This window comes from Streptomyces anulatus, assembly GCF_014650675.1.
Classification (GTDB): Bacteria; Actinomycetota; Actinomycetes; order Streptomycetales; family Streptomycetaceae; genus Streptomyces; species Streptomyces anulatus.
The window spans coordinates 1-114,890 of record NZ_BMVK01000007.1 but is presented as its reverse complement, the minus strand read 5'-3'; the positions used below and the strand labels follow the sequence as shown (position 1 = coordinate 114,890).

At 72.9% G+C, this 114,890-nt stretch carries 97 protein-coding genes and 1 pseudogene (1 of these 98 running past the window's edge); 44 read left to right on the top strand and 54 right to left on the bottom strand.

Annotated features, from left to right (window positions below):
* Both IE272_RS19125 and IE272_RS19120 read left to right on the top strand, forming a co-directional pair.
* Positions 1–2,079, top strand: partial view of an ATP-dependent Clp protease ATP-binding subunit gene (locus IE272_RS19125; protein ID WP_057661328.1) — the 3' portion only. The gene continues 462 nt to the left of window position 1, outside the view; the window shows 2,079 of its 2,541 coding nt (coding positions 463–2,541); its start codon lies beyond the left edge, outside the window; the stop codon is at positions 2,077–2,079.
* A gap of 3 nt (positions 2,080–2,082) precedes the next feature.
* Entirely contained in the window at positions 2,083–2,241 is a 159-nt protein-coding gene (locus tag IE272_RS19120) for a hypothetical protein (protein ID WP_007453965.1), read from the top strand.
* Positions 2,242–2,289: 48 nt separating this feature from the next.
* Here the strand turns inward: IE272_RS19120 and IE272_RS19115 are convergent, their stop codons facing one another.
* The 3 genes from IE272_RS19115 to IE272_RS19105 all read right to left on the bottom strand — a co-directional run bounded on the left by IE272_RS19115 (position 2,290) and on the right by IE272_RS19105 (position 6,469).
* Positions 2,290–3,207, bottom strand: coding sequence for a LysR family transcriptional regulator (locus IE272_RS19115; RefSeq protein WP_050357508.1), 918 nt, complete (start codon positions 3,205–3,207; stop codon positions 2,290–2,292).
* Positions 3,208–3,320: 113 nt separating this feature from the next.
* Positions 3,321–4,157, bottom strand: coding sequence for a formate dehydrogenase accessory sulfurtransferase FdhD (gene fdhD, locus IE272_RS19110; protein ID WP_190007346.1), 837 nt, complete (start codon positions 4,155–4,157; stop codon positions 3,321–3,323).
* Positions 4,145–6,469: an FdhF/YdeP family oxidoreductase gene (locus tag IE272_RS19105; protein ID WP_190007345.1), complete on the bottom strand. Its 2,325-nt coding sequence runs from the start codon at positions 6,467–6,469 to the stop codon at positions 4,145–4,147. The genes fdhD and IE272_RS19105 overlap by 13 nt, the downstream gene beginning before the upstream one ends.
* A 244-nt stretch (positions 6,470–6,713) precedes the next feature.
* Between IE272_RS19105 and moaA the strand changes: the two genes are divergently transcribed.
* From moaA to IE272_RS19085, 4 genes are all read left to right on the top strand, one after another.
* Entirely contained in the window at positions 6,714–7,772 is a 1,059-nt protein-coding gene (gene moaA, locus IE272_RS19100) for a GTP 3',8-cyclase MoaA (protein ID WP_373304181.1), read from the top strand.
* 132 nt (positions 7,773–7,904) lie between these two features.
* The gene (locus IE272_RS19095; protein ID WP_050357504.1) at positions 7,905–9,107 is read left to right on the top strand and encodes a molybdopterin molybdotransferase MoeA; all 1,203 of its coding nucleotides are present in this window, start codon (positions 7,905–7,907) and stop codon (positions 9,105–9,107) included.
* Positions 9,108–9,184: 77 nt separating this feature from the next.
* The gene (locus IE272_RS19090; protein WP_229897347.1) at positions 9,185–9,679 is read left to right on the top strand and encodes a molybdenum cofactor biosynthesis protein MoaE; all 495 of its coding nucleotides are present in this window, start codon (positions 9,185–9,187) and stop codon (positions 9,677–9,679) included.
* A 146-nt stretch (positions 9,680–9,825) separates the two neighbouring features.
* Positions 9,826–11,547 (top strand): FUSC family protein, encoded by a 1,722-nt coding sequence (locus tag IE272_RS19085; RefSeq protein ID WP_229897355.1) that lies wholly within the window; start codon positions 9,826–9,828, stop codon positions 11,545–11,547.
* 18 nt (positions 11,548–11,565) lie between these two features.
* Here the strand turns inward: IE272_RS19085 and IE272_RS19080 are convergent, their stop codons facing one another.
* Positions 11,566–13,881, bottom strand: coding sequence for an FdhF/YdeP family oxidoreductase (locus IE272_RS19080; protein WP_190007342.1), 2,316 nt, complete (start codon positions 13,879–13,881; stop codon positions 11,566–11,568).
* Between the two features lie 245 nt (positions 13,882–14,126).
* Here IE272_RS19080 and IE272_RS19075 point away from each other — a divergent pair, with 245 nt between their 5' ends.
* A complete protein-coding gene (locus IE272_RS19075) occupies positions 14,127–14,765 on the top strand; it encodes a DUF1345 domain-containing protein (RefSeq protein ID WP_007453975.1) in 639 nt (212 codons plus the stop codon).
* 17 nt (positions 14,766–14,782) lie between these two features.
* Here the strand turns inward: IE272_RS19075 and IE272_RS19070 are convergent, their stop codons facing one another.
* Positions 14,783–15,541, bottom strand: coding sequence for an IclR family transcriptional regulator (locus IE272_RS19070; RefSeq protein WP_050357500.1), 759 nt, complete (start codon positions 15,539–15,541; stop codon positions 14,783–14,785).
* A 213-nt stretch (positions 15,542–15,754) separates the two neighbouring features.
* Between IE272_RS19070 and IE272_RS19065 the strand changes: the two genes are divergently transcribed.
* Complete coding sequence (locus tag IE272_RS19065; protein WP_190007341.1) at positions 15,755–17,632, top strand: serine/threonine-protein kinase; 1,878 nt, start codon at positions 15,755–15,757, stop codon at positions 17,630–17,632.
* Positions 17,633–17,670: 38 nt separating this feature from the next.
* Here the strand turns inward: IE272_RS19065 and IE272_RS19060 are convergent, their stop codons facing one another.
* From IE272_RS19060 to pgfA, 12 genes are all read right to left on the bottom strand, one after another.
* Complete coding sequence (locus IE272_RS19060) at positions 17,671–19,053, bottom strand: amidohydrolase family protein (RefSeq protein ID WP_190007340.1); 1,383 nt, start codon at positions 19,051–19,053, stop codon at positions 17,671–17,673.
* A 64-nt stretch (positions 19,054–19,117) separates the two neighbouring features.
* The gene (locus IE272_RS19055; RefSeq protein ID WP_190007339.1) at positions 19,118–20,416 is read right to left on the bottom strand and encodes an amidohydrolase family protein; all 1,299 of its coding nucleotides are present in this window, start codon (positions 20,414–20,416) and stop codon (positions 19,118–19,120) included.
* Positions 20,417–20,610: 194 nt separating this feature from the next.
* On the bottom strand, positions 20,611–21,342 hold the full coding sequence (locus IE272_RS19050; protein ID WP_050357496.1) for a GntR family transcriptional regulator: 732 nt from the start codon (positions 21,340–21,342) through the stop codon (positions 20,611–20,613).
* Positions 21,343–21,390: 48 nt separating this feature from the next.
* On the bottom strand, positions 21,391–22,161 hold the full coding sequence (locus IE272_RS19045; protein WP_190007338.1) for an FkbM family methyltransferase: 771 nt from the start codon (positions 22,159–22,161) through the stop codon (positions 21,391–21,393).
* Complete coding sequence (locus IE272_RS19040; protein ID WP_007453982.1) at positions 22,158–22,376, bottom strand: Trm112 family protein; 219 nt, start codon at positions 22,374–22,376, stop codon at positions 22,158–22,160. Before IE272_RS19040 ends, IE272_RS19045 begins: the two co-directional genes overlap by 4 nt.
* 60 nt (positions 22,377–22,436) lie before the next feature.
* The gene (locus IE272_RS19035; RefSeq protein ID WP_050357494.1) at positions 22,437–23,330 is read right to left on the bottom strand and encodes a hypothetical protein; all 894 of its coding nucleotides are present in this window, start codon (positions 23,328–23,330) and stop codon (positions 22,437–22,439) included.
* A gap of 4 nt (positions 23,331–23,334) precedes the next feature.
* On the bottom strand, positions 23,335–24,060 hold the full coding sequence (locus tag IE272_RS19030) for a class I SAM-dependent methyltransferase (protein ID WP_190007337.1): 726 nt from the start codon (positions 24,058–24,060) through the stop codon (positions 23,335–23,337).
* On the bottom strand, positions 24,057–25,385 hold the full coding sequence (locus IE272_RS19025; protein ID WP_050357492.1) for a condensation domain-containing protein: 1,329 nt from the start codon (positions 25,383–25,385) through the stop codon (positions 24,057–24,059). The genes IE272_RS19030 and IE272_RS19025 overlap by 4 nt, the downstream gene beginning before the upstream one ends.
* Complete coding sequence (locus IE272_RS19020; RefSeq protein WP_190007336.1) at positions 25,385–29,761, bottom strand: alpha-(1->3)-arabinofuranosyltransferase domain-containing protein; 4,377 nt, start codon at positions 29,759–29,761, stop codon at positions 25,385–25,387. The genes IE272_RS19025 and IE272_RS19020 overlap by 1 nt, the downstream gene beginning before the upstream one ends.
* Complete coding sequence (locus tag IE272_RS19015; RefSeq protein WP_047175341.1) at positions 29,758–30,477, bottom strand: class I SAM-dependent methyltransferase; 720 nt, start codon at positions 30,475–30,477, stop codon at positions 29,758–29,760. The genes IE272_RS19020 and IE272_RS19015 overlap by 4 nt, the downstream gene beginning before the upstream one ends.
* The gene (locus IE272_RS19010; RefSeq protein WP_057661304.1) at positions 30,474–31,667 is read right to left on the bottom strand and encodes a glycosyltransferase family 4 protein; all 1,194 of its coding nucleotides are present in this window, start codon (positions 31,665–31,667) and stop codon (positions 30,474–30,476) included. Before IE272_RS19010 ends, IE272_RS19015 begins: the two co-directional genes overlap by 4 nt.
* Before the next feature lie 314 nt (positions 31,668–31,981).
* A complete protein-coding gene (pgfA, locus tag IE272_RS19005) occupies positions 31,982–32,965 on the bottom strand; it encodes a cell envelope lipid trafficking protein PgfA (RefSeq protein ID WP_050357489.1) in 984 nt (327 codons plus the stop codon).
* Between the two features lie 184 nt (positions 32,966–33,149).
* Here pgfA and IE272_RS19000 point away from each other — a divergent pair, with 184 nt between their 5' ends.
* The gene (locus IE272_RS19000) at positions 33,150–33,302 is read left to right on the top strand and encodes a hypothetical protein (RefSeq protein WP_007452005.1); all 153 of its coding nucleotides are present in this window, start codon (positions 33,150–33,152) and stop codon (positions 33,300–33,302) included.
* The gene (locus IE272_RS18995; protein ID WP_190007335.1) at positions 33,299–34,501 is read left to right on the top strand and encodes a PucR family transcriptional regulator; all 1,203 of its coding nucleotides are present in this window, start codon (positions 33,299–33,301) and stop codon (positions 34,499–34,501) included. Before IE272_RS19000 ends, IE272_RS18995 begins: the two co-directional genes overlap by 4 nt.
* A 66-nt stretch (positions 34,502–34,567) precedes the next feature.
* On the opposite strand, the gene IE272_RS18990 is transcribed toward IE272_RS18995, so the two are convergent.
* From IE272_RS18990 to IE272_RS18980, 3 genes are all read right to left on the bottom strand, one after another.
* A complete protein-coding gene (locus IE272_RS18990) occupies positions 34,568–35,353 on the bottom strand; it encodes a 3-oxoacyl-ACP reductase (protein WP_190007334.1) in 786 nt (261 codons plus the stop codon).
* A 5-nt stretch (positions 35,354–35,358) separates the two neighbouring features.
* Positions 35,359–36,741 (bottom strand): aldehyde dehydrogenase family protein, encoded by a 1,383-nt coding sequence (locus IE272_RS18985; protein WP_190007333.1) that lies wholly within the window; start codon positions 36,739–36,741, stop codon positions 35,359–35,361.
* 68 nt (positions 36,742–36,809) lie between these two features.
* On the bottom strand, positions 36,810–38,174 hold the full coding sequence (locus IE272_RS18980) for a glutamine synthetase family protein (RefSeq protein ID WP_190007332.1): 1,365 nt from the start codon (positions 38,172–38,174) through the stop codon (positions 36,810–36,812).
* 133 nt (positions 38,175–38,307) lie between these two features.
* Between IE272_RS18980 and IE272_RS18975 the strand changes: the two genes are divergently transcribed.
* The 3 genes from IE272_RS18975 (at position 38,308) to IE272_RS18965 (ending at position 41,522) form a co-directional block, all read left to right on the top strand.
* Entirely contained in the window at positions 38,308–39,069 is a 762-nt protein-coding gene (locus IE272_RS18975; RefSeq protein ID WP_190007331.1) for a FadR/GntR family transcriptional regulator, read from the top strand.
* A 181-nt stretch (positions 39,070–39,250) separates the two neighbouring features.
* Positions 39,251–40,720: an ethanolamine permease gene (gene eat / locus IE272_RS18970; RefSeq protein ID WP_056699179.1), complete on the top strand. Its 1,470-nt coding sequence runs from the start codon at positions 39,251–39,253 to the stop codon at positions 40,718–40,720.
* Positions 40,721–40,778: 58 nt separating this feature from the next.
* Positions 40,779–41,522 (top strand): gamma-glutamyl-gamma-aminobutyrate hydrolase family protein, encoded by a 744-nt coding sequence (locus tag IE272_RS18965; RefSeq protein WP_190007330.1) that lies wholly within the window; start codon positions 40,779–40,781, stop codon positions 41,520–41,522.
* Between the two features lie 60 nt (positions 41,523–41,582).
* Here IE272_RS18965 and IE272_RS18960 read toward each other — a convergent pair whose 3' ends face one another.
* The 3 genes from IE272_RS18960 to IE272_RS18950 all read right to left on the bottom strand — a co-directional run bounded on the left by IE272_RS18960 (position 41,583) and on the right by IE272_RS18950 (position 43,718).
* The gene (locus IE272_RS18960; protein ID WP_190007329.1) at positions 41,583–42,350 is read right to left on the bottom strand and encodes a hypothetical protein; all 768 of its coding nucleotides are present in this window, start codon (positions 42,348–42,350) and stop codon (positions 41,583–41,585) included.
* Positions 42,351–42,489: 139 nt separating this feature from the next.
* Positions 42,490–43,071 (bottom strand): TerD family protein, encoded by a 582-nt coding sequence (locus IE272_RS18955; RefSeq protein WP_007451990.1) that lies wholly within the window; start codon positions 43,069–43,071, stop codon positions 42,490–42,492.
* Positions 43,072–43,142: 71 nt separating this feature from the next.
* Positions 43,143–43,718 carry a TerD family protein gene (locus IE272_RS18950; RefSeq protein ID WP_032792079.1) on the bottom strand — a complete coding sequence of 192 codons (576 nt, stop codon included), beginning with the start codon at positions 43,716–43,718 and terminating at the stop codon, positions 43,143–43,145.
* Between the two features lie 259 nt (positions 43,719–43,977).
* Between IE272_RS18950 and IE272_RS18945 the strand changes: the two genes are divergently transcribed.
* The 4 genes from IE272_RS18945 (at position 43,978) to IE272_RS18930 (ending at position 48,084) form a co-directional block, all read left to right on the top strand.
* Positions 43,978–44,409, top strand: coding sequence for a BlaI/MecI/CopY family transcriptional regulator (locus IE272_RS18945; protein ID WP_056699177.1), 432 nt, complete (start codon positions 43,978–43,980; stop codon positions 44,407–44,409).
* A 2-nt stretch (positions 44,410–44,411) separates the two neighbouring features.
* Positions 44,412–45,344 (top strand): M56 family metallopeptidase, encoded by a 933-nt coding sequence (locus IE272_RS18940; protein ID WP_190007328.1) that lies wholly within the window; start codon positions 44,412–44,414, stop codon positions 45,342–45,344.
* 332 nt (positions 45,345–45,676) lie between these two features.
* Entirely contained in the window at positions 45,677–47,053 is a 1,377-nt protein-coding gene (locus IE272_RS18935; protein ID WP_190007327.1) for a hemolysin family protein, read from the top strand.
* Positions 47,050–48,084 carry a hemolysin family protein gene (locus IE272_RS18930; RefSeq protein WP_050357478.1) on the top strand — a complete coding sequence of 345 codons (1,035 nt, stop codon included), beginning with the start codon at positions 47,050–47,052 and terminating at the stop codon, positions 48,082–48,084. Before IE272_RS18935 ends, IE272_RS18930 begins: the two co-directional genes overlap by 4 nt.
* Here the strand turns inward: IE272_RS18930 and IE272_RS18925 are convergent.
* Together IE272_RS18925 and IE272_RS18920 are read right to left on the bottom strand one after the other, a co-directional pair.
* Positions 48,081–48,290: a twin-arginine translocase TatA/TatE family subunit gene (locus IE272_RS18925; RefSeq protein ID WP_050357477.1), complete on the bottom strand. Its 210-nt coding sequence runs from the start codon at positions 48,288–48,290 to the stop codon at positions 48,081–48,083. The two genes, IE272_RS18930 and IE272_RS18925, sit on opposite strands and share 4 nt — an antisense overlap.
* A gap of 108 nt (positions 48,291–48,398) precedes the next feature.
* On the bottom strand, positions 48,399–49,754 hold the full coding sequence (locus IE272_RS18920; RefSeq protein WP_057661283.1) for a geranylgeranyl reductase family protein: 1,356 nt from the start codon (positions 49,752–49,754) through the stop codon (positions 48,399–48,401).
* 141 nt (positions 49,755–49,895) lie between these two features.
* On the opposite strand from IE272_RS18920, the gene IE272_RS18915 reads away from it, so the two are divergent.
* Positions 49,896–54,839, top strand: coding sequence for a HEAT repeat domain-containing protein (locus IE272_RS18915; protein WP_190007326.1), 4,944 nt, complete (start codon positions 49,896–49,898; stop codon positions 54,837–54,839).
* Positions 54,840–54,872: 33 nt separating this feature from the next.
* Here IE272_RS18915 and IE272_RS18910 read toward each other — a convergent pair whose 3' ends face one another.
* The gene (locus IE272_RS18910; RefSeq protein ID WP_078961177.1) at positions 54,873–55,508 is read right to left on the bottom strand and encodes a DNA polymerase ligase N-terminal domain-containing protein; all 636 of its coding nucleotides are present in this window, start codon (positions 55,506–55,508) and stop codon (positions 54,873–54,875) included.
* A gap of 199 nt (positions 55,509–55,707) precedes the next feature.
* Between IE272_RS18910 and IE272_RS18905 the strand changes: the two genes are divergently transcribed.
* Both IE272_RS18905 and IE272_RS18900 read left to right on the top strand, forming a co-directional pair.
* Positions 55,708–56,616, top strand: a complete 909-nt coding sequence (locus IE272_RS18905; protein ID WP_056699166.1) for a glycoside hydrolase family 16 protein — start codon at positions 55,708–55,710, stop codon at positions 56,614–56,616.
* A gap of 91 nt (positions 56,617–56,707) precedes the next feature.
* Positions 56,708–57,700: an aldo/keto reductase gene (locus IE272_RS18900; RefSeq protein WP_078961176.1), complete on the top strand. Its 993-nt coding sequence runs from the start codon at positions 56,708–56,710 to the stop codon at positions 57,698–57,700.
* A gap of 58 nt (positions 57,701–57,758) precedes the next feature.
* Here the strand turns inward: IE272_RS18900 and IE272_RS18895 are convergent, their stop codons facing one another.
* The 4 genes from IE272_RS18895 to IE272_RS18880 form a co-directional block, all read right to left on the bottom strand.
* Complete coding sequence (locus tag IE272_RS18895) at positions 57,759–58,955, bottom strand: serine/threonine-protein kinase (protein ID WP_229897346.1); 1,197 nt, start codon at positions 58,953–58,955, stop codon at positions 57,759–57,761.
* Positions 58,956–59,220: 265 nt separating this feature from the next.
* Positions 59,221–59,913: an HAD family hydrolase gene (locus IE272_RS18890; protein ID WP_190007324.1), complete on the bottom strand. Its 693-nt coding sequence runs from the start codon at positions 59,911–59,913 to the stop codon at positions 59,221–59,223.
* Between the two features lie 37 nt (positions 59,914–59,950).
* A complete protein-coding gene (locus IE272_RS18885; protein ID WP_032792074.1) occupies positions 59,951–60,460 on the bottom strand; it encodes an Lrp/AsnC family transcriptional regulator in 510 nt (169 codons plus the stop codon).
* A 90-nt stretch (positions 60,461–60,550) separates the two neighbouring features.
* Positions 60,551–60,874 (bottom strand): hypothetical protein, encoded by a 324-nt coding sequence (locus IE272_RS18880; RefSeq protein ID WP_098892882.1) that lies wholly within the window; start codon positions 60,872–60,874, stop codon positions 60,551–60,553.
* Positions 60,875–61,183: 309 nt separating this feature from the next.
* Here IE272_RS18880 and IE272_RS18875 point away from each other — a divergent pair, with 309 nt between their 5' ends.
* Entirely contained in the window at positions 61,184–62,680 is a 1,497-nt protein-coding gene (locus IE272_RS18875) for an FUSC family protein (protein ID WP_190007323.1), read from the top strand.
* A 24-nt stretch (positions 62,681–62,704) separates the two neighbouring features.
* Here IE272_RS18875 and IE272_RS18870 read toward each other — a convergent pair whose 3' ends face one another.
* The 3 genes from IE272_RS18870 to IE272_RS39130 all read right to left on the bottom strand — a co-directional run bounded on the left by IE272_RS18870 (position 62,705) and on the right by IE272_RS39130 (position 65,121).
* Positions 62,705–64,561, bottom strand: a complete 1,857-nt coding sequence (locus tag IE272_RS18870; protein ID WP_190007322.1) for a KedN5 family methylcobalamin-dependent radical SAM C-methyltransferase — start codon at positions 64,559–64,561, stop codon at positions 62,705–62,707.
* Between the two features lie 130 nt (positions 64,562–64,691).
* Positions 64,692–64,916, bottom strand: a complete 225-nt coding sequence (locus tag IE272_RS18865; protein ID WP_056699150.1) for an MbtH family protein — start codon at positions 64,914–64,916, stop codon at positions 64,692–64,694.
* A 73-nt stretch (positions 64,917–64,989) separates the two neighbouring features.
* Positions 64,990–65,121: a hypothetical protein gene (locus tag IE272_RS39130; RefSeq protein WP_257140581.1), complete on the bottom strand. Its 132-nt coding sequence runs from the start codon at positions 65,119–65,121 to the stop codon at positions 64,990–64,992.
* A gap of 86 nt (positions 65,122–65,207) precedes the next feature.
* On the opposite strand from IE272_RS39130, the gene IE272_RS18860 reads away from it, so the two are divergent.
* The gene (locus IE272_RS18860; protein WP_056699745.1) at positions 65,208–65,630 is read left to right on the top strand and encodes a DUF6027 family protein; all 423 of its coding nucleotides are present in this window, start codon (positions 65,208–65,210) and stop codon (positions 65,628–65,630) included.
* Positions 65,631–65,637: 7 nt separating this feature from the next.
* On the opposite strand, the gene IE272_RS18855 is transcribed toward IE272_RS18860, so the two are convergent.
* From IE272_RS18855 to IE272_RS18825, 7 genes are read right to left on the bottom strand one after another with little or no spacing between them, the layout of a single operon-like run.
* The gene (locus IE272_RS18855; protein ID WP_229897343.1) at positions 65,638–66,591 is read right to left on the bottom strand and encodes a dimethylarginine dimethylaminohydrolase family protein; all 954 of its coding nucleotides are present in this window, start codon (positions 66,589–66,591) and stop codon (positions 65,638–65,640) included.
* Positions 66,566–67,819 (bottom strand): sulfotransferase, encoded by a 1,254-nt coding sequence (locus IE272_RS18850; protein ID WP_190007321.1) that lies wholly within the window; start codon positions 67,817–67,819, stop codon positions 66,566–66,568. The genes IE272_RS18855 and IE272_RS18850 overlap by 26 nt, the downstream gene beginning before the upstream one ends.
* On the bottom strand, positions 67,812–69,743 hold the full coding sequence (locus IE272_RS18845) for a methyltransferase domain-containing protein (protein ID WP_190007320.1): 1,932 nt from the start codon (positions 69,741–69,743) through the stop codon (positions 67,812–67,814). Before IE272_RS18845 ends, IE272_RS18850 begins: the two co-directional genes overlap by 8 nt.
* A complete protein-coding gene (locus tag IE272_RS18840; RefSeq protein WP_190007319.1) occupies positions 69,740–70,192 on the bottom strand; it encodes a rubrerythrin family protein in 453 nt (150 codons plus the stop codon). The genes IE272_RS18845 and IE272_RS18840 overlap by 4 nt, the downstream gene beginning before the upstream one ends.
* A 1-nt stretch (position 70,193) precedes the next feature.
* Positions 70,194–70,937 carry a class I SAM-dependent methyltransferase gene (locus IE272_RS18835; RefSeq protein WP_190007318.1) on the bottom strand — a complete coding sequence of 248 codons (744 nt, stop codon included), beginning with the start codon at positions 70,935–70,937 and terminating at the stop codon, positions 70,194–70,196.
* The gene (locus IE272_RS18830) at positions 70,934–71,953 is read right to left on the bottom strand and encodes a sulfotransferase family protein (protein ID WP_190007317.1); all 1,020 of its coding nucleotides are present in this window, start codon (positions 71,951–71,953) and stop codon (positions 70,934–70,936) included. Before IE272_RS18830 ends, IE272_RS18835 begins: the two co-directional genes overlap by 4 nt.
* 3 nt (positions 71,954–71,956) lie before the next feature.
* Complete coding sequence (locus tag IE272_RS18825; protein ID WP_050357459.1) at positions 71,957–73,621, bottom strand: B12-binding domain-containing radical SAM protein; 1,665 nt, start codon at positions 73,619–73,621, stop codon at positions 71,957–71,959.
* A gap of 173 nt (positions 73,622–73,794) precedes the next feature.
* On the opposite strand from IE272_RS18825, the gene IE272_RS18820 reads away from it, so the two are divergent.
* Both IE272_RS18820 and IE272_RS18815 read left to right on the top strand, forming a co-directional pair.
* Positions 73,795–74,949: a sulfatase gene (locus IE272_RS18820; RefSeq protein WP_056699131.1), complete on the top strand. Its 1,155-nt coding sequence runs from the start codon at positions 73,795–73,797 to the stop codon at positions 74,947–74,949.
* The gene (locus IE272_RS18815) at positions 74,946–76,301 is read left to right on the top strand and encodes an MFS transporter (RefSeq protein WP_190007316.1); all 1,356 of its coding nucleotides are present in this window, start codon (positions 74,946–74,948) and stop codon (positions 76,299–76,301) included. The genes IE272_RS18820 and IE272_RS18815 overlap by 4 nt, the downstream gene beginning before the upstream one ends.
* Here IE272_RS18815 and IE272_RS18810 read toward each other — a convergent pair.
* Complete coding sequence (locus IE272_RS18810; RefSeq protein ID WP_190007315.1) at positions 76,209–77,228, bottom strand: ParB/RepB/Spo0J family partition protein; 1,020 nt, start codon at positions 77,226–77,228, stop codon at positions 76,209–76,211. The two genes, IE272_RS18815 and IE272_RS18810, sit on opposite strands and share 93 nt — an antisense overlap.
* Positions 77,229–77,569: 341 nt before the next feature.
* Here IE272_RS18810 and IE272_RS18805 point away from each other — a divergent pair, with 341 nt between their 5' ends.
* From IE272_RS18805 to IE272_RS18775, 7 genes are read left to right on the top strand one after another with little or no spacing between them, the layout of a single operon-like run.
* Positions 77,570–79,225, top strand: coding sequence for a non-ribosomal peptide synthetase (locus IE272_RS18805; protein ID WP_190007314.1), 1,656 nt, complete (start codon positions 77,570–77,572; stop codon positions 79,223–79,225).
* Entirely contained in the window at positions 79,222–80,490 is a 1,269-nt protein-coding gene (locus tag IE272_RS18800; protein ID WP_190007313.1) for an FAD-dependent oxidoreductase, read from the top strand. The genes IE272_RS18805 and IE272_RS18800 overlap by 4 nt, the downstream gene beginning before the upstream one ends.
* Positions 80,484–81,056 (top strand): DUF6875 domain-containing protein, encoded by a 573-nt coding sequence (locus tag IE272_RS18795; RefSeq protein ID WP_050357453.1) that lies wholly within the window; start codon positions 80,484–80,486, stop codon positions 81,054–81,056. Before IE272_RS18800 ends, IE272_RS18795 begins: the two co-directional genes overlap by 7 nt.
* Positions 81,053–88,393: a non-ribosomal peptide synthetase gene (locus IE272_RS18790; RefSeq protein WP_190007312.1), complete on the top strand. Its 7,341-nt coding sequence runs from the start codon at positions 81,053–81,055 to the stop codon at positions 88,391–88,393. Before IE272_RS18795 ends, IE272_RS18790 begins: the two co-directional genes overlap by 4 nt.
* Before the next feature lie 2 nt (positions 88,394–88,395).
* Positions 88,396–89,373 carry a class I SAM-dependent methyltransferase gene (locus IE272_RS18785; RefSeq protein ID WP_229897342.1) on the top strand — a complete coding sequence of 326 codons (978 nt, stop codon included), beginning with the start codon at positions 88,396–88,398 and terminating at the stop codon, positions 89,371–89,373.
* Positions 89,370–90,635, top strand: a complete 1,266-nt coding sequence (locus tag IE272_RS18780; protein WP_229897341.1) for a cytochrome P450 family protein — start codon at positions 89,370–89,372, stop codon at positions 90,633–90,635. Before IE272_RS18785 ends, IE272_RS18780 begins: the two co-directional genes overlap by 4 nt.
* A 4-nt stretch (positions 90,636–90,639) precedes the next feature.
* Positions 90,640–91,701, top strand: coding sequence for a lactonase family protein (locus IE272_RS18775; protein ID WP_050357450.1), 1,062 nt, complete (start codon positions 90,640–90,642; stop codon positions 91,699–91,701).
* A gap of 203 nt (positions 91,702–91,904) precedes the next feature.
* Here IE272_RS18775 and IE272_RS18770 read toward each other — a convergent pair whose 3' ends face one another.
* The 4 genes from IE272_RS18770 to IE272_RS18755 all read right to left on the bottom strand — a co-directional run bounded on the left by IE272_RS18770 (position 91,905) and on the right by IE272_RS18755 (position 96,063).
* Complete coding sequence (locus tag IE272_RS18770; protein ID WP_078961173.1) at positions 91,905–92,828, bottom strand: sirohydrochlorin chelatase; 924 nt, start codon at positions 92,826–92,828, stop codon at positions 91,905–91,907.
* Positions 92,829–92,993: 165 nt separating this feature from the next.
* Entirely contained in the window at positions 92,994–94,097 is a 1,104-nt protein-coding gene (locus IE272_RS18765) for an N-acetylglucosamine kinase (RefSeq protein ID WP_190007310.1), read from the bottom strand.
* Positions 94,094–94,771, bottom strand: coding sequence for a uracil-DNA glycosylase (locus IE272_RS18760; RefSeq protein ID WP_032792802.1), 678 nt, complete (start codon positions 94,769–94,771; stop codon positions 94,094–94,096). Before IE272_RS18760 ends, IE272_RS18765 begins: the two co-directional genes overlap by 4 nt.
* A gap of 206 nt (positions 94,772–94,977) precedes the next feature.
* A complete protein-coding gene (locus tag IE272_RS18755; protein ID WP_190007309.1) occupies positions 94,978–96,063 on the bottom strand; it encodes a WD40/YVTN/BNR-like repeat-containing protein in 1,086 nt (361 codons plus the stop codon).
* A gap of 262 nt (positions 96,064–96,325) precedes the next feature.
* Between IE272_RS18755 and IE272_RS18750 the strand changes: the two genes are divergently transcribed.
* The 3 genes from IE272_RS18750 (at position 96,326) to IE272_RS18740 (ending at position 98,459) form a co-directional block, all read left to right on the top strand.
* The gene (locus IE272_RS18750) at positions 96,326–97,042 is read left to right on the top strand and encodes a cupin domain-containing protein (RefSeq protein WP_056699104.1); all 717 of its coding nucleotides are present in this window, start codon (positions 96,326–96,328) and stop codon (positions 97,040–97,042) included.
* 139 nt (positions 97,043–97,181) lie between these two features.
* Complete coding sequence (locus IE272_RS18745) at positions 97,182–97,616, top strand: hypothetical protein (RefSeq protein WP_073745098.1); 435 nt, start codon at positions 97,182–97,184, stop codon at positions 97,614–97,616.
* Positions 97,617–97,706: 90 nt separating this feature from the next.
* Positions 97,707–98,459 (top strand): class I SAM-dependent methyltransferase, encoded by a 753-nt coding sequence (locus tag IE272_RS18740; protein WP_050357445.1) that lies wholly within the window; start codon positions 97,707–97,709, stop codon positions 98,457–98,459.
* Positions 98,460–98,504: 45 nt separating this feature from the next.
* On the opposite strand, the gene IE272_RS18735 is transcribed toward IE272_RS18740, so the two are convergent.
* Both IE272_RS18735 and IE272_RS18730 read right to left on the bottom strand, forming a co-directional pair.
* Entirely contained in the window at positions 98,505–99,884 is a 1,380-nt protein-coding gene (locus IE272_RS18735; RefSeq protein ID WP_190007308.1) for an FAD-dependent oxidoreductase, read from the bottom strand.
* 88 nt (positions 99,885–99,972) lie between these two features.
* A complete protein-coding gene (locus IE272_RS18730) occupies positions 99,973–100,659 on the bottom strand; it encodes a DUF305 domain-containing protein (protein WP_079045292.1) in 687 nt (228 codons plus the stop codon).
* Positions 100,660–100,817: 158 nt separating this feature from the next.
* On the opposite strand from IE272_RS18730, the gene IE272_RS18725 reads away from it, so the two are divergent.
* Positions 100,818–102,311, top strand: a complete 1,494-nt coding sequence (locus tag IE272_RS18725; protein ID WP_050357443.1) for an LVIVD repeat-containing protein — start codon at positions 100,818–100,820, stop codon at positions 102,309–102,311.
* A gap of 299 nt (positions 102,312–102,610) precedes the next feature.
* On the opposite strand, the gene IE272_RS18720 is transcribed toward IE272_RS18725, so the two are convergent.
* The 5 genes from IE272_RS18720 to IE272_RS18700 all read right to left on the bottom strand — a co-directional run bounded on the left by IE272_RS18720 (position 102,611) and on the right by IE272_RS18700 (position 106,034).
* Positions 102,611–102,787, bottom strand: a complete 177-nt coding sequence (locus IE272_RS18720) for a hypothetical protein (protein ID WP_169808526.1) — start codon at positions 102,785–102,787, stop codon at positions 102,611–102,613.
* Between the two features lie 96 nt (positions 102,788–102,883).
* Complete coding sequence (locus IE272_RS18715; RefSeq protein ID WP_050357441.1) at positions 102,884–103,579, bottom strand: HAD family hydrolase; 696 nt, start codon at positions 103,577–103,579, stop codon at positions 102,884–102,886.
* A complete protein-coding gene (locus IE272_RS18710) occupies positions 103,576–104,304 on the bottom strand; it encodes a phosphatase PAP2 family protein (RefSeq protein WP_050357440.1) in 729 nt (242 codons plus the stop codon). The genes IE272_RS18715 and IE272_RS18710 overlap by 4 nt, the downstream gene beginning before the upstream one ends.
* A gap of 102 nt (positions 104,305–104,406) precedes the next feature.
* A complete protein-coding gene (locus IE272_RS18705) occupies positions 104,407–105,342 on the bottom strand; it encodes a M56 family metallopeptidase (protein ID WP_007453473.1) in 936 nt (311 codons plus the stop codon).
* Between the two features lie 98 nt (positions 105,343–105,440).
* Positions 105,441–106,034 carry a DUF5134 domain-containing protein gene (locus IE272_RS18700; RefSeq protein ID WP_190007307.1) on the bottom strand — a complete coding sequence of 198 codons (594 nt, stop codon included), beginning with the start codon at positions 106,032–106,034 and terminating at the stop codon, positions 105,441–105,443.
* Between the two features lie 250 nt (positions 106,035–106,284).
* Between IE272_RS18700 and IE272_RS18695 the strand changes: the two genes are divergently transcribed.
* On the top strand, positions 106,285–106,860 hold the full coding sequence (locus IE272_RS18695) for a GNAT family N-acetyltransferase (protein ID WP_057661243.1): 576 nt from the start codon (positions 106,285–106,287) through the stop codon (positions 106,858–106,860).
* A 12-nt stretch (positions 106,861–106,872) separates the two neighbouring features.
* Here IE272_RS18695 and IE272_RS18690 read toward each other — a convergent pair whose 3' ends face one another.
* Positions 106,873–107,523 (bottom strand): glycerophosphodiester phosphodiesterase, encoded by a 651-nt coding sequence (locus IE272_RS18690; protein ID WP_057661241.1) that lies wholly within the window; start codon positions 107,521–107,523, stop codon positions 106,873–106,875.
* Between the two features lie 327 nt (positions 107,524–107,850).
* Here IE272_RS18690 and IE272_RS18685 point away from each other — a divergent pair, with 327 nt between their 5' ends.
* The 5 genes from IE272_RS18685 to IE272_RS18665 all read left to right on the top strand — a co-directional run bounded on the left by IE272_RS18685 (position 107,851) and on the right by IE272_RS18665 (position 112,533).
* On the top strand, positions 107,851–109,248 hold the full coding sequence (locus IE272_RS18685) for a DUF6421 family protein (protein ID WP_056699091.1): 1,398 nt from the start codon (positions 107,851–107,853) through the stop codon (positions 109,246–109,248).
* Between the two features lie 26 nt (positions 109,249–109,274).
* Positions 109,275–110,042, top strand: coding sequence for an SDR family NAD(P)-dependent oxidoreductase (locus tag IE272_RS18680; RefSeq protein WP_032792794.1), 768 nt, complete (start codon positions 109,275–109,277; stop codon positions 110,040–110,042).
* Complete coding sequence (locus IE272_RS18675; RefSeq protein WP_179890919.1) at positions 110,039–111,100, top strand: threonine aldolase family protein; 1,062 nt, start codon at positions 110,039–110,041, stop codon at positions 111,098–111,100. The genes IE272_RS18680 and IE272_RS18675 overlap by 4 nt, the downstream gene beginning before the upstream one ends.
* A gap of 76 nt (positions 111,101–111,176) precedes the next feature.
* A complete protein-coding gene (locus IE272_RS18670; RefSeq protein WP_190007306.1) occupies positions 111,177–111,776 on the top strand; it encodes a transglutaminase-like domain-containing protein in 600 nt (199 codons plus the stop codon).
* Positions 111,777–111,840: 64 nt separating this feature from the next.
* Entirely contained in the window at positions 111,841–112,533 is a 693-nt protein-coding gene (locus IE272_RS18665) for a B3/B4 domain-containing protein (RefSeq protein WP_050357433.1), read from the top strand.
* Positions 112,534–112,568: 35 nt separating this feature from the next.
* Here IE272_RS18665 and IE272_RS18660 read toward each other — a convergent pair whose 3' ends face one another.
* Complete coding sequence (locus tag IE272_RS18660) at positions 112,569–113,291, bottom strand: lysophospholipid acyltransferase family protein (RefSeq protein ID WP_050357432.1); 723 nt, start codon at positions 113,289–113,291, stop codon at positions 112,569–112,571.
* 228 nt (positions 113,292–113,519) lie between these two features.
* On the opposite strand from IE272_RS18660, the gene IE272_RS18655 reads away from it, so the two are divergent.
* The 3 genes and pseudogenes from IE272_RS18655 to IE272_RS18645 form a co-directional block, all read left to right on the top strand.
* The gene (locus IE272_RS18655; RefSeq protein ID WP_007453465.1) at positions 113,520–113,846 is read left to right on the top strand and encodes a TlpA family protein disulfide reductase; all 327 of its coding nucleotides are present in this window, start codon (positions 113,520–113,522) and stop codon (positions 113,844–113,846) included.
* 196 nt (positions 113,847–114,042) lie between these two features.
* The gene (locus IE272_RS18650; protein ID WP_050357430.1) at positions 114,043–114,552 is read left to right on the top strand and encodes a flavin reductase family protein; all 510 of its coding nucleotides are present in this window, start codon (positions 114,043–114,045) and stop codon (positions 114,550–114,552) included.
* Between the two features lie 196 nt (positions 114,553–114,748).
* Positions 114,749–114,890: pseudogene (locus IE272_RS18645) on the top strand (electron transfer flavoprotein subunit beta); the annotation flags it as partial.

Here is a 114,890-nt window from a genome sequence, read left to right as displayed (position 1 = left end):
GGGGCCTCCCGCTTCCTGGGCGCGGACGACCTGGACGTGGGGAAGCTGCGCGGCGCCACGGACCGGGCGGCGGGCGGGAACGGGGCTTCCGGCGGGGGGAAGCAGCCCTCGACGACCCTGGACGAGTTCGGCAGGGACCTGACGGAGGAGGCGAAGGCGGGGAAGCTCGACCCCGTCGTCGGGCGGGCCGAGGAGATCGAGCAGACCATCGAGATCCTCTCGCGGCGCTCCAAGAACAACCCCGTCCTCATCGGCGAGCCCGGCGTCGGCAAGACCGCCATCGTGGAGGGACTCGCCCAGAGCATCGTCGCGGGCGAGGTGCCCGACACGCTGAAGGACAAGCGGGTCGTCTCCCTGGACCTGTCCGGCATGGTCGCCGGAGCCCAGTACCGCGGACAGTTCGAGGAACGGCTGAAGAAGGTCATCGAGGACGTCCAGCAGGCGAGCGGGGAGATCATCCTCTTCATCGACGAACTCCACACCGTCGTCGGAGCGGGCGCGACGGGCGAGGGCTCGATGGACGCGGGCAACATGCTCAAGCCCGCCCTCGCACGCGGCGAGCTCCACGTCGTGGGCGCGACGACGATCGACGAGTACCGCAAGCACATCGAGAAGGACGCCGCCCTGGAGCGCCGCTTCCAGCCCGTCCTGGTCCCGGAGCCGACCGTCGAGGAGACCGTACAGATCCTCGAAGGGCTGCGGGACGCGTACGAGGCCCACCACCAGGTCCGCTTCGCCGACGGGGCCCTGACGGCGGCGGCCGAGCTGTCCGACCGCTACATCAGCGACCGCTTCCTGCCCGACAAGGCCATCGACCTGATGGACCAGGCCGGGGCCCGCGTACGGCTGCGCAGCGCGAACCGCTCCACCGAGGTCGTCAGCCGTGAGGACCGCCTCGCCAAACTGCGGCGCGAGAAGGACGAGGCCGTCGCCGGCGAGGAGTTCGAGAAGGCCTCCGGGCTGAAGCGGCAGATCACCGAGGTGGAGGGGGAACTCGCCGGGATCGAGGAACGCCGCGAGGGCGTCGTCTCGGTCACGGCCTCCGACATCGCCGACATCGTCTCCCGCCGCACCGGCATCCCGGTCTCCCAGCTCACCGCCGGCGAGAAGGAGAAGCTCCTCAAGCTGGAGGAGGAGATGCACGCCAGGATCGTCGGCCAGGACGAGGCGGTCACCGCGGTCTCCCAGGCCGTACGCCGCAACCGTGCGGGCATGGGTGACCCGAACAGGCCCGTCGGCTCGTTCCTCTTCCTCGGGCCCACCGGCGTCGGCAAGACCGAGCTCGCCAAGACGCTGGCCGAGCTGCTGTTCGGCGACGACGACCGCATGGTCCGGTTCGACATGAGCGAGTTCCAGGAGAAGCACACGGTCGCCCGGCTCGTCGGAGCGCCGCCCGGATACGTCGGTTACGACGAGGCCGGCCAGCTGACCGAGAAGGTGCGGCGCAACCCCTACAGCGTGGTGCTGTTCGACGAGGTCGAGAAGGCGCACCCCGACGTATTCAACACGCTGCTCCAGATCCTCGACGACGGCCGGCTCACGGACGGACAGGGCCGCACGGTCGACTTCCGCCACTGCGTCGTCATCATGACGTCCAACATCGGCGCCCACCGCATCCTCGCCCACCAGGGAGACGCCGCCGAGCTCAAGGACGAGCTGATGGAGGATCTGAGGGGCCGGTTCCTGCCCGAGTTCCTCAACCGCATCGACGACATCATCGTCTTCCACAGCCTCACCGAGGCCGACCTGTCCGAGATCGTCGAGCACCTGCTGGACCGCAGCAAGCACCGCGTCCACGCCCAGGGCATGACCCTGGAGGTCACCGAAGCGGCGAAGAAGCTCCTCGTCGCCCACGGCTACCAGCCGGAGTTCGGCGCCCGCCCGCTGCGCCGCACGATCCAGACGGAACTGGACAACCGCGTCGCCTCCCTGCTGCTCGGCGGCGAGGCCGACCCCGGGGACACGATCGTCGCCGACGTGGTCGACGACTCCCTGCACTGCACGATCCGCAAGGGCGACGACGCCGCGAAGGCCCCCGGGGCCGCCGCGGCGACCGCCGCCCCCGACGGCAAGGAGTGATCGATGACCCATCACCACCACAAGTCGAACGAAGAGGTCGAGGGCGACCCCGAAACCGGTCACGGCCGGGGCATGCCCCGCCGCCCGGACGCGGAGAAGATCGAGGAGCGTCTGGAGGAGGACCGCGAGGAAGTGGGCCTTCCCCCGGATCAGGACAAGTAGGCGACGGCCGGCCGCCACGAACGACCGGGACGCCTCCCCGGGGGCGTCTCAGTCGTCGGGCAGCCGCTCCAGGGCGGCGGCCACATCGGTGCGGGCCGCGACCTCACGCAGGGCGCGGGCCATCACCGAGCCCGGCTCCCGGGCGTTCATCACCAGCCCGACCGGCACCGTCCGGTCGGGCCCGGTCATCGGCACCGCCCGCATCCCGTGCGGCACGCCGAAGACGTGCAGCCAGGTGTGCGGTACGACGCTCGCCCACCGGCCCGTCCTGACATGGGCGAAGAGCGTCGCCACGGAGTCCGTCTCGACCCGGGGCGACGGCCGCACCCCGGCCTCGGCGAACAGCTCGTCCAGCACCCGGCGCCCCTGCATCGCCCCCGTGAGCAGACAGAGGGGCAGCCGCGCGGCCTCCGCCCAGGTGGCCGCCGTCCGGTGGGCGGGGGCGTCGGCGGCACCGGTGAGCAGCACGTACCGCTCCTCGTACAGCGGAACCGTCCGGTACTGCTCCCCGAGCCCCTCGTGGAGGTAGGTGATTCCGGCGTCGATCTCGAAGTCCCGCAGCTGCCGGAGCACGTCCTGCGACTGGAGGTCCCCCATCACCTCCACCGTGACCAGCGGATGCGCCAGGCAGAAGGGGGCGGTCAGCAGGGCGACGGCCCCGGACGCGGTCGGGACCGTACCGATCCGCATGCGGCCACCGAGCCCGGTGCGCAGATGACCGGCCTCGCTCGTGAGGGCGTCACGGTCGGCCAGGATCCGCTGCGCCCACACGACGATGCGTTCGCCCTCGGGCGTGAGCCCCTCGTACTTGCGGCCGCGCAGCACCAGGGGGACGTCGAGCTCTTCCTCCAGCTTGCGGACCGCCTCGGAGAGAGCGGGCTGGGAGACGTGACAGGCCTGGGCGGCACGGGCGAAGTGACGCTCGCGGGAGAGGGCCACCAGGTACTCGAGTTGACGGAACAGCACCCCACGGGTCTACCGGACCGCCTCGCGGAACGCCAATCGCCCCACCGGCGCACGAGCCGCCGCCGGACGTCCGGCGGGCCCCCGCTCCCGAGCCACCCGCCGGACGCCGCCCGTCACGCCCCCGGCACCGGGCGCAGCCGCTCGGCACCCGTGTACACGTTCATGGAGGCGCCGCGCAGGAACCCGACCAGGGTCAGACCGCTCTCCGCGGCCAGGTCGACCGCGAGCGAGGAGGGCGCGGAGACCGCCGCGAGCAGCGGGACGCCGGCCATCACCGCCTTCTGCACCAGCTCGAACGAGGCCCTGCCGCTCACCATCAGGACCGACCCGCGCAGCGGAAGGAGCCCCGACCGCAGTGCGTGGCCCACGACCTTGTCCACGGCGTTGTGCCGCCCGACGTCCTCCCGCAGACACACCGGCTCGCCATCGGCCGTGAAGAGCCCCGCGGCGTGCAGACCGCCGGTGCTGTCGAACACCCGCTGGGCCGCCCGCAGCCGGTCCGGAAGGGCCGTCAGCACATCCGTCCCGATGCTCAACGGGTCCTCGGCGACCGACCAGGCGGCCGTGGTGCGCACCGCGTCCAGGCTCGCCTTTCCGCACAGTCCGCACGAGGACGTCGTGTAGAAGTTCCGCTCCAGGGAGGCGTCGGGGGCCGCCACGCCGGGGGCCAGACCGACGTCGACCACGTTGTACGTGTTGCCGCCGTCGGCCGTGGCGCCCGCACAGTAGCGGATGCCCGCCACATCCTCGGCGCCGTGCACCACGCCCTCGCTCACGAGGAAACCGGCCGCGAGGTCGAAGTCGTCGCCCGGCGTGCGCATGGTCACCGTCAGCGGGCGCCCGCCGACCCGGATCTCCATCGGTTCCTCGGCGGCCAGGGTGTCCGGACGGTAGGAGGCGCGACCCTCCCGTACCCGCAGAACACGCCGCCGTGCGGTCACTCGCCCCACGGTTCGCTTCCCTTCCCGTCCGTCACGCGGGTGCGTTCGAGGCGGACCACGACTCCTTTGGAGGTCGGGCAGTTGCTGATGTCGGCGACGCTGTCCAGCGGCACCAGGACGTTGGTCTCCGGGTAGTACGCCGCCGCCGAGCCACGGCTCGCGGGGTACGCCACCACCCGGAAGTTCTCCGCGCGGCGCTCCCGCCCGTCGTGCCAGACGCTCACCAGGTCCACGGCGTCACGGTCGGCGAGACCCAGGGCGTCGAGGTCCGCGGGGTTCACGAGGACGACCCGGCGGGCGTTGTGGATGCCCCGGTAGCGGTCGTTCGGCGCGTACCAGACGGTGTTCCACTGGTCGTGCGAGCGCAGGGTCTGCAACAGCAGGTGTCCTTCGGGGACCTGCGGCATGGTGAAGTCGTTGCGGGTGAAGACGGCCCTGCCGCTCGGTGTCGGGAAGACCCCTCGGTTCACCGGGTTGGGAAGGGTGAAGCCACCGGGTTCGGCGACCCGCGCGTTGAAGTCCTCGAAGCCCGGGACGACCCGGGCGATCCGGTCGCGGACGGCGCCGTAGTCCGCCTCGAACAGCTCCCAGGGGATGTCGGGCGCCTCGCCCAGGGTCCGCCGGGCGAGCCGGGCGATGATCGCGACCTCGCTCAGCAGGTGCGGGGAGGCCGGCGGCAGCTTCCCCTGGGAGGCGTGGACGTCGCTCATGGAGTCCTCGACGGTCACGAACTGCTCGCCGGTCGCCTGGACGTCCCGGTCGCTGCGGCCGAGGGTGGGCAGGATGAGGGCGGTGTCGCCGCAGACCGTGTGGGAGCGGTTGAGCTTGGTGGATATGTGCGCGGTGAGGCGGCACGTGCGCATCGCTGCCTCGGTGACCGCGCTGTCGGGCGTGGCCCGTACGAAGTTGCCCGCCACGCCCAGGAAGACCTTGGCGCGGCCCTCGTCCATGGCCCGGATGCTGTTCACCGCGTCCAGACCGTGGTGGGTGGGAGGGGTGAAGCCGAACTCGGCCCCCAGGGCGTCGAGGAACTCCTTCGGCATCTGCTCCCACACGCCCATCGTGCGGTCGCCCTGGACGTTGCTGTGCCCGCGCACCGGGCAGACGCCCGCGCCGGGCCTGCCGATGTTGCCCCGCGCCAGCAGGAAGTTGATCACCTCGCGGATGGTCGGCACCCCGTGCTTGTGCTGGGTGAGCCCCATCGCCCAGCACACAATGATCGTCTCGCTCCTCAGGACCCGCTCGAGAACCTCCTGGATCTCCTCACGGGACAGCCCGGTCGCCGTCAGGACGTCCGCCCAGTCGGTCTTCCGCGCGTGCTCGGCGAAGTCCTCGAAGCCGGTGGTGCTGGTACGGATGAACGCCTGGTCCAGTACGGTGCCCGGCGCGGCGTCCTCGGCCTCCAGGAGCAGCCGGTTCAGGGACTGGAACAGGGCGAGGTCGCCGCCCGCGCGGATGTGCAGGAACTGATCGGCGATCGGCGTGCCCCGGCCGACCAGCCCGCGGGCCTTCTGCGGGTGCTTGAAGCGCATGAGCCCTGCCTCGGGCAGCGTGTTGACCGCGACGACCTGCCCGCCGTTGCGCTTGGTCTCCTCCAGGGCCGAGAGCATCCGGGGGTGGTTGGTGCCCGGGTTCTGCCCCACGACGAAGATCAGGTCGGCCCGGTGGACGTCGTCGAGGGAGACACTGCCCTTGCCGGTGCCCAGCGTCTGCGACATCGCGGATCCGCTGGACTCGTGGCACATGTTGGAGCAGTCGGGCAGGTTGTTCGTGCCGTACGCGCGCGCGAAGAGCTGGAGCAGGAACGCTGCCTCGTTGTTCAGCCGGCCCGAGACGTAGAAGAGGGCCTCGTCGGGGGAGTCCAGGCCCCGCAGCTCCCCGGCGAGCAGACCCAGCGCCTCGTCCCAGCCGATCGGCTCGTAATGGGTCCCGCCGGGTCGCTTCACCATGGGCTCGGTCAGCCGGCCCTGCTGGTTCAGCCAGTAGTCGGACGCGCCGTCGAGCTCGGCGATCGAGTGCTCGCGGAAGAACTCCCGGGTGACGCGCCGCGAGGTGGCCTCGTCGTTGATGTGCTTGGCGCCGTTCTCGCAGTACTCGTTCATGTGCCGCTTGCCGGGAGCGGGTTCGGGCCACGCGCAGCCGGGGCAGTCGATGCCCTCGGGCTGGTTGATGTTGAGCAGCGTCAGCGCGGTGCGACGCGGGGACGTCTGGCCCAGGGAGTACTCCAGCGCGTGGGCCACCGCGGGCAGACCCGTCGCCCAGGTCTTGGGCGGGGTGACCGACAGGTCGTCGCCCGGGTCGTCCTCGATACGGCTGCTCATGACGGGGTGCGCCTCTTTTCTCTGCCTTGGGCCATTCGCCTCACGGATGGCGCGTCGAATATCCGCTTATTCGTCGAGCGAAGTCAAAGAGGGGAATTCGATGAGATGAAAGGCCTGGCCTATCACGGTGTCCATGCAGTTCGGAGAGGGGTTCCAGGAACAGATCGGCGGCGCCGATCACGTAATAGAGAAACCCTCTTTGACTTCATCCCGGTATCCCTCGAAAGTGGTCGGCGGGTGAGAAATGCGTGACTGCCCCCGGGCAGAGGAAGAAGGCTGCCCCGTGTCCCGACCGCTCCTCCACAGGCCCGCCCCGTCCCCGCTGACGGACCGGTTCGGCAGGGTCCACACCGACCTGCGGGTCTCGCTCACCGACCGCTGCAATCTGCGCTGCACGTACTGCATGCCCGCCGAGGGCCTCGACTGGCTGCCCCGGCCCGAACTGCTCACCGACGACGAGGTGGTCCGCCTCGTCCGCATCGCCGCCCGGCGCCTCGGTATCACCGAGGTACGGCTGACCGGCGGCGAACCGCTGCTGCGCCGCGGCCTGCCCGGGCTCGTCGCCCGTCTGCACGCCCTGCCAGGGGCCCCCGAACTGTCCCTCACCACCAACGGCATCGGCCTGGCGCGCAGCGCCGCCGCACTGCACGAGGCCGGGCTGAGCCGGGTCAACGTCAGCCTGGACACCCTCCGTCCCGAGCGGTTCACCGCGATCACCCGCCGCGACCGGATCACCGACGTCCTGGACGGGCTGCGCGCCGCCCGTACGGCCGGCCTCACGCCCGTCAAGATCAACACGGTTCCGGTGCGCGGGGTCAACGACGACGAGATCGCCGAACTGACCGCGTTCGCCGTCGAGCACGGCTACCGGGCGCGGTTCATCGAGTCGATGCCCCTGGACGCGCAGGGCGCCTGGGACCGGGACCGGCTGGTCACCGCCGAGGAGATCCTGGGCCGCCTCGGGGAGCGGTTCGACCTGGTCCCCGTCGGCCGGCGCGACAACGCGCCCGCCGAGGAGTGGCGGATCGCCGGGACGGACACGGTGGTGGGCGTCATCGCCAGTGTCACCCGCCCGTTCTGCGGCGGCTGCGACCGGGTGCGGCTCACCGCCGACGGGCAACTGCGCAACTGCCTCTTCGCGACGGAGGAGTCGGACCTGAGGGCCCTGCTGCGGGGCGGAGCCGACGACACGGCCATCGAGGCGGCCTGGCGGAACTCCGTCGCGGGCAAGGGCCCCGGCCACGCCATCGACAGCCCGGAGTTCCGCAGGCCGGAGCGCCCGATGTCGGCCATCGGCGGCTGACGCCCCGAGGCGGGAGCCGGCATCCGAGACGTGAGAACCGACCTCTGGCGGTCGACACGTGAGAACCGAACGACCTCTCCGACGCCCGACGCGGAGCCACGGACCGAGTACGACCGGAAACGAGGGAAGCGCATGACCGCGGCGCCCAAGCACACGGAATGGGAGGAGGCACGGGCCGTCGCCCGCGCCGTACCGCCCCTGCCGCCCGTCACCCGCGACCTCGCCGAGGCGCTCGGCCACGCCCTCGCGGAGCCGCTGACGGCACTCACCGACCTGCCGCCGTTCGACACCTCCGCCATGGACGGCTGGGCCGTGGCGGGACCGGGCCCCTGGCGGCTCCGGGGCGGCGGTGTACTGGCCGGTGGGCAGCCCGAGCCGCTGCGCTCCGGGACCGCTGTCCCCATCGCCACCGGCGCCCGCCTGCCCGAGGGCGCCCGCGCCGTGCTCCGCAGGGAGGACGGGGAGGGCGACGCCCGGGAAGGCCTGCTGGTCGGCCGCTCCACGGGCCCCGGGCCCCCGGCGCCGGGCCGTGACGTCCGGCCGCGCGGCCAGGAGTGCCACGCGGGTGATCCCCTCCTCCCCGCCGGGCGGAGCGTGACCCCCGCCGTCCTCGGCCTCGCGGCGGCCGCCGGCCACGACCGGCTCACCGTGCACCGCCGCCCGCTCGTGCACCTGCTCGTCCTCGGCGATGAACTGCTGGAGACGGGGCCGCCCCGGCACGGCCGGGTACGCGACGCCCTCGGCCCGCTGCTGCCGCCCTGGCTGCGCGGTCAGGGCGCGGACGTCGTCGGCCGCCGCCTGCTGCCGGACGACTTCGGGCCGCTGTACGAGGCCGTGCGCGGCTCCACCGCCGACGTGGTCGTCACCACGGGCAGCACGGCCGCCGGCCCCGTGGACTTCCTGCACGAAGCCCTGCGAGCGGCGGGCGCCCGGCTCCTCGTCGACTCCGTCGCCGTACGGCCGGGCCACCCCATGCTGCTCGCCGAGCTGCCGCCCGCCGCCGGGGGACGGCCCAGGCACCTGGTGGGTCTGCCCGGCAATCCGCTGGCCGCCGTCGCCGGCACGGTGACCCTCGCCGTACCGCTGCTGCGCCGCCTCGGCGGGCACGCCGACGCCGAGCCGGTCCGTGCGCCCTGCGCCGCCGCACTGCCGGGGCACCCCCGCGACACCCGGTTGCTGCCGGTGCGCCGCACGGGGCCGGCGGTGACGCCGCTGCCGTTCGACGGACCGGCGATGCTGCGCGGCCTCGCTGTCGCCGACGGGCTGGCCGTGGTGCCGCCCGGCGGCGCGGATTCCGGGTCCGTCGTCGAGATCCTCGACGTCCCCCGGCTCTGACCGCCGCCCGGCCCGCCGCCGCATCCCGGCCCACGCCCACGTCGACGCCCACGCCGCACCACGCTGAGGACCTGACCATGACGCACCTGCCCGACGGCTCCGCCTCCGCTCCCTCCGCCTCCGCTCCCTCCGCCTCCGGTGCTCCGGACGACGACCCGATCCGGCTTCTCGCCGTGCGGGAGGATCCCCTCTCCCTCGACGAGGTGTACGCGGCGGTCGGCGACGACGCCGCCGGCGGCATCGCCCTCTTCGTCGGCACCGTGCGTGACCACGACGGCGGGAGGCCGGTGACCTCCCTGCACTACAGCGCGCACCCTGGCGCCGGGGCCGAACTGCGCCGGGTGGCGGAGAAGGTCGCGGCCGACTTCCCGGTCCGCGCACTGGCCGCCGTGCACCGCACCGGCCGGCTGGCCGTGGGCGAGGTCGCGGTCGTCGCGGCCGTCTCCTGCCCGCACCGTGCGGAGGCCTTCGCCGCCTGCGAGCGCCTGGTCGAGGACCTCAAGCACGAGGTGCCGGTCTGGAAGCACCAGTTCTTCGCGGACGGCGACGAGGAGTGGGTCGGCGCGTGCTGAGCGACCGGGGAGAGCCGAACGGCAGGGGAGCGGCCACCCGGCGCCGGGTGGCGGCCCGGGTGGGGCGGGCGCTCTCGCCCAGGGGAGCGCTGGCCCTGCAGAGCGTGGACAGCGCCCTCTCCTTCGCCCTGCGTGCCGCCCTCGCCATGGCGGTGCCCGCGTTGCCGATGGCCCTGGCGGGCCGGGCCGATCTCGCCGTCTACGCGATGCTCGGCTCCTTCACCACCACCTTCGGCCGCAACCTGCCCTACGCGAGGAGAGCCCGGGTGCTCGCCGTCGTCGCGGTGGCGATGACCGCGTGCGTGGGCTGCGGCTCGGCGCTCGCCGTGTGGGCGCAGCCGAGGGACGGGGGAGCGGGCGCCGCCGTGACGGTCGCGGCGATGGCCCTCGTGGCCGCCGCCGCGAAGTTCGCCTGTGACGCGGCCCGGCTGAGGGGCCTCGGAGCGGTGCTGTTGCTCTTCGCCTTCGCGGTGGCGGCCTACGGCTCGACCGACCCCACCGATGTCGGGGTGCAGACAGCCCTGGCCGCGACGGGTGCCGCCGTGGCCTGGGTCCTCGCCGTGCTCGGCTGGTTCGTGCACCCGGACCGTCCGCAGCGGCTCGTCGTGGCCGCGGCGCTGCGCGAGCTGGCGGACCTGTGGGAGGCGGCGGGCGAGGGGGCCGGCCGGGGGCTCGTACGGCACCGGGCGACGGCCGCCGTGCTCCAGGCGTACCGGACCCTCGGGGTGATGCCGCCCACCGGGGCGGAACGGGGCGGCCGGGGCGATACGTGCCTCCGGCTCACCGACCTGGCCTGGGCGTTGCTCATCGCTTCGGCGCGCCGGGCGCCGGACGACCCCTGCGGTCCGGCACGGAACCTGCGCCGTCAGGCCGACCTCCTGGTGAGCCGCCGCAGACGGCTGCCGCGCATGCTCCCCGAACTGGCGGTCCTCGCCCCGACCGCCTCTTCCCGAGCCGCCTCTCTGCCGACGGCCCGGGACACCGCCGCCCCGGGCGCCGCTCCCGACACCGCCCCGGACACCGGCGCCTCCCCGTCTCCCGCGGCCGCTTCCTCCTCCTCGTCCTCGTCCTCCACCCGCCTTCCCGACACCTCCCTGCGCGCCGCCGAGGCGCGGGCCACGGAGCTGGTGACGGGCCGGGGCCACGGCGCCGCCGCCCGTACCTCGGTCCTGCTCGTGCCCGCGCTGCGCATGCTCCTCGGCACCGGACTCGCCGGAGCGGCGGCGTTGCCGCTCGGGCTCGGCCACGGCTACTGGGCGGCGATCTCCGCCGCGGCGGTTCTGCACTCGGTCAATGTGCGGACGGCGGCGCAGCGGGCCGTGCAGCGCACCCTGGGCACGACGGCGGGGCTGTTGATCGCGCTCGGCGTGCTGGCCGCGCGCCCCGAGCCGGTGGTCCTCACCCTGGTGATCGTGGTGCTGGAGTTCCTGCTGGAGTACGTCGTCGCCCGCAACTACGGTCTCGGCGTCGTCTTCCTCACCCCGCTGGCGCTGCTGCTCACCGACCTCGTCGCCCCCTCGCCGGCCGGGGACCTCGTCCAGGACCGCGCACTGAGCAGTCTGCTCGGGGTCGGCATCGCGCTGGTCTGTGCCCTGCTGGTGGTGCACGACCGTGCCGCCGTGCGGGCGCAGCACGCCCTGGTCGCGTGCGGTGCGGCTTCGGCACGGGCCGAACGCGCCCTGGGCGAAAGCTCGGTGGCGTCCTTGCCCGCCGTCCAGACACGACTGGCGGCGGCCGTAGTGGAGTTGCGCGAGGCCGACGACGCCGCGGCGGGCGAGCTCTGGCCGGCGGAGATCGACCCCACCGAACTCGCCGCCGCCGAGCGCCGGGCCCACCTGCTCCTGGAGCGACTCGCCCGACCGAGGTGACCCGGGACGGGCGTGCGGTCAGGCGGCGGCCGGGACGATCGTCACCTTGACGTGCTTCATGATCGGCTGGTCGCTCTGGGTGCTGTAGTCGCCCAGCGCGCAGAGCACGTTCATCTCCGGCATGTACCCGGCCGCACAGCCGCGCGGGATGTCGTACGGGATCGCCGTGTAGCCGTTCAGGAACCTCTCGCTGCCGTCCTTCGCTGTGCTCGTGATGTCGACGGGCCCCATGTCCGGGATCCCGCGCTCGCGCATGTCGGCCCGGTTCATGAAGACCAGCGTGCGCAGGTTCTTGATGCCCCGGTAGCGGTCGTTGTCGGAGTAGATGGTGGTGTTCCACTGGTCGTGCGAGCGCATCGTGCCCAGCGCCAGGGTGCCGGCCTCGGGCACGACGTCGGGCAGTGCGGCCGCGGAGAACTCCGCGCGCCCGGACGGGGTCAGGAAGACCAGTTCGCGCGCGGGCTGCTTGATACGGAAGCCGAGGGGCAGGCGGACCCGGCGGTTGAAGTCCTCGAAGCCGTCCAGCGCATCGGCCATCGTGTCCCGGATCCGGTCGTAGTCCTCGATGTACCAGTCCCAGGGGGTTGCGCTGTCCGGCAGGGCGGCGCGCGCCATCCCGGCGACGATGGCCGGCTCGGACAGCAGGTGCGGGGACGCGGGGCGCTTCATCCCGACGGACATGTGGACCATGCTCATCGAGTCCTCGACCGAGGTGCTCTGGACGCCCTTGCGCTGGTGGTCCTTCTCGGTGCGTCCGAGGCACGGCAGGATGAGGGCCGCGCGGCCGTGGACGACATGGCTGCGGTTCAGCTTGGTGCTCACCTGGACGGTGAGGTCGCAGGAGCGCAGTGCCGCGTACGTGGCCGGGGTGTCGGGCGCGGCGAGCGCGAAGTTGCCGCCCATCCCGACGAACACCGTCACCTCGCCCTCCCGCATCGCCTGGATCGTGCGGACGGTGTCCAGGCCGTGCTCGCGGGGCGGGTCGATCTTGCACGCCTCGGCGAGCCGGTCCAGGAACGCGTCGGTGGGACGGTGATCGATGCCGCACGTGCGGTTGCCCTGGACGTTGCTGTGGCCGCGCACGGGGGAGGGACCCGCGCCCTCGCGGCCCAGATTGCCGCGCAGCAGAAGGAGGTTGACGATCTCGCGGACGGTGTCGACGCCGTGCTCGTGCTGGGTGAGCCCCAGACACCAGCTGACGATGGAGCGGTCGGCCTCCCCGTACACCTGCGCCGCCTTGAGGATGTCGGCGCGGCTCAGACCGGACTGGTGCTCCAACTCCTCCCAGGGCGTGGCCTCGCACAGCGCCCGGTACTCCTCGAAGCCGGTGGTGTGGCGGTCGATGAACGCGACGTCCAGGGCCTTGGGGTCGCTCGCCGACTGCTCCAGGACCGCCTTGGCCATGCCGCGCAGCAGCGCCATGTCGCCGCCGATGCGCGGCTGCAGGTTCAGCGTGCTGGTCCGGGTGGTCTTGAACAGGGCCATGTCCGTGAAGTCGTGCGGGACGATGGTGCGAGTGGCCGCCGCCTCTACCAGCGGGTTGACGTGCACGATCTGCGCGCCCCGGCGGTCGGCCTCGGCGAGGGCGGTGAGCATGCGGGGCGCGTTCGACGCGGCGTTGACACCCAGGATGAACAGGGCGTCCGCGGACTCCCAGTCCTTGAGGTCGACCGTTCCCTTTCCGGTGCCGAGGGAGGCCTGGAGGGCCCGCCCGCTGGCCTCGTGGCACATGTTGGAGCAGTCCGGCAGATTGTTCGTGCCCAGCTCGCGGGCCATCAACTGGTAGAGGAAGGTGGCCTCGTTGCCGAGCCGGCCGGAGGTGTAGAACGCCGCCCGGTGCGGGCTGTCGAGCCCGCGCAGGGTCGCGCCGACCACCTCGAACGCGTCCTTCCAGCTGATCGGGACGTAGTGGTCGGAGGCGGGGTCGTACGCCATCGGCTCGGTCAGCCGGCCCTGGTTCTCCAGGTCGTAGTCGCTCCACCCGGACAGCTCGGTCACCGAGTGCGCGGCGAAGAACTCACGGCCCACGCGCTTGCGGGTCATCTCCCAGGTGACGTGCTTGATGCCGTTCTCGCAGATGTCCAGGTGCAGGCCCTTGGTGTCGTCCGGCCACGCGCACCCGGGGCAGTCGAACCCGCCGTTCTCGTGGTTCATCTTCATGATGGCCCGTGGCCCGTCGACCAGCGCGCGTTCCTCCACCAGGAAGCGGGTCACGCTCCTGGCCGCCCCCCAGCCCGCGGCGGGGTGGTGGTAGGGCCGGAACTGCGGATCGGCCTCGGGAACGGGACCGACCCGGGGCTCCAGGGGTTCCGGCGCTTCGTTGTCGGTGCTCACGGCACTTCCACCCTTTCACCTGCGGGTATGGCGGACTCGGAGGACCGGACGGTCATGGCGGGGCGAAAACGGGTCCTTCCGGGCAGGCTATGTCCGGTGATTCCCGCCTGCCACTCGGCTGCGGCGGGTCGCTCCGGGCTGCGTCGCGCACGACGCGCGCCTACGCTGACACGGTCCGGCCCTCTCCGTGGGGAGCCCCCGCGGAGCAGGGGCGCCAGGCTCCTCGGGCACCACGTGAGGCCCCCATGAACAGTCGGTTCCTGCTCCCCGCCGTTCCCCGGCTCGCGGGCTCCGCGGTGGTCGGAGCCGCCGTCGGCGCGCTGGTCGGCGTCCTGCTCGCCAACGCGCCGCTGGGCATCCTCGTCGGCATCGCCGCCGCGGAGACCCTCTTCGTCGTCGCGGGATGGCTCGTGCTGTGGCCGATGGACGCCGCCGCCACCCACGACAACGCCCGGCGCGAGGAGTTCCGGCCCGTGGCGGAGGAACTGGTCGTCGTCGGGGCCGCCCTGTCCGGACTGGTCGGCATCGTGCTGCTGCTCCTGATCGGCGACTCCGACCTGAGCCACGCGGCGGCCGCCCTGGCCCTCTGCGGCGTGTTCATGTCCTGGGCGGCGCTCCATCTGATGTACGCCGCCCGCTACGCGTACATCTACTACCGGCCGCCCGGCGGCGGGATCGACTTCAACACGAAGGAACCGCCGCGCTACATCGACTTCCTCTACTTCAGCTACAACCTGGGCATGACGTACCAGGTCTCCGACACCAACGTCTCCACCTCCAGGATCCGCGCGGTCGCCCTGCGGCACTGCCTGCTGTCGTACGTCTTCGGCGCGAGCATCCTGGCCACCACGATCAACCTGGTCGCCGGCATCGTCACCGGCTGAGCGCCTTCGCGGAGACGTCAGTACCCCGGGAGGGTCAGCCGCCGCGTGACGCGCAGCGCCGACTCCAGCAGCCGCGCCCTGACCTCGGTGGTCCGGTACATCCGGTCCGAGCGGAACGAGATGCCGACCGCCCCGACCTGGTCACCGCTGTACACGGGCGCCGCCGCGCACGTCGTACCCCGCGCGTACTCCCCCCGGTCCAGCGAGAGCGGGCCCGCCGGGGCGGAGTCGAGCTGCCGCAGCAGCTCCTCCCGGGAGGTGATGGTGCGGGGGGTGAGGTCGGCCAGGGAGTGGCGGGAGAGGTAGTTGGCGCGCGCCTCCCCGTCCAGCTCGCGGAGCACGCTCTTGCCGAGCGCGGTGGCGTGCCCGGCGTCCTGGAAACCCACCCACAGGTCCACCCGAGGGGCGTACGGGCTGTCGACGATCTCCAGGACCCGGATCTCACCCTCGTCGTACAGCGTCAGGTAGACGGCGGCGGACAGGCTGTCGCGCAGCGACGACAGCAGGGGGCGGATGTGCTCCGACAATGCCCGGCCGTCGGCGGCGGCCGGCAGGCCGTCGCGCTCGCGGAGGGTGAACGCGCCGTCGTCCAGCTCGTGCAGATACCCGTCCCGGGCGAGCTCGTGCAGGAGCCGCCCGGCGGTGACTTCCGACAACCCCGCCTCCTGGGCCAGCTGCCGCGCGGAGGCGCCTTCCCGGTGTGCGCCGACGGCCTCCAGCAACCGGAGGTCCTGCCGGACGGACACCGTCGGCTCGGGGCCGGTCTGGTCACCCATGGGACAAGCATGGACCCGGTGCGGGGGAGCGGCAAGGCCGCTCCGCCGGGCGTAAGGGAGGCGCCCGGCCGCCCCCTGTACGGACCGTACGCCGCCGCGCTGTCCCCGCGATGCGGCCAGGCCCCGGACTCGCCCCGGCATTCGGTACGCTCTCGTCTGATCTTCGGGGCGTGTGCAGGCTCCGGACTGCCGTGACCAGGGGGATGGTTCCAAATGAGCAGCGCACCTTCGGCCGACCCGTTCCAGCCGCTCAAGGCCGACGATCCGGCTGTGGTGGGGGGTTATCGGCTGGCCGCCGTGCTGGGCTCGGGCGGGATGGGCAAGGTGTATCTCTCGTACACGCCCGGTGGCCGTCCTCTCGCGATCAAGGTGATCCGGGCGGAGTTCAGTGAGGATCCCGAGTTCCGGCGGCGTTTCCAGCAGGAGGTACGGGCCGCGCAGCGGGTGCAGGGCCTGTACACCGCGCCGGTCATCGACTCGGACACCGAGGGGGCGCAGCCGTGGCTGGCGACGGCCTATGTACCGGGCCCCTCGCTCGCGCACGCGGTCGCCCGGCACGGCCGGCTGCCGTTGCGGAGCGTGCTGTTGCTGACCGTCGGGGTGGCGGAGGCACTCGGTGTCATCCATGGTGCGGGGATCGTCCACCGTGACCTGAAGCCCGCGAACGTCCTGCTGGCCGCCGACGGGCCCCGGGTGATCGACTTCGGCATCGCCCGGGCCGCCGACACCACCGCCCTCACCGGCACCGGCGTCAGCGTCGGCACCCCGGCGTTCATGTCACCGGAACAGGCGGCGGTGGGCACCGTCACCCCGGCCACCGACGTCTTCGCCCTCGGCCAGATCGCCGCCTACGCCGCGATCGGCGCACCCGCCTACGGCGACGGCCCCTCGCACGCCGTCCTCTACCGCATCGTCCACGAGGACCCCGACCTCAGCCGGCTCCCCGACGCGCTGCGCCCCCTGGTCACCCGCTGCCTCAGCCGTGACCCCGCCGACCGCCCCACCCTCACCGACATCATCCGCATGTGCCACGAGATCTCCCCCGAACCCCTGCGCCAGGGCGAGGACTGGCTCCCCCAGGCAGTCGCCGGCACCATCACCGAACGCCACCAACTCCCCGCCCCCGCACCCACCCCGCCCCCACAGCCCACCACCGCACCCACGCCCACGCCGACCCAGTACTCCCCGCAGCCCCCGGCGCCGGGCTCCGCCCACCCGTACACCCCGACCGGTCACGCCGTGGCCGCCGCACCCACACAGACCGGACCGGCCGCACCCGGAGCGCAGGGAGGCCCCGGGGCGCCGGGGGTTCCGGGGACGCCGGGAACCGTGCCGACCGGTCACTGGCAGCAGCACACCCACCCCCAGGGCTACGCCACCCCGCCGCCCCAGCACCCGTCCGGATACGCCCGGCCCGGCTATCAGCAGCCCGGCTCCCAGCCGACCGGCTGGGTCCCGCCCGGGTTCCAGCCCGCCGCGCCGCGCACCAAGCGGCCGGGTCTGATCGTCGCCGCCTCGGTCTTCGGCGCGCTGGTCGTCCTCGGCGTCATCGGCGCCCTGCTGCCGAACGACCCCGACACCACCGGCAAGGGCGACCGGACCGAGGCGTCCTCCGACGGCGGTTCGAGCGGCAGCGGTTCCGGGGACAAGGCCCGGGAGAAGCCGGTCGACCCCAGGCCCGTCTCGTACGAGGGCATCGACATGACGGCGAACTACGCCCTGAAACTCGCCGACCATCCGCCCCGACCGCAGGAGGACACCGGCAGCGGGGTCAGTTACGGCAAGGGGGACTTCTACTTCTACTGGGACTCCCTCTTCGGCGACGAGCGGGTGGGCAGCGCCAACGGGAAGCTGGTGGTCCTGAAGAACTCGCAGAAGGGTTCGCTGGAGGTCTGCCGGCAGGAGACCCGCTATACCGAGAAGATCGACCTCGAACAGCTCACGTCCGGGTCGCAGATCTGTGTGCTCAGCAAGGCCGGACACATCGCCGTCGTGACCTACCGCGGCAAGGCGGGCCCGGACGACCCCAGCCGCTACATCACCATCGACCTCACGGTGTGGCACAACGCCGAGGAGGCGCAGCAGAGCTGACAGCCTGTCGGGGCCCGTACGGGCCCCGACAGGGTCGGTCAGTGACCGACGAGCTCGCCGTCCCGGGCGACGATGCGCCCGCCGCGCACCACCATCTCGCGCGGAGGCAGGTCGACCACGACCTGCGGGAGGCACTCCCCGCGCACCAGCAGGAAGTCGGCCGGCGATCCGGGCGTGAGGTCCGCCTCCGGCAGCCCCAGGAGCCGGGCCCCGCCGTCGGCCCCCGAGCGGAAGGCCGCCTCCAACTCCTCGTCCAGGCGGGCGTCCTGCACCTGGGCCAGCAGGTGCGAGCGGTGCAGCATGTCCGCGTTGCCGAACGGGCTCCACGAGTCCCGTACGCCGTCCGAGCCGAGGCCCACGTGGACCCCGTGCTCGCGCAGCCGGCCGATCGGCAGCACCAGGTCCGCCGAGGGGGCGACCGTCGTCAGGGAGATCCCGGCGTCCGCCAGGTCCGCCGCCAGCCGGTCGAGCTCCCGCTCGGGCAGTCCGGGCACGCAGAAGACATGGCTGACGGTGACCTTGCCCTGCATCGACAGCGCCCGGGTGCGGTCGATGATCGCGCGCAGCGACTCCAGCCCCGTCGCGGCCCGTTCGTGCAGATGGATGTCGACGCCCACGCCGTGCCGGTCCGCGATGCCGAAGACGACGTCGAGCTGCTCGTCGAGCGCCTCGTCGAACCCGATCGGGTCGATGCCGCCGACCCGGTCGACCGCCCCGGTGCGCGCCGCCTCCTCCAGGAGCTCCTCGGTGCCCGGCGTACGGATCACCCCGTGCTGCGGGAACGCGACGATCTCCACGTCGAGCGCGTGCCGCAGGGCCCGGCGGGCGGAGCCGACGCCCTCGACGCCCACCAGGTCGTAGGCGGGAGCGACGTCGACGTGGGCGCGCATCGCGCGGGTGCCCTGGGCGACGGCATGGCCCATCAGGCGTTCCGCGCGCACCTTCAGGGGAGTCCGCAGCGCGTGGTAGAGCTTCACGTCCTCGGCGGTGTACTCCGCGATGGAGCCGGCCGGATTCCGGGTCACCCAGGGCTCGCCCCACGCCGTCTTGTCGGGGTGGATGTGCGCGTCGACCAGGGTCGGCAGCGCGATCCTGCCCCCGCAGTCGACGACCTCGGCGCCGCGCGGCGCGGGGTCGGCGGTGATGACGCCGTCGACGACGGTGAGGTCGACGGGCAGCTTCGCCCCGTAGGGCCGCACGTTCTTGAACACCGTGGCACGCGCGTGGCCGCCCGTGCGGTCCGGCTGCTCCGTGATCCGGTCGGCGGCGGACGGCGACGCTCCGCCGGTCCGGGGCGCGGCGGCGGCCTCGGACCCGGGCGCGGTGATGGCGGCGGCGGTGCCCGCGAGGGCGGCGGCACCGGCCAGCATGGAGCGCCGGGAGAGACCGGCGGTGGGGGAGACGGTGGAATGGGCGTGCATCGAGGGCTCCTTCGAAGGGGAGTGGGGGAGCGGAGGAAGCGGTGGAGGGAGGGTGCGGGCGCGGTCAGGCGGCCGGTACGGAGAACCCTGCCCGCACCACGCGCGCCGGGCGGCTCAGCACGCCGAGGTCGGCCAGCGGGTCGCCGTCCACCACCAGGACGTCGCCCGCGAAGCCCCGCGCCAGGCGGCCGGCCGTGCCGTCGAACCCGAGGAGCTTCGCGGCGCCCGTGGTCGCCGTGCGGATCGCGTCCAGGGCGGGGAGCCCGGCCGCGTGCATCAACTCCACCTCGCGGCCGATCGGGTCGACCGTTCCGCCGGAGGAGTCGGTGCCCGCGGCGAGGGGGACGCCCAGCTCGTGCGCCGCGAGCACCGCCCGCTTCAGTACGGGGAGATAGGTGCGACCGCGCTCCGCCAGGACCGGGTCCGAGGACTCGGCGAGCCCGGCGATGGCGGTGAGCGTCGGTGTGAAGTACGTACCCCTGCGGCGCATTTCGCGCAGCGTGCGCTCGCCGACGAACGCCCCGTGCTCCAGGGAACGGATCCCGGCCGTGACCGCGTCGTGGCAGCCCTTCTCGCTGTAGCTGTGGCAGAGCACCCCCTTTCCGCCGCGCCGCGCCGCCGCCACGATCGTGGACAGCTGCTCGTGGTCGTAGACCTGGACGAGCGGGTCCTGTTCGGGCAGCCCGGCGCGTTCGTTCACCCGGGTCTTGATGGTGTCCGCCCCGCGCGCGAGGTTGACCGCGACCACCCGGCGCAGCGCCTCGGCCGAGCGCACCCCTTCGCGCAGCCGGGCGAGCGGCGCGAGGTCCGGGTCGGCGAGGATCGTGTCGCCGAGGTCCGGGGTGACGAAGATTCCCGCGGCCCGGAGCCGGGGGGCCCGCTCCGGCGCCTGGCGGGCCAACTCCCGTACGGCGACGTCCTGGTAGAAGTTGGTCGAACCGCTGCGCGCGCTGGTCGCGCCCTTGAGGACCGCGTCGCGCGCCTCGGCGGCCGTGTTGAGGTGGATATGGGCGTCCACCAGGCCGGGCAGGATCCACTGTCCGTGGGCCCGCAGCACCGGTACGCCGGAAGGCGTCCGCGTCCCGAGGCGGCTCCGGGGCCCGGCCGCGCGGACGACGCCCCCGACGATCACGACCACCGCGTCCTCGGTGACCTCGCCCGTCAGGGGGTCGAGCAGCCTGCCGCCCTCCACGACCAGATCGCCGCCCCGGCCCGGTGAACCGAGGGAAGCGGCCGACGTGGCGGACGCCTCGGGAGCGGCCCCGGCCAGGACGGCGGACGTCCCGGCCAGGGCCGCGGCGCCCGCGAGGACACCTCGCCGGGTCAGCCGGCCGGGGGGTGGCGGAGTGTTGTCGACGCACATGGGGGCTCCTTCGGCCGCGGCAAGCGGAAGCGAACGTGGGAGCACTTTGTATACCAGGATGGCCGACGGTCTGGGAAGGAGGGATTCCGCTCCCCGTGTGTGCGGAAAACGTGCAGGATCTGCGGTATCTCGGATCAATGCGGGGTGGGTGCGGGAGGGGTGATCTCGCGATCAGCCCCTTCTGGTATACAAATCTAGGTGGCGTCGAACAGGGACCGCAGAGCCACGGCCCGGCTGTCCCGCACGTGCAGCAGCGTGCTCGCCGCCGCGGACTCCTCGTCGCCCGTCGCGATGTACCGGAACATGACCGCGTGCTGGGCCCGCATGTGCTCCGGCTCCTCCCGCATCCCGAACAACAGCTGGAGCTGTCCGCTCAGCTGCTCCATGGTGCGGGCCAGCATCGGGTTGCCGCTCAGGGCCACGATGTCCTCGTGGAAGGCCGTGTGGGCGGCCACCTCGCGCGCCCCCTCGTCGTCGGACGCCGCCTGCTCCGCCCGGTCGAGGGAGGTCCGCAGCGCGGTGACGCCCGGCGGCTCCGCCGGGGCGGACCGCGCCACCCGCCGTGCCGCGAGCCGGGAGGCCTGGACCGCGAGCGGCTCCCACACCTCGTACAGGTGCTCCACGTCGGCCCGCTCCATCCGCCGCACCCTGACCCCGCTGTGCGGCAGCAGCTCCAGGAGCCCTTCGCCCACCAGGGCGCGCAGCGCCTCGCGGACCGGGACGCGGGACATCCGCAGCTCCTCGGCGACCTCGCGCTCCACGAGGCGGGCGCCCTGCGGGTAGCGGCCGTCGACGATCCGCTCCCGGACCGCGTCCCGCGCGTGGGCGCTGAGCGACGTGCGCTCCGGGGCGCCCGCCCGCTCGTTCCCGGGACCGTCCTGCCGGGTCCGGTTCCGCCCTGCGCTGCTGCCCGCCACGTACGCCATCCTCCGTTGTGCGTGCCCCCGGGCCGAGGATACGCGGGCCCGGGGGCGTCAGACCGTGCCCGGTACCCGGCCGTCCGGAAGGAAGAGAACCGAGTTGATGTACCGCTCGCGGTGCGGGACGAAGGCCCGGTGCAGCAGCCCCCGGTGCACCAGGTGCTCCGTCCGCGCCTGGTGGGCCACCAGGTCGAACCCGTCGAGCGCGATCCAGCGGCGGCCCGCCAGGAGCCAGCCCGCGTAGCCCTGACCGGTCAGCAGGTCGACCGCCGGTGCGATCGGGCCGAGCCGGCTCTCCAGCTCGATGAGCAGGGCCGGGCGGTCCTTGCGCAGCAGCTCCGCCGCACCGAGCAGCGCCGCCCGCTCACCGCCGTCGACGTCCATCTTCACGAAACCGACCCCGCTCAGCCCGAGACTGTCGACGGTGACCGACGGCACCTCCAGGCAGTGCGCGTGGATATCGCGGCGGGCCAGCGACGACACCCCCCGGTCGCCCCGGTCGCCCTCCGGGAACCACAGTCGTGCCGTGCCCGCCCGGTCGGTCGCCGCGCCCTGGACCACCCGGGCGTTCGACGGCAGCGTCCGGCGCAGGTGCTCGGCCAGATGCGGCACGGGCTCGATGGTCACCACCTCGGAGCAGCGGGCGGCGAGCCGCCGCGACCAGGGGCCGTACCAGCCCCCGATGTCGAGGGCGACGGCGTCCGGCGGGCAGAAGTCGGCGAGCCGCCGGAGCTCGGGCTCGAAGCGCGGGTACAGGGCGACGGCGGCCGAGCCGACGAGGCCCTTGGGCAGCCGGGACGCCACCGCCGCGGCGAACGTGGTCACGTGGCCGAGGCCTTGAGCCGGGTGAGCAGGCGCTCGTGGTCGTCCGCCCCGACCTTCCGGCCCGATGAGGGCAGCAGCTGCGGGATGCCGTCCACGATCGGGTAACTCAGGCGCAGCCGGGGGTTGTAGAGCGCCTCCTCCTCGGCCAGCAGGGACAGCGGGCCCTTGTCGAGCGGGCAGGCCAGCAGGGCGAGCAGCGGGTCGTCGGGGTTCATCGGGTGGCTCCTCGGTGTCAGCGATGTCGGGGCGTGGGATGCGGCGGGCCGTATCCGGGGTCAGGACGGGGCGGCGGGCTGCGGATCGTGGCGTGGCATGGCCAGCAGGACGGAGAGGGCGAGCGCCGTGCCGCCCACCCGCAGGGCCAGCAGCAGCGGATCGTCGGGAAGCGTCTCGCCGAAGGCGAGCGTTCCGAGGACCGCGGTGAACAGGCTGGTCACCGTGGTGCACACCGGCACGATGAGGGAGGCCCGGCAGCGCTGCAACGCCGTCTGCGACATCACCAGACCGGCCCCCGCGGTGAACAGCAGCAGATACGGATAGGGGGACGCCAGCAGCGACAGCGCGGCCTCGCCCAGATCGGTGCCGGTCAGGCGGCTGGACGTGCCCTTGATGGCCAGCGAGCTGACCCCGTAGAGCAGGCCCACCGCCACTCCGTACCCGATGCCGCTGGTCGGGACCCGGTGGCGTTTGGCCGCCCGGCGCTCGACCTGTACGTACAGCCAGACGCCCGCCCCCAGCGCGGGCAAGCAGACCAGGAGCACCAGCGCCCACGGCGCGCCGCCGCTCACCACGTCCTCTCCCTCGCGCACCGAGGCGACGACCATCAGCAGGGCGACCAGCACCCCGCCCAGCGCATAACGTTCGCGACCCGTCGACTCCTCGCCGAGCACGGCCGACGACAACAGCAGGAGCAGCACCAGACCGGAGACGAAGATGCCCTGCGCCGCCGCGATCGGCAGCGCCCGGTAGACGACCAGCTGCGCCCCGAACCCGGCCGCCAGCGCCAGCGCGCCGACGATCCACAACGGACTGGTCAGCAGCACCCGGATCACCCGCAGCGGCCGGCCGGCGGAGAGCGCGGGCAGCGAGCCCAGGGCCCGCTTCTCCACCACGAACCCCACGCTGTACAGCGCGTTGGCGACCAGCGCCGCGCCGACACCCCACCACATCGCGCTACCTCCGCCGCGCGTGGGCCAGCAGGATGGAGGCCGCCCCGGGCACCGCGCACGCCGCCCGGTCCACCAGCCGCAGCGGACGCGGCACCCCGTGGAAGGGGGCGCCCTTGATCGTCACATCGGTGAAGCCGGACGCCGTCAGGAACGAGCGCAGCGCACGGGCCGTGTACAGCCGCAGATGCCCGACCACCTCCGAGCCGGGGCGGCCGTGGATCCCGCGCAGACTGACCTCCGAGAACACCGGCTGCACCCCGGCGAGCAGCAGCGCCCGGTTGTACCAGGCCGCCAGATTCGGGGTGGACAGCATCAGATGGCCGCCGGGCCGCAGGACCCGCCGCAGCTCGTCCAGCGCCTGGTCCGGGTCGACCAGATGCTCCAGGATCTCGCTGAACAGCACCGCGTCCGCGCATCTGTCGGCCAGCGGCAGCCCGCCGTGCTCCAGCTCCCCGCGCACCACGAGGCCCATCCGGGGGCGGGCCCTGCGCAGCGCGTCCTGCGACCAGTCGACGCCGATCAGCCGGTGCCCGGCGAGGATCGGGGCCGCCGTGGCCGCCGCCGTGCCGTCGCCGCACCCGATGTCGAGGATCACCTGCCCCGGCGCGTCCAGCGCGTCGGCCAGCAGCCGGGCCTGCCGCAGGGTGCGCCCGTCGCCCGAGGCGACCGGGACGGCCGGGTTCTCGTAGAAGTCCCGCAGCCCGGGCGGGGGAGAGGTGGTGCCGGTCATACGGTCTCCGAGGACGTCGAGGCCAGGTGACGGGTGAACAGCTCGCGCAGGCGTACGCCGTCCTCGTCCCCCAGCAGGGTGCGCGACCAGCGCAGCGCCAGATGCAGCCGGCCGCCCGTGGACGCCGTGGTGAACGTCAGCCCCCGGGGCATCCGGGCGGGCGCGGAGAACCACACGGCGGTGGCCCGGCCCGCCTCCCCGAAGTCCAACGGGTACGGCACCCGGCCGATGTTGCTCAGCAGCGTCGTCGAGGTCCACGGCCCCGCCAGCACCCGCAGCCCCCGGGTGACGGCGGCGCGGGCGGCCACGGGCAGCAGCGGCGCGGTCAGCAGGGAAGCGGACCGGCCCAACGGGGGGCGGGGGCGCGCCTTGAGCGCCCGGGTCCGCTCCGCGGTCGCCCGGAGCAGGGCGGGGATGTCCGCCCCGGGCGCCAGCTCGGACCCGGCGAAGCCGACCTCCACCAGCCGGGTGCCGTTCCCGATCGGCATCTCGGGCCCCCGGGTGCGGTCGTCGACCGGCATGGTGATCCGCAGCGGACGGCGGTCGGCCCCCGGCGCGCCCTGCGCCCGGTTCCAGTCGGCCACCGTGAGGGCGGTGGCCACCATCAGCTGGTCGTTCACCGTGTACGGAGCGCCGGACTCCCGCCGGGGGACCGGCAGTTCGACCAGCAGCATCGCGTTGCCCGGTACCGGCGCGGGCCCCGGCGAGCCCGCCGCGATCCGGGCGGGCCGGGCCAGCGGCGCCGCCGGGGACTCCCCGGCGAGCGGCCCGGACGCCGGCCGCGCCGGTGCGGGGGCCGGCGGGACGCGGTGCGCGCCGTAGACCTCGGCGGTCGTCGCCGCCAGCCGCATACAGGCCGGGCCGTCGAGGGCGGTGTGGTGCACGGTGAAGAGCAGCACACACCCCTCGGTCCCCGGCTCCTCGACCACGGCGAGCCGCAGCGGCGGCGACGCCGTCAGCGGCGGGGCCTCGTCCAGCGCCCGCGACCGGGCCCGGTCGAGCGCCCCCGGCGCGGACGGCGGGAAGGAGACCGGATCCGCGTCGGGACCCCCGGTCAGCTCCCACTCGTAGCGCCGGGCGAACGGGGACCTCGGGCGCTCCCGCATCAGCGCCCGGGGGTGCCGGGCGAGCGCCTCGGCGAACGCGGAGCGCAGCCGCGCCTCGTCCACCCGGCCGGGCAGATGGATCTCGATGTGCACGGTGTTCGGCTCGGCGTCCTGGGCACAGTGCCGGGCCACCTCGTCGACCACCGGGAACGGCACCCGGGCCGGGGCCCCGGGCCGGGGCACGCCGCCCCGCGCCCGGGGTTGCTGCGTGGTCGCCATCAGGTGCTCCCTCCGGGACGGGACGGCGGCTGCTGGCCGCCGAGCCGCTGCGTCGGGCTGTCGCCGCCGTCGCCTCCGCCCGTGCCGGATCCGTACCCCGTTCCGGGCGCGGGAGGCGGAGTTCCCTGCGGGTGCTTCGGGTCGGTGGACAGCGTGCGGCCCGAGGCGGCGGCCTGCGCCGGCACCGTGGGCGCCTCGCCGTCCGGGGCGGCCGTGCCCGGGCCCCCGGCGGCCCGCCTGCCGAGCGGCCCGCGTCCGACCGTGACCAGGGCGGCGAACAGCCCGACCAGGGCCAGGAACTGGGCCGTCGCACCGAATGCGCCCTCGCCCTCGGCCGTGGTGTCCCCGGTGCCCACCGCGGCGACGACACCCGCGGCGGCCATCGCCGCGAACGCCAGCGGCGCGAGCAGCTTCGGCCGGAAGTGGGCGAGTACGGCGAGGACCGGCACCGCCAGGGCGAGCGGCCCCGCGATCACCACCCCCACCAGGGTGAGCGCCACGGTGCCCAGGACCAGACCCGGACCCGGCACGACGGGCTGCTCCTCGGCCGCGTACGGCTCGGCTCCCCGCCGGCGTCCGAAGGCGAGCCCCACGAGCACCAGGAGCAGGGCCCCCGCGCCGATCAGACCCACCTGGTAGATCCGGGCCGGCTCGTACTCCAGGGTGACCTTGCCGCCCTCGCCCTCCGGGATCAGCCAGGCCTGCTGCCAGCCGTCGATCCGCAGCGGCGTCAGCTCCTTGCCGTCCAGGGTGGCCTTCCAGCCCTTGTTGTGGTTCTCGTGGATCTGGAGGTAGGAGGCCTCGCCCGCGCCGACGGCGATCGTGCGCCGGTCGCCGTCGCCCCGCTCGACGTCCACCGAACGCGGCGTGCTCGCCGCGGCCTCGGAGGTCCCCTTGCTCAGCGTGACGTCGGTGATGGCGAGCGGTCCCGCGTCACCCGCCTCGACCGTGGTGGACGAGGCGGCCAGCTCCACCGTGCCGCCCTCCGTGCACGGCGTGACCTCGATGGGGCGGCGCTGGGTCAGGTCCCGCACCAGGCCCTCGGCGCGGGTCTCCAGGAACGTACCGCCGACGGACAGGATCGGACCCTTGCCGCAGGCCAGGCTGAACTTCTTGTCCGGCTTCGGCTGCGGCGAGCGGTACTCCTCCAGGGCCGGGATGTAGACCTCGCTCAGCCCCACCGGCAGCTGCAACTGGTCGTCGGCGACCGGGTTGTGGACGGTCAGCGGCGCCTGACGCGAGATGGTGATGTCCATCCGGTCGGTCCTGATGGGCGAGAAGCGGGCCATGCCGTTCTCGTCCACGGAGGCCACCGCCGTGCCGTCGGGGGAGCTGATCTGCACCTGCTCGGGGCGGGTGGACAGACCGCCGGCCGCCGCGAAGACGATCTCCCCGATCTCCTTCTTCTCCGGCCAGGACAGATGCAGTACGGGGCGTTCGCCCGCGATCCACGCCGTGGTCAGATCACCGTCGGTCAGGTTGCGCGGACTGAGGCTGGTGCCCAGCCGTGCCGTGGAATCGGCGCTGACCTCGATCTTGTCCCGCTCGCCCGTCAGCTCGAACAGCAGCTTGTCCAGGTCGTCGCCGGGCACCGGCACCGCGCTGGCGGAGACCTTGTACGGTCCGGCCTCCTGGGCGGTGAACTGCCGGTGCAGGCCGACCTCGGCCGCCACCGACGACAGACCGCCCGGGTCGCTGCCCCGTCGCAGGGAGTAGACCGTGGAGTCCGCGCCCTCGCGCGGCGCGTCGGAGGGCAGCTCCAGCATCCGGGTCACCTGCACCCCGGGGATCGCGATGTCGGTGAAACCGGCGCCGGTGAGTCCGGGACGCCCCTGCTGGGACTCCAGGATCGTCACCTTCAGCCAGGACGCCTGCCCGGTGGGCGCGGCCACGGTCTGCGTCGATCCGTCCGGCTTCAGCGGGCTGTCCTTGAAGCCCCGCTCGGTCTCGACCCGCACGACGGTCGGCGCGGCCCGCACGTTCGCGCTGGGCAGCGGCGTCACCTGCAGCGAGCCCGGAAGCTCCGTCGGGGTGGTGAAGTCGATCCGTACCCACTCGTCCTCGGGCGAGCCCGGGGACCCTTCCGCCCAGCCGGTGTCCGGGTTGCCGTCGAAGGCGTTGACCGGGTCGTACTGCGGCAGATGGAACAGCCAGTTGCCCACCGAAGAGGCGCTGACCTTCTTGGCGCCCCGCAGCACAGCGGTCGTCTGGTGCTCCGCGCCGGACGTCGGCAGGATCTGCCGGGGGCTCCGGTCCGGATCCTGCGCGGCCTCCACCGCGTTGCGCTCATCGGCGGTGTACGTGTAGGAGGTGTTGGAGTTGACCAGCCCGAACCGGGTGTCGGCACGCCGCAGCCCGTCGCCCGCCGCGTACAGCGACGGCCGTCCCAGACCCGGGTGCGCGTCACCGGCCAGCACGGCCGGCCGGCCGTTCACCGCGCCGTTCGCCGACAGCGGCAGCAGGGACTCGGGCCCGCCGCTCACGACGGCGGTCGAGGCCACCGGGGCCGTGCTCGCCCGCCCCGGACGCTCCGTCCCGGCGGGCGGCTCGTAGATCTCCACGGCCCGCTGCCGCGGATAGAGGCCCTCGACCTGCACGGGGGTGTCCGCGGCGATCCGGCCGCCGGTCATCACCGGACCGAATCCGGTGACGCGCTTGTACCCGGACGCCTCCAGGGTGCGCTTCACCGTGGTCGTGGGGACGTACCCCAACTGGTCGGGATCCAGGTCGTTGCGGACCACCACGTAGTGCAGTCCCGCCCGGTTGAGGTACTCGCTCAGTCCGGGGACCTCGCCGCCGGTGGTCAGCGCCTGCTCGACCGCGTCCATCGCCCGACGGTTGCCCGGCGTGCCGAACGGCACGTAATCGCGTTGCGCCCAGGGCGAGTTCGCCAGCACGTCCAGCGGCTGGTCGATGGGGGAACCCCAGGTGTAGATGCCGTGCGCGGTCGCGGGGACCACCAGGGCGCGGTCGTCGGCCGAGTTCTTCTTCAGCCAGCTCCCGGTCGTCTCCCAGTACGTGGGCAGCTGCTGGAACGAACCCGTCTGCAGGATCGAGCCGTTGACGTACGGCCAGGCGAGCCCCGGCAGCACGAGCGCGGCGGCGATCACCGGCACGAGCCGGCGGGTGCGCACCGGGGTGCCGCCGCCACGCGCCGCCGCGGCGGCGGAGGCCACTGCGGTGAGGTGCGCGAGGCCCAGCGCCAGGGCCAGCGCAAGACCCGTCTGGAACTTGTAGATGTTGCGGAACGGAACCAGCCAGCCGTCCAGCCAGTCCTGCACGGTCCCGTGGAACAGCCCGCCCAGCGCACCGCCGTAGCCGGCGAGTGTGATGAGCGCGACGCTCAGCACGGTCAGCACCAGCCAGCGGCGCTCGGGCAGATCACGGCGCGCCAGGCCCGCCAGGCCCAAGGCCGCGGCGAAGGCCGAGCCCAGGATGGTGACGGTCGCGGTGGCGACGGTCCAGCCGGCCGGCAGCCAGGCCTCGCCGAAGTTCAGATAGCCGACCCAGTTCCCGCCGCCGCGCAGCACCTCGGTCGCCGACATGGTCGTCGTGGTGGTGTACGAGGACTCCACGTACGGCATGAAGTTCTCGCCGAAGGTGCCCAGCAGCAGCAGCGGAACGATCCACCAGGCGGTCGCCAGGATCACGCCCGGGATCCACCAGGCCAGCAGGGCGCGCTTGCGCGGCCCGCCGGGACGGGACAGCAGATACAGCCCCACCGGCAGCAGCGAGGCCAGCGTGGAGGCGGCGTTGACGCCGCCCATCAGCGGGATCAGCAGCGCGGACCGGGCCGCGGCGATCCTCGGCGCGAGGCGCGGGTTCGTCAGCGGCAGCAGCACCCACGGCAGCAGGGCGCCCGGCAGGGCCGCCGCCGAGGTCGAACCCACGACGATGGTGTACGTCGGCCACAGCGCGTACGCGACCGCGCCGAGCAGCCGGGTGGCCGGGGAACCCACGGCCAGCCGCTCCGCCAGCCGGAGCGCGCCCCAGAAGGCGGTCGCCACGATCAGCGACAGCCACAGCCGCTCCGCGAGCCAGACCGGTACGTGCAGCAGGTCGGCCGCCCCGTAGTACGGCAGCATCGGGATGGCGTAGCCGACGTACTGGTCGGCGATCCCGCCGAACCCGGCCCGGCTGTGCCACAGCTCGCCCAGGTCGCCCAGGAAGCGCCAGGGGTCCGCGACGACGCCGAGCTTGGTGTCGAACGTCATCCGGCCGGGCGACACCGCGAGGAACGCCGCGAACACGGCGGCCCAGAAGCCCAGCAGCCAGCGCCGTGAACGGGGCGTGGGCGGTCCGTCGGCGGGGCCGGAGGGCGCGGGACCCGCGCCCTCCGGGGCCGTGGACCGGGGTGGGTGGACAGCGCTGGTCATGAACACCGCCGGAGGATGAGGAGGAGGTTCCAGGTGGCAAATTCCCGCAGTACGGGGATTCGCGGCACGAGCTGGGGAAGGACGGGCCAGTAGCGCGAGCGTGCTGAGACGACGGTCACGTCGGAGCGGCTCCGGACGTGGCTCAGGGTCTCCCCGACGCCGATCTTGAAGAGGTTCTCGCCGAGCCGGTGCTTGGCCGGGCCGCCGGTGCGCCGCTCGTAGCGGCTCCGGGCGCGTTCGGCGCCGAGGTAGTGCCAGGGCGCCCACTCATGGCCGCCCCACGGGGAGAGCCAGTTGGTGTACGAGACGTAGATGAGGCCGCCGGGGCGGGTCACCCGCGCCATCTCGCTGAGGAAGGTGTGCGGATCGGCGACGTGCTCCAGCACGTTGGAGGAGAAGCAGACGTCGGCCGCGCCGTCGGCGAGCGGCAGCAGATAGCCGTCGGCGACGACGGTGTCCGCGCGCTGCCCGGGGCCGATCTCCGCCGGATCCGGTTCGAAGAGGTAGCTGTGCGCGCCGCGCCGCCGGAACTCACGGGTGAAGTAGCCGTCGCCGCCGCCGATGTCCACGACGACCTTGTCGCGGAGCGGCCCGTGCCGCTCGACCTGGTCGGCCGCGTCGCGGGCCAGCAGGGTGTATGCGGTGGCGGGGTCGCCCTGTTCGCGCAGGAAGGCGCGGAACAGGGCGGCCGACCGCCGGAACGAGGGGTCCTTCACGCGCTCGCGCCGATCGCCGGGGCGCTCGGGCCGCCTGCGGTCCCGGCGCTCGCGCCGGCGGTCGCCTCGGCGGCGACCGCGGCGAACCGGCGCACACTGGCGGTCCACCGGTAGTCGGCGGACCGTTCGCGGGCCGCCTTGCCCATCGCCTCGCGCCGCTCGTCGTCCAGCGCCAGCGCGCACCAGGAGGCGGCGAAGGACGACGCGCCCGGGGCGAGGATCCCGGTGACACCGTCCTCGACGGAGTCGCGCAGCCCCGGCACGTCGAAGCCCAGGGTCGGGGTGGACCGGGCCGCGGCCTCCGTGACCACCAGCCCCCACCCCTCCACGGCCGCCGGGTGCAGGAGCATCCACGCGGCGCAGAGCAGTCGGTGCTTCTCCGCCTCGGTCACATGACCGGCGAACTCCACTCCAGGACCCGCGAGTTGTTCCAGCCGGGCCCGCTCGGGGCCGTCGCCGACGATGACGAGCCGGCCGCCGGTGACCGGCCGGACCCGCTCCCAGAGCTGGAGCAGCAGATCGATGCGCTTGTAGTCGACGAGCCGGCCCAGGGCCACGAACAGCGGTGTGTCGGACCGCTCGCTCTGCGGGCTCGGCTCCTGGACCCCGTTGTGCACCACCCGGATCCGGCGGTCGGGCACGCCCAGTTCGCGCAGCGCGCCCGCCGTGGACGGGGACACCGCGATCATCAGGTGGTCGCGGTAGGCCCGGGACAGGGCCCAGTGTTCGAGCTTGCGCCCGGCACGGGCCACCGGCGTCGGGAAGCGCATGTCCCACAGGTCGGTGTGCACATGGTTGACCAGGCACACGGTGGGACCGCGATGCCACAGCGGGGCCAGGTACGGCATGCCGTTGCAGACCTCGACGAGCAGGTCGCACGTGCCGATCCGCCGGGCGAACGCGGACCGTGCGCCGACGTAGTGCCCCAGCGCGGAGCCCGCCGAGACGACCCGGTAGGGCCGGCGGGCGGCCGGTCCGCCGCACAGCAGCGTGACGTCGTGGCCCTGCTCGGTGAGGCCCAGGGCGAGCTGGTCGACGAGCAGCTCGGAGCCGCCGGCGGCCGGATTGCCCAGGTCGCGGTGGGCGAGGAAGACGATGCGTCTCGGGGTCGCGGGGACCGTGGCGGGCGCCGGGCCCTGACCCGGACGCGCGACGGCGTCAAGCAGTGGGGGAGGGACGTGCTGGGGCATGGGTGCTCCAACTCGGCTCGGGGAGCGGGGACTCGGGGGAGCGGCCCTCGGGGCGAGGGCCGCTTGGAGAGGGGACGTACCGGGGGCCGGGACAGGGGTGCACCGGGCCGGGAACCCGGCTGCGGGGCGAGGGATCGAGAAGGGTGATGAGAGAAGAGGAGATGAGGGTGATGCGGGTGATGCGGGTGATGAGGAAGTGAAGAGGAGAGGGACGGACGGGGACGAGACCGGGGGGCCGTGCTCTGGTGGGGATAGACAGTTTTCGGCACGGCTACGCGCCCGGCTACTCACCGGTGCAACAACTTGCCGGTAACTCAGGTGTGCGGAATCGTCATCATGTGAGTATTCGGTGCTTCCGGCTCCGTCCGGCGGCCCCGGACGACGAGCACGACGCCCGCCAGCGCGAGCACACCGCCCAACCCCGCCGCCCCGGCCGGCGCGGTCGTGCCGAGCATCGCCAGCCGGTCGCTGTCCGCCGACGCCAGCTCGACCTGCTTGAGCTGGGTCTCCTCGGTGAACTCCACGCGCTTGCTCTCCAGGAGCACGACGGCGTCCTTCGTGGAGCCCGGGGCGCGCAGCGTCTTCCTCGGGCCGATCGCCGCGTTCATGATGCGACCGGTGCGCTGGTCCACCACCAGCTCGATGCCGCTGTTGGAATACCACTCCTCGGCCAGCACCTGGGGGATCTTCTTCTTCCCCACGAGCAGTCCCGGCACCTGCCGCACCCCGGTCTTCGTGGGTTCGACCTCGCCCTTGAAGAGCAGGCCGGAGTAACCCTGAACTTCCTGCTCACCGGCGTAGGAGAGCCGTACGACCCCGCCGAGCGTGCCGTCCCACCAGCGGTAGGAACGCTTCTCGACGTCGAAGGGGAACTTGAGGTAGGCCTCCCCGTCGAACGTCGGGGACTCCTCGCAGCAGTGGACCGGCTCGTTCGTGGCCCGGTCGGTCACCCAGCGCTCCAGCGTCCACTGGAGGGCGTCACGGGGGTCGGAGGCGGGCAGGGTGCCCTGGTGGTCGACCGAGGTGGAGACGTCCCACACGGCGTTGCCGCTCTTCTCGCTGTCGGCCACGTCCCCGCGTACCTGCCGCGTGATCGTGATCGTTCTGCCTTCGACCGTCTCCACCTCGGACGTGTCGAAATAGCTGCCCGTCCCGGTGAAGACGGTGGTGGTGTCGATGTCGATGGGGGTGCGCTTGGCATGCGGCTGGACGTACCAGACGAGCAGCGGCGCGAGGACGAGCAGGAAAACCCCTGCCCCCAGCAGGACAAGCGACAGGGGTGAAGCGTTGTGGCGCATCCGGGCACTCCTGGGTCGAAATCTCTTCGCGGAGGTGCACGGGCCCGGGCCGGTCAGCCCTCGATTGGCGTGAACAGTAAGCAAGCCCTTGACGGAATGTCAATGTGCTGTCGACACTGTGTCCCAGCCGGAGGGGCCCGGCTGCAGGGGTGGGGATCGCCTCCAGCAAGGAGCTGACCCGACTATGCGCAGACTCATCGCCGCCGCTGTCACCGTCCTGGTGGCCGGCACGCTCGCCGTTGGCGCGGCGGTCGGTGTCGTGGCACTGCTCGACGCCACTCCCGACCAGCCCAATACGCCCCTGATCAGCTATGACACCGCCCCGGCGGCTCCGTGACCCGCCCGGCCTGGCAGGACGTCCCCCGGTCGAAGCTCGACCGTTTCGAGGCGATCGCCCGGTCCGAGGCCCCCGAGCTCGCTCAGACGATCCTGTACCAGATTCGCCAGGAATATCCCTATCTGCACCTGGTCGAGGACGAGTCCGGGGAGCCGCTGGCGCTCGTCGGCATCCGCCGCGCCATCGAAGGCTTCGTCCACAACCTCACCGCCGGCGCCCACCCACGGGTGCCGCCGGAGATGTTCCAGGAGTTCGGGCGGGGCGAAGGTCTGGAGGGCCGCAGCCTCGACGCGCTCCAGGCCATCTATCGCCTCGGGGTCCGGCTCACCTGGCGCAGGCTCGCCGAGATCGGCCAGCAGGTCGACATCCCCGCGCCCGCCATGTACGAGCTGGCCGAATCGGGATTCGAGTATCTGGACGGGCTCGTGGAACAGTCGGTACGGGGCTACGCCGAGGCGGCGGCCCGGTGCGCCAGCGAGCGGCTCCGTCTCCAGCGCCAGCTGATCGAGCTCCTCCTGGTGGAACACCGCGGCGACGTGTCCGTGGCCCTGGCCGAGCGGGCCGCCCGCATCGGCTGGGAGCTCCCGGAGACGATCTCCGTGGGCGTGCTCATGCGCCCGGCCCGCGAGGCCGTGGCCCCCGCGGTCGGGCAGGGCATCCTGCTGGAGATGGAGAGCGAGCAGCCGCGCATCGTCATCCCGGACCCGGACACGGCGGGCCGTGCGGAGATCCTGCGGCGCGCCACGGCCGGCTGGTCCGGGGCGATCGGCCCGGCGGTCCCGCTGGCGGCCGCGGCGACCTCGCTGCGCTGGGCGGAGACCGCGGTCCAGCTGATCAAGAAGGACCTGCTGCCGCAGGGCGAGGTGCTGTACTGCACCGAGCGGACGGAGGAACTGCTGCTGCTCCCCGCGCAGGAACTGATCGACGCGTCCGCCCGCCGCTGCCTCGCCCCGCTGGACGGCCTCAGCCCGACCCAGGCCCGGCGCCTGGCCGAGACACTGCTCGCCTGGATCGAGACCCCCGGCGGCGCCCCGGAGGTGGCCGCCCGGCTCGGCATCCACCCCCAGACGGCCCGCTACCGGCTGCGGCAGATCCGCGAGCTGTGGGGTGACGCCATCGACGAACCGGACCAGCGCTTCGAGATGCTCCTGGTGCTCCGCGCCCGGCGCCTCCGGGGCGATTCCCCCACTTCGGGCTGAACGGCGACCGGGCGGCCGGACGTCCACGAACGTCCGGCCGCCGGGGCCGTCGGCAGACCGCCGGGATCAGACCGGGGTGACGTACGCCCCGGCGATCCCGCCGTCGACCAGGAAGTCCGTGGCGTTCACGAACGAGGAGTCGTCGCTCGCGAGGAACGCGACGGCGGCGGCGATCTCGGTCGGCTCGGCGAACCGGCCGACCGGGATGTGCACCAGACGCCGGGCCGCCCGCTCCGGGTCCTTGGCGAACAGCTCCTGGAGCAGCGGGGTGTTGACCGGCCCCGGGCACAGGGCGTTGACCCGGATCCCGTCACGGGCGAACTGCACCCCCAGCTCGCGCGACATCGCCAGGACCCCGCCCTTGGACGCGGTGTACGAGATCTGCGAGGTGGCCGCGCCCATCCGGGCCACGAAGGACGCCGTGTTGATGATGGAGCCCTTGCCCTGGTCGCGCATGTAGGGGATCGCCGCCTTGCAGCAGAGGAACACGGAGGTCAGATTGGTCTCCTGCACCCGCCGCCAGGCCTCCAGGCCGGTGTCCAGGATGGAGTCGTCGTCCGGCGGGGAGATCCCCGCGTTGTTGAACGCGATGTCGACCGAACCGTAGGTGTCGAACGCGGCCTTGAAGAGGGCGTCCACCTGCTCGGCGTCGGTGACGTCGGTACGGACGAAGAGCCCGGCGGTCTCGGCGGCAACGGCCTTGCCGCGCTCCTCGTCCACATCGGCGCAGACGACGTGCGCGCCCTCGGTGGCCAGCCGCCGGGCGGTGGCCAGGCCGATGCCGCTGCCGGCTCCGGTGACGACGGCGGTGCGGCCGACCAGGCGGCGGCAGACGGAAGAAGTGTCGGTCATGGTGCTCAGGCCTCCGTGCTGATGAAGACGTTCTTGGTCTCGGTGAAGGCGGTCAGGGCGTCCGGGCCGAGCTCGCGGCCCAGACCCGACTGCTTGTAGCCGCCGAAGGGGGTCGAATAGCGCACGCTGGAATGCGAGTTGACGGAGAGGTTGCCCGCCCGCAGCCCCTGGCCGACGCGCAGTGCGCGGCCGACGTCCCGGGTCCAGACCGAGCCGGCGAGTCCGTAGTCGGTGGCGTTGGCGAGGCGCAGCGCGTCCTGTTCGTCCTCGAACGGCAGGACCACCGCGACCGGCCCGAAGACCTCCTCGACCGCCACCGGCGCCTCGGGCGGGACCCCGGTGAGGACGGTCGGCGGGTACCAGAACCCGGGGCCCTCCGGGGCCGTCCCGAGGATGGCCCGGCCGCCGTCGGCTCCCCGGCCGCCGTCGACGAGGCTGCGGACCCGGTCCCGCTGGACGGCCGAGATCAGCGGCCCCATCTGGGTCTTCTCGTCGGCCGGGTCGCCCACCACGACGGCGGACACGGCCGGGACGAGCAGGTCGAGGAAGCGGTCGTACACGGACCGCTCGACCAGGATCCGGGTGCGGGCACAGCAGTCCTGACCGGCGTTGTCCAGGAAGGACATCGGCGCGGCCGCCGCCGCGGCCTCCACGTCGGCGTCGGCGAAGACGATGTTGGGGCTCTTGCCGCCCAGCTCCAGGGTGAGCCGCTTCACGCGCTCCGCGCAGCGGGTCATGATGTGCTTGCCGGTCCGGGTGGAGCCGGTGAACACGATCTTCGCCACGCCCGGGTGCTCGACCAGGGCGCTCCCGGCCACCGGCCCCTCGCCGGGCAGCACCTGGAACAGCCCCTCGGGAAGACCGGCCTCCAGGGCGAGTTCGGCCAGCCGGAGGGCGGTCAGCGGCGTCGTCTCGGCGGGCTTGAGCAGGACGGCGTTGCCCGCCGCGAGGGCCGGGGCGAGACCCCAGGCGGCGATCGGCATCGGGAAGTTCCACGGAGCGATGACCCCGACGACGCCCAGCGGCTCCAGGATCGTGAAGTCGATGCCGCCCGCCACCGGGATCTGCCGGCCCAGCAGCCGTTCGGCCCCGCCCGCGCTGTAGTCGAGGAGATCGCGTACGTTGCCGGCCTCCCACCGGGCGTTGCCGATGGTGTGTCCGGCCTCGCGGACCTCCAGCCGGGCCAGTTCCTCGATGTGTCCGTCGACGACGACGGCGAAGCGGCGCAGCAGGCGCGCCCGGTCGGCGGGCGCGGCGGCCGCCCAGCGGCGCTGGGCCGCGGCGGCGCGGGTGACGGCGGCGTCCACGTCGGCGGCGGAGGCCGCGGGGACGGTGGCGACGACCTCGGCGGTCGCCGGGTTCAGGACGTCCAGGGTGGGTGGTGACACGTACGGACCCCGATCACGGAAGCTGGTGGTGGTGGTGCTGGTGGTGGTGTGCGGAGGTGTTCTGGCTGTCAGAGGCGTTCGAAGGAGCGGCGCAGCTCCCAGTCGGTCACCGCGGAGTCGTACGCGGTCAGTTCGACGCGGGCCATGTTCAGGTAGTGCGCGACGACCTCCTCGCCGAACGCCTCCTTGGCGATGGGGCTGGCTTCCCACAGCTCGGCGGCCTCGCGCAGGGTCGTCGGCACCTGGTCGTAGTCCCCGGTGTAGGCGTTGCCCGTACAGGCTTCGGGCAGCGGCAGCCGGTGCTCGACTCCGTACAGTCCGGCGGCGACCAGTCCGGCGACGGCCAGGTGCGGGTTGACGTCGCCGCCGGGCAGCCGGTTCTCGAAGCGCATCGAGGGCCCGTGGCCGACGACCCGCAGGGCGCAGGTGCGGTTGTCGACGCCCCAGGCGACGGCGGTGGGGGCGAAGGAGCCGGGCTGGAAGCGTTTGTAGGAGTTGATGGTGGGCGCGTAGAGGAGGGAGAAGTCCCGCAGCGCGGCGAGCTGACCGGCCAGGAAGTACCGCATCAGCTCGGACATGCCGCCCTCGCCCTCGCCCGCCATCAGGTTCGCGCCGTCCGCGTCGGTCAGCGAGAGGTGGATGTGGCAGGAGTTGCCCTCGCGCTCGTCGTACTTGGCCATGAACGTCAGCGAGACGCCCTCCTGGGCCGCGATCTCCTTGGCGCCCGTCTTGTAGACGGCGTGCTGGTCGCAGGTGGTGAGCGCCTCGTCGTAGCGGAAGACGATCTCGTGCTGGCCGGGATTGCACTCGCCCTTGGCGGACTCGACGGTCAGCCCGGCCTCCTGCATCTCGTTGCGGATCCGGCGCAGCAGCGGCTCGATGCGGCCGGTGCCGAGGATCGAGTAGTCGATGTTGTACTGGTTGGCCGGGGTCAGCCCGCGGTAGTCGCGGTCCCAGGCCTCCTCGTAGCTGTCCCGGAAGACGATGAACTCCAGCTCCGTGCCCACCTGCGCCGTGTATCCGAGCTCCGCCAGCCGGTCGAGCTGGCGGCGCAGGATCTGACGCGGGGCGGCCACCACCGGACTGCCGTCGTGCCACGCGAGATCCGCGATCAGCAGAGCGGTCCCCTCGTGCCAGGGGACGGGGCGCAGGGTGGCGGGGTCGGGGACCATGCCGAAGTCGCCGTAGCCGTTCTCCCACGAGGACATCGCGTACCCGTCGACGGTCCGCATCTCGGTGTCCACGGCCAGGAGATAGTTGCAGCCCTCGGTGCCGTGCTCCAGCACCTCGTCGAGGAAGAACCCGGCCGCGAACCGCTTCCCCTGGAGCCGGCCCTGCATGTCCGGGAAGGCCAGCACCACGGTGTCTATCGACCCGTCCGCGACCCGTGAGCGGAGCTCGTCGATGCCGAGCGGGGGTGTGCGGTCTGCCACGGGATGCCTCCTTGGGTGAACCGGGAGGCATAAGGTATGACAGAGAACCATTGCTTGGGAAGGGGATCCGCCAGTGGCCACGAGGAGAAGAGCCGACGACACCCGTCCGGCCGCAGGAACGGCAGGAACGGCTGTGGCCGATGGGGCGGCCGCGGCCGACGCGGCCGGGGGTGGGAGCGACGCCGCGACCGGCCGCCTGGACTCCGTGCTGCGGCCCGTCCGCGCGGGCAACGGCTTCGAGGAGGCGCTGGAGCAGGTCCTCCAGCTCCTGCGCCTTGGCCTGGTCCCGCCCGGCGAACGGCTTCCCTCCGAGCGCGAGTTGTCCCAGCATCTGCGGATCAGCAGGGTGACGCTGCGCGAGGTCCTCAAGGTCCTCCAGGACCAGAACATGGTCGAGAGCCGCCGAGGCCGCTACGGAGGAACGTTCGTCCTGCCGCGCACCGCCGCCCCCGACGGCAGCGACGAACTGCGCCGCCGCATCGCCGCCGTCGACGTGGAGGACACCCTGCGCTTCCGCGAGGTGCTGGAGGCCGGAGCGGCGGGCCTGTGCGCCGAAGGGCTCCCGGCGGACGGCGGGGCCAGGCTGCGGGCCGCGCTCGACGCGACGCAGGGCGCCCGGCTGGAGGACTACCGCCGCCAGGACACCCTGCTCCACCTCACGCTCGCCGAACTCTCCGGCTCCCGCACGCTCGCCGCCCAGTACGCCTCGGTCCGGGCCACCCTCAACGAACTGCTCGACTGCATCCCGCTGCTGGTGCGCAACCTGGAGCACTCCCAGCAGCAGCACGCGGCCGTCGTCGAGGCGGTGCTCGACCGGGACGCGGACGCGGCCCGCGAGATGATGCGCGAGCACTGCGGCGGCACGGCGGCCCTGCTGCGCGGCTTCCTCGCCTGAGCGGGACCCCGGTCGGCGGGACGCCCCCGGCGGGGCGTCGGTGTCCGGCGCGGAGGCGAATCCGTAACCACTCTTTAACGCACGCCCCTTGCGATTCCCCCGACGTTCCACAAAGGTGTGCCGACGAACCTTTGATCGAAGCAGTTCCAACGATGAAGTCGACACACATCTGGAGCGCCTCATGGCTCAGGGAACCGAAACACCCGCCGGCCCACCCGGTGACGCGAGCCCGGGGGTGTCCGGCACGGACGCGTACCTGCACCGCAGGACCCTGCGCCGGGGCAGCGCCGGCTGGCTGCTGCTGACCGGGCTCGGCGTCGCCTACGTCGTCTCCGGCGACTTCTCCGGCTGGAACATCGGCCTGTCCAAGGGCGGCTTCGGCGGACTCGCGGCGGCCATGGTCCTGATGGGCGTCATGTACGCGTGTCTGGTCTTCGCACTGGCCGAACTCTCCGCCATCCTGCCCACGGCGGGCGGCGGTTACGGCTTCGCCCGGCGGGCGCTCGGCACCTGGGGCGGCTTCCTCACCGGCACGGCCATCCTCATCGAGTACATCCTCGCGCCCGCCGCGATCGCGCTGTTCATCGGCGACTACGTCGAATCGCTGGGCCTGTTCGGCCTCACCTCCGGCTGGCCCGTCTACCTCGCCTGCTTCGCGATCTTCATCGGCATCCACCTCTGGGGCGTCGGCGAGGCGCTCCGCTTCAGCCTGGTGGTGACCGCCATCGCGGTGGCCGCGCTGCTGATCTTCGCCGTCGGCGCCTTCACCGAGTTCGACGCGAGCCGTCTCAACGACATCCCGGCGGACACCTCCGCCTTCGGCTCCTCCTCCTGGCTGCCGTTCGGCCTCCTCGGGATCTGGGCGGCCTTCCCCTTCGGCATGTGGTTCTTCCTCGGGGTGGAAGGCGTGCCGCTCGCCGCCGAGGAGGCCAAGGACCCGGTCCGCTCGATGCCGAAGGCGCTGGCCATCTCGCTCGTCGTGCTGGTCTTCCTGGCCGTCATCACCTTCATCTCCGCCACCGGCGCCCAGGGAGCCAACGCCATCAAGGAGGCCGGGAACCCGCTCGTGGTGGCCCTGCAGGGCACCGGCGAGCCGACCGCCCTGAGCCGCTTCGTGAACTACGCGGGCCTCGCCGGACTGGTGGCCTCCTTCTTCTCCCTGATCTTCGCCGGATCCCGCCAGCTGTTCGCCCTCTCCCGGGCCGGCTACCTGCCGCGCTTCCTCTCACTGACCAACCGCCGCAAGTCCCCCTACCTCGGCCTGCTGATCCCCGGAGTCATCGGATTCGCGCTCGCCGCCTGGAGCGGCAACGGCGGCCGGATGCTGAACGTCGCCGTCTTCGGCGCCACGATCAGCTACGCCCTCATGGCCCTCTCCCACCTGGTGCTGCGCCGCCGCGAACCGGAGCTGCCGCGCCCCTACCGCACCCCCGGCGGCGCGCTCACCTCGTCCGTGGCCTTCGTTCTGGCATGCTCGGCCCTGGTGGCGACCTTCCTGGTGGACCGCGACGCGGCGTTCATCGCGCTGGGCGTGTACGCGGTGGCGCTGGCCTACTTCGCCCTCTACAGCCGTCACCGGCTGGTCGCGGGAGCCCCGGAGGAGGAGTTCGCCGCACTGGCGGCGGCCGAGGCCGAACTCGCCCGCGACTGAGCCCGCCCGCCCCCTGACAGCGACCACGTGATCACCCCGACCCGAAGGAGCCCGTTCCATGTCCCGGCCCGTCATCGGCATCAGCACCTACCAGGACCCGGCCCGCTGGGGTGTGTGGGAGATGCCCGCGGTGCTGCTGCCCGCCGCCTATCCGCGCCTCGTCCGGGCGGCGGGCGGGCTCGCCGTGCTGCTGCCGCCCGACGACGCGCGGGACGCGGCCCGGGACACCGTCGCCGCCCTGGACGGGCTGGTGATCGCCGGGGGAGCGGACGTCGAACCGGCGCGCTACGGGGCGGTCGCCGATCCCCGTACCGGCCCCCCGGCCCGTGAACGCGACGCCTGGGAGCTGGAGTTGATCCGGGCGGCGATCGAACGGGAGGTCCCGCTCCTCGGTATCTGCCGGGGCATGCAGCTGCTGAACGTCGCCCTCGGCGGCACCCTGCACCAGCACCTGGACGACCACACCGGCGGCACCGGCGTCTTCGGCAGCCACCCGGTGACCCCCGTGCCCGGCACCGCGTACGCGGACGCCGTCCCGGAGACCGACGTGGTGCCCGCCTACCACCACCAGGCGGTCGACCGGCTCGGCTCCGGCCTGGTGGCCTCCGCCCACGCGCCCGACGGGACGGTGGAGGCCCTGGAACTCCCCGGGCACGGAAGCCTGGTGCTCGGCGTGCAGTGGCACCCCGAGATGGGCGACGACACCCGGGTCATGGCCGCCCTGGTCCGGGCCGCCCGGGGGCGGGCGGGCCTGCCCGACGCCCTTTCCGCCGACGAAGCGCCCGTACGCGCCCTGACCTGACCGATCTGACCGGCTCGGTCCCAGCCGGCAGCGGCGCCGGCCTCGCGGACACCGTCCCCGTCAGCGGCGCGGTTCGGAGCCGTCCGGGGCGGGCCTGCCGGAGCCCCGGTGGCCGGAGCCCTCGAAACCGGGACCGGAGAAATCGGGTCCCGCGAACGTCGGCGAGCTGAAGCGGGAACCGCGACCGTCGCCCGGGCCCGGCGGGGGCGCCGCCTCGGTGAGCTGCTGGAGGAGGAACGGCCTGATCCCCCGGTCGCGCAGCGCCGCGAGCCACGCCTCACGGGCGTCCTCGACGGCGGGGTACCGGTCGGGCACGGACGCCGTGCCGTCCGCCGACTGCTTCGCCGCCGTGCGGTAGAGGGCGACGACGCTGACCAGGGCCGTGACCGCCGCGACCGTCAGACTGAACCAGCCGACGCCGACGAGGGTGCCCGCCAGGGCGGGCAGGGCCTCGGCGAGCCGCAGGCCGTAGCCCAGCAGCAGGAACGTCGCCGCGGCCACCGCGGCGAGCACCGGTGTCAGCACCCCGAGGACGGCCAGCACTCCGGCCCCCGGCCGCTCCTGATCGCCCGGTCCGGAGAGCGGCGACACCCCGGCGTCCTGTCGCCCGCCCCGGGCCCGCCGCCGCAGGGCCGCGTACCGCCGGTACTCGGCGTCGGCGGCGGACGTCGTGCGTGCCACGGCCGCCAGGCCTCGGACGCGCAGCCGGCCGCCGGGGACTCCGGAGCGTTCGAGCAGGAGTCGGATCTCCGGGGAGGCGATCACCTCGTCGAGTGCGCGTCCGTAGTCGGATCTGTCCTCGTCCCCGAGCCGGGAAGGTCTGCCCATGCTGTCCCTCGGTCGACACAGGTGTGCCGACACCTGTGTGGTGGGTGTTCCGCCCGCCGGACCGCGGGGGTGCGCACGTGCCGCGTGCGCACCTCCGCGGCTGTCCGGTGAGGCGTCCGAAATGTTCTGGAGGGGTGCTCTAGAGGTGCTGCGCGACCGCGGGCATGAGGTCCTGGAAGGTCCGCCCGTCCGCCGGCGCGCCGATCGCGGTCATCTGCCAGCCCGAGCCGGACCGCTGGACCTTGGCCATGATCTGGGCGGTGTGCCGCCCGCCGCCGGTCAGGGTGTACCGGGCCAGCTCCTGGCCGTTGCTCTCGTCGACCAGACGGCAGAAGGCCGCCTCGACCTCCTCGAAGGTCTGGCCGGTGAAGGAGTTCACCGTGAAGACGATCTGGTCCACATGGACCGGAACGCGCCGCAGGTCGACGACGATGGACTCGTCGTCACCGCCCTGGCCCGCCCCGCCGACCCGGTTGTCCCCGGTGTGCTGGACCGAACCGTCGTCACTGGTCAGGTGCTGGAAGAAGACCACGTCCTGCGGGGCCTGGCCCGCGAAGAGCACCGCCGAGGCGTCCAGGTCGATCTCGCGGGCGGTCAGCCGCGCCAGGAATCCCTTACGGGGAGCGGACTTCCAGCCCAGCCCCATCCGTACGACGCCGAGCTCGCCGCCGCCGGACTTGGTGAGGCTGACCTGCTGGCCCTTGGTGAGGTTGATCGTCATCGTTCCGCCTTCGGTGACTGGATGCCTGGGGTGGCTTCGGTAGGGGCGTGCGCGTCAAGGATCCCGGCGGCTCAGAGACTGACGCCGAAATCGGCGACGATGCCGCTCAGGCCGGATGCGTAACCCTGCCCGACCGCACGGAACTTCCACTCGGCGCCGTGCCGGTACAGCTCGCCGAAGACCATCGCCGTCTCGGTGGAGGCGTCCTCGCTCAGGTCGTAACGCGCGATCTCCGCGCCGCCCGCCTGGTTCACCACCCGGATGTACGCGTTGCGCACCTGGCCGAAGCTCTGCCCCCGGCTCTCCGCGTCGTGGATCGAGACCGGGAACACGATCTTCGCGACGGTCGCGGGCACCGAGGCGAGGTCAACCTTGACGATCTCGTCGTCGCCCTCGCCCTCACCGGTGAGGTTGTCGCCGGTGTGCTCGACCGACCCGTCGGGGCTCTTGAGGTTGTTGTAGAAGATGAAGTGCTCGTTGGACAGCACCTTCCCCGCCTCGTCGCAGAGCAGCGCGCTCGCGTCGAGGTCGTAGTCGGTGCCGGTGGTCGTGCGGACGTCCCAGCCGAGACCGACGAGGATCGCTGTCAGCCCCGGGGCCTCCTTGCTCAGCGAGACATTTCCGCCCTTGGCGAGGCTCACGCCCATGATGTTCTCCCTTGTGCGGTGACGGTGTTCACGTGGTGGCGGCCACGCCACGGGTGACGGCGCGGACACGCTGCGACTACAGGAAAATCTACAGCACTGTAGATTTTCGCGGCCAGGAGGCGGGCGGCCCGGCCCCCGGCCGGTGGCCGGGCCCTCCGTCGGCTGGATACGATTTCCCGACACCCGGCAGGCGAATGCGCCACGGCCGGGCGGCCGAACGGAGAAAACCGGGCGGACGGACGGAGAGAGGGGTCGGGCCGTGGACGCCGAAGGAGCCGGTGGCGAGCGGGAATCGCCTGTCCGCAGGCGTGGCCAGGGCGAGCTGGAGGCCCAGGTGCTGTCGGTGCTGGGCGGGGCGAGCGAGCCGGTGACCGCCGCCTGGGTGCTGGAACGGCTCGGCGCGGGCCTGTCGTACAGCACCGTCATCACGATCCTGACGCGTCTGCACGCCAAGCAGGCGGTCACCCGCACCGGGCGGGGGCGCCCCGTCCTGTGGGAGCCCGTGGCGAACGAGGCGGGGCTCGCCGCCCTGCGGATGCGCCGGCTCCTCGACAAGCAGAGCGACCGCGACGCGGTGCTCTCCAGCTTCGTCTCCGTCCTCTCCTCGCACGACGAGGACCTGCTGCGGACCCTGCTCGCCGAGAGCGGTCCCGACGGCACCGACGCGCCCTCGGACCGGCCGGAGCGCTGACGATGGGCGTCTTCGTCTACCTGCCCCTCGTCCTGCCCCTGACCGCGCTGCCGATCGCGCGCCTGGCCGAACAGCATCTGCACCCCCGCAGGGCGGCCCGGCTGCTGACCACCGTCGCCGTGATCCTCGCCTCCTGCTCCCTGGTGTGCCTGGGGCTGCTGGTGGTGGTGGGCACGGCCCAGCTGCCCGGCAACCCGCTGCCCGACGGCTGGTCCGACGCCGAGGTCCGCGAGGCCGTGCCGCACGACGCGTTCGCGGGCAAGGCGTCCATCCTCGCGCTCGTCGTCGTGACGGCGGCCTGCGGATTCACCGTCCACCGCCACTACCGCTTCCGGGCGCGGGCCCACCGGGCGCTCGCGGGCCTGCCGGGCGGCGACCTCGCCGTGCTGCCCGACGACGTCCCGTACGCCTACGCGCTCCCCGGCTCCCCGGGGCGCGTGATGGTCTCCACGGCGTTGCTCGCCTCCCTCGAACCGGCCGAGCACCGGGCGCTGTTCGCCCATGAACGGGCCCATCTGGCGGGACGCCACCACCGGTTGCTGCTCGCGACCCGGCTGGCCGGCTGTGTCAACCCGCTGCTGTGGCCGCTGCTCGGGGCCCTGGTCTACAGCACGGAGCGCTGGGCGGACGAGGAGGCGGCCCGGGTCACCGGCGACCGGCGGCTGACCGCACGCGCGGTCGGCAAGGCGGCGCTCGTCTCCCGCCCGGTGCCCGGCGGCGCCGCCTTCGCCGCCTTCGCCGCGGCGGGGCCGGTGCCGAGGCGGGTGGCGGCGCTCCTGGGCCCGGTACCGCCGGACCGGGGCTGGCCCCCCGCCCTCACCCCGGCCGGCGTCGCCGCGCTCGTCGCCGCGGCCGGGACGACCGTCTCCGCGCTGTCCGCCCTGAACGCGGCCGTCGCGCTGTTCCTCGTCCTGGAGGCGGCGACGCCGCTGTAGGGCCTGAGCCGGGGCGCCCCTCGGACGAGCACCCCGCCCGGAGCCGCGAAGATCCGCCCGACGCCTGCCGCTACAGGGTTGTAGAGTTCATCAGCCGCGGAACGCGGGCCCCGTCGACGGCGGTTCTCCACCCGCCCGGCATGCAGAATCATGCCCGGGTGCTCACCTCCCGCCGGAGTGCGTCCCACTCGATTCCATGGCTGGAGAACCCAGCCGGACAGGAGCCACGCGTTGTCCGCCAGTCCGGGCCCCTCAGGGCCCGACCCCCACAGTCACCGACCCGCGGCCCCGGGCAGGGCCGCCCGCCGCCTCCCGCGCGGGGCGGGTGACCGATGACCTCCGCCCTGCTCGGCCTGCTGGCCGTGTTCGTCCTCACCGCCGGGACCGGCTACTTCGTGGCCCAGGAGTTCGCCTACGTCTCCGCCGACCGGCTGACCCTCGCCCGGGAGGCCGCCGCCGGGGACAAGCGGGCCGCCCGCGCGGTGAAGGTGCTGGAACGGCTCTCCTTCATGCTGTCCGGCGCGCAGCTCGGCATCACCGTCACGGGACTCGTCGTCGGCTTCCTCGCGGAACCGTCCGTCTCCGCCCTCCTGCGGCCCGCCCTGAGCGGCACGGGCCTCTCCGACGGCCTGGTGTCGGGCATCTCCGTGGTGCTCTCGTTCGTGGTGGCGACCGTCATCCAGATGGTCCTCGGCGAACTCGCCCCCAAGAACCTCGCCCTCGCCGTGCCCGAGAGCATGGCGAAGTCCCTCGCCTCCTCCACCCTGGTCTACCTGCGGATCGTCGGCCCCGTGGTCCACGTCTTCGACGGCGTCGCCAACCGGCTGCTGCGCCGCATCGGCATCGAACCCGTCGAGGAGCTCCACCACGGCGCGACCCTGGAGGAGCTGGGCCACCTCATCGGCGAATCCCACGAACAGGGCGAACTCCCGGCCGCCACGGCCGAACTCATCGACCACGCGCTGGAGTTCTCCGAGCGGAACCTGGGCGAGGTGATGATCCCGCGCGCCGACGTGGCGTTCATCCGCCGCGACGCCCTCGCCACCGAGGCGGTCGAGCTGATCGCCCGGCACGGACACTCCAACTACCCGGTGCTCGGCGACCACCCGGACGACCCCGCCGGAGTCCTCGGCGTACGGGAGCTGATGCGGCTGCCCGCCGCCGACGTCGGGCGCACCACCGTGGGCTCCCTGGCCCGCCGCCCCCTCCTGCTCCCGGAGCTCCTCAGGCTCCCGGCGGCGGTCGCGCAGATGCGCGAGCGCGACGACGAGTTCGCCGTCGTCCTGGACGAGCACGGCGGCCTGGCGGGGATCGTCACGTACGAGGACATCGCCGAGGAACTCGTCGGGGACATCGCCGACGAGTCCGACACCGTCGTCGAACTCGCGGTCGCCGACGGCTCCGGCTGGATCGTGGACGCGGGCCGTCGCCTCGACGAGATCGAGGAGGCCACCGGCGTCGAACTGCCCCAGGAGAGCGACGACTACGACACCCTGGCGGGGCTGATCATCGACCGGCTCGGACGCTTCCCCACCGTGGGCGACCGGCTCACCGCCGGCGAGGCCCGGATCGAGGTGCGCACCCTCGACCGGCACGTCGCCGAGTACGTCCGCATCGAACCCACCGATCCTGCCGCACCCACCACGCCCGCCGATCCCGCCGAACGCACGGAACGTGACGGACCCACCGAACAGGAGCCGCAGGCATGAGCTTCCCCATGGCGCTCTTCGTGACGGTCCTGCTCCTGATCGGCAGCGGATTCTTCGTCGCCGCCGAATTCGCCCTGGTCGCCTCCAAGCGGCACCGCATGGAACAGGCCGCCGCCCGGGGGCAGCGCGGAGCCAGGGCCGCGCTCGCCGGGATGCGCGAGCTGTCGCTGATGCTCGCCGGAGCCCAGCTCGGCATCACCATCTGCACCCTGGGCCTGGGCTCCGTGTCCAAGCCCGCGATCTCCCACGAGCTGGACCCGCTGCTGGAGCGGCTCGGACTGCCCGCGGCCCTCAGCTACGGCATCGCCTTCGCGCTGGCGATGATCGTCGTCGTCTTCCTGCACATGGTGATCGGCGAAATGGCCCCGAAATCCTGGGCCATCGCCCACCCGGAGCGCTCCGCGATGCTGCTGAGCCCGGCCTTCCGGGCCGTGGTGGGCGCCGTACGTCCGCTGATCCGCCTGCTGAACGCGATCAGCAACGCGCTGGTGCGGCTGTGCCGGGTCACCCCGCGCGACGAACTCGCCTCGGTGCACAACCGCGACCAGCTCACCCACCTGATCGAGGAGTCCGAGCGTCTCGGGCTGATCAGCAAGGGCGACTCCGGACTGATGACCCGGTCCCTGACCGAACCGGGAACCCCGGTCTCCGTGCTCCGGACCCCCGTGGAGCGGATCGCGACGGTCCCGGCGGACGCCGGACTCGACCGGATCCTGGCCACCGCCGCCGAGGCCGACCGCACCCGCCTGCTGGTACGGGACGGGGAGGAGATCCTCGGATCGGTGCACGCCCGGGACGCCCTCGTGGCCCGCGCCGGAGGCCGCGACGTCCTCGCCCGCGACCTGGCCCGTCCCGTACCGGAACTGGCCCCGGACGCGACCGCCGCACACGCGGTGGAACAGTTGCGCGAACGGCGGGCCACGATCGCCGTCGTACGCGACGCGGAGGGCGGGCTCACCGGGCTGGTCAGCCTGGACGACCTGCTCGCCCGGCTGCTGCACCCGCCGACGCCCCCCGAGCGCACCCTCTAGGGGGCGTCCCGCTCGGTCGTCTCCCCGCGGATGACGTGGGGGGACGGCCGGGGCCGGCCGCTGTCCTCGTCCTTGAGCGCCTGCTTCTCGCTCTTGAGGATGCGCGCGGCCTTTCCGGCCGACCGCATGAGGTCGGGCAGCCTCTTCACGGCCAGCACCGCCACGATCACCAGGAGGAGGATGGTGAGTTCGCCGATCCCGAACATGGTTGCTGCTTTCTTCTGGGCGCATGGGCGCGGAGATGTCCGGATCCCTGACGAGCGGCCGGCAGACCGTAATCTACAGGCCTGTAGAGCATCTGTCCCCGGCCCTTGTCAGCGCTTCCGGGGCCTGCCGCCGCGCGGGACCGGCCTCGGGGCCGGGACGAGGCGGAACGCCGTGTTGAGGACGTGGTCGATCACATCGCGCGAGGGCTTGTCCGTCAGATCCGTGAGCAGCCGGGCCAGTGTGTTGAGGAGGAACGGCGATCCCATGACGTACCGGTTGAGCACCGGCTGGAAGCCCGAGCGGCTGAAGATCAGGTCGGCGGCGGTGTTGCCGAGGCGGTAGTAGCGGCCCCAGCGGCGGTTCATCTCCACCGGGTAGCCGCGCAGCACCTGTTCGCGGCGGGGCCCCCGGGGGTGGGCCAGGGCGAGGGCCGCGGTCCCGGCGGCGACCTCGCCCGCCTCCATCGCCTGGGCGATGCCCTCGCCGTTCCAGGGGCTGACCATCCCGCCGGAGTCACCGACCAGCAGCAGCCCGCGCGCGTACAGCGGATGGCGGTTGAAACCGAGGGGCAGGGCGGCGCTGCGGACCGGGCCCTCCGCGTTCTCCTCGCGCAGCCCCCAGTCCTCCGGGGTCCTGGCCAGCCACTGGTCCAGGGTGGCGCGCAGGTCCGCCTTGCCGTGCCGCCGGTGGGGAAGCGCCCCGAGGCCGACGTTGACCCGGCCGTCGCCCATCGGGAAGATCCAGCCGTAGCCGGGAAGATACGGGCCTCCGTCGGGGAAGCGGAGGTCGGCCCACAGCTCCAGGTACTCCTCCTGGGAGCGTTCGGGGCTGCGGTAGTAGCGCCGCGCGGCCGTCGCGATCTGCCGCTTGGGGTCCCGCTCCACTCCCAGCGCCAGGGCGAGGCGGGCGGACGCCCCGTCGGCGGCGATGACGACCGGCGCGCGGAAGTCGACCGGCTCCGGGACGTCCGGGGAGTCCGAGGACGCGGCGACCCCGGTGACCCGGCCCGCCCGGTCCGTCAGCGGGCGCTCCGCCTTCCAGCCGCTGTACAGCCGGGCCCCCGCCGCGACGGCGTGCCGGGCCAGGATGTCGTCGAAGTCGTGCCGGCTGCGGGACAGCCCGAAGTCCGGATAGCGGCCCAGTGCGGGCCAGTCGATGTGCACGCGGTGCTCCCCGGCCACCCAGCGCATACCGCGCGAACGCGTCCAGCCCGGTGCGGTGATGTCGACGCCCATCCGGATGAGCTGGTGCACCGCGCGCGGGGTGAGGCCGTCGCCGCACACCTTCTCCCGGGGGAAACGGGCCTTCTCCAGCAGGATCACGTCCACTCCGGCCCGCGCCAGGTGATACGCGGCCGAGGAGCCGGCCGGGCCCGCCCCCACCACGATCACCTGGGCGTCCTCTCCCGTACGGGACACCTCCCGTACGTCCGTCGTCGCCGGGTCCGGTGGCAGTTCCCGCATCACAACCCCTTCGTCCCAACGGCCGTTGCTCCTGCCGGGGCGGCGGCCCAGGGCAACATCATCGATCAGGACGGGCCGGGGCGGTACCAGGCGTCGGAAAACCTCGGGCGACCGAGTGAACCCGCCGTCTACGCTCCGTCGGTGACCACTCCGCCGGACATGACGATCACCGACGCCCTCGACCGTGCCGACGCCGCTCTCCTCGCCCGGCGCCTCGACGCCCATACCTGTCCGTCGGACCTGCTCGGCCGGATGGTCCGGCACCCCGCACCCCGGATCCGGCACCTCGGTCTCACCCTCCTCGCCGAACGCGCGGGCACTCCGGACGCCGGGGGCGGGGGAGAGGCCGGGACCGAGGCCGGGCATCTCGCCCTGGTGTCCCGGCTGCTGCCCGATTCCCCCGGGGCGTCGCCCGAGGAGTCGCTCCTGCTCGCGGGCCTCCACGCCCGGCTCGGGGCGCGGAGAGCGCGGCACCGGCTGCCCGACTGGCGTGCGGCCGCGCTGCCCGCCCGGGTACGGATCGCCTGGCTGCGGACGGAACTCCTCGGGGACCCGACCGTCCTCCGTACGGAGGCGGCGGGCGAACTCCTCTACCGGGCCGTACGCGAGAGCGCCGCCGCCGAAGCGCACCGAGCGGACCGGCTCGTGGCCGAACTCGTCGACACCGGGGACCCGGTCCTCGGGACCGAGGCGCTGCGCCTGTCCCGCGACGGGCTGCACGCCGGACTGCTCGCACCGGCGTTCGTGCGCGGCCTGCTCGTCCGGCTGCTCGACGCGCCCGACCGCGACGTCGTGACCGGTGCGCTGCGCGAACTCGCGGAGCCCTGGGCGACGGTGACGCCCGTGGACGCGCCGGCGCTGACCCGGCAGGCGAGGGCCCCCGACGGCCGGTACACCGACCGTGACGGGGCGTCGGCCGCGCTCGCGGCCGCCGCTCTCGTCGCCGCGGCCCGGCACGGTCACCCCACGGTGCTGTGGAGCACGGCGGAGGACCCGGCCGGGACTCCGGCCCTGCGCGGGCAGGCCGTGGAACTCCTGGGCGACCGGGCGGAACGCACCGAGGTCGGCCGCCTGGTGGCCCTGGCCGCCACGGACCCCCTCCTGCTGGCCGGACCCGTGCTGACCTGTCTGCGCGGACTGCACCGGCGCGGGCACTTCCCGGCGGACCCGGACGTCGGCCCGCTCCTCGCCCTGGCCCTGGCCGACCACACGCTTCCGGCGGAGGACGTCGCGACGGTCCTCTACACCTGCCGTCGCCCGCTGTTCGACGCCCTCACCGACGCCCCGCCCACCGCCCCGGACTGGCCGCGCCGTCTGGAGCTGCTCATCGCCCTGTCGCGGCAGGGGGCCGCCGACATCCCCATCGGCGAGGCCGTCGCCCGGCTCCTCCCGGCCGCCCGGGCCCCGCGCCCGTTCCTCGCCGCGATCCGCGTCCTGCGGCCCCCGGCCGCCGAGGAGGCGGTGCTGGCCCTCCTGCCCACGGCCCCGTCCGCCGCCCTGGACGCCCTGGAGGCCATCGGCGGGGACCGTACGCGATCGGCGCTGGCCCGGGCGTTCGGCCTCGGCGGCCCGGCGGACGGACCGCCCACGGCCCTGTCCGGGGCCGAGGACGGACCGCCCACCGCCCCGGACGGCCCACCACGGCTCCCGGTCGCACCCGAACTGCGCCCCGTACGCGACCGGGCCCTGGCACTCCTGTGGCACCTCACCCGAGAACCCGGGCAGCGGCAGGCCCTGCTCGCCCGGCTCGACCCCCAGACCCTCCCGTACGACATCGAGGCCGACCTCGGAGCCCCCGACGAGCGGGAACTGGCCGTTCTGCGGGCCCGTGTGGACGTGGACGCCCCCGTGGCGGCGTTCTGCCGGATCGCGGCGTACGCCGGCACGGGAAACCCGCCCCCGGGGGGCGTCCCCCTGGCCGACCTGCTCCTGCGCATCGTGCGTGACCTCGCCGCGCCGCGCGACCCCGCCGAAGGCCCGCCCCGGCCGGGTGCGGGCGCCCCCGGCCCCGGCGGCGCACCCGCGGGCCCGGCCCGGGCGGGCGGCGAACCGGAGCTGCCGCCCGAGGTGGTGGAGGCGGTGCGCGCCCACGGGAGCCGGCTGCGGAGGCGGCGGCGGATCAGGCCCGTCTGCCTGCTCGACGCACCGGACGACACCGGCGCGGGCCACGCGTTCCTCACCGCGATGCTGCTCGGCCTGCTGGAGCGGCCCGGGCTCACCGGCGGCGAACGGGCGGTGCTGCTCAAGGCGTTGCTCCAGGTCCCGGCGACCCCGTCCACCCGGGCCCGGGTGCACCGCCTGCTCCGCGACCGCGACCCGCACGTGCGCAAGCACGTCATCGCCCTGCTGGCCCACGACGCCTCGGGCGAGGACGCACGGGCCCTGTCCGCGACGCTCGTCCCGCTGACCTCCGACCCGGACATCCGGACCGTACGCGCGGCCCTGCTGGCCCTGGGCGCGGCACGGGCCCGCTGGGCGGGCGAGGCGGTCGCCGCCCGCCTCCACCACCCGAACATGAACATCAGGAAGACGGCGGCGGCCACCCTGCTCCACGCGGGCTCGCCGGCCGCCGTCCCGCATCTCCTGCGGGCGCTCGGCCGCGACGACAACCCGGGACTGCGGTCCGCGCTGGAACAGGCGCTGCGGGCCGTCGTGGGCCCCTCCTACGCCGCGACCCTCCTCGCCGCCGCCGAAGCGGCCCGGGACGAGCGTGCCCGCCGGCTCCTGCTGAGCGCCCTCGACCACGAGGTGACCGCCCGCGCCGTGCTCGCCCTCGACGTGGGGGCGTCGCCGGCCGTCCCCGCCCTGCTGGCACTCGTCGCCGACGGCGGCGTGCGGCTCTCCGCCGGTTCGGTGGAGGACCTGGCGGAACCACTGGCCCGGCACGGTGTGCCGACGCCGCCCGCCGACCCGGACGGGCCGCCGGACGGCGCCGACCCCGAGGTGGCGGCCCTGCTGCGATCCGGCTGGGACCCGGTGCTCGCCCTGCGCATCGCCCGGCGGCCCGCGCCCCCGGACACCGTCGGCGCCCACGAACGCCCCGCGGCGCGCGCCCTGTTGGATCCCTGGCTCGGCCTGGCGGGCAGCACCGCCGGGGCCGGACTCCGCGACCGTCTCCTGCGGTGCGCCCTGCACCTGTGCCCGGGGCCGTGGTCCGCCGAGGAGGTGACGGTGCTCGCCCGGCACGCCGGTACAGTCACCGACGCGTTCGACGCCGCCGCGGGCGGGGGAGCGGCGGACGGGTCTCCCGGGGCCACAGCCGGGGGAGCGGCGGCCGGGTGGGCCGGGGAGCTGACCGACGTCCTGCACGCCGTCGCACCGCACCTGTCCGTCGTCCAGCGTTTCACCGTCGTCGAGGGACTCCGCGCCCTGCCGCCCACCGGCCCGGACGACCTGCCCCGGACCGGGACCGCAGCCTCCGCCCTCACGCTGCTCCGACGGCTGGGCGCGGTGCTCGTCCGCGCCGATCTCGACCGGGCCCTGGCCGCCGCCCACCTCGGCGCCGACCCCTGGAGCGCCGCGCCCACCGTGCTCCGGGAGGCGTTCGGCGTACCGGCGGAGCAAGCGGTCGTCGATGAACCGGCCGCCTGGCGCGCGGAGTTGACCGAGTCGGTACGGACGGCCGAAGCGCTGGCGGAGTTCCGGGGACGCGATGTCGCCGCCGGTGCCGGACCCCGGCGTGCCCCCGGGACGGACGGTGCCGGGCGTACCCCCACCGCGCCGACGTCACGGGAACTGCTCTCCGCGCTCGTCGAGGCCTACCCGGGGGCCGCGCCCGGCGTGCGCGGGCGACTCGTCGACTGGATGACCGCGCTCCAGCCGCTCGACGCGCCCGAGTGGACCATCGCCGAGACCAGGGCGGCGGGCACGGCCCCCGACCGCTCGTCGCGCCCGGTGCGGGCGGACGATCTCGACCAGCCCCGGTCGGCCGCCCAGCGGTCCCGGCTGCTGGACATGCTGGACGCGAAGAGGGCGGACCGCCGGACCGCCGCCGCGCGGGCCCTGCTCGACTGGCCCGAGCCGGGGGTGGCGCGCGCCGTGCTGCGGGCGTATCTGCGCGGCCGGGTCGACGTGCTCCCCGCCACCGCGACCCTGGATCTCCTCGCCCACCCGGAGAACCACGCCACCGGCCGCCCCGGCGAGGGCGGCGGCCGGCACCCCGCCGTCGTGGAACTGACCGCCCGCGGGGTGCTGCCCGAGCGGGCGCTGCGCTGGGCGGCACGGCTGCCCGAGGACGACCTGCTCCCGCTCGTCCCGCTGATCGTCGGGTGGTGGGAACACGGCTCGCCCGCTGTGCACGAGGCGGCCCGCACCACGCTGCACCACGTTCCCGCCGACGCCCTGGCCCACCTGCTCGCGCCACGCGTCGAGGCGGGCGACCTCGGGCTGCTCGACCTGCTGACCGGCGTGGAACTGCTCCGGACCCCCGCGCTGACCAGGGCCGAGCGTCAGCTGCGTACCGAAGGCCGCGACGCCCGGGCCGACGCGCTCGTCCTCGTCGACGGCCCCTTGCGCACGCCCGGGGCCGAACACGAGGACGCCGCCGCGCTCGACGCCCTGCGCACCCCGTTCCGGAACCCGGCGGCCCCCGCGGACCGTCCGTCGACGGCGGAACTGCTCGACCTCGCCCGCACGGGGACGCCCGAGCAGACCCGCCAGGCCCTCACCCGCCTCGTCGAGGAGCGCGGAGCCGCTCCGGACCCGGAACTGCACACTCTGGTCGAGGAGTTGCTGTGCCATCCGCGTGCCGGGGTGCGTCTGCACGCACACCGCACCTCGCGCGCCCTGTTCGACCGGGACACCCATGCCCGGCTCACCGCGCTCCTGCTGTCCGATCCCTCGCCGGACGTGGTGCGCATGGCGGCGCGGACGCTCGGCCGCGCCGGCTGGGAGCCCGCGCTGCCCGATCTCGTCCGGCTCCTCGACCACGCGAAGCCGGTGGTCCGGAAAGCCGCCCGGGACGCGCTCGTCGGCTTCGGCGGCGCGGCGGTCCCGGTCCTGCGCCGGACCGCGGCCCACGCCCGGCCCGACCGGCGGCCGCTCTACACGGACGTGCTCGCCGAGATCTCCGGCGCGGGGGTCTGACGGGGCGCGGGAACGCCGCCCGGGGGCGTGCGGTCAGTCCCCGGGCCCCCGGGACGCCGCCGCGGCGACCTGGTGCAGGGTCCGTCCCGTACGGGCGGACCGGGCGTGGTACGGGTCGGGGGAGCCGGGCCTGTCGCGTACGGCGAGGCGGTCGTTGGCCTTGATCAGCAGCCACGCCTCGTGGCCGCCGCTGTCCGGCTCGTCGCCCTTCCGGATGCGGGTCAGCGCGAACTCGCCGTGCAGCTTCGACCCGTACAGCCAGAACGTCGCATGGCCGAGCGCCAGGGACTCGGAGAAGGGGACGGAGTCCCCCTGTCCGTCGTGCCCGAGCGGCCGGTAGGTGCCCTGGTCCCAGACGATGACCGTGCCGCTGCCGGACTCCCCTCGGGGGATGACTCCTTCGAACTCGCGGTACTCCAGGGCGTGATCCTCCGTCGGCACGGCGAGCCGTCGGTCGCTGGGGTTCTCCGACGGCCCGCGCGGCACCGCCCAGGACTTCAGTACGCCGTCCACCTCCAGCCGGAAATCGAAGTGCAGGCGCCGCGCGTCATGGATCTGCACGACGAAGTGGGGCCGCGGTGTGCCGTCGTTCTCCACGTCGTGCTCCCTTCGTGGCTCCGGCCCGTCTCGCCGGTCCGTGTCTCCACTCTGCGGCTGCCCGGGACGAATCGCACGATGAGCCTGCTGTCTTCAGACGCATATGCCTCGGGGGCATGCCGTTCCCCCTCCGGTCTGGACCAGGTTATTGACGGCTCCTGCGGCACTCCCTTAAATCAAGTATTGAAATATGCGCCCGAGGTGATCGCCCCAACCGTTCACCTCTCGGCGTCGACCTGTCATGCACATGCCCCCCACGCGAAGTGATGTGATGACCGTGCACCCCACGCACTCCACGGCGCGCAGCGTCTCCCGGCGCCGCCGCGTCGCCCTCTACGCGGCCTCGCTGCTCTGCTGTTCCGCCATCCTGACCGCACTCCCCGGCGGAGCGTCCGCCGCGCCCGCCGCCGGCGCCCCGGCCCCCGGGCCCGGGGCGCGGGCCGTCGCCTTCGAGGACCAGTTCGACGGACCCGCCGGCGCCGCCGTGGACGGCGGCAAGTGGCAGATCGAGACCGGCGACAACGTCAACAACCACGAGCGGCAGTACTACACCCCGGGCAACGACAACGCCGCGCTCGACGGCCAGGGCAACCTGGTGATCACCGCCCGGAAGGAGAACCCGGGCAACTACCCGTGCTGGTACGGGACCTGCGAGTACACCTCGTCCCGGCTCAACACCTCCGGCAAGTTCTCCGCCGCCTACGGCCACGTCGAGGCGCGCATCAAGATCCCGCGCGGCCAGGGCATCTGGCCCGCGTTCTGGATGCTCGGCGACGACATCGGCAACGTCGGCTGGCCGAACAGCGGAGAGATCGACGTGATGGAGAACGTCGGCTTCGAACCCGGCACCGTCCACGGCACCCTGCACGGGCCCGGATACTCCGGCTCCGGTGGCATCGGAGCCGCGTACACGCTGCCGAACGGGCAGGCGTTCGCCGACGACTTCCACACCTTCGCCGTCGACTGGGCGCCCGACTCCATCACCTGGTCCGTCGACGGCCAGGTCTTCCAGCGGCGCACCCCGGCCGATCTGGGCGGCAACCAGTGGGTGTTCAACAAGTCCTTCTTCCTCATCCTGAACCTCGCGGTCGGCGGCTACTGGCCCGGCGACCCCGACGGCAGCACACAGTTCCCGCAGCAGATGGTCATCGACTACGTCCGCGTGACGACCGGCGACTGACCACCCGCCCGCACCGGGGCGGCCCCGAAACGTGGACGGCGGCAGAGGTGCTCCTGCCGCCGTCCACCCCCGACCCGAGAAGCGGAATAGCATGATCCTCATGGAACAGCGCACACTCGGCAGGACCGGCCGTGACGTCTCGGTCGTCGGACAGGGCACCTGGCAGCTCGGGGGCGACTGGGGTGAGGTCGCGGAGGACGACGCGTTCGGGGTTCTCGACGCGGCCGTCGAATCCGGCGTCACCTTCTTCGACACCGCGGACGTGTACGGGGACGGCCGCAGCGAACAGCTCATCGGGCGCTACCTCAAGAGCCGCCCCGACGCCGGCGTTCTCGTCGCCACCAAGATGGGCCGCCGCGCGGACCAGGTCGAGGAGAACTACGTCCTGGACAACTTCCGTACCTGGAACGACCGTTCCCGCGCGAACCTCGGGACGGACACGCTCGACCTCGTACAACTGCACTGCCCGCCCAGCGGCGTCTACTCCTCCGACGCCGTCTACGACGCCCTGGACACCCTGGTCGCCGAGCAGCGGATCGGCGCCTACGCGGTGAGCGTCGAGACCTGCGCCGAGGCGCTGACCGCCATCGCGCGCCCCGGCGTCGCCAGCGTGCAGATCATCCTCAACCCGTTCCGCCTCAAGCCGCTGGACGAAGTCCTCCCGGCGGCGGCAGCCGCGGGCGTCGGCATCATCGCCCGGGTTCCGCTCGCCTCGGGCCTGCTCTCCGGCAAGTACACCAAGGACACGGTCTTCGGCCCCGAGGACCACCGTACGTACAACCGGCACGGCGAAGCGTTCGACCGGGGCGAGACGTTCTCCGGCATCGACTACGCGACCGGTGTCGCCGCGGCCGCCGAGTTCGCCGAGCTGGCCCCCGAGGGCGCCACCCCCGCGCAGACCGCGCTCCGCTGGATCATCCAGCAGCCGGGCGTGACCAGCGTGATCCCCGGCGCGCGCTCGGTGGAACAGGCCCGCGCCAACGCGGCGGCGGCCGCCCTGCCACCGCTGCCGCAGTCCACGCTGGACGCGGTGCGGGACCTGTACGACCGGTCGATCCGCGCGGAGGTCCACGACCGCTGGTGACGGCGGGGCGGGCCCGGAGCGGGCGGGACCCCGGCGGGCGAGGGGGAGCGGGCGGGACTCAGTCGTCCTGCTCGTCGTCCTCGCCCTGTCGGCCGCCGTCCTGCTGGTCCTGCTGGTCTTGTTGTTCCTGCTGCTGCTGCTCGCCGCCGTCGCCGACGCCCTGCGAGGGGCCCGAGGACGGACTCTGATCCGGCGTTCCGGCGGAGCTGGAGTCCGGGGAGAACAGGATCATTCCGAGATACACGGCGGCCAGGAACGTCGCCGTGCCCGCGATGAGGCTGGCCACCCTGGGCCGCCGTCGTATCGCCTCACGGGTACTGCGACGGCGGGCCGGAGCCGATCGGGCCGGCGCCTGCCGTCTTCGCCCCGTGGGCCCCGGGAGCCGGTACGTCGTCGGGCCGACCGGCGCCGGCGGCGCGACGGGGGAGGGCTTCGGGGTCATGGGGGCGGACGCCCGGTGGGACGTGGGCGTCTGCTGGGGGAGGGGCTCCGGCCGGCCGCGCCAGGCGTCGGTGCGGAACCAGTCGGAGACCTGCTGCGCCGTGGGCCGCTCCTCCGGCTGCTTGGCCAGCAGCCCGAGGAGATACGAGTCGAAGGCGGCGGAGATCTCCACGCCCCGCTGCCGCAGCGGGACCGGCGGGGTGTCGACATGCTGGTACAGCGTCGCGGTCGCCGTGTCGGAGCGGAACGGCGGCTGCCCGAGCAGCAGTTGATAGACGACGCAGCCCAGGGAGTACATGTCGGACGCGGAGTCGGCGGTGCGTCCCAGCGCGCGCTCGGGGGCCAGGTAGAGGCTCGTGCCGACGATGTGGCCGGCTGTCGTCAGCGCGGTCGAGGGATCGTCGACGAACTGGGCGATCCCGAAGTCGCCGATCTTCACCGAACCGTCCGCGTCCAGCATCAGGTTGCCCGGCTTGATGTCGCGGTGGACGATGCCCTGGCGGTGCGCGGCGGCCAGCCCGGCGGCCGCCTGGCCGGCGATCAGGGCGACCTGTTCGGGATGGACCCGCTCCTGGGCGGCCAGCAGGTCTCCGAGGCTCTGCCCCTCGACCAGCTCCATCACCAGGAAGAACCGGTCCTCCCAGGCCCCGAAGTCGAACACGGCCACCAGGTGCGGGTGGCTCAACCGGGCGGCGGTCTGCGCCTCCAGCCGGAAGCGGGCGGTCGACGAGGCATCCGCCTGGTCCCCCAGCAGCAGCTTCACGGCAACGGCGCGTCCCAGCACCTCGTCCGTGGCACGCCACACCTCGCCCATGCCGCCACGACCGATGGGGGATACCAATCGGTACCGACCAGCTACCAGCACCTGTACACCTATCTCGCATTGTGGCCCGCTCCGGCTGCCGGCCCCCGTGGTTCCCGGTCTCCGGCGGAGTCCTGGGCGGAGCGGCGAACGACATGATCAGGATATCGGTCCGGCGGAGCCCCGGTGCCCCGACGGCCCTTTCACCGGGCCCTGCTGACGCCCCGGTACACCCCCCTCGCCCGCCTCGGCGCCGCGAGCGCCCGCCGGACCCGGGTCAGCCGAGCAGCCGACGGTACGCGGAATCGGCCGTGAACACGGACTGCCCGTCCCTGAAAAGCAGTTCGGCGGTCCCGAACGCCGGGTCGGACGCCGTCCCCGGCACATAGGGGACGGCGAAGCACCGCATGCCCGCCGCGTGCGCGGCCGCCGCTCCGGGCGGGGCGTCCTCCAGCACCACGCAGTCCGCCGGCTCCGCCCCCATCCGCCGGGCCGTCTCCAGGAACACGTCCGGCTCCGGCTTGCCGTGCGCGACCTCCTCGGCGGAGACGTACAGCGGGATGTACGCGTCGAGCCCGGTCACCGCGAGCACCGCCTCGATCGCGGCCCGGGACGAACCCGACGCCACCGCCATCGGCACCCCGGCCGCGTGCAGGCGCTCCACGAAGACCCGCATCTGCGGGAAGACCTCCGTAGACGTCCCGGCGAGCTCCAGATACAGGGCGTTCTTCCCGGCGAGCAGCTCCTCGACCGGGGCGTCGATCCCGTACTCCGCGCGCAGGACGGTCAGCGTCTCCCGGGTGCCGATGCCGATGAACCGGGTGTGGGCCTCCCAGTCGAAGTCCCGCACCCCGTACCGGGCGAGCAGCCGACGCCCCGCCTCGTAGTAGTTCGGCTCGCTGTCCACCAGCGTCCCGTCGAGATCGAAGATCACGTGGGGGCCGGGTGCGGTCACGGGGCGGGAAGTCATGGCCCCAGCATGCCGCAGCCCGCAGGGGCGGACCCGGTCACCCCCGACCGGGTGCGGACCCCGGCCGGTCCCGGTCGCCCGCCGCGCGTCCCACGGACTCCACCAGGGGCAGTACCCGGTGCGCCACCCGCTCGCGCAGCGCCACATCGGTCCGCGTCCTGACGACTCCCGGGAGCTGGATCAGCCGTTGGATCACGTCCTCCAGATGCCCGGCGTCCCGGGCGACGACACGGGTCAGCAGATCGCCCCCGCCCGTCGTCGAGAAGGCCTCGATGATCTCGGGCACGGCGGCCAGGGCGTCGCCCACCTCGACCAGATGCCCCTGTGTGACCTCCAGGTGCACGAAGGCGAGCACGGGATGGCCGAGTGCGGCGGGGGACAGGGTCGGCCCGGTGCCGGTGATCACCCCGTCGCGTTCCAGCCGGTCGAGCCGGGCCTGCAGGGTGCCGCGGGCCACGCCGAGGATGCGTGCGTACTCCCGGACGCTGGTGCGCGGCTGCTCGATCAGCAGGCGCAGGATCCGGGTGTCGAGTGCGTCCACCGCCATGATCCGCTGGTCCCCTTCCGAGCCGTCCGGTGCGGCCCCGACTGTACCCAGGGCGAGGGTCCCGCGCCGCCGGGGCGGTACGCCAGCGCGTCAGCCGTAGGGCGACAACAGCCAGGCCATCAGTGCGCCCGTCAGGACGAACTGGGCCACGGCGGCGCCCCGGTACCGTCCCCAGCACAGCGCCAGCCCCACAGCCGCCAGCACGCCGCCGCTCCCCACCAGCTCCATCACCGGAACGGCGGCTTCCGCACCGTTGTGCGCGGCGGCCCAGCCGCCGATGCCGACCACGAGCCAGGCGTAGCCGCCGACGAGCGCGTCGAGCGGCAGGAGGGCCAGGAACACCAGGAGGTTCGCCCCCGCGCTCCGCGGCTCGCGCCCCTCCCGGATCCCGTCCGCGCGCATGTCCATGTCCATGTCGGCATCGTGCGCCGCCCGCGCGGTCGGGGGGATGAGTACGCGTACTCATCCCCCTCGACGCCGAACCGGAGCCCGGCCCTCCGGCGCCTGCGTCCGCCCTGCGCGGAGTGGCGACCGTCCCGGGTGGTCCGTTGGCACGCCGGTGGCCGAAGCTTCCGGGGATGTGCTGGGCCATTGGTACATGCTTCTCCTCCCGGTTTGATCCAAGAGCCCGATAGATGCTGCAATGGATCCATCGATGGCGCTGCGGACTTCCGCGGCGCCTTTTTCATGCGAGTTCTGCGGCGACGCGGAAGGGGTGGAAGTGTGCTGAAGAGGGTGTTCGTGGCGCCGGACCCGGGGCGGGTGCGGCTGCGCTTCGCCGGCCGTGGCGTGCTCGGCATCAGCCTCGCGGTCGCGCTGTGCGGCCTTGCCGGGCATTCGCTGGTGGCGTCCATCACGGGCGGCCTCGCGGCCCTGCTCGCCCTGTTCACCGTGACCGACCCGACGGTGCGCGGCCAGGCGGTCACCACCGCTCTGCTCCCCGCCGTCGGCCTGCCGGTCCTCGCCGTCGCCGCCGTGTTGCACGACCAGCCGGCCGCCCGCGACCTGATCTTCCTCGCCGTGATGGGGGCGGGCGTGTACGCCCGGCGCTGGGGGCCGCGCGGGCACGCGCTGGGCGTCTTCGCGTTCATGATGTTCTTCGCCGCCCAGTTCCTGCACACCGTGCCCGGCCAGCTGCCCGAGCTGTACATCGCCGTGCTGCTGTCCCTGGGCGCCTCGTCACTCGTGCGCTTCGGCCTGTGGTGCTACGAGCGGCGGCTGCCCGTCGTGGCCGCGCCCGCTCCCCCGGAGGGCCGGGGTCCGCTGCGCATCACCACCCGGCAGGCCGTCCAGGCCACCCTGGGCGGAGCCTTCGCGCTGGGCCTGGGGCAGCTCCTGTCCGACCAGCGGTGGTACTGGGCCGTGGGCGCCACCTGGTGGGTCTTCGTGAACACCACCTCGCGCGGCGAAACGCTCGTACGGGGATTCCGGCGGGTCCTGGGCACTGTGATCGGCATCGTCGCGGGCTTCGCCGTGGCCATCCCGCTCGACGGCGCGGGAGCACCGACCGCCGCCGTCGTCGCGGTCAGCGTCTTCGGCATCTTCTACACGGCGGCGGTCTCGTACAGCTGGATGATGTTCTTCGTGACGGTGATGGCCGGCATGCTCTACGGGGTGCTGGGCGTCCTGGACGCCGCCCTGCTCTGGCTGCGCGTCGCGGAGACCGCCGTCGGCTCCCTCGGTGCGGTGCTCGCCGTGCTGCTGGTCCTTCCCGTCACCACCCACGCCATCACCGACGCGTGGATCCAGAAGGCCCTGCGGTGCGTGCACGCCTGCACGGCCGAGGCGGCCGACCGGCTCGCCGGCTCGACGCTCGCCGACCCCGCCCCCCGCGTCGCCGAACTGGAGGTGCTGCTCGGCCGGGTCCGGCTCTCCCTCGCGCCGCTGGTGCACCCCCTGAGCCCGCTGCCGGCCCGCAAGGCACGCGCCCGGCAGGTGCTGGCGCTGCTGGACGACTGCGTGACCGAGGTCCGGGGCCTGGCCTCGATCGCCGCCGACCCGGACGCCTCGCACGACGCACGGCTGTCGGCCGCCTGTTCCCGCGTCGAGGCGGCCGTCGAGGCGCTCACCACTCCCGGCGGCTCCGGCGGCTTCCACCTGCCCGAGCTTCCCGCCGCCGCCGACCCCGCCCTGGCCCACCTGCACGGACTGGAGCGTGCGCTCGCCGGACTCGTCAGCCCGCTCAGCCACGCTCCCCACGCGGCGTCGACGAACGCCTGAGGTCCGGGGCCGGGGTGCTGGCGGCTACCGGATCCCGAGGCAACGGCCGGCGTAGTAGGTCGCGAGTTCGTGGTTGTCCAGGTAGTCGTCGAACCCGACGCGATGGGCGAGTGTCAGTTCGACCGGAGAGGGTTCGTCGTCGAACGGCCGGCCCGTGCGGATGGCGTCGAGAACATGTGGCATCGCGTACTGGAACCGCAGGCCGCCGCGGACGTAGTGCGGCAGACCGTCGATGCTGCGCACCTCGGCGTCCTCGGCACCCGCTCCGCGGTAGATCGGGCGGGTCGCGTTGTCGTAGCGGAAGATCTCGTTCAGCAGCGGTCTGTGCCGCTCGGGCACCTTCGGCAGGATCGCCTCGTCCCACCATCGCCGGAAGACCGGCGCGAACCGAGGGTCGGCGTAGAGCTTGTGCAGCGACCCGACGACCAGGCCGGAGTCGGTGAACTGGCGGCCGTGGCCGAGCAGATCGGCGACGGCGGGATCGGCCGAGTCCTGGAACCAGTCCGACAGGATCAGCAGGACGGCACTCTGGGTGAGCCCGGCCAGCTCCCGCAGCGGCACCCAGATGTGCCGGAAGTACATGTTCTCGCTCATCGTCCGGGCCCAGAACATGAACCGCTGCATCGTCGTGTTCTCCGCGACCGTGACGGTGCGGTTGGCGAGAACGTACTCGAAGTCGTCGTTGTCGCCGCGCACGGTGACGAAGCCGTGCTCCTCGCGGTTCTCCGCGTAGTCCGTGTTGGGCAGCAGCAACAGAGGGTAGACGGCGATGCGGGAAACGTGTTCGGAGAGCCGGTCGTAGCCCGTCAGGAAGGAGTCGACCGTCTCACCCGGCGCGCCCCAGATCAGCTCGGCGTAGGCGTCGAGCCCCTCTGCCGCGAGCCAGGTCGCCAGCTCCTTCCACTCGTTGAGCCGCATGTTGCTTCTGCCCATGTCACGCAACGCCGTGTCGTCCAGTGTCTGCAGCGCCACGGTGAACGAGCTCTGGAACCCCTCGGCCTTCATGCGGCGGATGATGTTGCGGAACGTCCTGGACTTGTTCTTCGCCCACGACGTCTCCAACGACCGCGGGAACCCGTACTTCTCGCGCGTCCTGACGAGGTCCTCGACGAACTCCGCGTCCGGCTTCCGCATACCGAAGTTCGAGTCGCACAACACCACCGTGGGCACCTGGTGATAGCCGAAGATGTCGAGTTCCGCGCGCAGCCGCTCGCGGGAGAAGTCACGCATCCGCTGGCCGACCGCGCCACCCCAGTAACAGAAGGAGCACTTGTACGGGCAGCCGCGGTTGGTCTCCATCAGCGCGACGTCGTAGCGGAACCGGCCCGTGTGGTCGAGCAGCGGGATGGCCCCGGTGAGAAAGGGCGACGGAATGATGTCCAGGTCGTCGATGCGCGGTGCCTCGGCAGTGGTGTGGATCGTGCCTTCCTCGTCGCGGTAGGAGATTCCCGGCACCTGCGAGAGGTCGTGCGGCGACTTCTCCTCAAGGACGGCGAGCAGCAGGTCGCGGAAGGTGAACTCGCCTTCGCCGTTGGCGACGACGTCGACCTCGGGGAAGCGTCGGAAGACGCGTTCCGCCTGGTGGGCGACGTGCGTTCCGCCGAAGACGACCCAGCCGTCCGGGCGCACCGACCTGTAGGTCTCGGCGAGCGCGCCGAACTGGTCGACGTTCCAGCCGAGGACCGAGAACGCCAGCACGTCCGGCACCACCCCGGAGAAGATCGTGCGCGCCATCGAGCCGAGCGATTCTCCACCGCGGAAGTTCTGTATGCCCACGTCGAACTCGGGGCCCACCACGGGATCGGCCCGTGCCGCGGCTGTCAGATAGCCGGCGGCGAGCGGCATCGATTCCTTGGGCATGTCCCAGGCGCCCTGTTGCACGATCAGCGCGCGCCCGCGCTTCTCCCGTGAACGTGGTCGAGATCGAGGTAACGGAAGTGCGGACCGACTCACTTTTCTGCCCCTATGCCGTCAGGCCGCCGGGTTCCCGCGGCCGATTCACCCCGGTGGCTCACCCGGACGGGTCGTCCATGGCGCGGCGCAGGGAGGCCGGACGCAGATCGGTCCAGTTCTCCTCGACGTACGCCAGGCACGCCGCGCGGCCGTCCGGACCGTGCACCACGCGCCACCCGGCGGGCACCGGAGCGAACTCCGGCCACAGCGAGTGCTGGTCCTCGTCGTTGCGCAGCACCCGGAACGCCGCGTCGTCGTCGAACGGGTTGGTCGTCTCAGCCATACCGTCTCCGGCCTCCTTCGCGGGGACACCCGGCCCACCCGCCCGCACAGGCGGGCGGGCCGGGGCGGTTCGGTCAGATGCGGTAGCCGAGGCTGCGCAGCTGCTGACGGATCGCCTCGTCGTCGGCCGTAGCGGTGCCGCTGGTCGCGGCGCCCGAGTCGGTCGGAACGAGGGCGAGTCGCTCCTCACGAAGGTTCTCGTTCACTGGTTCTCCTTTCCTCACTTCGGTGTTCATCCCTGCCCGGTCGGACAAGCTCGGTGCCGCCCTAGGGTGGCGGTATGGACGGCGACATGGACGGCTACATGAATGACCTGGCCCACGACGCGACCGGTACGCCGACGGTTCGGCTGCGCCGGTGGGAGCGGTGCTGGCCACCGGACGACCCGCACGCCAACTTCAAGGCCGAAGTGGTCGACTACGGGCTCCTCGATCCGCTGGAGACGGTGCGCGGCATGTCCCGGAACCTGGACATCCCGGTCGGCGCGATCGTCCGGTACGTGCTGGCGAAGTGGGCCACCGGCGGCAGCGGCGGCCTGCTCGAACTCGGGCCGGTGATGGTGCCGCGCCTGTGGGAGCCGATCGCGGCCGCGGAGGAGGCCGACTCCGACGAGCAGCGGCTCGCGGCCTACCACCAGCTCCGCCAGATGATCTCCTGGCTGAAGGTGCCGCTGGACGACCCCACGGTGTACCCGGCCCAGCGATCGGCCGAGTGACCGGCTCTCAGTGCTCACGGCGCACCACCCCGGTCACGCAGCCGATGCCGCCGGCCGCCCGCAGGTACGCGCCGACGTCGATCTCGTCGACGGCCACGCCCGCCCGCTCCAGCGTCCGCCGGATTCCCGGGCAGCCCGCGGGCATCAGCACCCGCCCCGGCGCCAGTACCAGCAGGTTCATCCCGCGCCGCACCAGCAGTTCCTCGTCCGGCGGCAGTGCGATCACCCGATAGCCGTACTCGGCGAGCAGTGCCGCCAACTCCGGTGGGCACGCCGCCCGGTGGACGACGGCGGTGGACCGGTCGAGGAACACCACCGTCCCGAGCAGGTGCTGTACGCCCGGTGCCAGCGGCACCGTCACGACCCGCGCCCCCAGTCCGGCGACCGCCGAGGCGACCTCGGCCGCGCCGGCCGGGTTCGTGCGGAACCCGGTAGCCACGATCACCGTCGACGGGTCGATCCAGAGTGCGTCGGCGCCCTCGAACACGGCGGTGCCGGACACCGTGCGCAGGATCGGGAACCCGGCCCCGGCCAGCGCGAGCGCGGCGTGCCGTTCCTCGCCGGCCCGCTGCACCGACGCCATCCGCGCCAGTACCGCCCCGGCCGGGGTCATCCAGAACAGGTCCCGCGCGAACACCACGTTCGGCGTCGCCTCGGGGGACGTCAGGTGCACCTCGACCCCGTTGCCCCGCAGGCGGTCCGCCAGCGCCTCGCACTGCGCCCGCATCGCCGGGAGGTCCACCGGCCCGACCATGAGCGAGGCCCCCGGCCGTCCCACCGCGGCGACGCTGTCCGGCGGGCGGACCAGCAGCACCGACCGCAGCGCGGCCGTCTCCGACCGGTAGCCGCAGGGCGCCCACACCTCTCCGGCCGCGACCTCGTCCCCATGCGAGGCCACCCGGGGGACCCAGCCGGGGCCGCCGTGGGTGCTCGGCTCAGATCCAGTGGTCGTCACGGGCATAGCCGAGCCTCTCCGCCATCGCGAGCACGTCGGCGCTCAGCGCCGACCGGACCTCCTCCTCCCGCGCCCGCCACCGTCCGGGGCGTGGCGCGGCGGTGGACACGGTGGCGGCGATGCCGTCGGTCGCGGCCCGCTTCAGTGGCCCGTCGAACGGGATCCCCAGCCAGTCCGCGACCCGCTCGACGGCGTCCGCGCGGTCGTGCGGACCGCTGATCAGGTCCTCGAACCGCACCGTGTGATCCGCCCCGTGCGCGAGCACCGCACGGTGACTCGACCACCACTGGTGGGCGCAGACCCGGGGCAGCGCGGCGGCGGTGTACGCGGGCCAGCGGGGTGGCAGGTCGAACTTCCACCAGTGCCGGTCGGCCGGCCGCACGTCGGTGTATCCGGGGATGCGCAGCGGTTCGTCCAGCCGATACGCGTGGAAACCGTGGTGCAGCCACCCGTCGACCAGGCCGTTGATCGACGCGGCCGGGTTCCTGGTCAGGTGCAGCATCCGCAGGCGCGCGTTGGGGAACGCGGCCCGCAGGAAGCCGAGCCGGTAGGCGTTGCCCGGCGTCTTGATCACCAGTGGCTTCGTGGCGAGATCGTGTTCGCTCGCGGGCCGCCACGGGCGGGGGAGGACGAAGGGCGGCTCTTCGAGCAGCATGTCACCGGGCGGCCCGGCCGGTCGTGGTCCCGGTGACCGCCCGGGGAGGTCGTAGTACCACGGGTTCACGCCGGCCCTGCCGATCAGCGACCGCGCGAACCGGGGAAGATCACCGTCCAGTACCGCCTCGGCGGTTCGCACCAGGTCGACGGGATCGAGGTCCAGCCCCGGCCACTGCACGACCAGCCGCCACGCGGCGTCCACCGCCAGGTTCTCCACGCCGGTGCCGGGAGACCCGGCGTCCAGCGCCAGCTCCGCATCGAACAACGCCCGGGACCGTGGCTGGAGCCCGTGCCAGTGCGCCGCGTCCAGCTCGTCGGATCCGGTGCCGCTGTGCGGGTGGTCGAGGCCGACCAGCCGCAGCAACGGATTCAGCTCACCGCGCAGGTGCAGCAGGTGCGGCGACGTCCGCAGCAGCTCGGAGAGCATGCTCGACCCGCCCCGCGAACTCGACGCGACGACGACGAGATCGCGCACCTTCGCGCGGAAGTGCGGTACCGGCGTGCCCCGCAGCGGCCGCAGCATCTCCAGCCGGCGCACGACCTCGGCGACGGGGCTGTCCACGGTGCGGCTAGGCATGGTCGGGCTTCCGCACCGAGTACACGCACCACCGCCACCGGTCGCGGACCGAACCGTCCGGCAGCACCTCGAACGGGTGGACGGCGCGCACCTCGCGCGGCGCTTCGTAGTAGAGGCGGTAGATCTCCTGCCGGTTCGCCGGTGTCGTCTCGTGGGTGTCGATCCACCGGTCGATCGACTCCCACAGGAAGTACTCCTCCATCCGCACGTCGGTGAACCCGCCACCGGTGAGCAACGCCCGGAAGTCCTCCTCGCGGAACATCTGGTACAGCAGTGGCTGCTTCTTCTTGAACACGCGGAACATCCAGAACGCGTCCACATCCGCGTACGGCACGATCTGCCCGACGATGAACTGTCCGCCCGGCCGCAGCACACGGAAGATCTCCGACACCGGCCGCTCCGGCCGGGGCAGCAGATGCAGCACCTCCCGGGTGACCACGAGGTCGAAACTGGCGTCGGGGAACGGCAGGTCGTAGACGGTGCCCTGGTGCACCACGTCCAGCCGGGTCGCGGCGAGCGCGGCCATCTCCGGGGTGAGGTCCAGTCCGACCGTCTCGCCGACCCGGCCGCGGAACGCGCCGCCGACGACACCGCTGCCGCAGCACACGTCCAGCATCCGCGCGTCCGGCGGCACCGCGCACAGCTCCGCGTGCTTGCCGAGCAGATCCTCGTCGGTGAGCCAGGCGCACGAGTCGTGCCAGTCCTTCGAGCGGATCCCGAACTGCCGCTGGTAGACCGCGTAGTCGACCTCGACAGCCCGGGTCCGGGAGCGGGCCGTCCGCCCGGCCAGCCGCGCGGCGAGCCGGGCCCGGCTCGCGTCGACGGCCCGTTCGGCGATACGGCGGGCCAGCTCCGGGTCGGCCGCCAGCGCCCGCCGCGCCTGTTCGGTGACGACGTCGAACACCCGGGCGCCCGCGTCGTCGTTGCGCAGGGTGCGCTTGGTCTGGCCGTCGAACCGCGCGTCCGGGATCCGGATCGCGATCACCGCGGTCAGCCCCTCCAGGATGTCGACCACGGTCATCTTCTCCGCGGCCGGGCCGAGGTGCTCGGCCACCACCCCGGCCAGCGCACCGCGCAGGGCGTCCACATGCGACCCGCCCAGGTCGGTGCGGATGGTGTTGACGTAAGCGAAGATCTGCTCCGCGTACCCCTCGGTCCACTGGACGGCGGCGTCGATCACACACCCGTCGCCCGCCCAGGTGATGGTGGCCGGCTCGGCGTGCACCTTCTCGGCGTCGCGGGCGCGGTACGCGAGCAGGCCCCGTACCCCGGTCCTCTCGCACAGCGACTCGTTCCGCCCGGTGCAGTGGTCGACGAGATCGACCCGCAGGCCCGGGTGCAGGTACGCGATGTCGAGCAGCCGGGCGTGCAGCAGATCCGCGTCGATTACGCAGGAGGAGAAGATCTCCGGGTCCGGGCGGAACCACACCCGGGTGCCGCGGCGGACGCTGTCGCCGACCCGCTTGAGCGGGGTCTCGACCGAGCCCCGGGCGAACGACTCGCTGTGGTGCGCGCCGTCGCGCCACACGTCCAGCCGCAACCACTGGGACAACGCGTTCACACAGGCCAGGCCGACACCGTGCAGCCCGGCCGAGGTCGCGTACGAGGCGTGGTCGAACTTGCCTCCCGAGTGCAGCGTGGTGAGCACGAGCTCACACGCCGGGATCCCGGCCTCCGGGTGCGGGTCGGTGGGGATGCCCCGGCCGTCGTCGGTGACCGAGCAGGAGCCGTCCTCGTGCAACTCCACCGAGATCGCGCCGCAGTGCCCGGCGGCGGCCTCGTCCACGGCGTTGTCGACCAGTTCGAGCACCAGGTGGTGGGCGCCGTCCGGGCCGGTCGACCCGACGTACATCGACGGGTTGCGGCGCACCGCCTCCAGCCCGGAGTAGACGGTGATCGCCTCGGCGGTGTAATCGGTGGTCATGGCGCTCCGTTCCCGGCGAACCGCTGCTCTGTCAGCCCGCTGAGGGCCTGCTCCAGTCGGTCCACGTGCGTCTTCTTCAACGTGCACAGCGTCTCCAGCCAGCTCGCCAGATCGGCCACCCCGTCCAGGTGCGCCCGCGCCGCCAGGCCGGGGTAGCGTTCGGTGGCCTCCCCGAGGTCGCGGCTGATCGCCGCGGCGAGATTGCTGCGGGAGTCGCCGAGCGCGCGGCCGGTGTCCGGATCGTCGCCGCCCAGCAGGTCGCGCAGCACGTCCAGGTGCCCGTGGGCGGCGCAGGCCACGCTCTCGGCGAGCTCGTCGAACACCCGGGCCGCCTCGGTGTGGCCCTCGATGTCGGCGACCCGTGCGAAGTAGGTGTACCGCGCCGCGGTGGCCGCCTCCGCGAGGAACGCGGCCCGTACGCCGTCGGCGAGGGACTGGTCCGGTTCCATGTCAGACCCTCGTTCCCGAGGCGACGACGAACAGCATGTGGTCGGTGATCCGCCCGTCGGCCTCGTCCACCGCGTGCCGTGCGCGGAACGCGGGTGACGCCCTCCGGTAACGGTCCCGGATGGCCTCCCGCGCGTCTTCGCCGATCGCCCCGTTGTCCGACCACACGTCGATGTCCTCCACCGACACGTACCGCCGCGACCGCACCGGTTCGCACCCCGCGCCGGCGAGCAGGGCTTCGACATCGCCGGGCCGGAAGAAGTGTCGCCGGGCCGGGTTGCGCAGCCGCAGGATCTCGGCGTACTCGTCGCGGTCGTCGTCCCCGTAGGCGCACAGGTGGGCCAGCACGACCCGCCCACCCGGCCGGGTCACCCGCACCATCTCCCGCACCGCGTCCGGCAGCGTCATGAACTGGATCCCCTGACGGCACACCACGATGTCGAACGTGCCGTCATCGAAAGGCAGTTCCTCCGCCGGGGCGATCACCAGTTCGTCGAGCACGTCGCGCGCCTGCTCGGCCATCTCCGGCGTGATGTCCACGCCGGCCAGCCGCCGCACCCGCCCGGCGAAGAGCCTCGACACCAGCCCGGTGCCGCACGCCACGTCCAGGACCGCGTCGCCCGGCCGGGGCGCGGCCGTGGACAGCATCAGCTCGCCGAGCGCGTCGTCGGTGCACCAGGAACTGGACCGGTCGTAGGTGCCCGCCCGGTCGGCGAAGTGCGTGCGGACGCTTCCCGTTTCGTTCATCTGCTCTCTCCTGCTGGAATCGGGGCGCGGTCCGGCTTCGCGCGGCGGCGCAGCCGGCGGACGGTGACATCGCGCCGCCAGCGCCGGAAGTGGTTGCGGTCGGTGCGCAGCGATCGGGCCTCCACCGCCAGCCGTACCGCCGACCCGCGGAGTACGACGCCGAGCGGGCCGGGAGCCGGTTCGCCCAGCGAGGCCTCGTCGAACGAGTAGCGAAGCTTCTCCATCGCCCGCGCGGTCACGCTCTCCACCTGCCGCCGCTCCCGGTCGGACAGCCCCTGCCGGTGGGCGCCGATCCGGGCCGTGGTGATCGGGTCGCCCGCCGTGCGCCAGGACGCCGACAGGGACGCGGTCACCCGGGCGTGGTCACCGAGGTGGTGCGCCAGCATCGCGGGCTCGAACGCTTCCCCGACGAAGTCGCAGATCGCCCGGATCTCCCGGTCGGGCGCGGCCACCAGGTCCTCGTACCGCACCAGGTGCACCACTCCCGGCCCCCATCGCTCCAGAGCCGCGCGGGCGAGGTCCTGTTCGGCCGTCCACCGCAGCGCCATCCGGTACGGGTGGCAGTAGCCGAACACGGCCCGCTTCGCGGACGCGACCACATCGCGGGGATCACGCACCAGCCACAGGAACCGTGCGTCCGGGCGTTCGGCGAGCACCTCGTCGACGTGCTCGACCATGAACGTGCTCTTGCACCCCCACCGGGCCGCGCCCTCCGCGACGCGGTACTGGTCGTAGATCGCCGACACCACCCCGAACAGCGACGGGCCGGCCGCCTCGGTCACCGCGGCCCGGTCGATCACGTGCGGCCACGGGTGGATGTGGTCGCGCAGCAACCGCATCGCGTCGCCCACCATCGCGTCGACATCGCCCTCGTACGGGATGCCGGACAGGTACCGCATGAAGTGCGGCGGGTGCGGGACCGCGATCCGCGAGTGCGCGTCGAGCACCAGCCGCAGCAGGTTCGACCCGGAGCGTTCGGTTCCGATGATCAGGATCGGGCCGTCCTGGGGGGACACCGGTCAGCCCCCGACCGCGAGCTTCTTCGCGCCGCAGTCCATCAGCGTGCTCCCGGCCTCGGCCACCGCCGGGTCGGCCACCTTGTCCAAGGTGTACTGCTCGGAACCGGGAACCAGGGGCGCGGCGGCGGAACTCCACTCCGCGCGCCAGCCGTTCCCGGCGTACGACGTCGACCGCTCGGTTCCGTCGGCCGGCTGCGGGTGGAAGTACTGGAAGTGCTCCGGCCAGTGCTGGAAGTCCATCACCGGGCCGGGCTGATAGGCGTCGTACACCCGTTTGTACGCATCCCGGCAGACCCGCTCGGGCAGCCCGCTCACGTTCAGGAACTCGTCCTCGTGCAGCGCCTGTTCGACCGACAGCCAGTTCAGGTGGTCGACCTCGCTGCGGATCACCTTGTTCCGCACCGCGTCCTGGTACACCGTCGTACCGGGCATGGCCGACAGGTACTTCACCCGGGTCACATGGTTGTACTGCTCGGCGAACTGCACCATGTCCGACAAGGACTCCTCGGTCTCGTTCGGCAGACCGACGATGAGCAGCGAGCCGAACCGCACGCCGCCCTCGAACGTGGTGCGCATCGCGCGGACGGTCAGGTTCTCGCTGCTGCCCTTGCGCGCCTCGCGCAACACCTCGCGGCCCAGCGACTCGACGCCGTACAGGATGATGTCCGCCCCCGCCTCCCGCATCGCGTCGATGCGCGGCACGTCCATGTCGGCGCACCGGGTCAGACAGGTCCACCGCAGATCGTGCTGGGAGATCACGTCGCACATCTCGATGGTCTGGCCGCGGTGCGAGCTGAACGTGAGGTCGACGAAGAAGCAGAACTCCACGCCGTACCGGGTCTTCAGCCAGTCGAGGTCGCGGTCCATCTTCTCCGGCGACTTCGCCCGCACCTGCGGGGTGGTGCGGTAGCAGAACGAGCAGTCCATCTTGCAGCCGCGGCTGTAGGACGAGATCACCTGCGGCTGCATGCCGAGCGGCGACCGCGACTGGGGCCACAGTTCGAGCCGCATCCTGGGCAGCGCGTCGAGATCCATCATCTGGCCACGCGGCGGCGTGCGGCGCGCGTTGCCTTTCTCGTCCCGGTAGCAGATGCCCTTGACGGTCGGGAGGTCGTGCTTCCACGAGCCGCGGGCGTAACTCTCCATCAGCTCCAGGATGGTGATCTCGCCCTCGCTGATCACCGCGATGTCGCAGTCGGTGTCGGACATGAACACCGACGGGGCGGAAGTGACCAGCGAGCCGCCGCAGATGATCGGGATGTCCGGGTGCGATGCGCGGACCATCGCCATCAGCGCGCGGCAGAACGGGAAGTTGTCCTCGAACGTGCACACACCGAGCACATCGGTGCCTTCGTTGATCTGCTCGTACGCCGCCTGCAGTGGGTTCGGGGTGTAGCGGACGTCGACGATGCGCACCGGATATCCGGCGTTGTGCAGCACGGTCGAGATGTACGTCGCCCCTTCGTAGGGGGAGGTGAGGAAGAACTCCCAACCGCGCGGCATGGTGAACGGCGAGGGCCCGACGACGAGGGTGAACCTCGGCAGCGCGGGATCGACCGGCACCGGTTCGGCGTCCTGGTCGCGCATCTGATCGATGTAGCGCTGGTCGACGGTGCCGTTCGCGTCGGCATACAGCTCCAGTGCCAGGGACAACTTGCGCGCCATGTGAATGCTCCCTCGCTTCACGGTCGTGGAGTCTCCGCCGCGTAACTGTAGGAGCGGGATGCGCTGTTCAGCACGGGTGTTCATGCCCGCCCGTTGGTCGTTGTCGAACGCGGGGAGCCGGTTGTTAGCTTCGGTGCCGCCCGGCGTCGACAGAGGAACGCGGAGGAATCCCGGTGACCGCACAGCCGAACATCCTGTTCATCTCCCTGGACACCGTCCGCGCCGACGTGGCCTATTCCGGGAAGTACCCCGGTGTGGAGCGGCTGCGCGCGAGCGGGGTCAGCTTCACGCAGGCGATCTCGTCGTGCCCCCTGACGCCGGTGAGTCACGCCACGGTGTTCACCGGGCTCCAGCCGCCCCGCCACGGGGTCAGGCACCTGTTCCGCGAAGCGCTGGACAAGCGGGTTCCTACGCTGGCGGAGCGCCTGTCGGCGGCCGGGTACACGACCGGCGCGGTGGTGTCCTGCCCCGGCCTGAACCAGTGGTACGGGATCGACCGCGGGTTCGACTTCTACGACGACGAGATCCCGCTGCTGCCGGACGGCCGGGACCCGCTGTCGGTCGGCGACGTGAAGCTGCGCGGGCTGGCGCTCAAGCGCGCGCCGGTGGTGGTCGAACGCGCCACCCGCTGGCTCCGGTCGCTGGACGGCGCCGGCCCGTTCTTCCTGTTCGCGCACTTCTTCGACGCGCACTGGCCGTACGAGCCGCCGGAGGACGTCGGCGTCGAGGTGGCGAACCCGTACGAGGGCGAGATCGCCTACACCGACCACTACGTCCAGCTCCTGCTGCGCCGCATCGCCGAGATGGGCCACGACATCGACTCGATGCTGGTGGTGTGCTTCTCCGACCACGGCGAGGACCTGGCCGGGTGGTACCCCAACGACCACGCCGGCGACCTCGGCCACCCGTACGAGGAGGGCCACGGCTGCCTGCTGTTCGACGCGACCCAGCACGTGCCGCTGGTCATCAGCGGCCCCGGGGTGCCGGTGGGGACGAGCGTGGACAGCCAGGTGCGGCTGGTCGACATCATGCCGACGGTGCTCGACCATCTCGGGCTGGACCCGCTGCCGTCGGACGGCGCCTCGCTGACCGAGTTCTTCGAGGGCGGTACCGGGGCGTCCCGCGAGGCGTACTCGGAGACCTACTTCCCGCAGGAGCGGGCCGCCGCATCGGACGACTACCCGGACCTGAAGGCGCTGCACGCCGTGCGGTCGGACGGGCGGAAGGTGATCTGGGAGGCGGACGGGCGGCAGGTGTGGGTCTACGACCTCGCCACCGATCCCGACGAGCTGGGCGGGCGGGTTCTCGTGTCCGGCGAGGACGCGTGAAACCAGGGACGGCCCCGGCGCCGCGTTCGGTCCGCCGGGTGCTGATCGCGAGCACGATCGGCACCGCCATCGAGTGGTACGACTTCTACCTGTACGCGACGGCGTCCGCGCTGGTGTTCGGCCCGCTGTTCTTCCCGGGATCGTCGGCTGCCGGCGGTGTGCTCGCGTCGTTCGCCACCTACGCGGCCGGGTTCGTCGCGCGCCCGCTGGGCGGCCTGCTGTTCGGCCACTTCGGCGACCGGGTGGGTCGCAAGTCGATGATGGTGTGGACGCTGCTCATCATGGGCATCGCCACGTTCGGCGTCGGCCTGCTGCCCACCTATGAAACGGCCGGTGTGCTCGCTCCGGTCCTGTTGGTGACGTTGCGCGTCGCCCAGGGCATCGGCATCGGCGGCGAATGGGGAAGCGCGGTGCTGCTCAGCACCGAGCACGGCCCGCCCGGACGCCGGGGCTTCTTCAGCAGTTGGCCCGCGATGGGCTTCGCGCTGGCGCTGTTCGGCAGCAACCTCACCTTCGTGCTGATCTCCGGGCTGCCCGATGAGGACTTCCTGACCTGGGGGTGGCGGCTGCCGTTCCTGGGGTCGATCGTCCTGGTCGGCATCGGTATCTGGGTCCGGCTGGGCATCGAGGAGACACCGGAGTTCGTGCGGGGCCGGGCGGAGAACCGTCCCGCCCGGGTGCCGGTGATCATGGTGCTGCGGAGGTGGCCGCGCCGCGTGGTGATCGGCATTCTCGCCTCGCTCGGCACGGGGTCGGTGATCGCGATGTTCACCGTCTTCCTGGTGGCGCACGCGGCGGAGGCCGGGCCTCAGGTGCGGTCGACCGTGCTGACCGGGCTGATGATCGCGGCCCTGGGAGAGTGCGTGACCCTGCCGGTGTTCGGCGCGCTGTCCGATCGGTTCGGCCGCCGGCCGGTCATGATCTTCGGCTACGCGGTCTCGGTGGCGGCGATGATCCCGGCGGGCGCCTGGCTGTCCTCGGGCGATCCGACGCTGGTCGCCCTGGTGCTCGTCCCCGCGCTGACCATCGCGCACGGCGCGATCTACGGTGGTCTGGCGGCGTTCCTGGTGGACCTGTTCCCGACCATGGTGCGGTTCTCCGCGATCGCCGTGACCTACCAGGTCGGCGTCACCATCTCCAGCTTCTGGCCGCTGGTCGCGGTCGCGATCACCGGCGACGCGTCGTCGCTGCTTCCGGTGGTCGCGCTGTTCGCGGTGGTCCAGATGACGGCGGCCGTCGCCGTGGCGTGCGCGCCGGACTCACGCGCTGACGCGGACCTGGTCGCGGACCCGGCAGGCGAGCGCCGACCAGTCGGCCGCGCAGTCCATGGCGAGATCGGCGACGACCGGTGACCAGCGCTGGGGGACGGCGGCGGCGAGGCGGTCCCACTGCGCGGCGTCGAGCGTGTTGGCGTCGAGCAGCCGCAGGAGCGCGCGGCCGATCTCGGAGAACCGCAACGACGGATCGGTGCGCAGCGCGAGCAGGAACCGGTCGCGTTCGGCGCGAGGCGTGCCGGTGGTGTGCTTGCCGTCGGTGGTGATGCCACCGCCGGTGGTGTTGCCCGGACCATGGTGCTCCGGTGCGTTGCTTTCCGCCCGGTGTCCGGTGGAAAGGCGATATCGCGGCGGAACGGGATCCTCGCCGCGGCGCATTCTTTCCCGGACGTCCCGGGCGGTGCCGACCGATATTCCGGCGATGCGGGCAATCGCCCGTAGCGAAAGATCCGGGTCGTTCGAAATTGCCTGGCTCGCCATCATGCGTCCGTGGGAGGCGTCGAGTGGCCGCACCTTTCCGTCGCGGCCGAGGCGGGTGTGCAACTGAGTCATTTCCCCGGTTGTACGCTGCCGGATCGCGGCCACCGTCTTGGTGGACAATCCGGCTGTCGACGCGATCAGGCGGTCCGAAAGATGCGGATGCGACGCGAGGATCCGGGAGGCGGCGGCGGTGCGGTCGGCCAGCGTCAGAGGCAACCCCTGGGTCACGTTGGCGCTCACGGCCAGCACGAACGCGTCCTCCTCCGTGCAGTCGACGAACAGCGCACCGATGGTGGCATCCCCGCGCAGCCTCGCCGCACGCAGGCGGTGCACGCCGTCGATCACCTGCATGGTCGGCCGGTGAACGAGGATCGGCGGGAGGTCGTCCCGGCACTGCGCGAGCGCGCTGACGTGGTCGGGACGGGAGCCGGCGACCCGTACGAGACACGTTTCGGTCACCTGGTCGACCGGCACGAACGTCGGCAGCGTGTCCGTCGGCTGCGCACCCAGCGATGTCCTGCTCATCCGAACTCCTCCAGATGGCCAACCCATTTCCGAGCACAACGTGGTCACGCTCGGCAGCGCTTGACCGATCAGATCCCGGGAATCGGCTACAAGATACTGGCCAGGTTATGGCACCGAACAGACCGGCGAGACAAAGTTTCCCTTAGTAAGTTCTCATGATTGCCGAGCAGTCGGCGCATCGGGTGAGCGTCGAAGTAAGCAGCTCGTTGACCTCGTTGACACCGATCCGCGTTATAGGACAGAGTTCCCTCCGTTCCCCCAATGGATTTCCGTGGGTCACGGAGTGTGAAATCGTAGTGGACGCGCGAATAGATACGGCGAATTGTTTACCGGCCAGGACGATGGTGGGGATGTTCCGGCGCCAGGTCGTCCGGGCCCCGGATGCGACAGCGGTGGTCGCCGCCGACCGCACGCTCTCCTACGGTGAGCTCGACGCCCGCGCTTCCGCGGTGGCGTGCGGGCTGCGGGACCGCGGGATCGGGCCGGACGACATCGTCGCCGTCGCGATCCCGCGTGGCGCGGAGATGGTGGTGGCTGTCGTCGCCGTGCTCGCCGCAGGAGCCGCGTACCTGCCGGTCGACTCCGCCCAGCCACCGGACCGGGTGGCCGCCGTGCTCGCCGACGCCCGTCCCGCCCTGGTGCTGACACCGGCGGAGCTACGGGCGCTGGAGGCCTCGTCTGCGTCCGCCGCCCCGGTGGCGGATCCCGATCCGGCGAACGCCGCCTACGTCATCTACACCTCGGGCTCGACCGGAAAGCCCAAGGGCGTGGTCGTTCCGCATGCGGGGATCGCCCACCTCGTCGCGGCGCAACGGGAACGTTTCGGTGCCCGACCGGGTGCCAGGGTTCTGCAGTACGCGTCGGTCGGCTTCGATGTGGCCGTCGCCGACCTCTGCATGGCGCTGCTCACCGGGGCCACGCTCGTTCTCGCACCGCCCGAGGGCCTTCCGCCCGGCGAGCCGTTCGCCCGGTTCGTCGCCGAGCACGGCGTCACCCACGTGTGCATGCCACCGAGCGCGCTCGCCACCCAGCCGGACCTGGCACTGCCTTCGGTCACCTGCCTGATCGTCGCGGGGGAGGCGCCGGGCCGGGACCTCGTCGCCCGCTGGTCCGCCGGCCGCCGGATGATCAATGCCTACGGTCCGACCGAGACGACCGCGTGCGCCACCATGAGCGCGCCGCTCACCGGCGGCCCGGTGGTGCCGATCGGGGCGGCGATCCCCGGCACCGGACTACGGGTGCTGGACGAGACGTGCGCCCCGGCCGCCGAGGGCGAGCTGTACATCGGCGGCGCCGGGGTCGCGCGCGGCTATCTGGGCTGCCCCGGGGCGACCGCGCAGCGGTTCGTCGCCGACCCGTGGGGTCCGCCCGGGGCGCGCATGTTCCGCACCGGCGACCTGGTCCGTGTGCTGCCGGGCGGTGACCTGCTGTTCCTCGGCCGGGCCGACGACCAGGTGAAGATCCGCGGGTACCGGGTCGAGCCGGCCGAGGTGGAGGCCGTGCTCGGCGCTCACCCGGCGGTGGCGCGTGCGGCGGTCGTCGCCCGCCCAGGACCGCTCGGCGCCTACCTGGTGGGCTACGTGGTGCCGCGCGGGGCGAGCGTGCCGGACCTGCGCGCGCACCTCGCCGAGCGGCTGCCGGCCCACCTCGTCCCGGACGTGATCGAGGTGGTCGGGTACTTCCCGTCGACCCCCAACGGAAAACTGGACCGGGCCGCCTTCGCCGAGCCCGCCCGTCGGGCGCCGGGCACGCTCGCCGACGACCTGGCCCGGCTGTTCGCCGAGGTGCTGTCGGTGGATGCGGTCGCACCGGACGACGACTTCTTCGCCCTCGGCGGCACCTCGCTCATGGCCACCGCGCTGGTCAGCCGCATGCGGCTCGAACTGGCCGTGGAAGAAGCGTCCGTGGCCACCGTGTTCGACGCCTCCACACCCGCCGATCTCGCCGAAGTCCTGTCCGCGACGGACCCGGTGGACCCGGCCAGGGGCCGGTCATGAACGTCGTCGTCGTCGGGGCGGGTATGGCGGGAACCATGCTGGCCATCCGCCTGGCCCGCCGCGGCCACCGGGTGGACGTGGTGGAGCGGCGCGGCGATCCACGCGGCACGAACGGCCCGGAAGCCGCGTCGATCAGTGTCGGGCTGTCCGAACGCGGGCGTGCGGCGCTGCGCGACATCGGTCTCCTCGAAAAGGCCCTGGCCACAGCGGTTCCCATGCGCGGGCGGATCGTCCACCACCGCGGCCGGGTCAGCTACCAGCCCTACGGCACGGACGACACCGAGGTGCTGCACTCGGTCCGCCGCCACGACCTCAACATCGCCCTGCTCGATGCGGCCGCATCGGTTCCCCGGGTGCGACTGTGGTTCGGGCACCGCGTCACCGGCCTGGCCGGTACCGAGGTGCGGACCCCGGCCCGGACGTTCTCGGCGGATCTTGTCGTGGGCGCGGACGGTGCGTACTCGACCGTGCGCACACACCTGCACCGCCGGGTGCGCGCCGAGTTCCACCGGACATATCTGGACTGGGGCTACCGGGAGTTCACCATCCCGGCCGTCGACCGTCCGGAGGCGTTGCACGTGTGGCCCGGCCGACGGGGACTGGTGGTGGCACACCCCAACCCGGACGGATCGCTGACCGGCACCGTGTTCCTGCCGTTCGACGGCGATACCGGGTTCTCCGGGCTGCGCGACCCGGCGCGGGCCGGGGCGTTCCTGGCCGAGGAGTTCGGCGACCTGACCGATCTGGTGCCGGACCTGGTCCCGCAGTTCCTCGCACACGAGCCGGGCAGCCTGGTGTCGGTACGCACCGCGCCGTGGCAGCACGACCGTGTCGTCCTCGTCGGCGACGCCGCGCACGCCGTGTTCCCGTTCTACGGCCAGGGGATGAACGCCGCGTTCGAGGACTGCGCTGTGCTCGACGCGTGCCTCGCCGAGCACACCCCGGACGACGCGCTCGCTGCGTTCGAGGCCCGCCGCCGCCCGCACACCGACGTGCTCGCCGAGTTGTCCGCGCGCAACTTCGTGGAGCTGCGCGACCGGGTGCGGTCACCGGTGTTCCTGGCCCGCAAGCGGATCGATTTCACGCTGGGCCGCCTGGTACCGGGGTGGCGGACGCTGTACGCGATGATCAGCCACAGCAGCCTCCCGTACGGCGACGCGCTCGCCCGGGCCCACCGCCAGGACCGCCTCCTCGGCGGGTTCGTCGGGCTCGGCGGAGTCACGTTGCTCGCTGCGGCGCGGCGGAAGCGGAGCGGAAGATGCTGAGCCACCCGTCGGGTGACGTCGCGCTGTTCCAGCCGGACCACCCGGACCTGCCTGCCGCCGCCGAGGTGGTGCTGGCCTGGGCGCGGTCCTACCTGTGCCGACCGCACCCCGATCTGGGGCGGGGCGGCGACGTCTGTCCGTACACGGCCGTCTCGCTGGAACGGGGTGGGCTCTTCCTCGCCGTGCACCCCGGACGGCCGGACCTGCGGGCGGTGATGACCGCCTACCGCGACTGGTTCCCCGCCCTGCCGCCGAGTGAGGGGGCGCAGGCCAGATATCGGACGGTCCTGGTGGTGCTGCCGGACGTCACGCCCGGGGAGATCGACCGCACGCAGCGGGAGCTGAAACCCGGGTTCGTGGAACGCGGCCTGATGATCGGCGAGTTCCACCCGGGACCGCCGTCCGCGCCCGGCCTGTGGAACGCGGACTTCCGCCCGATGCGCAGCCCGGTGCCCTTGCTGGCGGTGCGGCACATGGTGGCCGCCGACGCACCGTTCCTGCGGGCGGACCCGGAGCATCTGAGGGCGTACCGAAACCGTTTCGGGGACAGGGGAGCGTACCGATGACGGTCCCGCTCCCGCCCGGGGCCCGACGGCTCTGGTTCCAGGAGGTGTTCGCCGATGGCGCACCCCTGCACAACAACCCGGCGGTGTTCCGCCTGACCGGCCCCGTGTCGGCGGACGCGCTTCGGCGCGCGGCGGATCTGGTGCTGGCCCGGCACCCGGTGCTGCGCACCACGTTCCACGAGGTCGACGGCGAGCCGGTCGGACGGGTGGGTCCGGTGGGCGTCGCGGACGCCATGGTGCGGACAGTGCCGGCCGCGGACGCCGAGGCGTTCGCGGCGCGGGCCGCCCGGGAGCCGTTCGACCTGAGCACCGGGCCGCTGTTCCGGATCCGGCTGGGCCGGATCACGCCGACCGACCACATACTGGTGGTCAACACGCATCACGCGGTCGTCGACGGCAGGTCACTGTCGGTGCTGTGCGGGGAGATCAGCGCCCTGTACGCCGACCCGGACCGGCCACTTCCGGATCCCGGAGCACCGCCGGACACCATCGACCACGACCCGTCCCGCCGGGCGTCCGATCTGGACGGTGTGCCGGACCTGCTCACCCTGCCCACCGACCGGCCCCGCCCGAGGATGCGCGCCTTCCGGGGGGAGTTGCGCCGCCACGCCGTTCCCGAGGGCCTCACCGCGCGGGTCGACGCACTCGCCCGCGCCACACGTGCCACCCGGTTCGTCGTGCTGCAGGCCGCGTATGCCGCCACGTTGGGCACGACGGCGGGTCAGGACGACGTCGTGGTCGCCACCCTGGTGTCCGGGCGGCCGGGGCCGGAGTTCTCCGGCGTCGTCGGGATGTTCGTGAACCCGGTGCCGTTGCGGGTGGGGATCGGCGGCGATCCGACGTTCCGCGAGCTGGTGGCCAGGGCCCGCCGCGCGGTCGCGGCGGGACTGGCCGGCGCGGCGGTCCCGTTCGACCGGATCGTCGAGGCGGCCGGCGCCTCCCGCGACCCCAGCCACGCGCCGCTGTGCCAGGCGCACCTCGTGATGCAGGACCCACCCGAGATGGTGCTCCCCGGCGTGCGGGCCGACCGGATGCTGCCGGACACGGGCACGGCCGACGTCGACCTCACCGTGATGGTGGAGTCCGGCGGCACGGAGATGGCCGTGGTCACCGAGCACGACACGGACCTGTTCGACGGTGCGACGGTCGACGGTGTCGCCGGGCGGCTGCTGGCCCTGCTGGACCGTGCGTGCGCCGACCCCGATCGCCGGTTGTCGGCGTTGACGGCAGGGCCTCCGGTGGCGGCCGCGTCGGAGGCCGGGCCGGCCGGTGCTCCGGTGCCGTCGACCGTGCTGGAGCTGATCCGGTTCGGCGCGGACGGGCTCGCGGTGGGGGAGTTGTCCTACGCCGGGCTGGAGCGCCGTTCGGCGGCGCTGGCCTCGGTGCTGCGGGCGAAGGGCGCCGGGCCGGAAGTATGGGTCGCGGTGGACCTGCCGCGCGGTACGGACCTGGTGGTGGCCGTCCTCGGGATCTGGCGGGCGGGCGCGGTGTACGTGCCGGTGGAACCTTCGTGGCCCGCGCCGAGGCGCAGGGCCGTCACCGGGGCCGCCCGCGTCGTGCTGACCGAGATCCCGGATCTGCCGGAGGAGTTCGAGCCCGTCGATTCCGGTATCTCGCCCGAGTCACTGGCGTACGTGCTCCACACGTCCGGGTCGACCGGCCACCCGAAGGCGGTGGGCGTGCCGCACCGCGCGGTGGCCGGGATGCTGGCGCGGTCGACGGCGTTGGTGGGGCTGGGTGCCGGGGACGTGGTGGCGGCGCTGATCTCCCCGGCGTTCGACATCTCTGTGTGGGAGCTGGTGGGGCCGCTGACGGTGGGCGCCCGGGTGGTGACGGTACCGCCGGAGACCGTCGTGGACGGTCCCGCGCTGGCGCGGCGTCTGACGGCCGAGGCGGTCACGGTCGTCCAGGTCACCCCGTCGGTGTGGGCGGTGCTGGATGCGGCCGGGGGCGTGCCGGAGTGCGTGCGGGTGCGGGTGTCGATCGGGGAGGTGCTGACGCCGGAACTGGCCGGGGCGCTGGGCGGGGCCGAGCTGTGGAACGCGTACGGCCCGACCGAGACGACGATCTGGTCGACCGCCGAGCGGGTGCACCGAGGCCGCCCGTTCGGTATCGGCGACCCGCTCGACGGCGTGGCCGTGTATCTGCTGAACGCGGGCCTGCGACCGGTGGACGACGACGTGGTCGGCGAGGTGTACCTGGGGGGTTTCCCGCTGGCGCGCGGCTATCTCGGTGCGCCCGGCCGGTCGGCGGCGAGGTTCGTCGCCGACCCGTTCTCGCCGGTCCCCGGCGCGCGCATGTACGCGACGGGCGACCTGGCGCGCCGTCGGCCGGGCGGTGTCGTCGAGTTCGTCGGGCGGGTGGACGCACAGCTCAAGGTGCGTGGTCACCGAGTGGAACCGGCCGAGGTGGAGGCGGCGCTGCGGGCGGACCCGGAGGTCGCCGACGCCCGCGTGACCGGTGACGGTGACCGTCTGGTGGCCTACGCGCTACCGGTCGTCGGGCGGCCCCGCTGGGCGAGGGTGCGGGAGCGGCTGAGCCGGGTCCTTCCCGCCTACCTGGTGCCGTCGGTGATGGTGGCCGTGGACGCGTTCCCGCTGACCAGCTCCGGAAAGCTGAACCTACGCGCTCTGCCCCCACCGGTGGAGGAAGCAGCCGCCGCTGATCCCCACCCGGGGCTGGAGACCACGATCGCGGAGATCTTCGCGGGCCTGCTGGCCCGGCCGGTGAGCCGCGACGACGACTTCTTCCAGTCCGGCTGCCATTCCCTGGCTGCGGTGAAGGCCGTCGCCAGGATCCGGGCGGCCGTCGGTGTGGAGGTGACGATCAGAACCCTGTTCGCCCACCCCACCGTCGCCGCCCTGGCCGCCGCGATCGAAGCGGGCCGGGGCGGTCCCGACACTCCGGAGATCCCGAACACCTCGAACGCCCCGGAGCCGGTGGCCACTCCACCAGGACAGCTGTCCGGCCCGCAGCACGGACTGTGGCTCATCCACCAGGCGGGCCAGGACGACGGCGCCTACGTCGTGCACGCCGCGGTCCGGTTGGAGGGTGCGCTGGACGAGGCGGACCTGCGTGCCAGGTTCGCCCACACCCTGGCCACCCATCCCGTCCTGCGATCGGCGATCGTCGTCCATGACGACACCCCGCGGCTGAGCGCGGCGCCGTACACGGACGCGTTGCCGCCGAGGGCCTGGCACACCACCGACCTGAGCGCTCACGTGGACCCGTGGCCGGAGGCCGTGCGCCTGGCCGCCCGGGACGCCGACCACCCCTTCGACCTGACCCGGCGCCCGTTGGTGCGGGCACACCTGATCAGAACCGCCCCCATGACGCATCTCCTGACGATCACCGCGCACCACATCATCTGTGACGACACGTCGATGTCGATCCTGATGACGACCCTGACCACCGGGAATCCGGTCACCTCGCCCCTGCCCGTTGCCACGGACGTCCAGGGGCCGGACCCCGTGCTCAGCACGGAGTCCGGCGCACCGGAACCACCCGTCCCCGAGCCGGCGGCCCCGGGGCCACGGCGGCGAACCGCCGAGTTCTGGGCGGAAACACTCCTCGACGCCCCGCCCGCCTCCGGACCTTCGCCGGACAGCCCGTACGGCACGGCCCCGACCTCCGCGTCGGACGGATCGCCGTACCCGGAATCCGGTCCGGGCCCGGCTCGCTCCCGCCGCACGGGCGCCGCCCCCGGTGCCACCCACCGGTTCACCGTCCCGGCCGGCCTCGCCCGGCGCTTCGCCACCTGGTGCCGGGGCGAGCGGGCCACCACCTTCGCCGGTCTCCTCGCCGTCTTCGCCATCCTCTCCTCCACCCGGGACGGTGGTGACGACCTCGTCGTCGGCGTTCCGGTCAGCACCCGCCCGGCCGGGTGGGACGACGTGATCGGCATGTTCGTCACGACCCTCCCGCTCCGGCTCCGCACCAACCGTCGGTCCACCCCCCGCGCCCTGCTCGCCGACGCCGCCGGGGTGGTGGCCGCCGCGATGGACCACGCCGACATCTCGCCGGCCGACATTCTCACCACGGTCCCCACCACGCGGGAGGGCCACCCGTTGTTCCGGACGATGCTGGTCCTCAACCGCGAGACGGCCCCCGTCACCTTCGCCGGCCTGACCGCCACCCCGCTGCCGATCGACCGTGCCACCAGCCGTTTCGACCTCACCCTCCACATCAGGGAACGCGAGGGCGAGTGGCCCGCCCTCATCGACTACCGCACCGACCGGTACGAGGCGGACACGATCACCAGGATCGCCGACCAGGTGCTGGCGGTCATGGAGGCCGTAGCACGCCACCCCGGTCTTCCCCTGGCGCACCTGGACCTGTTGTCCCCGGCCGACAGCGCCGTCCACACCGCTCTCGGCAGCCGGTCCGATCCGGCCTCCTCCGGCGGACCGGACACGCCGTCCACCGGCCCGGCCGTCCACACACGCCCGGCCGCCACGACCGTGGTGGACCTGATCGCGGCCCGTGCCGCCCGGACCCCTGACGACACCGCCGTCCTGGACCTCGCCGCCGCCCCCCTCACCTACCGTGACCTGGACCGCAGATCCTCGGCCGTCGCCCGCCACCTGACCGATTCCGGCGTCCGGAGCGAGGAGCCGGTCGCGATCACCATCCCGGCCGGCGCCGACGCGATCATCGCGATCCTCGGCGTGCTCAAGGCGGGCGGATGCTTCGTCCCCATCGACCCCGCCCAGCCGCCCTCCCGCCGACATGCCCTGATCACCGCCGCCGGTGCGAGGACCGTCCTGACCCGCGACGACCTCGTCGCCGCCGGCCGGCACGAACTCACGCCCATCCACCCGTCCCAGCTCGCCTACGTCGTCCACACCTCCGGGTCCACCGGCGAACCCAAGGGCGTCGAAGTACAGCACGACACCCTTCTCGACCTCACCACCGCGTTCATCGCCGAACACGGCCTCACCCCCGCGCACCGACTCCTCATGGTCCCGCCCCTGCACTTCGACGCCGCGTTCGGCGACATCTTCCCGGTCCTCGCGGCGGGGGCCACCCTGGTGATCCACCCCGACCCGGGCAGCCTCACCGGACCGGACCTCCTCGCGCTCTGCGTCGAGCACCGCGTCTCCGCGGTGGACACGGCGGCTCCCCTCTGGCAGCGCTGGGTGGCCGATCTCGCCGGAGAACACCTCCCGTTGGAGATCATGATGGTCGGCGGAGACATCGTCCCGGCGGCAGCCGTCCGCGCGTGGGCGAAGCACGGCGTTCCCCTCCACAACCACTACGGACCGACGGAAGCCACCGTCTGCGCGACCAGCCACCGCACCGTCGACGGCCGCGAGCACCCCACCCGACTGCCGATCGGCCGCCCGCTGCGACACGTCCGCATCCACCTCCTCGACCCGGCTCTGCGCCGGGTGCCCGTCGGTGTGGTCGGTGAGGTCTACATCGGAGGGACGGCGCCCGCCCGGGGGTACCGGGGAAACCCGGCAGCTACCGCCGCGGCGTTCTTCGCCGACCCGTACGGCGACCGTCCCGGCGCCCGCATGTACCGGACCGGCGACCTCGCGATGCTGAACCCGCACGGCACGCTCGAATTCGTCGGCCGGGCCGACGACCAGGTCAAGATCCGCGGCAATCGGGTGGAGCCGGGGGAGGTGGCGGCCGTGCTCGCCGCGCACCCGGCCGTCGCGGAAGCCGTGGTGGTGGCCAGGGGCGACCGCCTCATCGGCTATGTCGGCGCCCCGACCCCGACCGCCCCGACCCCGACCGCCCCCACCCGGAACGCGTCCATCGGGACCGCCCCGACCCCGACCCCGACCGCGTCCGACTCGCGGGTCGCCGTCCCGGACGTTCCCGGCCTGCGCGCCTTCTGCGCCGACCGCCTGCCCGCGCACCTCGTGCCGGACACCGTGGTCGTGCTCGATGCCCTTCCCACCACAAGCACCGGCAAAGTCGACCGCACCGCTCTCCCCGAACCTCCCATGAGCCCCTCCGTCCCGGCGGATCCGCCCCGGACCACCACCGAGCGAGCCGTGGCCGCCATCTGGGCCACCGTTCTCGACCGGTCCGACGTGGACCGCACCACTGACTTCTTCGCCATCGGCGGGCACTCGCTCATCGCCGCCCACGTCCTCGCCGCGGTCCGCGACCGCCTGGGCGTCACCGTGCCGATGCGCACGCTCTTCACCGCCCCCACCGTGGCGGCGTTCGCGGCAGCCATGGATGACGGCACTTCGGCGGACCTGCCCACGGTCGACCGGTTGCGCGCCGACGCCGTCCCCCCACCCGAAGTCCGTCTCCGCACCGTCCACCTATCCGGCGCCCCCTCGGCCGGAACGCCGCGCCGCATCCTCCTCACCGGCGCCACCGGCTTCCTCGGTCACCACCTCCTCGACCAGCTCCTGGCCCGGACGGACGCCCGGATCCACTGCCTCGTCCGCCAGGGCTCGATCCATCGGCTGCCGGTCACCGACCGCGTGATCCCGGTGCCCGGAGACCTGTCCGCACCGGGCCTCGGCCTGTCCCCGAAGGATCACGACACCCTCACGACCGTGGACGCGATCTACCACAACGCCGCAGTTCCGCACTTCGCCGCGCCCTACCATGCCCTCAAAGCCGCCCACGTCGACGCCACCGCCGCGATCCTGCGCCTGGCCGGCGACAGCGGCGCCCCGCTGCACCTGGTCTCCACCCTCGGCGTCTTCCTCGGCGACGCCCACGACGGCCGCGTCGTCACCGAGGCCGACGCTCCCACCGACCCGAGCGGCCTCACCAGCGGCTACGACCTCAGCAAATGGGTGGCCGACGCCATGGCCGTCGCCGCCCGCGGCCACGGTCTGCCCGTCTCGGTCCACCGCATCGCGGCCATCGTCGGCGACACCGCCACCGGCGCCGCCGACCCGCGCTCCGCGTTCAGCCGCTGGCTGACCGGATGCGTCGCCGCGGGCGCTGTCCCGGACACCGCCGAGGTGCTGGACATGGTGCCCGTGGACACGGTGGCCGCGGCGATCGTCGCGCTCTCGCAGGCCCCGGAGCTCCTGGGCCGGGACCACCACTACCACGGCGACGGCGGCCTCACCCGTGCCGCCCTTGCCGCCGCCCTCACTGCGGCCGGTCACCCGGTCGAGGTGGTGCCGTACCACCGATGGCGGGAGCGGATGCTCGCCGACCCGGCCGGGCCCTTCGCCCCGCTCGCCTTCTCCCTGCCCGAACGACCCCGCCCGCACCCGCGGTTCGACTGCTCCCGCACCTGGGCCGCAGCGGCCGGGGCGGGGGTGGGGTTCCCCCCGGCCGACGAGCGAATGCTGCGCAGGCACCTGGACTTCCTCACCGGTGCCGGTGCGCTTTCCGGAAATGGATGAGCATGCCCTTGCCCGAAGAATCCTCCGGTGTCCCGGCTCCGGTGCTGGACCGGCTCGGCGCGGCCGGATACCGAGCCATGATCGCCGGTGTCCGGCTCGGGGTGTTCACCGCACTGGAAACCGGTCCGCTGTCCGTCGACGAACTGGCCACCACGATCGACGGTGACCCGGCCGGGGTACGCAGCCTGGTGAACGTCCTGGTGACCTTCGGCTACCTGCGGCACGACGAGGACGGGGTCACGACCGCCGCGACACCCGGCCCGGTGGACGCCGAACTGTTCTGGCACGAGGTCCTGTTCGAGCACTGGGCCGACGTCGAGGACACCATCCGCACCGGCACACCCCGCCGCGGCTTCTACACCTGGCTGCGCGAGCGCCCCGCCACCTCGGCCCGCCTGCGCCGGATGCTCGCCGGCGCCGCCGCGGACCTGGCCGATGACATCGCCGCCGCGCTGCCTCCCGCGGCGACCGTCCTGGACATCGGAGGCGGCCACGGCGACCACTCCGTCGAACTGTGCCGCCGTCGCCCGGACGTACGGGTCACCGTCCTCGACCTGCCCGAGACCGTCACCGCCCTCCGCGAGGACGCCCCGCCGGACCGGATGACGGCGCGGGCAGGCGACTACCTCACCGACGACCTGGGTTCCGGGCACGACCTGGTGCTGCTGTTCAACGTCCTGCACGGCCACCGCCCCGAGGAATGCCGCGACCTGTTCCGGCGCGCGGCGAAATCGTTGTCCCCCGCGGGAAGCATCGCCGTCCTCGACCACGACCGGGAACCGCCGGCCGGGCTGGGCCCGGCCGCTGCCGGGTTCCTTGGTATGTTCGACCTGACGCTGTGGCAGGGCCACGGGGGCGGCGTGCACCGCTTCGCCGACCTGGCGGCATGGCTGGGCGAGGCCGGGCTCACCGAGACACGGGTCGTGCCGCTCGCCGCGTCCCCGCTGGAGAAGCTGCTGATCGCCGGTCGGCCGTCGTGACCGCCGACCCGTACCCCGGCTACGCCTGGTTGCGCGAGCACGACCCGGTCTGCCCTGTCGGCGGCCCGCACGTCCCGGGCCGGATGTGGCTGGTGACCCGGTACGACGACGTCCGCGCCTGTCTGGCGGACCGCCGCCTGGGCAGTGGCGCCCCGGTCAACCCCGACCCGCACGCGCCCGGTCTGTCGAATCTGGACGATCCCGGACACACCCGGCTGCGTCGGCTCGTCGCCGCGGCGTTCACCCCCGCCGCGGTGTCCCGCCTGCGCGATCGCACCGCCCGGACCTGTGCGCGCGCCGTCGAGGCGTTCGCGGGGCGGGGGAGCGCGGACCTCGTCGCCGAATACACCCGGGAGGTCCCGGTCGCCGTCATGCACGATCTGCTCGGCGTCCCGGAAGCCGAGCGCGCGCCCGCCGCCGACGTGCTGGACCTGTGGTACCGCGCGAAGTTCCAGCAGCCGCGTGACGAGGTGAAGCTGGCCGAGTTGCTCGGTTACGTCCGGAAGCTGGTGGCCTACAAGCGATCGCACCCGGGGGACGACCTGCCGACGCGGTTGATCGAGTCCGGCGCGCTGACCGGGGACGAGCTGGACGTGATGGTCATGACGCTGATCGGCGCCGGTCACATCACCACGATCCAGTTCCTCGGAACCACCGTCCTGCGCCTGCTCGGCCACCCCGGCCGGCGAGCCGCCCTGCTCGGCGGTGACATCGACTGGTCCCGGGCGATCAACGAGCTGCTGCGCCTGGACTCGCCGTCGCACGTGGCGGAGTACCGGTATGCGAGCGAGGACATGACGATCGCGGGCGCCCATGTGGCAGAGGGCGACGTGGTGCTGCTGTCGCTGGCGGCGGCGAACCGCGACCCGAACCGGTTCCCCGACCCCGGCGCGCTGGACCTCACCCGTGATGCCCGCCCGCACCTGGCGTTCGGCCACGGCGCGCACACCTGCCTCGGCAGTCATCTGGTGAAGCTGGAGACGGAGATCGCGATCACCACGTTGTTCGGCCGCCTGCCGGACCTGACCCTGGACATCCCGAGCGGCGAGGTCGACTGGGGCTACGCCCCGACGTTCCGCGGCCCCCGGGCTCTCCCGGTCACCTTCACCCCCTCCCGAGCGCCGAAGACCTGGTCTCCGCCGGGGGCCGCGGGCACGCGTCCGCCGCGCCCGCCGGTTCCTTGCGGCCGCATTGGTCTGGACCGCAACGGGCTGCCTGCTACCGTCGGCCGTGAAGATCGCGGCGACGGTGAAGAGGGGTAGCGCGATGATCGGCAACAGCGCCGGGCGGGCATTCATAGGGTCGTTCACCTCGGCGGGCGGGCGCGGCGTCACCGCCGCCGCCGTGGACCGGGACACCGGTGCGCTGACGGTGCTGGGATCCACGGACGCCGTGCCCGACCCCTCGTTCCTCGCGATCGGCCCCGGAGCGGGCGGCACGGCCCTGTACGCGGTCGGCGAGAGCGCCCCGGGCGTCGCCGCCGCCTTCGCGCTCGACGGCGACGTACCGGCCCTCCTGGGCCCCGTCCGCGCCGTCGACGGCGATGCGCCCACCCACCTCGCGCTCGCCGCGAACCACCTGGTCACGGCCAACTACACCTCCGGCAGCATCACCGCCCTGCCGGTCCTCGCCGACGGATCGCTCGGAGCGGCGGCCTCGGTGCTCCGCCACGAGGGCAGCGGCCCGGACACCGGCCGTCAGGAGGCCCCGCACGCCCACCAGGTGCTCGCCGACCCCTCCGGGGACTGGGTGGTCAGCGTGGACCTCGGCACCGACTCGGTACGCGTCTGCGCCCTGGACCCCGCCACCGGCGCCCTGCGTCTGCACGGCGAGACGGCCCTGCGTCCGGGCACCGGCCCGCGCCATCTGGCCTTCCACCCCTCGGGCGCGTTCGCCTACGTCCTGGGCGAGCTCGAACCGACCCTCACCGTGTGCCGCTGGGACGCGGCGACGGGCCGCCTCGACGTGCTCGGCGAGACGCCGGTGCTGCCCGAGCACGAGGCGGCCGACGACGCGGCGCGCACCTACCCGTCCGAGGTGGTCGTCGCGCCCGACGGGCGCTTCCTGTGGACCGCCAACCGGGGCCACGACAGCATCTCCGTGCTCACCCTCGACGAGAGCGGCGAGAAGGCGGCCCTGGTGGCCACCGTCGGCTGCGGCGGTCGCTGGCCGCGCGACCTCACCCTCGACCCGAGCGGCCAGTGGCTGTACGCGGCCAATGAGCGCTCCGGGAACGTCAGCTGGTTCGCCGTGGACGCCGAGACGGGCGTTCCGGCGCACGCGGGCTCCGTCGAGGTTCCCGCGGCCTCCTGCGTCGTCCTCGTCTGACGGCGACCGCCCCGGCCCCGGAACAACGCGTCCGGCAGCTGCCACCTCCGGACGGTCGGGTCCGACGGCGACCGTCCCGGACGGGCATCCGCCACCTGCCTGCCCCGGACAGCGCGACGGGCCCGGACCGGAGAACTCCTCCCGTCCGGGCCCGCCGCGCTGTCCGGCTTCCCGAGCCGCCGCCCCGAGGCGACGGCGTCCGGTCAGTGAGCCTGAGCCCCCTGCGGCGTCGCCGGCGTGATGCCCAGCGTCGTGGCGTACAGGGACAGCACGAGCTTGCCGATCGCCGGGTAGGCGCCCAGCGGCTCGGCCGTCGCGCAGCCCGCCTCCTTCGCGGCGGCGTCCAGCAGACCGGGGTCGACCTCCGGGCCCACCAGGTACGGCGCCAGCGCCAGCTGCGCGGAGCCGGAGCCCTGCAGCTGCTCCGCGATCGAGGCGACCGAGCCCTCCACGTCCAGTGCGGCGGCCATCACCGGCACGGCGAGCCGGGCGGCCAGCAGCATGCCGGTGATCCCGGCGGCCTGCACGGCCTCGTCGCCGCCCACGGTGACCAGCACGATGCCGTCGGCGGCCGTGGCCACGGTGAACAGCCTGGCGCGGTCGGCGCGCGCCAGCCCGGCCTCCGACAGCCGTACGTGCAGGGCCTCGGCGAGCAGCGGGTGCGGGCCGAGCACATCGGTCAGCTCGGCCTGCGTACCGCTGTCCATCACGGCCTGCCGTATCCGCCGGATCAGCGCGCTGTCGGGACCCGCGAGCAGCGGGACCACGACGGCGGGCGGACCCGTGGGCTCGGCGACCTCACGGCCGGCGGCGACGGCCTGCTCGAAGCGCGCGACGCGCTCGGCGGCGGTGTGCGCGAGAACGGAGGCAAGGGTCGGGTACTCGGCATCGTCGCCGTCGAGGTAGCCGATCCGGGCGTTGAGGCCGGGCAGCTCGGAACGGGCGATGCTGATCACCTCTTCGGCCAGGCTGCGCGTGGCCGAAGAGGGAGTGCCGGGAACGGCGAGAACGAGCGCGGCAGCGCCCTCGGGTGCGACCACGGGCTCCGGGCGGCGGTGCCGTCCGGACTGGCGAGGTCGCGGCATTCGTACAGGCAGGCCGGAAGCGGGCCCAGTGGGGGTGCTCATGGCGCCGCATGCTACTGGTTTTGCCTGCCCCTCTGTTCGGGGAGGGTCCGGTCGAGCGTTAACTATCCGCTTATGTCCGATGAGTGATGTACCACCGGAGTGTCCCTGTCTGTCGGCCCGTTGTTCCGCCGGTCACCGTCCGGCTCCGCTTCGTCCCGCCGGCCGTCACCCTGTCCGGGGCTCGTCGCGCACCGCCGTTCCGCCGTGCTGTCCACTCCCGTGTTCCTGGGGCACGAACAGCATCGTCGGGTGCCGCGGCAGGCGCAGATCCCCGGCAGCCAGGGCACGCGCGATCCGGAGTGCGCCGGTCAGCGGATCGCCCGCCGCCGTGGTCACCCGGGCCCCCGGCAACAGCTGTGCCAGCTCCTCGCGCAGGGGTGCGATCAGCGGCTCGCCCATGTTGAACAGGCCACCGGTCAGCGCCACTTCACCGCTCTCGCCGGCCTCGACCTCCGTCCCGGCGGGTGTCGGGCACACGGCCGCCGCCGCCTCGGCGATATGAGCAGCGGCCTGCCGCAGAATGCCGGCGGCCACCGGATCCGCTCCGGCGCACGCCGCCACCTCCGGGGCGAACGAGGCCAGCACAGCCGGCCGGTCGGAGCGCGGGTAGAGCAGCCCCGGCAGCGCCTCGGCCGGTCCGAACACGGCCCGCAGCCGGTCCAGCAGGGCGGGGGAGCCGCCACGCCGTCCGTCATGGGCCCGCATCGCCGCGTCCAGCCCGGCACGGCCGATCCACGCACCGCCGCCGCTGTCACCCAGAAGATGACCCCACCCGTCGGCCCTGTGCCACTCCATCAGGTCCGTGCCGAGGGCGATCATGCCCGTGCCGCCCGCGACGACCGCCCCGGGGCGCTGCCCCACCGCGCCCGCGTATGCCGTCACGGCGTCGGCGGCCAGCGCCAGCCGGCGCACCCCCAGCGCGTCCGCGAGTGCGCCGGGCAGCTCCGAACGCAGCCGATCGCCCAGCGTGGCCATGCCGGCGGCCCCGACGGCCAGCGCCGCGACCTCACCCGTCGGAGCGTCGTCGGTCGCGGAGGCGGACGCCCGGTCCAGCAACTCCCGGGCGGCGGGCAGCAACTGGTCCAGCAGATGCGTGGCGTCGATGCCGCCGGCGCCTGTCCGCACCGGCTCCGCACAGAGCGTCGTCGCGAGGGGGCCGGGCAGCTCCACCCGGCCGAGCGCCACCCGCAGACCGGAGCCCCCGGAGTCCACCCCGAGGACGTACGCGCCGGGTCCGGCCGCGCCGGGCGCCGCCGGGGGACGGGTCACGGAAGCCGCCAGTCCACAGGCTGCGCCCCCTGGCGCTCCAGCAGTTCGTTGACGCGGCTGAACGGCCGCGAGCCGAAGAAGCCCCGGTCCGCGGACATCGGAGAGGGGTGCGAGGACTCGATCGCGGGGAAGTCGCCCAACTGCGGGCGCAGATTGCGGGCGTCGCGCCCCCACAGGACCGACACCAGCGGCGTGCCGCGGGCGACCAGCGCCTTGATGGCCTGCTCGGTCACCTCTTCCCAGCCCTTGCCCCGGTGGGCGGCGGGCCGTCGCGGCGCGGTGGTCAGCGCCCTGTTGAGCAGCAGCACCCCCTGTCGCGTCCACGGTGTGAGGTCGCCGTTGGACGGCCTGGGCAGTCCCAGGTCCGCGTGCAGCTCCCGGAAGATGTTCTCCAGACTGCCCGGCAGCGGCCGGACGTCGGGGGCCACCGCGAAGCTCAGCCCGATCGCGTGCCCCGGGGTGGGATACGGATCCTGGCCGACGACCAGCACTCTCACCTCCTCGAACGGCTGCTGGAACGCCCGCAGTACATGAGCCCCGGAGGGCAGGTACGTGCGTCCCGCGGCGATCTCCGCGCGGAGGAAGTCGCCCATAGCGGCGACGCGTTCGGCGACGGGTTCGAGGGCGTCAGCCCACCCCGGCTCGATGATCTCTTTCAACGGTCGTGCTGCCACGGCCCGCACTCTACTGCTCATACGACCGCCCCGATCAACTGCCGTCAGGCCCTCTCGTCTGGATCAGGTCGGGCTCGCGGGCCCCGGCACCCACATCTGCCGCGTTGTCGTCAGTCGCCCATGCTCCGCAGTGACTCCCTCCGCCGCCTTGCAGCCGCACGCACCGGACCCCGCTCCCTGATCCGACCTGATCCGAACGAAAGGCCCTAGCCGAGCGCCACCGCGCGCACGCACAGGACGTCCGGCAGATGCGACGCGAGCTGCCGCCAGGTGTCCCCGTCGTCCGCGCTGGCGTACAACTCGCCGTTGCGGTTGCCGAAGTAGACCCCGGCGGGGTCCGCGTCGTCGGTGCACAGCGCGTCCCGCAGCACCGTGCCGTAGTGCGCCCCGTCCGGCAGGCCCTCGGCGAGCGGCTCCCAGGTGCGTCCCGCGTCGGTCGTGCGGAACACCCGGCAGCGGTGTTCGGCCGGGACCCGGTCGGCGTCGGCGTTGATCGGGAAGACGTACGCCGTGTCACCGCGGTGCGGGTGCGCGGCGGCGGCGAACCCGAAATCCGAGGGCAGGCCCGCGCCGATGTCGCACCAGTGGTCGCCGGCGTCGTCGCTGCGGAACACGCCCCAGTGGTTCTGGAGATAGAGCCGGTCCGGGTCGGCCGCGTCCCGGGTGACCTTGTGCACGCACTGGCCGAACTCCGGGTTCGGATCCGGGAGGAAGACCGCGGAGACGCCCTTGTTCGACGGGGCCCAGCTCGCACCGCCGTCCTTGGTCCGGAACACACCGGCCGTCGACACGGCGACGGTCACGGCCCCGGCGTCGCGGGGGTCGGTCAGGACGGTGTGCAGCCCCTCGCCGCCGCCGCCCGGCTCCCACCGCGAGCGGGTCGGGTGCTCCCAGAGCGGACGGACCAGCTCGAACGACTCGCCCCGGTCCTCGGAACGGAACAGCGCGGCCGGCTCCGTGCCCGCGTAGACCACGTCCGGCGCCTCCGGTCCCGCCGGGTGCAGCTGCCAGACACGCTCCAGCGACGCCCCGGTGGACTTGGGGAACTTCACCGCGGGCTGTCGCGGCTCGACCCATGTCCCGCCGAGATCGTCGGAGTGGAAGACGGACGGCCCCCAGTGCGCGCTGTCCCCGCCGACCAGGATTCTCGGGGTGTCCCCGCGGGTGTCCAGGGCGACCGAGTAGATCGCCTGCGCGTTGAAGTGCGGGCCCGTGATCTCCCAGGTCCCGCCGTGTCTGCGGCCGATGAAGAGGCCCTTGCGGGTGCCTGCGGTGAGCAAAACGTCGGTCATGGTCCTGGACCTCCCGAAACGCCGTTGTGTCGGAACAGTGCCAGTCTGCACCCGGCCACTGACAGCGGCCCGCGCACACGCCCGCCGCCCCGGTCGCGTCGGCGTGCCGCCGCGCGGGCGGCCGTCCGGCGGCTGCCGCGCCCTTGACCGGCGTCCGGCGGCGGCCCTAGCGTTCAGCTGCCTAGAAAGCGCTTGCGGTGCGGCCGTGCGGTGCGCCCGCGTGTGGCCGTGCGGCCCGTGCCGCCGAGACCCAGGAGCCCCCGTGGTGACCTTCGAAGGACTGCCCGGCGCCGTCGCCGTCTCGCACCTGAGCGTCTACGACTGGCCCGCCGCCGACGGGCTTCGCGGGGGCACCCCGCATCTGCACCTGACCTGCTCGGAGGGGTACGTCGTGGTCGGCGGCAGCGGTTCCGTGCAGACCCTCACGGCCTCCGGATTCCGGGAGACCCCGCTGACGCCCGGCGCGCTCGTCTGGTTCACCCCGGGCGCCGTGCACCGCCTGGTCAACGAGGACGGGCTGCGCGTCATCGTGCTCATGCAGAACAGCGGGCTGCCCGAGGCCGGCGACGCCGTGCTCACCCTGCCGCCCCGCTGTCTCGCGGACCCGGACGTCTACCGCGCGGCGGCGACGCTGCCCGGGGACGCCGAGGAGGCCGTGCAGGAGCGGGCGGCGCGGGCCCGGCGCGACCTCGCCGTGGAGGGGTTCCTCGTCCTGCGCGAAGCGGTGGAGGGCGGCGACCCGGAGCCGCTGGCCGCGTTCCACCGTGCCGCCGCCGCACTCGTCCGCCCCCGGACGCCCGAGTGGCGCGGCCGCTGGGAGAAGGGGGCCGCCACGGCCGCCGCCGCCACCGCCGACCAGCTCGACGCGCTGGACCGGGGCGAGGCCGGCCACCTCGCCGACGCCCGCGTCCACGCCGAACGGCCCTCGGCACACGGCAGATTCGGGATGTGCGGCCGCCTGGACGTCTACCGGACCTGACCTCCGCCCCCCGGCCGGCTCGGCACCCCCGCCCCGCTCGCGCGCCCCGCCGCCGGGTGCTGACATGCTGGTGGAGGCCGTGCGACGGCCGGACGACGGCTCGGACAGGGCCGGGCGCGGGGACACCGAGGAGACGACGATGGGCAGCGGGATCACGGACGCCGACGGGTACCCGGTGCCGGTCACGGTCACCGCGGGCGAGCCCGCACCGGTCGTGGTCGCCGAGCGGGGAGCAGGCCAGGGCCTCCGCGTCGGCATCCGGCTCTCGCCCCCGGCCGGCGAGCTCGTCTGGTCCTGCACCCCCGCGGCGGCCCGCGAGCTGGCCGCCGTACTCCTCCGGGCGGCCGAGGAGACCGAGAACGCGCCGGGGGAGCGTCCCGTCACGGTGGAGGCGGGCGAACTGCGCCGCGGCGACGTCCGCGACGGCGACCGGTCCATGACCGTGGAGAGCGCCCGGACCGACGGCTCCACGGTCCACGTCACCTGGAAGTCCGGGGCCGGCCGCAGCTGGTCCCAGGCGTACGCCGCCGATACCGCCATCACCCTCAAGCGGCGACTTTCCGAAGGACGTTGACGCCCCCGCCCCGCCCGGCCCTCACCCGGCCCCCGCAGCGTGGCCATGACCGGCCGCAACGCGTGCGCCGCGTCGGTAGGGTGACCCGTGATGTTCACCAAACAGGGCCCCACCGTGCGCGAACTGGCCGTTCAGGCGCTTTCCTCGACCGAGCGCGGATACGACCTCCTCGCCCCGAAGTTCGACGAGACGCCCTACCGCACCCCTGACCGGGTGCTCGACGCCGTCACCCGGGCGGTGCGCGAGCTCGGACCCTTCGACACCGGACTCGACGTCTGCTGCGGCACCGGCGCCGGGATCGGCGTGCTCCGGCAGCTGTGCCGGGAGCGTGCGGTCGGCGTCGACTTCAGCGCGGGCATGCTCGCCGAGGCCCGCGCCGCCCTCCCGCCCGGGAGCGAGGGGCCGGCGGTGCACTGGGTGCGGGCCGACGCCCGTTCCCTGCCCTTCGCGCCCGCCTTCGATCTCGCCCTGAGCTTCGGCGCGTTCGGCCACTTCCTGCCCGCCGAACGCTTCGGCCTCTTCGCCGAGGTGTACGGATCGCTGCGGCCGGGCGGGCAGTTCGTCTTCCCGCTCGGCGCTCCGCCCCCGGTGGGATCGCGCGCCTACTGGTCGCTGTTCGGCTTCGACGCGGCGATGCGGGTGCGCAACGCCCTGTGGCGCCCGCGGTTCGTCATGTACTACCGCACGTTCCGGCTCGGCGATGTGCTGGAGGACCTGACGCAGGCCGGATTCGTCGTGCGGCTGCTGCCGCTGACCGAACTGGGCCTGCGCCCCGACGGCAGCCCCCGCGCCCGGCTCGTGGTGGCGACCCGGGAGGGCCAGGACGTGTCCGGCGGATCCTGACCGGGGCCCCGCCACGGTCTGTCCGGCCCATGGGCGGGGCGCTGTTCAGCGGTCCCTGTCCCGGGCCGCCGCCAGCAGCCCCGGCCAGTCGGGGATCTTCACGGGGCCGCGCCCCAGCGAACGGCCCAGCTCCGCCTCCGCGCGCTCGATCGACAGCCAGCCGGACCACTCCACCGGCCGCAGCCCGCACGCCCGCAGCACGGCCAGCGGGTCGTCCGCCGCCGGGCGGCGCCTCAGCGCGGCCGCGTCCTCCAGGAGCGAGGTCACCGTCTCCTTGGCGCAGGAGCGGTTCGAACCGATCACCCCGGTCGGCCCCCGCTTGATCCACCCCGCCACGTACTCGCCCGGCGCCGGCGTCCCGTCCCGCAGCACCCGGCCCGCCAAGTGCGGCACTGTGCCGCGCACCGGGTCGAAGGGCAGCCCCGGCAGCTCCACCCCGCGATAGCCGACCGCCCGCAGGACCAGTTGGGCCTCGACGTCCTCGTACGCGCCGGTGTCCCGCACCCCGCCCCCGCTGTCCGGAGCCGTCCGGGCGAACCGCACCCCGGCCACCCGCCCGTCGCGCTCCAGCAGCTCCACCGGCCGCAGGAAGAAGCGCAGCCGGATGCGGCGCCCGGCATCGGCCGCCGTCGGCTCCCCGGCCGCCGACCAGCCGCGCAGGACCTCCAGGTTCCGCCGCACCACGGCGGGCAGCGGCAACGCTCCGGGCAGGCCGTCCGGAGCGGCGTACGCCGGGTCGAGCGCGAGTTCCGCCGGGTCGACGACGACCCGTGCCCCGGGCAGCGCCCCCAGCTCCCGCAGCTCCTTGGTGGTGAACCGGGCCTGGGAGGGGCCCCGGCGGCCCACGATGTGCACGTCGCGCACGCGGCTGTCCTCCAGCGCGCTGAGCGCCGCACGGGGCACGTCGGTGGCCCGCAGCTCCTCGGCGCCGCGCGCCAGGATCCGGGCCACGTCGACCGCCACGTTGCCCACGCCGATCACGACGGCCGAGCGGGCGTCCAGGACGAACGGGTCGGCGCCGACATCGGGGTGGGCGCTGTACCAGGAGACGAAGCGGGTGGCGGAGTAGCTGCCCGGCAGACTCTCGCCCGGCACCGCGAGCGCCCGGTCGGCCGATGCCCCCACGCAGTAGACGACCGCGTGGTACAGCTCCGCGAGCCGGGCGGGGGAGACTCCTTCCGCCCCGCCGACGCCGACGTTGCCCACGAAGGTGACCCGGTCGTCCTCCAGCACCGCCCGCAGACTGTTCTGCAGCGACTTGATCTTCTCGTGGTCGGGGGCCACCCCGTACCGCACGAGTCCGTACGGGGTGGGCAGCCGGTCCAGGACGTGCACGCGCACATCGGGTACGAGCGACTGCTGGAGCAGGGCCTGAGCGGTGTAGACCCCGCTGGGACCGGAACCGACGACGGCGACGGAGAGCACGGCGCACCTCTTCCCGGAGGTTCTTTCCAGGATGGCACCGCCGGGCCGATCTGCACCGCCCGGTGCACGGGGCGCTCGGCCGAGTGGCTCAGTCCATCAGCCCGCGCATCCGGTTGATCTCCACGGTCTGCTGGGCGACCACGTCGCTCGCCATCTCCTCGACGATGACGTCGTTCCCCTCGGTGAGCGCCTCCGTGGCCATGGTGATCGCCCCCTGGTGGTGGGTGATCATCAGCTCCAGGAAGAGCTTGTCGAAGGCCTTGCCCTCGGCGGCGCGCAACTTCTCGAGCTGGGCGTCGGTCGCCATGCCGGGCATCCCGGTGTGGTCGTGGTGCTCCTTGCGCCGGTCGCCGCCGTTCCTTTTCAGCCATCCTTCCATCGCGCCGATCTCCGGTTTCTGGCCTGCCGATATGCGGTCCGCGAGCCGTTTGACGGTGTCGGCGGAGGCCCGTTCCGGGACGAGTCCGGTCATCACGAGCGCCTGGCCGTGATGTTCGATCATCATCCGCGCATAGCGGAAGTCGGCGGAGTTGGCGGTGTCCTGACCGGCCTCCTTGACGGCTTCCTCGGCGGAGAGCGTCCGGGCGGGCTCGCCCGGTCTGCCGGGCGCGACCACGCCCGGACCTGCGTCTTCTGCCTTGTCCGACGCTCCGTCACCGCTGCCCGAGTCACAGGCTCCCAGGACGAGCACGGCGGCAACCGCCGCCGCCGCGAGAGCGGTTGAGCGCGAAGTTGCGGACCGGCGATGGATCAACACGGCGACCTCCTGTGCCACACGATTTGTTGCAGACCGTCCTAACACGCTTCCACCGGGCGAAGATCAAAAACTTTTATTACGTCTGTGTTGCCATCTGTTGATGTGTACATGGGAGGGACGATACTGCCGGGGGTTCATGAACCGTTCGACCCCGAACGGAGACAAGGGAGGACGCAGTGACCTCGTTGCACACCACCCGCGTGCGGCGCAGACGTCTGGGCGCGGTGGCAGCCGCAGCCGGACTCCTCGCCACGCTGCTGACGGCCACGACAGCGGCCGCGACCCCCGACCCGGGCGATGCCCCGGCCGAGCGCGGTTCCGTCACCAAGAGCGAGCAGGCCGAGGCCAGGGCCGCGATAACCGGTGGTGACATACCCGGCGTGGACGAGATCGTCCACAGCTCCAACATCAAGCACCTGACGAACGTGCCGAAGGGCGCCCTCAAGGGCACCAACACGGACCTCGCGTTCCAGGGGAAGTACGCGTACGTCGGCAACTACGACGGCTTCGTCATCTACGACATCAGCAAGCCGAAGAAGCCTAAGACGGTCGCGCAGGTCCTCTGCCCCGGTTCGCAGAACGACATCTCGGTCTCCGGGAACCTGCTGTTCCTGTCGACGGACTCCTCGCGCAGCGACGACTCCTGCTCCAGCACCTCCCAGCCCGCCACGGAGAAGTCCTCCTGGGAGGGCATGAAGATCTTCGACATCAGCAACAAGCGGCAGCCGAAGTACATCGCCGCCGTGGAGACCGCCTGCGGTTCCCACACGCACACGCTGGTGCCGGACGGCAAGAAGAACGTGTACGTGTACGTCTCCTCGTACTCGCCCAACGAGACGTTCCCGGACTGCAAGCCGCCGCACGACGGGATCTCCATCATCAAGGTGCCGGTCAAGGCGCCCCAGAAGGCCCGGATCGTCAACTTCCCGGTGCTCTTCCCGGACGGCGGCAACCCCGGCGCGCCGGAGAACCCCGGCGTCTCCAAGACGACCGGCTGCCACGACATCACGGTGCTGCCGTCCAAGGACCTCGCCGCCGGAGCCTGCATGGGTGACGGTCTGCTGTTCTCCATCGAGGACCCGGAGCACCCGAAGATCATCGACCGCGTCCAGGACAACGTGAACTTCGCGTTCTGGCACTCGGCGACCTTCAACCAGGGTGCGAACAAGGTCGTCTTCACCGACGAGCTCGGTGGCGGCGGTGCGGCCACCTGCAACGAGGAGATCGGACCCGAGCGGGGCGCCGACGGCATCTACGACATCGTCGGCAAGGGCGACAAGCGCAAGCTGGTCTTCCGCAGCTACTTCAAGATCGACCGCCACCAGGCCGACGCCGAGGTCTGCGTCGCCCACAACGGCTCGATCATCCCGGTGAAGGGCCGCGACCTGATGGTCCAGGCATGGTACCAGGGCGGCATCTCCGTATGGGACTTCACCAACTCGGCGAAGCCCAAGGAGATCGCCTTCTTCGAGCGCGGCCCGGTCACCCTGGACCAGGTCACCACGGCCGGCCCCTGGTCGGCGTACTACTACAACGGTCACATCTACTCCAGTGACATCGCCAAGGGCTTCGACGTGCTGAAGCTCGATGACCGGCGCACCGACCCGGCCGAGCGGGTCGAGCTGGACGAGCTCAACGCGCAGACGCAGCCGGACTACTTCGACCGCTGATCCGTCAGGGGTCCCGCACGTCCACTTGTCGCTGCACGCAGGGGCCGGTGTCTCCCGGGCGGACGTCCGCCCGGAAGACACCGGCCCCGCCGCGTGTACCGCCGGAAATTCATTGACCGATGAGCCGGGTGGGGACATGCTGGATCCCTGCGCCGGCGGACTCCGCAACTCCGGTCCCCGGCGCGGTCCGCGGCCGTGTCCCACGAGACACGCCGGGGGTGCGCCCGGATCCGGCGACGCGGGGGATCGCCGGATCGGGCGCGATCTCCGTACGGGCTCTCGCTACCGGCGAGCGGCGGTCAGGCGGCGGTGCGGACGCTTCCGCCGGTGGCGGCGGCCCACTCCACCAGCAGCCGCTGGTACTCCGCCTCGTCCTGCGGCGTCAGGCACCCGCCCGAACGCTGCCACAGGTCGCGGATCTCCGCGTTGACCTCGGCTGCGGAACGCGCGGATACGGACGACGACATCGGGGACATGTCCACCAGGCTACGGCCACGAACGCCTGCCACTACCCCTTCCGCGGCGGGATATGCCTCACACCACGGCCCGATCTCCGTTGCCTGCTCCGGGCCTCACCCCGGCACCAGCCCCAGCGAACGCAGGCCGTCGGGCCGCTCCGCGACCGGCAGATGGTCCACGAACCGGACCCCGCAGCCCAGGGCCGCCGCGCCCCCGTCCGCGCCCCGGTCGTCACCGACCATGACCACCTCCGCCGGATCCCGGCCGATCAGCGAACAGGCGATGCGGAACAGCCCCGCGTCGGGCTTCTGGAGCCCGTGCTCGAAGGACAGGACATAGGCGTCGACCAGGGCGTCCAGCCCGTGCGCACGGAAGACCGGGCGCAGGTCCCACCCGATGTTGCTGACCACACAGACCGCGATTCCCGCCCTCCGCAGCCCCGTCAGCACCTCCGCGGCGTCCGGATAGGGCCGCCAGGCCTCCGGCCGCATGTGGCGGTCGTACAGCGCGTCGTACAGCCCCGGCCCGGGCAGGGCGACGCCCCGGGCCAGACCGGTGTACGCCTCGCGGTGCAGAGCGGCGCTCAGGTCCCGGCGGGACATCGCCCCGGCCAGCCGGTCGGGGACCCGGACCGGGGACGGGCCGCCGGGGAGCGCGCCGGCCTCCGTGAGCCCGCTCACGTACCGCTCGAAATCCTCCGGGGTGACGTCGACGCCCTCCTCACGGAGGACGGCGTCGAGCCAGTCCCGGACCGGCTCGATACGGAACAGGGTTCCGGAGAAGTCGAACAGCACGCCCTGGATCATCATGGGCGCGATCCTTCCCGGTCCGTCCCCGCGCCGACAAGAGCGCCCTCCCGGGCCGCCGTGTACCGGGCGTACCCCGCGGCGCTCAACGCCACCACGGCCACCCCCAGCAGCGAACCGCCCACCACATCGGTCAGCCAGTGCACCCCCAGGTACACCCGGGTCGCCGCCACACCGACCGCCGAGACCACCGCCACGGCCAGCACCGCGCCCCGGGCGACGGGGCCCGCGCCGTACAGCCGCACCAGCCAGACGAGCAGCCCGCAGCTCACGACGGCCGTCATGGCGTGCCCGGAGGGGAAGGCCGCGTAGTGGGCCGAGTCCACCGGATCGGGCCACTGCGGGCGCTCCCGGTCCACCGCCGCCTTCAGACCCTGCTGGAGGAGAGAGGCGATCAGGCTCGTCGCGGCCAGCCAGAGGGCGAGCGGGCGTGCGCCCCGCCACCACAGGCCGACCACCACCGCCGCGATCAGGGCGCGCATGGTCCAGGGATCCCACACCCAGTCCGTCAGCACCCGGCTCACCTGGACCAGACCGGGGTCGTCCACCGCGTGCCGGTGCAGCGCGTCGGCGACCGACCGGTCCAGCGACATCAGCGGCGACCAGCGCGCGGCCACCAGCACGAGCAGCACCAGTGCGGCCGCGCCGACGACGGCTCCGGTCCACAGGGCGGGGGCGATGCGGGGAGAGCGATCCGGTGAGCGGAAGCGGAAGAGGGAGGAGGGCATGGGGTGATCCTCGCGGAGGACACGGCCCGAAGGCCAACCCGGGTGCGCGACAAGGGCGTGCCGGGTCCCGCGGCCCCGGTCGGAGTCGCCGCCGGGCGCGCCCTAACCCAGCGCGCGGAGCCCCGGGACGAAGGCCACGAACACCGGGACGACCGGGACCAGCGCGGCGGCGGCCGTCAGCCGGATCCTGCGGCCCGCCGTCAGCCGCTCGACCGGGGCCAGCAACCGGTTGACCCGGAGGGGCACTTGGGCGTGCGGAGTGGGGCAGGGGCCGAACACCCCACGGTCCTCGTTGAGTCCGACCAGGGCGAGCGCGGTCGTCAGCCGACCGAAGCGGCGTGACGCCACGTCGTCGGCGGCCAGTTCGACGAGCCGGTGCATCTCGTCGCGGAACGCGGCGAACACCGGGATCTGCGGGAAGCCGATCGCCAGCGCCGAGGAGCAGTGCAGCAGCCAGTCGTGCCGGGCCTGGGCGTGACCCTGCTCATGGGCGAGCACGGCATCGAGCTGACGACCTTTCAGGCGGCCCAGCGCGGCGGTCGTGATGACGAGTTGCGGAGCCGTGCCGGGCAGCCACCAGGCGTCGGGGCGTTCGCCCTCCAGCACCACGAGACGGTCGGCGCCCGGTTCCTCGCCCGGCATCAGCGGGGCACGCACCAGCAGTTCCGCCCGGCGCTGCTTTCGGCGACGCCGCGCCCGCCGGATCTCCCTCAGGAGCATCGCCCCGGTCCACAGTCCGCCCAGCGCCAGCAGCACCGCGATGACCGCCGACCACGGCCCGTACGCCGCCAGGGCGTACGCCTCGACGACGGCGTGCGGGGCGGGAGCGAAGACGTGGCCGCGCACCGCCTGCCAGGCGGCGGCCGCGCTCAACGTCATGGACAGGGCGAACGACAGGAGGACCCCGGCCACCACGCACTGCCAGACCCACAGGGCCACGACCGGCTCGCGCTCCGGCCACCGTGCGCGCGCCATCACGCGGGGAGTCACCAGGGCGGTCAATGCACCGAGCAGCAGCAGCGCGAGGGAGACCAGCATGGCTTCAGCTTAGGAGGGGCGGGTCGACCGGGGGTACGGCCTCGACCGGCAAGTGACGTAGACCACGGTTTGCCGGGGGTTCTGTCCCACTTCCCGTCTCACAGAGTGAGCAGCATGGCGAACATGCCGATGCCCATCGTCAGCCGGCAGGCCGTCGTGAGCTCGGGCCGGCCGTCCGTTCCGCCCCCGAACCCTCCCGGTCCACGGCCGCCGGCCGTGGCCAGGACGGTCCCGGGCAGCAGACGGCCGGCCGAGCCCAGCACGTAGAACGCGTAGTAGACGAGCAGCGCCCCGGTCAGCAGGGGTATGCCGCCGGCGCCTGCGGCCGCCCCGTGCCCGGCATGCCCGCCCCCACCGCTGCCCGTGACCGCGGGGGCCATCGCCACGGCCATGTAGACCATGGCCAGCGAGCCGACGAGATGGTGCAGATGGTGGCCGCCGCGCAGGGCGGGCAGCAGGGCCCGCAGCGCGGCCACGCCGAAGAGCACCGCGTACACCGCCCAGGCCCAGTCCGGGGGCGACAGCACCGCGGCCGGAACGGCCATCGCCGCCATGCCGAAACCCATGAGCGCCTCCGAGCGTGCGGTGCGGCGCTCCTGCGGCGTCCCCGAGCGGGCGCGCAGCAGGCAGTAGGCGCCGCTCACCGCGCACAACGCCATCAGCAGCCAGCCGGTCAGGGCCCCTCCGTGCACGGCGCGCCTCCCCCCGGTCGGACGTACGGCACTGTTACGGGTCGTCCCATCGATGCCCGGGCGGCCGCCGCCGAATCCGGCGCACGGGGGTGTGAAGGGGGTGCGCCGGGGCCCGCCGGGGGCGCTCCGGGTCGCGTTACTCTCGACCGCACGTGCGACGGCGAAGACCCCGACCGCACGTACGGCAGCAGGGAAACGCGTACGACAGCAGTGAAGTACGTACGGCAGCAGAGAAACGGAGCACCCCACCATGGACACGGCCACGCCCCCCGACTCGGCCCGGCTGACCTTCCGCGACGCGACCGAAAGCGACGTACCGGCGCTGGTGACCCTCATCGAGTCGGCCTACCGCGGTGACTCCAGCCGCGCCGGGTGGACCACCGAGGCCGACATCCTCCAGGGGCAGCGGACCGACGAACAGGGTGTGCGCGAGGTCCTCGACGCTCCGGCGGGCCGGCTCCTCGCGGTCGAGCGCGGCGGCGAACTCGTCGCCTGCTGCCAGCTCGAACACCGGGGCGACGCGGCCTACTTCGGGATGTTCGCGGTGCGGCCGGGGCTCCAGGGCGGCGGACTCGGCAAGCTGATCATCGCCGAGGCGGAGCGCACCGCCAGGGAGAGTTGGGGCGTCGGCGAGATGCACATGACGGTGATCTCGCTGCGCGAGGACCTGATCGCCTGGTACGAGCGCCGAGGCTATCGCCGTACGGGACAGCTCACCCCGTTCCCGTACGGCGACGAGCGCTTCGGTGTTCCGCAGCGCGACGACCTGGCCTTCGAACTGCTCGTCAAGAACATCGAGGGGACCTGTCCCGGGGAAGGCGCCTGAGAGCGCCCGCCCTCAGGCGGTGAAGCGCCCGGCGCGGCGGATCTCGGGGAAGTCGGTCGTCGCGCCGTCCAGGCCCAGCGCCCGCGCGAGGCGCAGGTGGTCCTGGGTGTTCACCACCCAGCCGATCACCTTCACGTCCTCGGAGTGCGCCTGCTCCACGACCTCCAGGGTGAGGCGGCGGATGTTGAGCGCGAGCGTCGCCGCGCCCGCCGCCTTCGCCCGGTCCACCACGTCCGCGCCCCAGCGACTGGCGATCAGGACCGTGCGTACGCCCGGAACCAGCCGGGCGATCTCGGTGACGGCCTCGTCGTGGAACGAGGACACCTCCACCCGGCCGACGAGGTCACGCTCCCGGATCACGTCCGCCAGCGCGCGGGCCGCCGCCACGTCCTTGATCTCCGCCTGCAGCGGGGAGGAGACGGCGTCCAGCACCTCTTCGAAGACGGGGATCCGCTCGCCCTGACCGGCGTCGAGCTCGCGCAGCTCCGCCAGGGTCCTGGCCGCGATCGGTCCGGACCCGTCCGTGGTGCGGTCCACGTCCACGTCGTGCATCACGACGAGCGCGCCGTCCTTGCTGAGATGGAGATCCAGCTCGATGGCGTCCATCCCGGACGCCTCGGCGCGGACGAAGGAGCGCAGGGTGTTCTCGGGCTCGACGCCCATCACTCCGCGATGACCCAGGGTGAGAAATGACAAGGCGACCTCGTTTCCGTCGGCGGCGGTCCGTCGACTGCTCCTGCCCGCGCGGAGGTACGGCAATACGGCACTGGGGAGGGTAGCGGCCGCGGCCCGCGATGTCCCCCGCCGTGCGGGCCCGGTCGCCCGTGCCCGGGAGCGGCTGATTGAACTGTGCGCCTACCCGGGATACGACAGGAAAAACAGCGGTGACCATGGGGGGTACGCAGGATAATTTTCAGGGCCCCACTTGTCGGGAGGAACCCCGCACGGTTACGGTGAATCCACGCGAGGTTCTCCCGTGGAGGAAGTGTTATGACGGAAATTCTTGTGCACGACGCCACCGACGGCGCGATAGCTACGGCCCAGCGGGTGGTCGAGCACCCTGCCTGGCCCGTGCTCAAGGATGCCGTCGAGGAGATCCGCCCCTGGCAGTCCAAGGACGGATCCATCGACTTCGAGGCCGAGGGCGCCCCGTCCCCGGCCGTCGTCGAGCAGGTCCTCGACCGGGTGACCGGAGCGGTCGAGGAGCTCTCCCCGCTCCTCCCGCACGACGCCGCCTACCACCGCGCGCTCGTCTCCGACCTGCGCCGCTGGGCCGCCGACGGCTTCCGCGTCCCCGACTTCCTGGACTCGCTGCTGGCCTTCCAGCCCGCGAAGAACCGGGCCGACGGTCTCCAGCACCTCGTCGTCTTCGCGATGTACACGCAGAACGGCAACCCCGACCGCAATCTCGAGGCGGTCGTGCTGAAGATGGTCTGGCCCGAGTGGCTCGCCGACCTGGAGGCGAACCGCTACGACAACCCGCTCTTCTGCGGCATCACCTTCGAGGACTTCACCGCCGGGTACGACACCAACTCCGCGGTGCTCTTCCCGGAGACCATCGCCGTGCGCGAGGCCCCCGAGCGCTTCAGCTGGGGCGGCATCTTCTGCGACCGCGAGGCCGCCCGCTTCCGCCGTGTCACCGAGGCCTCCGTCGACCTGCTCGGCCTGGAGCTGCCCGACGACATCCGCGAGATGATCGGCGACCAGCAGCGCTGCGAGCAGGCGTTCGTCCTGTGGGACATGGTCCACGACCGCACCCACAGCCACGGCGACCTGCCGTTCGACCCGTTCATGATCAAGCAGCGTCAGCCGTTCTGGATGTACGGCCTGGAGGAGCTGCGCTGCGACCTCACCGCCTTCAAGGAGGCCGTGAAGCTGGAGTCCGAGGGCAACGCCCACGGCCGTGACGTGCAGTACGCGGTGCTCTTCGACCGGATGTTCCGCTTCCCGGTCTCCGGTGAGCGCGTCCGCAACTACGACGGCCTCGGCGGCCAGCTGCTCTTCGCGTACCTGCACAAGCACGACGTCGTCCGCTGGACCGACAACACCCTGAAGATCGACTGGGACCGTGCCCCGCAGGTCACCAACCAGCTCTGCGCCGAGATCGAGAAGCTCTACCGCGACGGCATCGACCGCCCCAAGCTGGTCCACTGGTTCGCCGCGTACGACCTCGTGTCCAGCTACCTCGCCCCGCACCCGGGATCCCGCTGGGCCAAGGGCCCCGACGCCCTGGACCTCACACTTCCTCCTCGCAAGCTCGTCGACGACGTGCTTCCGGACGAGTTTCCCCTGAGCATGTTCTATGAGGCGCTCGCCAAGAAGCTGAAGCACGTGATTGCCTCCACCAAGGGAATCACCGCGGCGAACGACGAGCGGGCAGCCGCGTGAACCATTCTCCCGAGGAGGCGGTGGCCATGAACGCAAACGGCACGGGCGAGGGGACGGGTGTGCTCGAAGGAGCTGTGATCGCGGTCGCCGGAGCGGCCGGTCCCGCCGGCCGGGCGACGCTGCTGCGGCTCGCCGAGGCGGGCGCGACGGTCGTCGGATGCGACGCCCACCCCGAACGGCTCGCCGAGGCGGTGGACGCCGCCCGGTACGCCCACGGAGGCGCGACCGTCACCGGCGAGACCGTCGACCTGCTCGACCTCGACGCCACCCGTGACTGGGCCAAGCGCACCGAGGCGGAGTTCGGCCGCATCGACGGCCTGGTCCACCTCGTCGGCGGCTGGCGCGGCAGCCCGTCGTTCCAGGAGACCGTGCTGTCCGACTGGGACGCCCTGGAGAAGCTGCTCATCCGCACCGTCCAGTCGACCTCGCTGGCCTTCCAGGAGGCCCTTGAGCGCAGCGACCGGGGCCGCTATCTCCTGATCAGCGCCGCCGGGGCCAGCAAGCCCACCGCGGGCAACGCCGCCTACTCCTCCGCCAAGGCCGCCGCCGAGGCGTGGACCCTCGCGCTCGGCGACGCCTTCCGCAAGGCGGGGGGCGAGGACGGGCCCGCGGCGGCTGCTGCGATCCTGGTGGTCAAGGCACTGGTGAACGACGCCATGCGCGCCGAGCGCCCGAATGCGAAGTTCGCGGGCTTCACCGACGTCACGGAGCTGGCCGAGGCCATCGCCGGCGTCTGGGACAAGCCCGCCCCCGAAGTGAACGGAAAGCGCCTGTGGCTGACTCCGCAAACGTGAGGACCGACGCGCGACGTCACCACGACCCGCAGGTGCGCGGTTTCGCCAGCGACAACTACGCCGGCGCGCACCCGGAGGTCCTCGCGGCCATCGCCCTCGCCAACGGTGGCCACCAGGTCGCCTACGGCGAGGACGACTACACCGGTCACCTCCAGCGCGTCATGCACAGCCACTTCGGCGCCACCGCCGAGGCCTTCCCGGTCTTCAACGGCACGGGCGCCAACGTGGTCGCCCTCCAGGCGCTCACCGACCGCTGGGGCGCCGTCATCTGCGCCGAGTCCGCGCACATCAACGTGGACGAGGGCGGCGCGCCCGAGCGGATGGGCGGGCTGAAGCTCCTTACCGTGCCCACACCGGACGGCAAGCTCACTCCGGAGCTCATCGACCGGCAGGCGTACGGCTGGGACGACGAGCACCGGGCCATGCCGCAGGTCGTCTCGATCACCCAGAACACCGAGCTGGGCACCGTCTACACCCCCGACGAGATCCGCGCCATCTGCGACCACGCCCACGAGCGCGGCATGAAGGTGCACCTCGACGGGGCGCGGATAGCCAACGCCGCCGCCTCGCTGGACGTGCCGATGCGGACGTTCACCAACACGGTCGGCGTCGATGTACTGTCCTTCGGCGGCACGAAGAACGGCGCGCTCTTCGGCGAGGCCGTCGTCGTGCTGAACCCGGACGCGGTCCGGGCGATGAAGCACCTGCGCAAGCTCTCCATGCAGCTCGCCTCCAAGATGCGCTTCGTCTCCGTCCAGCTGGAGGCGCTGCTCGCCAAGGACCTGTGGCTGCGCAACGCCCGGCACGCCAACGCCATGGCGCAGCGGCTCGCCGAGGGCGTCCGTGCCGTCGACGGGGTGGAGATTCTCTACCCGGTCCAGGCCAACGCCGTGTTCGCCCGGCTGCCGCACGCGGTCAGCGAGCGGCTCCAGAAGCGCTTCCGCTTCTACTTCTGGGACGAGGCGGCCGGGGACGTCCGCTGGATGTGCGCGTTCGACACCGGCGAGGACGACGTCGACGCCTTCCTCCAGGCGCTCAAGGAAGAGATGGCACGATAGCGCGATTCATGCATGACTATGCGGCCGACCGGAAATTGATGGACTTCCGGTCGGCCGCTTCGTACGCTCTCCGGTCATGGAGCTGACGCAGCAGTCCCCGGACATCGGCGCGTACCTGGCCGTCGACGAGGCCATCGACCACGAGCATCCCCGCGTCGTGGAGGCGGCGACCCGCCTCGCGCACGGCGCCGACACCGCATACGCATACGCGCGGGCGGCCTTCGAGTTCGTCCGCGACACCATTCCGCACTCCGCCGACTCGGGGGATCCGCGCGTCACCTGGCGCGCCTCCGAGGTGCTCGCCGCCCGGACCGGCATCTGTCACGCGAAGTCGATCGCGCTCGTGGCCCTGCTGCGGGCCCGCTCCATCCCGGCAGGCCTCTGCTACCAGCGTCTCGCCGACGACGACGGGACGAACCCGATGGTCCACGGACTGGTCGCGCTGCGGCTCCCCGGATCCGGCCGGTGGGCGCGGGTGGATCCCCGGGGCAACAAGCCGGGCGTCGACGCGCAGTTCTCCCCGGAGGAGGAGCGGCTGGCGTGGGTGGCGCGCGAAGAGTTCAATGAAATCGACTACCCGGTAGTCTATGCTGCACCACCCGAGGTGATTCTCCACGCGCTGCGGGGCGCCCGGGACCGCTCGGAGCTCTGGCAGAACCTTCCCGAGCGCCTCTGAACCCGCCCGTCGCCCCGCACCACCGCACCGAGCCACCGCACCGAGCAAGGCAGTAAGGCAGACGATGACCCTCACGCTCACCGTGTCCGACGAGGTGCGCGCGATCGCGCCGGGCTTCACTCATCTCGCCGTCGAGGCGCACGGCCTGGTCAACGGCCCCAGCGACACCCGTAGCGCCGCCCTGCTGGACGACGCCGCCCGCAGGCTCGCCGAGCGCCTCGACGGCCGCGCCCCGCACGAGGACCCGCGCATCGCCGCCTGGCGCGAGGTCTACACGGCGTTCGGGGCCAAGCCCTCCCGCACCCGCAACTCCGCCGAGGCGCTCGCCCGGCGCGCCCTCGCCGACGGCGGCCTGCCCCGCATCAACCTGCTGGTCGACGCCTACAACGCGATCAGCGTCGCCCACCTCGTCCCGGTCGGCGGCGAGGACACCGACCACATCGAGGGCGGGATGCGGCTGATCCGCGCGAAGGGCGACGAGCCGTTCCCCACCGTCGCCGGCGGCGAGGGGACGGTGGAGCACCCCGAACCCGGCGAAGTCGTCTGGTGCGACGACGAGGGCGTTACCTGCCGCCGCTGGAACTGGCGCCAGGGCGTGCGCACCCGGCTCACGGAGGAGTCGGTCAACGCCGTCTTCCTGCTGGAAGGCCTCGCACCCATGACGAACGGTGAGCTCGACGCCGCGGGTGCCGAACTCGCCGCGTCCCTGGAGCGGCTGAGCCCCGGGGCGCGGATCACCGTCCACGGACCGCGGTGACGTGACGACGCCGCCGCCCCGGCACGGGACGGCCGTCAGCCGAGCTCGCGCACCTCGGCGGGCGTCGGGGCCGTGCCACCGAGATGGGCCGGCACCCACCAGGTGTCGCTCGCGTCCTTCGGGCGCACCGGGTAGGCCCGCTGCGCGGCCTCCAGCAGCTCCTGCACACGCTCCCGCAGCCGCCGGGTGATGGCACCGGCGTACTGGTCGGAGGGCGCCTCCATGGGCTCGCCGACGCGGATGGTGATCGGGATGTGGCTGCGCTGGAAATTGCGCGGCCGCCCCTTCGTCCAGATCCGCTGCGTGCCCCAGAGCGCCATCGGGATCAGCGGGACCCCGGCCTCCTGGGCGAGGCGCGCGGCACCCGACTTGAAGCTCTTCAGCGTGAAGGACTGCGAGATGGTGGCCTCGGGGAACACTCCGACGATCTCGCCGGAACGCAGCGACCGAAGCGCGTGGGCGTACGCGTCCTCGCCCTGGTTGCGGTCGACCGGGATGTGCTTCATTCCCCGCATCAGCGGACCGGAGATCTTGTGCCGGAAGACCGATTCCTTCGCCATGAACCGCACCAGCCGCTTCTGCGGCAGGGCGCCCAGGCCGGTGAAGATGAAGTCGAGATAGCTGATGTGGTTGCTGACCAGCACCGCACCACCGGTCTTCGGGATGTGCTCCGAACCCTGAGTGTCGATCTTCAGGTCGAGCGCCTTGAACAGGGTGCGAGCGGCGCCGATGACCGGTCGATAGACGAGTTCTGCCATCTGGAGAAGACCCTTCTTCAGCGCCTGGGGGGTTCTCCCGGCGGAAGTTACGCAGCCGTAGGTTTTCGGCATTGTGGCGATGGTGCCCCATGCGCGAGCCGCTGGCCAGTCCCGGCGGACGCGGGGCGCGAGATTCTCGTCACGTGCGCGCGCCTCGGGAGCTGCGGGAATGTCCGCGGGGCGGCCGGTGCTGACCCCTTACGAAGAGCTCTGATCAGGAGGCACCACGTGGACCGCCGGACACACGGACAGCGACTCGACGCATCCCAACTCGGCGCGGAACTCGGGGAACGCGCGACGCTCGTCCAGTTCTCCAGCGCCTTCTGCCAGCCGTGCCGGGCGACCCGCCGCACCCTCGGCGAAGTGGCCGGGATGGTCGACGGGGTCGCCCACATCGAGGTCGACGCCGAGGCGCACCTCGCGCTGGTGCGGCAGCTGGACATCACGAAGACGCCGACCGTCCTGGTGCTCGACGCCGAGGGCGAGGTGGTCCGCCGGGCATCCGGCCAGCCCCGCACCGTCGACGTCGTCGCGGCGCTGGGGCACGCCATATGACGGACCGTGACGCATCTCCCACATTCCGGAACGCCCTTGACTGCGCCCACTTCGCATCGTCAGTCTGACGTTATGCCGCCAGAACTCCTTCTCTACGGCCGGGTCCATGTGGACCTCGCACGCCACGCGAGTGCGCGCTGTCCGGGTGCCTGAGCACCCACGGACCCGTACGCCACTTCCGCAGAAGGACACGTCCATGACGGCAACGCCCGATCTCGCCCCCGCTCCGACGGTCGCCACGCCCGAACTCTTCCGCTCGGTCTTCCGCCGCCACGCCGCGGGCGTGGCCGTGATCACCGCCGCGGGCGAGCACCCGGTCGGCTTCACCGCCACCTCGCTGACCTCCGTCGCCGCCGAACCCCCGCTGATCTCCTTCGGTGTCGGTACGTCCTCCTCCAGCTGGCCCGTGCTGTCCGAGGCCGCGTACGTCGGCGTGCACATACTCGGAGAGCACCAGCACGAACTGGCCGCCACCTTCGCCCGCAGCGGAGCCGACCGCTTCGGCCCGTCGACCGAGTGGAGCAGCGGCCCCGAAGGCGTTCCGCTGCTCGCCGGCGTGTCCGCCTGGCTCGTCTGCCGCGTCGTGACCCGCGTCCCGGCCGGAGACCACCGCATCGTCATCGCCGAGGCGGTGGCGGGCGCGCCCTCCGGAGCCGGTCGCCCGCTGGTCTACCACCAGGGACGGTTCACGGCTCTGCGAGACTGAGGGCGCGCACGCACAGGCCCGCCGCGTTGGCAAGGTCACAGTGCGCAGCGCTTGCCCAGGGGTAACAGACTGGGTGTACTGGCGAGTAATATCGGGCTCGGAGCCTCGGTCGTCCTGACCGGATGCGGCCCGACGAGGCGCCTATGCTGCGTGCAACAAGGCAGCCCAGAAATGACGATGCAGTAGGAGAGCCGGCGTGAGCTTGAGGATCGTTGTCTGTGTGAAGTACGTGCCCGACGCGACCGGTGACCGGCGTTTCGCCGATGACCTGACGCTGGATCGTGAGGATGTCGACGGTCTGTTGTCGGAGCTGGACGAGTACGCGGTCGAGCAGGCGT

Excerpts from the sequence above, each read along its gene's own strand:
- IE272_RS19120 (WP_007453965.1), top strand. The coding sequence starts at position 2,083 with ATGACCCATCACCACCACAAGTCGAACGAAGAGGTCGAGGGCGACCCC.
- IE272_RS19105 (WP_190007345.1), bottom strand. The coding sequence starts at position 6,469 with ATGAGCAGCCGTATCGAGGACGACCCGGGCGACGACCTGTCGGTCACC.
- moaA (WP_373304181.1), top strand. The coding sequence starts at position 6,714 with ATGCGTGACTGCCCCCGGGCAGAGGAAGAAGGCTGCCCCGTGTCCCGA.
- IE272_RS19095 (WP_050357504.1), top strand. The coding sequence starts at position 7,905 with ATGACCGCGGCGCCCAAGCACACGGAATGGGAGGAGGCACGGGCCGTC.
- IE272_RS19090 (WP_229897347.1), top strand. The coding sequence starts at position 9,185 with ATGACGCACCTGCCCGACGGCTCCGCCTCCGCTCCCTCCGCCTCCGCT.
- IE272_RS19085 (WP_229897355.1), top strand. The coding sequence starts at position 9,826 with ATGGCGGTGCCCGCGTTGCCGATGGCCCTGGCGGGCCGGGCCGATCTC.
- IE272_RS19075 (WP_007453975.1), top strand. The coding sequence starts at position 14,127 with ATGAACAGTCGGTTCCTGCTCCCCGCCGTTCCCCGGCTCGCGGGCTCC.
- IE272_RS19070 (WP_050357500.1), bottom strand. The coding sequence starts at position 15,541 with ATGGGTGACCAGACCGGCCCCGAGCCGACGGTGTCCGTCCGGCAGGAC.
- IE272_RS19065 (WP_190007341.1), top strand. The coding sequence starts at position 15,755 with ATGAGCAGCGCACCTTCGGCCGACCCGTTCCAGCCGCTCAAGGCCGAC.
- IE272_RS19060 (WP_190007340.1), bottom strand. The coding sequence starts at position 19,053 with ATGCACGCCCATTCCACCGTCTCCCCCACCGCCGGTCTCTCCCGGCGC.
- IE272_RS19055 (WP_190007339.1), bottom strand. The coding sequence starts at position 20,416 with ATGTGCGTCGACAACACTCCGCCACCCCCCGGCCGGCTGACCCGGCGA.
- IE272_RS19050 (WP_050357496.1), bottom strand. The coding sequence starts at position 21,342 with ATGGCGTACGTGGCGGGCAGCAGCGCAGGGCGGAACCGGACCCGGCAG.
- IE272_RS19040 (WP_007453982.1), bottom strand. The coding sequence starts at position 22,376 with ATGAACCCCGACGACCCGCTGCTCGCCCTGCTGGCCTGCCCGCTCGAC.
- IE272_RS19035 (WP_050357494.1), bottom strand. The coding sequence starts at position 23,330 with ATGTGGTGGGGTGTCGGCGCGGCGCTGGTCGCCAACGCGCTGTACAGC.
- IE272_RS19030 (WP_190007337.1), bottom strand. The coding sequence starts at position 24,060 with ATGACCGGCACCACCTCTCCCCCGCCCGGGCTGCGGGACTTCTACGAG.
- IE272_RS19025 (WP_050357492.1), bottom strand. The coding sequence starts at position 25,385 with ATGGCGACCACGCAGCAACCCCGGGCGCGGGGCGGCGTGCCCCGGCCC.
- IE272_RS19020 (WP_190007336.1), bottom strand. The coding sequence starts at position 29,761 with ATGACCAGCGCTGTCCACCCACCCCGGTCCACGGCCCCGGAGGGCGCG.
- IE272_RS19010 (WP_057661304.1), bottom strand. The coding sequence starts at position 31,667 with ATGCCCCAGCACGTCCCTCCCCCACTGCTTGACGCCGTCGCGCGTCCG.
- pgfA (WP_050357489.1), bottom strand. The coding sequence starts at position 32,965 with ATGCGCCACAACGCTTCACCCCTGTCGCTTGTCCTGCTGGGGGCAGGG.
- IE272_RS19000 (WP_007452005.1), top strand. The coding sequence starts at position 33,150 with ATGCGCAGACTCATCGCCGCCGCTGTCACCGTCCTGGTGGCCGGCACG.
- IE272_RS18990 (WP_190007334.1), bottom strand. The coding sequence starts at position 35,353 with ATGACCGACACTTCTTCCGTCTGCCGCCGCCTGGTCGGCCGCACCGCC.
- eat (WP_056699179.1), top strand. The coding sequence starts at position 39,251 with ATGGCTCAGGGAACCGAAACACCCGCCGGCCCACCCGGTGACGCGAGC.
- IE272_RS18965 (WP_190007330.1), top strand. The coding sequence starts at position 40,779 with ATGTCCCGGCCCGTCATCGGCATCAGCACCTACCAGGACCCGGCCCGC.
- IE272_RS18960 (WP_190007329.1), bottom strand. The coding sequence starts at position 42,350 with ATGGGCAGACCTTCCCGGCTCGGGGACGAGGACAGATCCGACTACGGA.
- IE272_RS18955 (WP_007451990.1), bottom strand. The coding sequence starts at position 43,071 with ATGACGATCAACCTCACCAAGGGCCAGCAGGTCAGCCTCACCAAGTCC.
- IE272_RS18950 (WP_032792079.1), bottom strand. The coding sequence starts at position 43,718 with ATGGGCGTGAGCCTCGCCAAGGGCGGAAATGTCTCGCTGAGCAAGGAG.
- IE272_RS18940 (WP_190007328.1), top strand. The coding sequence starts at position 44,412 with ATGGGCGTCTTCGTCTACCTGCCCCTCGTCCTGCCCCTGACCGCGCTG.
- IE272_RS18935 (WP_190007327.1), top strand. The coding sequence starts at position 45,677 with ATGACCTCCGCCCTGCTCGGCCTGCTGGCCGTGTTCGTCCTCACCGCC.
- IE272_RS18930 (WP_050357478.1), top strand. The coding sequence starts at position 47,050 with ATGAGCTTCCCCATGGCGCTCTTCGTGACGGTCCTGCTCCTGATCGGC.
- IE272_RS18925 (WP_050357477.1), bottom strand. The coding sequence starts at position 48,290 with ATGTTCGGGATCGGCGAACTCACCATCCTCCTCCTGGTGATCGTGGCG.
- IE272_RS18920 (WP_057661283.1), bottom strand. The coding sequence starts at position 49,754 with ATGCGGGAACTGCCACCGGACCCGGCGACGACGGACGTACGGGAGGTG.
- IE272_RS18905 (WP_056699166.1), top strand. The coding sequence starts at position 55,708 with ATGACCGTGCACCCCACGCACTCCACGGCGCGCAGCGTCTCCCGGCGC.
- IE272_RS18900 (WP_078961176.1), top strand. The coding sequence starts at position 56,708 with ATGATCCTCATGGAACAGCGCACACTCGGCAGGACCGGCCGTGACGTC.
- IE272_RS18895 (WP_229897346.1), bottom strand. The coding sequence starts at position 58,955 with ATGGGCGAGGTGTGGCGTGCCACGGACGAGGTGCTGGGACGCGCCGTT.
- IE272_RS18890 (WP_190007324.1), bottom strand. The coding sequence starts at position 59,913 with ATGACTTCCCGCCCCGTGACCGCACCCGGCCCCCACGTGATCTTCGAT.
- IE272_RS18885 (WP_032792074.1), bottom strand. The coding sequence starts at position 60,460 with ATGGCGGTGGACGCACTCGACACCCGGATCCTGCGCCTGCTGATCGAG.
- IE272_RS18880 (WP_098892882.1), bottom strand. The coding sequence starts at position 60,874 with ATGGACATGGACATGCGCGCGGACGGGATCCGGGAGGGGCGCGAGCCG.
- IE272_RS18865 (WP_056699150.1), bottom strand. The coding sequence starts at position 64,916 with ATGGCTGAGACGACCAACCCGTTCGACGACGACGCGGCGTTCCGGGTG.
- IE272_RS18860 (WP_056699745.1), top strand. The coding sequence starts at position 65,208 with ATGGACGGCTACATGAATGACCTGGCCCACGACGCGACCGGTACGCCG.
- IE272_RS18855 (WP_229897343.1), bottom strand. The coding sequence starts at position 66,591 with ATGCCCGTGACGACCACTGGATCTGAGCCGAGCACCCACGGCGGCCCC.
- IE272_RS18850 (WP_190007321.1), bottom strand. The coding sequence starts at position 67,819 with ATGCCTAGCCGCACCGTGGACAGCCCCGTCGCCGAGGTCGTGCGCCGG.
- IE272_RS18845 (WP_190007320.1), bottom strand. The coding sequence starts at position 69,743 with ATGACCACCGATTACACCGCCGAGGCGATCACCGTCTACTCCGGGCTG.
- IE272_RS18840 (WP_190007319.1), bottom strand. The coding sequence starts at position 70,192 with ATGGAACCGGACCAGTCCCTCGCCGACGGCGTACGGGCCGCGTTCCTC.
- IE272_RS18835 (WP_190007318.1), bottom strand. The coding sequence starts at position 70,937 with ATGAACGAAACGGGAAGCGTCCGCACGCACTTCGCCGACCGGGCGGGC.
- IE272_RS18825 (WP_050357459.1), bottom strand. The coding sequence starts at position 73,621 with ATGGCGCGCAAGTTGTCCCTGGCACTGGAGCTGTATGCCGACGCGAAC.
- IE272_RS18810 (WP_190007315.1), bottom strand. The coding sequence starts at position 77,228 with ATGAGCAGGACATCGCTGGGTGCGCAGCCGACGGACACGCTGCCGACG.
- IE272_RS18805 (WP_190007314.1), top strand. The coding sequence starts at position 77,570 with ATGGTGGGGATGTTCCGGCGCCAGGTCGTCCGGGCCCCGGATGCGACA.
- IE272_RS18800 (WP_190007313.1), top strand. The coding sequence starts at position 79,222 with ATGAACGTCGTCGTCGTCGGGGCGGGTATGGCGGGAACCATGCTGGCC.
- IE272_RS18795 (WP_050357453.1), top strand. The coding sequence starts at position 80,484 with ATGCTGAGCCACCCGTCGGGTGACGTCGCGCTGTTCCAGCCGGACCAC.
- IE272_RS18790 (WP_190007312.1), top strand. The coding sequence starts at position 81,053 with ATGACGGTCCCGCTCCCGCCCGGGGCCCGACGGCTCTGGTTCCAGGAG.
- IE272_RS18785 (WP_229897342.1), top strand. The coding sequence starts at position 88,396 with ATGCCCTTGCCCGAAGAATCCTCCGGTGTCCCGGCTCCGGTGCTGGAC.
- IE272_RS18775 (WP_050357450.1), top strand. The coding sequence starts at position 90,640 with ATGATCGGCAACAGCGCCGGGCGGGCATTCATAGGGTCGTTCACCTCG.
- IE272_RS18770 (WP_078961173.1), bottom strand. The coding sequence starts at position 92,828 with ATGAGCACCCCCACTGGGCCCGCTTCCGGCCTGCCTGTACGAATGCCG.
- IE272_RS18755 (WP_190007309.1), bottom strand. The coding sequence starts at position 96,063 with ATGACCGACGTTTTGCTCACCGCAGGCACCCGCAAGGGCCTCTTCATC.
- IE272_RS18745 (WP_073745098.1), top strand. The coding sequence starts at position 97,182 with ATGGGCAGCGGGATCACGGACGCCGACGGGTACCCGGTGCCGGTCACG.
- IE272_RS18740 (WP_050357445.1), top strand. The coding sequence starts at position 97,707 with ATGTTCACCAAACAGGGCCCCACCGTGCGCGAACTGGCCGTTCAGGCG.
- IE272_RS18720 (WP_169808526.1), bottom strand. The coding sequence starts at position 102,787 with ATGTCCCCGATGTCGTCGTCCGTATCCGCGCGTTCCGCAGCCGAGGTC.
- IE272_RS18715 (WP_050357441.1), bottom strand. The coding sequence starts at position 103,579 with ATGATGATCCAGGGCGTGCTGTTCGACTTCTCCGGAACCCTGTTCCGT.
- IE272_RS18710 (WP_050357440.1), bottom strand. The coding sequence starts at position 104,304 with ATGCCCTCCTCCCTCTTCCGCTTCCGCTCACCGGATCGCTCTCCCCGC.
- IE272_RS18705 (WP_007453473.1), bottom strand. The coding sequence starts at position 105,342 with ATGCTGGTCTCCCTCGCGCTGCTGCTGCTCGGTGCATTGACCGCCCTG.
- IE272_RS18695 (WP_057661243.1), top strand. The coding sequence starts at position 106,285 with ATGGACACGGCCACGCCCCCCGACTCGGCCCGGCTGACCTTCCGCGAC.
- IE272_RS18690 (WP_057661241.1), bottom strand. The coding sequence starts at position 107,523 with ATGGGCGTCGAGCCCGAGAACACCCTGCGCTCCTTCGTCCGCGCCGAG.
- IE272_RS18685 (WP_056699091.1), top strand. The coding sequence starts at position 107,851 with ATGACGGAAATTCTTGTGCACGACGCCACCGACGGCGCGATAGCTACG.
- IE272_RS18680 (WP_032792794.1), top strand. The coding sequence starts at position 109,275 with ATGAACGCAAACGGCACGGGCGAGGGGACGGGTGTGCTCGAAGGAGCT.
- IE272_RS18670 (WP_190007306.1), top strand. The coding sequence starts at position 111,177 with ATGGAGCTGACGCAGCAGTCCCCGGACATCGGCGCGTACCTGGCCGTC.
- IE272_RS18665 (WP_050357433.1), top strand. The coding sequence starts at position 111,841 with ATGACCCTCACGCTCACCGTGTCCGACGAGGTGCGCGCGATCGCGCCG.
- IE272_RS18660 (WP_050357432.1), bottom strand. The coding sequence starts at position 113,291 with ATGGCAGAACTCGTCTATCGACCGGTCATCGGCGCCGCTCGCACCCTG.
- IE272_RS18650 (WP_050357430.1), top strand. The coding sequence starts at position 114,043 with ATGACGGCAACGCCCGATCTCGCCCCCGCTCCGACGGTCGCCACGCCC.